A 112768-nucleotide genomic window follows, 5' to 3' on the forward strand; every position below is an offset into this window, starting at 1 on the left:
AGGGCGAACGCCTCCTTCCCGAAGGCTGGCGGCGCTTCGTCACGACACCCAGCGGACCGCAGCCCGACCGGGATTTCGGATATGGCGCGGGCTTCTGGCTGTTCGATAAATCGGACGGCATCCCCGCCGACGCTTTCGGCGCTTTCGGCAATCGCGGCCAATATCTGGTCGTCATTCCGTCGCGCCAGCTCGTTATCGTCCGCCAGGGCTATGACGACGGCAAGACCCGGCTCGACATCGCGAAGCTCGTCGCGGCGGTTGTCGCTGCCGACCCCCGATGACGCGCGCTATTCGAAGGGCGGATAGCGTTCGAACGCCGGCAGGTCGCTGAGCTTCTCCATCCAGCCGATGCGCTCGGCGGTCTGGATCTGCGCCTGTGCCGGGATCCGGTCGGGATCGTCGAGCGTCGCGCTTTGCACGTCGATCTGGCCGGGAAAGATCGACTCGTTGGTATAGAATAGCCCGGTGCCGCAATTGCCGCAGAAATGACGGCGGCCATGCTCCGACGAAGCATAGACTTTCGCCGTGCCGCTGATCTCGATCTCGTCGTTGCCGACGAGCGCCCAGCCGACGAGCGGAGCGCCCGAATGACGGCGGCAATCGCTGCAATGACACAGAGCATGGTGCTGCACCGCGGTGCTCATCGAATAGCGGATCTGGCCGCAATGGCATTGGCCGCTGACACGGGGGGCTTCGTCGTTCATCGCTCTCTCCCTTATAGAGTCGATGGGGAACATATCATAAACATAGCCGCCTCGGCAATGATGTGAGAGGTAAGCATTATCGGGATATTAACCACAGGCGCCTAGGCCGCAGAGACACGGATTTGGGGAATTTCCATGGATCAGGGCGGATGGGGAAAATCGGCTGCGGGACGATCGGCGTCGATGGCGACCCTGCGGAGGGTTGCACGATGAAGCTCGTCATCCAGATTCCCTGTCTGAACGAGGCCGAAGACCTCCCCGCGACGCTCGCGGCCTTGCCCCGCAAGATCGACGGTATCGACGCGATCGAAATCCTCGTCATCGACGACGGCAGCACCGACAATACGGCACAGGTCGCGCGCATGTGGGGCGTGCACCATGTCGTACGCCACCGCACCAACCGCGGTCTCGCCGCCGCATTCCGCTCGGGCATCGATGCCGCGCTCGCGGCGGGCGCCGACATCATCGTCAACACCGACGCCGACGGTCAATATGTCGGAGAGGATATCGCCCGGATCGTCGCGCCGATCCTCGACGGCCGCGCCGACATCGTCGTCGGCGACCGCGGCGCCGCCGACAATGCGCATTTCGGCCCGGTCAAGCGCCGGCTGCAGGAACTGGGCAGCCGGGTGGTCCAGCGCCTCGCCAATGTGCAGATTTCGGACGCCGTCAGCGGCTTTCGCGCGATCAGCCGCGAGGCGGCGCAGCGCATCAACATCACGACCGAGTTCAGCTATACGACCGACATGCTGATCCAGGCCGGCCGCAAGCGGCTGTCGATCCTGAGCGTGCCGATCCGTACCAACGCCACGCTGCGCCCGTCGCGTCTGTTCAAATCGATCCCGCGCTTCATCGTCAACACGGGCATCACGATGGCGCGCGCCTACACGACCTACAACCCGCTGCGCGCCTTCGTCGGCCTCGGGTTGGCCATCGCTTTCGTCGGCGTCGTGCCGATCGTCCGTTTCCTGATCTTTTTCCTGCAGGGCGGCGGCGACGGGCACATCCAGTCGCTGGTGATCGGCGGGGCGCTGCTGGTGCTTGGCGCGATGGTCGCGGTGATGGGCCTGCTCGCCGACCTGATCGCCGCGAACCGCAAGCTGATCGAAGCCGGCCTCGTCCGCCTGCACAAGATCGAGGCGCATCTGGATATGGCGACCGGCAGCGCTGCCGATCCGGTTTCCGGCGAGGTGAGAACCAAGCGTCGGGCCGAACGCTGAACATGGCATCGGTGGCCGATCGGCGAGGTTTCGCGGCGAGACTGCCGCGCCCGACCGCCGCGCAGCTATTATGCGCGATGCTGGCCTTCGTGCTGCTGCTCCAAGTCGAGCTCGTGTTTTCCAAAAGCGTGAACTGGGACGAATTTTTCCATTTCAGCCAGATTCACCAGCATCTGCTCGGGCGTCCGGCGCCATGGCTGCAGGCGCCCTTTGTCGCGCTGTTTTTCTGGGTGCCCGCGCTGCCCGGCGACAATATCGACCATATCCAGCTTATCCGCCTTCTGATTCTTCCGTTCGAAATCGTCACGATCGCGATGATCGCGGGAATGGTGCGCCGTTTCGCCGACCGCGAAACGGCGCTGCTTTGCGGTCTGATATATGCGACCGGTGGCTATGTGTTCTTGCACGCCTTCGCGCTGCGCGCCGACATGATCGCGGCGGCGCTGCTGATGACGGCGCTGTGGCTGATCCTTTGCCGTCCGCTGCGTGGTGGCAACATCGCCTTGATCCTTTTGCTTGTCGGATTGGCCTTCGTTTCGACAATCAAGGCGGTGCTTTATGCGCCCGCCTTTCTGGGCGTCCTGCTGTTCCGGCTGGAGCGGCCGGGCCATCGCCGGGCACTGGCGAGCGCAGCCATTCTGGTCTTGCTGGCAGGCTTGGCGCTGCTCTGGCTGGCCCCGCATCTGCCGGCGAGCGGGCCGGTCGGCGCGTTGCGCGACATCGGCGATCTGGGTCGCGCTTCGATCGACCGCATGTTTTCGGGCGGCGTCTTTCCCCAAGGGGTCTGGCTCGCGCTGCAGATCGTTTTCGCCCCGCTGCTGTCGGCCGCAATCTTCGCGGCGATCCTTCATGCCTGCTGGCCGGGGCGCGAGCCGATGGAGCGCATCCTCTTTCTCTCGCTCCTCGCGCCGCTGGCGACGGTGGCGATCTATCGCAACGCCTTTCCCTATCATTTCGCCTTCATCCTGCCCCCCGCCGCGGTCGCCATCGCGCCGGTGGTGGGCTGGCTTCGGCGGCGCTACGGGGTGGTCGCGGTTTCGTTCCTTCCGCTCGCCGGCGCGCTATTGTTGTCCTTGGGTCAGGACCGCGAGGTGCTGTCCAGCCAGCGGGCGATCCAGACCGGCATCCAGACGATATTTCCCGTGCCCGTCGCCTACATCGATAACAGTGGGATGGCGGGAAACTTTCCGCGTGCGGTCAATCACTTCGCCAGCGGATGGGGGCTGGATAATTACTATAGAGCGGGCGAACCGATTTACAGCGAGGCTTTGGCGGCTGAGCCGGTCCCGATGCTTCTGGCCAATAATGTGGTGCTGCGGAGCCTTTTTCACGACACGCTTTCCGGCGGCCGTCTTCTGCCCGCAGACGACGAGATCCTGCGCGAGAATTATATTCCACATTGGGGACGGGTGTTCGTTGCCGGAAAGGCCATCGCGAGGGGTGAACGGCCGCTTGCGATCGCGATCGCTGTTCCCGGACGCTATACGGTCGAGGGCGGGGGCATCGCCATCGATGGGGAATATTATCCCGCCGGAAGCGTGGTCACGCTAGCGAGAGGTATGCACAGCGTCGCGGGGAGCCGCGGCGTCGACGTGACGCTGCGTTGGGGCGATCATCTGGCCCGGCCGGCCTTTGCCTGGCCGAGCGGGCGCAGCTTTACGGAGTATTGAAGGGATCATGGACCAGCAGGGTGAAGCACCGAGCCATGTCGGTGTGGCGAAGTGCCGGAAAGGCGTCGCATGACGTCGCCGGCGATCAAGACGCCCGACCTCCGCGTCGGAAAACTTCCCGACGCCGGCTCGCTTTTCTGGCCGATGGCGGGGATCGTGCTGGCCCGGCACTTACACGGTGCGCGATGCGAGCATCACGATCGGCGACCGCGCGTTCGCGCCCGGGCAGTTGGTCCGTCTCGATCGCGGCGACTATCGGGCGTCGACCGCCGGAGCCTCGGGTGCGCGGCTGATCTGGGGCAAGAATATCGAGGTCCCGGCGCAGCCCGACGAGGGCGGGCCGCTGTTCATGCTGTTCTGCACCACGTCGCGGTCGCGGTATTGCTGCGGTCGTCGACGAACCCAGTCAGGGCTGGGCGCGGCGGCGCAGGGTGGCGAGGCCGTATCCGAGGTCGCCGGCGATCGACGATGCACGAAGCGCCAGCGTTGCCGCCATCAACCCCGCCGCGGGCAATCCCGGTCCGGCAAGCGCCAGCAAGGCAGCTTCGCGAACGCCGATGCCGCCCGGCGCGACCGGTACGACAAAGCCCGCGAGCCAGGCGAGCAGGAACAAGGCAGCAAAGTGGGTCAGGCTGGCGCCGGCGGGCAAAACGGTGGCGCCGATCAGCATCGCGGCCAGCGCAAAGGCGCCGAACGCTACGATCTGCAACGCGAGTGCAGTCAGCAGCGCGCGCCTTGCCGCCAGCGAGGCAGCGACGACGACGCCGGCCGCGGCGAGCGCGCCGAGCGGTTGACGACCGAACAGCAGGCAGACGGCGGCGACCGACATGCTGCTGACGACATGCAGGCCGACCTCGATCAGGGCCGACTTGGCGAGCAGCTTGTGCTCGATTCCGCTCTTCGCGCCTTCGATCTGGCGGCTCACATATTGGAACACCGATCCCGGCAGATATTTCATCAGCACGCCGCGGGCGTAGATGCGCGCCATGTCGCGCGGCGGATGGACCCGTTCGGGGTCGACCAGCGCCGTCCACGCGCGCGCCAGCGCGCGGTCGGCGGCGGCGAAAAGCAAGGGCGCGCCGATCATCGCGCCCGCGAGGCCCCACGAGGCGTGCGATTGAAGCGTCGACCATTCGAGCCGCCACAGCCGCTCGCCGATGAAGGCGATGCTGGTTGCAAGTGCTGCGCCGCCGACCCATCGCCCGATCCGTTCGAACGACGGCCGGCGCCGCGCAGCGGTCGCATCAGCCATAGAGGATGCTTGTGAAATCGGGATAGGGAACGCAATAGGAACGGCCGAAATAGCGACGCTCCCTGAGCCCGCAGTTTTCGATCCCGCTGCGATAGCGGCTGCGGCCGCTATCATCGAGCAAGATGATGCCGCCGGGCGCCAGATGCGGGATGGCCCGCGCCAGACATTCGGTACGGCGGCGTCCATCGACGACGATCAGGTCGAACGGACCGTCTGCCGCTTCGATCGCGCCGATATACGCCTCGCCATCGAGTTCGCGATGGTGCAGCTCGATGTTCGGATAGCGCGCGACCTCTTTGGTCAGGCGCTGGTGCCATTCGGCATGGTGCTCGACCGAGGTGACGCTCGCGGCGTGGCGAGCGAGCCAGATGGTGCTGGCGCCCGCGCCATATTCAAAAACCCGCGCCTTGGGACGAGACTGGAGAAATTCGGCGACCTCGCGCGTCGCGGCGACGTTCCACCACGGCAGGCCCAGTGCGATCATGCGCTCGATATCGTGGATCGCGAGTAGCGAAGCCGACCAGCGCAACCAGCCATATTCATCGCTTTGGCGTGCGTTTGCGGCAAGCCTTTCCATCGGGCCGAGGTCCGCAATCTTGTGCATGACCCCCGAGTAGGACCGTTTGACCAACTGCATCATCTTCTCCAGCCTCCCGAACGGGTGCAAGAGTGTATTAACCAAAACATCCCTGTCGAAAGGTTAATTTTGGTGCTGAAGCGCGATCAATCGCCCAGATCGACCTGATGCCGCTGGGCCCATTCCCGATACTGGCCACGCGGGTCGGCGGCGGGCTGGGCGAGGATCGCCGGCATGTCGGCGCGCAGCGCGCCGAGGTCGAGCGAGCGGATCATCGCCTTCACCGGACCGACGCCGGCCGGCGTGATCGACAGCCGCTCGATGCCGGCGCCGAGCAGCGCCATCGCTTCGAGGGGCCGTCCGCCCATTTCGCCGCACACGCCCAGCGCGACCTTCGATCCGGCCACGGTGCGGACGACGCGGGCGAGGTAGCGCATCACGACAGGGGAGAGCCAGTCGTACCGCTCGGCGAGCCGCGGGTGCGCGCGGTCGGCGGCGAAGAGGAACTGGGTGAGGTCGTTGGTGCCGACCGACAGGAAATCGAGGTGCGGCAGCATCAGGTCGAGCGTTTCGAGAAGGCCCGGCACCTCGAGCATCGCGCCATAGCGGATCGCCACCGGCAGCTTCTTGTTGTGGCTCGCGAGCCACGCGCGCTGGCTGACGAAGAGGTTGCGCGCCGCTTCATATTCCCATGGTTCGGACACCATCGGAAACATGACGTGGAGCGTGCGGCCGGCGGCGGCCTCCATCAGCGCGCGCGCCTGCACCTTGAGCAGCCCCTCGCGTTCGAGCGCCAGCCGCAGCGCGCGCCAGCCCATCGCCGGATTTTCCTCCTGCGCGCTGCCATCGACATTCATATAGGGCAGCGCCTTGTCGCCGCCGATGTCGACGGTGCGGAAGATCACCGGCCGGTCGCCCGCCGCGTCGAGAACGTCGCGGTAGAGCCGCTGCTGACGATCGCGCGACGGCAGCGTCGCCGACACGAGGAACTGGAATTCGGTGCGGAACAGCCCGATGCCGCGCGCGCCGGTCAGGTCGAGCGCGGCGACGTCTTCGCGCAGCCCCGCGTTGATCATCAGCTCGATCGGAACGCCGTCCTTGGTGACCGCGGGCAGGTCGCGCAGCGACGCGAGGTTGGCGCGGCGTTTCTGCGAAATCTCGAGCTTGGCATCGAACGCGTCCTGCACCGCCTGTGTCGGGCGGACGTGCAGCTGGCCCGCGGTGGCGTCGAGCAGCAGCAGATCGCCTTCGCGGATCGACGCCCGCACATCGTTGACGCGGCCGATCACGGGCACCCCCATCGCACGCGCGACGATGATGACGTGGGCGGTGAGCGATCCTTCCTCGAGCACCACGCCTTTCAGGCGGCGGCGATCATATTCGAGCAGTTCGGCGGGGCCGAGGTTGCGCGCGATCAGGATCGAATCCTGTCTGAGGCCCATCTGCGCCGCGGTGCCCATCTGCCCCGACACGATGCGGATCAGCCGGTTCGACAGATCCTCGAGGTCGTGCATGCGGTCGCGCAGCAGCGGATCGTCGATCTGGCGCATCCGCATCCGGGTGCGCTGCTGGACGCGTTCGATCGCCGCTTCGGCGGTCAGCCCGCTGTCGATCGCTTCGTTGATCCGGCGCGACCAGCCCTCGTCATAGGCGAACATCTTGTAGGTCTCGATGACCTCCTCATGTTCGCCGCCGACGCCGAAGTCGGCCGAACTCGCCATGCGGTCGATCTGCTCGCGCATCTTGTCGAACGCGGCATAGACGCGGTGGCGCTCGGCCTCGGTATCGTCGGCGACCGTATGCTCGATGGTGATGCGCGGCTGGTGGAACACCGCGACCCCGGCGCCCATGCCGTCGACCAGCTTCTGCCCGTTCAGCCGCTGCGCCGACTGATCGGCGGCGGCGGCGTCGGTGCGCGCGGCGGTGTCGACCAGGTCGGCGTTGGCGATCAGTTCGGACAGCACCATGGCGACGGTCTGCAACGTCTCGATCTCGATATCGTCGTAACGCCTCGGGTCGGCATGCTGGACGCACAGCACGCCGACGGCGCGCTCGCGGCGGATGATCGGCACGCCGGCAAAGCTGTGGAACAACTCCTCGCCCGTTTCGGGGCGATAGGAAAAGTCGGGGTGCGCCGCCGCTTCGTCGAGGTTCAGCGTCTCGATCTGGTCGGCGATCGTGCCGACCAGCCCTTCGCCGAGGCCGAGCCGGGTGACGTGCACCGCCTCCTGCTTCAGCCCGCGCGTCGCATAAAGTTCGAGCGTGCCGTCGCGCAGCAGATAGATCGAACAGACCTCGCTATCGAGGCATTCGCCGATGATGCCGACGACCTGATTGAGCTTGCCCTGGGCATTGACGCGCGACGCCATGACCTCGTGCAGCCGGGTCAATATGGTGCGCGCGGACTGGGCGGCCGACGAGGGCGGGGGCGGGGCGTTGGTCATCGCAATCCTGCTAACAGAAGGATGCGGCGCGCGCCAATACCCCGCGCGCGATTGTCCGCGCTATTCCTGAATGCTCCGCAATTCCCTCAGGGATTTCCGGTCGGGCTGGCCGGGGCCGTCGTCGGCGCGACCGGCGTGGTGCCGGTCGTGATCGCCGGGCCGATCGGCGTCGCCGGCATCGGCGTCGTCATCACCGCCGGCGGCGGCGCATATTTCGCGTCCCAGGCGATCACGTCGGCCTGATACTGTGCATAGGCCTCGTAAAATTGCTTGAACGGCTCGTCGAGCCGCGCGAGGTGCGCGGGCGACTGCTCGACGAGCTGGTCGGTCGGGGTCGTCGAGACGATCTGCGCGATCTCGTTGGCGCGCGCACAGAAAGCGCGCTGCGCGGGCGGCTGCGCAAAATAGTTGAACAGCTGCGTCGACAGGCGGTCGCGCGGCGCGATGCCGTTATTCTTGTTTTCCTTGCCGAGGTCCTTGATCACCGATTTCTCGGTCGACTTGATCACCTTGCCGTGCGTCTTGATGATATCGTTATAGGCCGAAACCAGCGTCGATTCCTCGACGCCGCGGCACCCGATGGCGGCGACGTTCAGCCCGATCTTGAGCTGCCAGAAGGCGCGGTCGCCGGTGACGCCGCTGTTCGCGGTGACGAAACCTCCGTCGATCCCGCGGCCGGGAAGAATCTGCGTCAGCGACGCATTGCCGGCAGCAGCGGCCGCGGCGGGATGGTGACGACGACCGGCGGCGGCGGGTGGGGGAGGCGGCGGGGGCGGCTTCGGCGCACAGGCGGCGACGCTCGCCAGCAGACCTGCTACGATGATCTTACGCGACAAATTCATGATCCACTCCCCAACCGCATCACCATGCGGCATCAACCCCGCGCGTGCAACGCCGCTTCGGCCTGTTGCACCAGAGATGCGACAATCGCTGCCGCACTCTCCTCTTCGGATACCATACCGACAGATTGCCCTGCCATTAACGAACCATTTTCGACGTCGCCGTCGATGACGGCGCGGCGCAGCGCGCCCGCCCAATAATGTTCGATTTCGAGCTGCGCTTCACCCATGTCGACCTCACCGGCGTCAAGTTTGTTCGCGACCTCGCGCTGCTTCGCGGTAAAGGCTTCGGTCCCGGCATTTTTGAGCGCGCGGACCGGGATGACGGGCAGGCGCGGGTCGATCTGGACGCTCGCGACCGCTTCGCGCGCCGAGGCGCGCATGAAGGCCTTTTTGAAGTTGGGATGCGCGATGCTCTCGGTCGCGCACACAAAGCGCGTGCCGAGCTGAACCCCCGACGCGCCCATCTCCAGATAGGCGGCGATCGCCTCGCCGCGGCCGATCCCGCCGGCGACGAAAACCGGCACTTCGTCGGCGAGCGTCGGCAGGATCTCCTGCGCGAGCACGCTCGTCGACACCGGGCCGATATGGCCACCTGCCTCCATCCCCTCGATCACCAGCGCGTCGACGCCCGAACGGACGAGCTTTTTGGCGAGCGCCAGCGTCGGCGCGAAACAGATGACCTTGGCACCCGACGCCTTGATCGCCTCGAGGCTGCCCTTCGGCGGCAAGCCGCCCGCGAGCACGACATGGCCGATGCGATGCTTGGCGCATACCTCGATCAATTCGAACAATTGCGGGTGCATGGTTATCAGGTTGACGCCGAAATTGCGGGTCGCCAACGCCTTGGTCCCGGCGATTTCGGCATCGAGCAACGCGGGCGTCATCGCGCCGCACGCGATCACGCCAAAGCCGCCGGCATTGCTGATCGCGCTGACCAGATGGCGTTCGGAAACCCAGCTCATCGCGCCGCACAGGATTGCATAGTCGCTACCGAGTAGTTCGGTTCCGCGGGCCATCAGATCGTTAATTTTGCTCATTGAGGCTGCCTTTGCCAGCACTGGGACTCGCGCGCAATCCCTGGCGTCATCGCGCCCGTCGACCCGCCGCACGCTTGAATCGATTGGGCGCGACAACCGAACCTTTCGGCGCAGAAAGCAAATCAATCATTGTCAACTAAATCACTTGGCATATGCTTTGGCGGCGAATCCAGAAGGGAAAGGAATGATCATGAGCGCTATCAGGGACGTCGCCAAAGACGGCTCCGAAGAGGTGCCCCGCGCCATCCAGACCGTGCTCGATGCCCTCGACAAGCTGAAGTTCGGCGCGATCCAGCTGACCGTGCACGAAGGACGACTGGTGCAAGTCGATGTGACCGAGCGGCACCGCTACCCCAACTGATGTAGGTTTCAGGCTCCAACTACTCCCAACGGGGATATTCCCCACCTCATGCCGCAGACCGGACCACCGGATGTGGCAATTTTCTTGCAACAGGAAATTGTCATGACCGCAAAATATCCGTCTGTCCGCCGGCGCCTTCCGGCCGGCCTCTTCACGCTTTCCCTCGCCTTGGCGATCGCCGCGGACCCCGCCGCCGCATCGGAAACTGCCGACGACACCGCCGCCGCCGATGACGCTGCGCAGGTCGAAGGCGGAAGCTACGGCGGCGAGATCATCGTCACCGCGCGGCGGCGCAGCGAAACCGCGCAGGACGTGCCGATCGCCATCTCGGTCGTTGACGGCGAACAGATCGACAATACCGGCAGCTTCAACGTCGGCCGGCTGACCCAGCTCACGCCGACGCTGCAATTCTACTCGTCGAACCCGCGCAACACGGCGGTCAATATCCGCGGTATCGGCGCGCCGTTCGGTCTGACCAACGACGGCATCGAACAGGGCGTCGGCATCTATGTCGACGACGTCTATTATTCGCGCGTCGCTTCCTCGACCTTCGACTTCCTCGACGTCGCGCAGATCGAAGTGCTGCGCGGGCCGCAGGGGACGCTCTACGGCAAGAATACGACCGCCGGCGCGATCAACATCACGACCAACCAGCCGACCTTCGATTTCGAGGGCAAGGCCGAGGTCAGCATCGGCAATCTCGATTTCAAACAGGCGAAGGCCGCGATCTCGGGACCGCTGTCCGAGTGGCTTGCGGCGCGCATCGCGGTCTCCTCGACCAGCCGCCGCGGCACGATCTACAATGTGACGACCGACCGTTATATCCAGAGCCAGGACAATATCGGCATTCGCGGCCAACTGCTCTGGCGGCCGGCCGACAATCTCGACATCACGCTCGCCGGCGACTGGAACAAGCAAGAGGCGGTGTGCTGCGGCTCGGTTTTCGTCCGCACCGGCGAAACGCAGCGGCCGCTGAACCGCCAGTTCGCCGCGCTCGCGGCGGCGCAGGGCTATGCCTTCCCGAGCGAGAATCCCTATGACCGGCTCACCGACCTCGACGCCAATCTGAATGCGGGCAACGAGATCGGCGGCGCGTCGCTGCGCGTCAAATGGGACCTCGGACCGGGCATGCTGACCTCGGTGACCGCGTGGCGCTATTGGGACTGGCAGCCCGAAAACGATCGCGACTTCACCGGCCTGCCGATCGTCACGAGATCGCAGAACCCGTCGCAGCAGGATCAATATACGCAGGAGCTGCGCTATAATTACACCGGCGATCGCTTCGATTTCGTCATCGGGGGCTTCTATTATTACCAGCGCATCGAGACGCAGGGCACCGAAGGCCATGGCCCCGCGTCGAGCCGCTGGACGATCAATCCGTCGAACCCGCTGTCGAACGATCCCTCGGTGCTGGGCGGCCTGACCGCGATCAACACGCAATATCTCAAGAACACCAGCGCGGCGCTGTTCGGGCAGCTGAGCTGGAAAATCACCGATCAGCTGACGATCCAGCCCGGCGTCCGGGTGAATTATGACAAGAAGGACGGCTACTACCGGCGTCTCGTCTTTGCCGGCGACGGCTCGCCGGTGACGGCGGACCTGACAGATGCGGTGTCGGCCGCCCGGCTCGCCGTGTTCACGCCGCAGGAATATGCGCCCTCGTTCAGCGACTGGAATTTCAGCTACGACCTGACCGCGACATGGAAGGCGGCGCGCGACCTGCTCCTCTATGCGACCTATGCGAAGACGTTCAAATCGGGGGGCATCAACCAGAATGGCGTGCCGAACGGCGCCGACGGCGACCCGATCCTCGCCGCCGCGACGGTGAAACCCGAATCGGTCGATCATTATGAGGCGGGGGTGAAGGCCGAATTCTGGGATCGGCGGGCGACCTTCAATCTCAGCGCGTTTCGCACCGACATCAAGAATTTTCAGGCCAATGTGAATAATGGGCAGTTCGGCGTGCTCCGCGGCTATCTGGCCAATGCGGGCAAGGTCCGCACGCAGGGCGTCGAATTCGACTTCTCAGTGCGGCCGAGCGAGCGGTTTCGCGCCTATGCCAATGGCGCTTATACCGATGCCAAATATGAACGCTTCGTCGACGCGCCGTGCCCACCCGAACTGTCGGGCGGGTCCGCCAGCGCGCCGAACTGCGACATTTCGGGGCAGCGCCTGCCCGGCGTGTCGAAATGGGCCTTTTCGTTCGGGGCGGAAGCCAATGCCGAATCCAGCCTGTTCGGACAGGATGGGCAATTCTATCTGGGTTATGACGGCAGCTACCGGTCGGACTGGTCGTCGAACCCGTCGCCGTCGGCCTACACCTGGATCGAGGGTTATTCGCTTTCGAACTTCCGCGCCGGTTTCCGGACCGAAACCGGGCTCGACATCTTCGGCTGGGTGCGCAACGCGTTCGACCAGAATTATCTTGAGCAATTGAGCGTGGGGCCGGGCAATACCGGGCTGATCACTGGCCTGCCGGGCGATCCCCGCACTTGGGGCGGGACGATCAAGGCTAGCTTCTGATCTTCCCTTACCAGCAAAAGAAAAGGGCGGCCCCGCGGGGCCACCCTTTCTCATGCAGGCTGCTGGTCAGCGCTGCTGCGGGTTTTTGCCTTGGTCCTGATCGGACCGCTGGCCGCCTTGCTGGCGATCCTGGCCGCCCTGCTGTTGCTGCTGGCGACGTTGTTCCTCGTCGCGATCAGCCTGCGGGTTCTTCTGGTTCTGCTGGTTCGGGTTGTTAGCCACTTTCCATCTCCTTTTGCCGCGCCATGCCATCATGCCGCGACACCGGATCAACCCGTGGCCGAGTCAGATGTTCCTCCCTGTAGCCGGGGCGTGGCGGGGGCGGGACGGGCGCCCTTCGTCCGGGCAACTCTCGCGCGTTTGATCGGTTCATTCGATGACTGAATTCAGCTTATTCGGTTATGTCGATGGGGAAGCGCGGCATATCCTTCCCCGGTCAGAACGAAAGGATGGCGCCATCGACTCGACGCCCGCCCATGCCGGCCGTCCGCCAGCGACCCCCGTCGCTCGCGTCATACGCGCGCCATTCCGCGGCGCCACGATCCGGCATTCCATAACAGATAAACGAGGAGAGACTGCATGAACGATCCGACCCCCATCGACCCCGCCGGCGGTTGCCCCGTCCACCAGCCCGGGGGCGTTCGCGCGCTGCTCGGCCGCACCAACAAGGATTGGTGGCCCGACATGCTGGCGACCGAAATCCTTAATCCCAATGGCCCGTCGAACCCGATGGGCGAGGATTTCGACTATGCCAAGGCGTTCAAGTCGCTCGACTATCAAGCGCTGAAGGACGATCTCACCGCGCTGATGACCGACAGCCAGCCCTGGTGGCCCGCCGACTATGGTCATTACGGCCCCTTCTTCATCCGCATGGCGTGGCACGCCGCGGGCACCTATCGCACCGCGGACGGCCGCGGCGGCGCCAACAGCGGGCAGCAGCGTTTCGCGCCGCTCGACAGCTGGCCCGACAATGGCAATCTCGACAAGGCGCGCCGCCTCCTTTGGCCGATCAAGCAGAAATATGGCAACAAGATCAGCTGGGCCGACCTGTTCATCCTTGCGGGCAATGTCGCGATCGAAAGCATGGGCGGGCCGGTGTTCGGCTTCGGCGGCGGCCGCGTCGACGTCTATGAACCCGAACGCGACATTTATTGGGGCAGCGAAGACAAATGGGTCAATCAGGGCGTCCAGACGCGCATCGACCCGGCCAAGGGAATGGAAACGATCGAAGGTCCGCTCGCCGCGATCCAGATGGGCCTGATCTACGTCAACCCCGAAGGCCCCGGCGGCAATCCGCACGACGACGAAGGCATGGCGCGCGATATGAAGGAAACCTTCAAGCGCATGGCGATGAACGACGAGGAAACTGTCGCACTCACCGCCGGCGGCCACACCTTCGGCAAGGCGCATGGCAATGGCGACGCCTCGCTGCTGGGCGCGGCGCCCGCGGGCGGCGATCTTGCTGCGCTGGGCTTTGGCTGGGTCAGCAGCCACGAAAGCGGCGGCATCGGCGAACATACCGTCACCAGCGGCATCGAAGGCGCATGGACCAACACCCCGCGTGAGTGGACGGAGAATTATTTCCGCCTGCTGTTCGACTATGACTATGAGCTGGTGAAATCGCCCGCGGGCGCGAACCAGTGGCAGCCGATCAACCAGAAAGAGGAGGATATGGCCCCGGCGGCGTGGGATCCGAACATCAAGGTTCCGACGATGATGACCACCGCCGACATGGCGCTGAAGCGCGATCCGGCGTACCGCAAGATCAGCGAGAAGTTCCGCGACGATCATGAGGCGTTCCGCGACGCTTTCGCGCGCGCCTGGTTCAAGCTGACCCACCGCGACATGGGGCCCAAGATCCGCTACCTCGGCCCTGAAGTCCCCACCGAGGATCTGATCTGGCAGGACCCGATCCCCGCGGGTTCGACGCCGTCGGACGCCGAGGTGAAGGCGGTGAAGGACAAGATCGCCGCGTCGGGCCTCACGGTCAGCCAGCTGATCAAGACCGCTTGGGCTTCGGCGAGCACCTATCGCAAGTCCGACTTCCGCGGCGGCGCGAACGGCGCGCGCGTCCGCCTCGCGCCACAGAAGGACTGGGAGGTCAACGAGCCCGCGATGCTCGCCAAGGTTCTGGATACGCTCGACGGACTGCGCGGTTCGATGTCGATGGCCGACGCGATCGTGCTTGGCGGCGTTGTCGGGCTTGAAAAGGCGATCAAGGACGCGGGCTTCAATGTCGCCGTCCCCTTCACCGGCGGCCGCGGCGATGCAACGGCCGAACAGACCGACGCCGACAGCTTCGCGGTGATGGAGCCCGAAGCCGATGCCTTCCGCAACTATGTCGGCAAAAAGAAGCTCGCCGTGAAGATCGAGGAAATGATGCTCGACCGCGCCTCGCTGCTCGGCCTGTCGGTGCCCGAGATGACGGTGCTGATCGGCGGCCTCCGCGTCCTCGGCGCCAACCATGGCGAGCGCGGCCACGGCCACTTCACCAAACGGTCGGGGCAACTGACGAACGACTTTTTCGTCAACCTGCTCGACATGACCAATGTGTGGAAGGCCGTCGATGGATCGGACGACCAGGAATATGTCGCGACCGACCGCAAGGGCGGCGCCGAGACCTGGCGCGCGACGCGCGCCGACCTGATCTTCGGTTCCAATTCGGAACTGCGCGCGGTGGCCGAAGTCTATGCGCAGTCCGACAATGGCGAAAAGTTCGTGCGCGACTTCGTCAAGGCGTGGACCAAGGTGATGAACGCCGACCGTTTCGACCTCGCCTGATCCGGCGCCGCCGGTCCCGCATCATGCCGCAGGACCGGCGGCGGCCGCAAAAGACGACGGGTCGCGACCCGCCCCCGGGGACATGGGCCTGGGGGCGGGTCTTGTTTTTGCGAAGGGGCGGCTTTGTAGCTGATCGCTGCGACACGACGTTTTACCGCAAACGATGTTAACAATGTCAATTTTTCCTTGACGTCGATCCGGTCTGCACGCAATGTTTACGACGATAACATTGAGTCGGAAAGGACAGGCGGATGAAAACCTTGCTCTATGCCATCGGGCCGATGCTGTTCGACTCGCTCGGCGTGCTCGTCTTCGCAGTGCTGCTGGTCGCCGGGGCGGGTATCGTTCCCGCGACGATCGCGGGTATCGTCGTCGCGCTCGGCGTCGTCGGTTACGAACTCGCACGCGGCAAAAAGGTCGCGGCGCTGCAATGGATCAGCCTGGCGTCGGTGCTCTTCACCGCGGCAGCGACCTTGTTCACCGGCGATCCGCGCTTCGTGATGGCGAAGCCGACGATCGTCTATCTGATCGTCGGCAGCGTGATGCTGCGCAAGGGCTGGCTCAACCGCTATATTCCGCCCGAGCAGCTCGCGATCGTCGGCGACGTCATGGATCGCTTCGGCATGATCTGGGCAGCGCTGATGTTCACCAGCGCGGGGCTGAACCTCGTCATCGCGCTCTTCTTCACTGCCTGGTGGCCGCTGTTCATCGGCGTCTTTCCGCTCGCGTCGAAATTCGGGCTGTTCGCGATCCACATCGCGGTGGTGCATCACATCACGCAAGCACGGCTGCGCCGCCGCGCGAGCGGCGAACTGCAGCCGTTCGCGGCGGAGTAGTTACTCGGCGTCGAGCCCGTAGGCGGTGTGCAGCACACGGACCGCGAGTTCGGTTTCGTCCTCGTCGATCAGCACGCTGACCTTGATCTCGCTGGTCGAGATCGCCTGGATGTTGATGCCGCGGTCGGCCAGCGCGCGGAACATCGTGCTCGCGACGCCCGCATGGCTCTTCATGCCGACGCCGACGACGCTGACCTTCGCGACCTTGTCGTCGCTGATGATGCGGTTGAAACCGATCTTGTCCTTCGCGCCTTCGAGCAGGTCGATCGAGCGGAGCAGGTCGACGCCCGGAACGGTGAAGGTCACGTCGGTCTCGCCCTTTTCGCGGCCGACATTCTGGATGATCATGTCGACGTTGATCCCCGCCGCGGCGAGCGGGCCGAAGATGTTCGCCACCGCGCCCGGCTTGTCGGGCACGCGCGTGACGATGATCTTCGCTTCATTCTTGTCGTGGGCGATGCCGGTGATCAGCTGCCGTTCCATCTGATGTTCCTCTATTTCCTCGTCGCTGACGATCATCGTGCCTTTGGCGGGAGCCTCGTCGCCCTCGACGAAGCTCGACAGAACCTGCACGCGCACGCCCATCTTCATCGCGAGCCCCACCGAGCGCGTCTGGAGCACCTTGGCGCCGACGCTCGCGAGTTCGAGCATTTCCTCATAGGTGACATAGTCGAGCTTGCGCGCGCGCGCGACGATGCGCGGGTCGGTGGTATAGACGCCGTCGACGTCGGTGTAGATGTCGCAGCGGTCGGCCTTCACCGCCGCCGCGACCGCGACCGCGCTGGTATCCGATCCGCCGCGCCCCAATGTCGAGACGCGCCCGTCGTCCATCATCCCCTGGAAACCGGGGATCACCGCGACCTCGCCCTTGCCCATCGCGGCGAGCAGCGCGCCGGTGTCGATGTCGAGGATGCGCGCGCGCGCATGCGCTTCCTCGGTGCGGATCGGCAGCTGCCAGCCGAGCCAGCTGCGCGCGGGGACGCCCATCGCCTGCAAGGTCAGCGCGAGCAGCCCCGATGTGATCTGTTCGCCCGCGGCGACGACGACGTCATATTCGGCGGGGTCGTAGCGCGGGTTCGCCTCGCGGCAGAAATTGACGAGCCGGTCGGTCTCGCCGGCCATCGCCGAGACGACGACCGCGACTTCGTTGCCGTTGGTGACTTCGCGCGCGACGAGTTTCGCCACGGTGCGAATCCGCTCGGTGCCCGCCATCGACGTGCCCCCGAATTTCATCACGATCCGCGCCATGTCGCCCCGCTTTCCTGAATCTGGTTTCCGCCGCGACTTTCCCAAGCATTTCCGCGGCGCTCGCGTCGTTACGGAAGGGGGAGGGCGATGGCAAGGCGGCGATGATAGCGTCGGGATATATTTTCTTGGCGAGGGGAAACCGAAACAGGGTTTTCCGTCGAATATCCATGCTGCGAGGTAATTTTCTTGCGCCGAAATGGCGGCGGTGGCAAATCGGCGGCATGAGTGCCGCCACGATCAACCCGCACGAAGCCGCCCATTTCGGCGCCCTCGCCGCCGACTGGTGGGACCCGCACGGTTCGTCGGCGATGCTGCACAAGCTCAACCCGGTGCGGCTTGCCTATATTCGCGACCGCATCGATGCCCACTGGCAGGTCGATGCGCGTGAGCGCCACGCGCTTGCCGGGCGCAGCGCGCTCGACGTCGGGTGCGGCGCGGGGCTGCTCGCCGAACCGCTCGCACGAATGGGCGCGACGGTCACCGGCGTCGATGCGGCGCCCGAAAATATTGCAGCCGCGCGCGATCATGCGGCGGGGCAGGGGCTTGCGGTCACCTATTTCGCGGGCGAACTGTCCGCGCTGCCGCCTGCGACCTTCGATCTCGTCACCTCGATGGAGGTCGTCGAGCATGTCGCCGACCCCGCGGCCTTCATCGGCGAACTCGCAGGCCGTCTCGCGCCCGGCGGGCTGATGATCCTCTCGACCCCGAACCGGACGATGCTGTCGAAACTGCTGCTCGTCGAGGCGGCCGAGCGTGTCGGCGCGGTGCCGCGCGGGACGCACGATTGGGATCAGTTTCTGAAGCCCGGGGAATTAACGGGCCTGCTCGAAGGCGCGGGGCTCGAGGTCATCGACCGCACTGGCCTCTCTCCCTCGGCCGCCAAGGGCTTCAAGCTCGGCGGCAGCGTGGCGCTCAACTATCTGGTCGCGGCGCGGTGGCCGGGCTGAAATAAGGCCGGGAAACCGTCGCCCCCGCGCAGGCGGGGGCCGCTATCGGTTTACGCGGCGCCGCCGAGCAAGGCCGCTGGCGGCCCCCGCCTGCGCGGGGGCGACGGTTAGAAGTCGACGTCTTCGTAATATTTCGGCGGCGACACGATCTCCATCCGCTCGGCGAGCAGCGGGCGGAAGCTCGGGCGCGACTTCAGCCCCGAATACCAGCCTTTGGTCTGCTCGTGCCCGGTCCAGTCGATCCCACCCAGATAGTCGGCGACCGAGATATGCGCCGCCGCAGTCAGATCGGCGAGGCTCATCGTCGCGCCGGCGAGCCAGGTGCGATGGTCGATGAGGTAATCGACATAGTCGAGATGATTGTTCGCCGCCTTCATCGCCTCGCGCAGCGCGCCGCCGTCGGGCGGCTGGCGGTGGACGATGCGCTTCTGCATCCGTTCGAACAGCAGCGGGCCGGTGACTTCATAGTAGAAGTCGTGATCGAACCATGCGGTCAGCCGGCGGATCTCGGCGCGGTTCGCCGCCGTGCCGTTGATCATCGCCTTACCTTCGACGGTTTCCTCGAAATATTCGGCGATCGCCATGCTGTCGATCAGTACCTGTCCGCGCGCCTGATCGACCATCACCGGGGTGCGGCCTGCCGGGTTCAGATCGATGAATTCGTCGCGGCGCTCCCACGGCGATTCGCGCACCAATTCGTATCCGACGCCCTTTTCGCCCAGCAAAAGGCGGACCTTGCGTGAAAAGGGACAGAGCGGGAATTGATAGAGTTGCCACATAGGCTTGGCATAGCGGCAGCGGGGCGCCACGCGCAACGGCTATGGCGCGGCCTGCCTCTGGCGATTGTGAATTAAGCGTCAGCGCCGCGCGGCGTCGCGCTCATATTCCCACTGGGCGGCAAGATCGCGCGCCATGTCCCTCAGGACCGGGGCATAAGCCGCGAGCGCCGATGCGGCATGGCCCGCCATACGCGTCGTCGCGCGGACGTCGTCGCCCATGCGTTCGGCATAATAGGGATCGCTGCCCGTCACTTCGCCCAGCGTCGCGTCGGGCGGGATATATGCGGCATCGGATTCGGGATCGATCTGTGCCACCGCCTTCGCGAGCGGCCCGACCTGCATCTGCATCAGCGCGCCGACCATCGCCGTGATCGTCTCGGCCATCCGCTCCTGCGCGACCGGATCGCTGAGCGTCGCAACGGTATCGTGCATCTCGTTGGCGGCCGCGGGCAGCGGCGCGGCGAGCGCGAGCAGGGGGAGGGCAGCGAGGGCCAGACGGGTCATGACTCGATCCTTTCGAGGGACGAGAGGAGGGCAGTAAAGCGGCATCTTTAGCCCAAAGACGCTTTCGCTAGGGTGAACGTTCCTCCCTGTCGCGAAGCGATGGGGAGGTGGCAGCGGCGTAGCCGCTGACGGAGGGGCTATGGCGCTGTCGTCGCAGCCCCTCCACCATCCGCTGCGCGGACGGTTCCCCTCCCCACGGCTTCGCCGCAGGGAGGATTGGCTTATTCCGCCGCGACGACCTCGACCTCTTCCTCGTTGAGCGAATGCGTCAGGCGGCTCAGCATTTCCTTCGGGCACACCTGCCAGAAACGCTGGCGCCAGCGGTCCCAGTCGGCGAGGATTTCGGCCGACCATTTGCTGCCGGTGGCCTTGGCATGCTCCTCGACCAGCTCCTTGAGCACCGCCTCCCAATGGCCGCTCGCGAGCCGCTGCCAGACGATCGATTCGCCGTTCACGCGGCGCTCGAACTGCTCGTCGGTGTCGAGGATGAAGGCCATGCCGCCAGTCATCCCCGCGCCGAAGTTCGAGCCCACCGGGCCGAGGATCACCGCGGTGCCACCGGTCATATATTCGCAGCCATTGGCGCCGCAGCCCTCGACGACGACATTCGCGCCCGAGTTGCGAACCGCGAAACGTTCGCCTGCCTGACCCGCCGCGAGCAAGGTGCCGGCAGTCGCGCCATAGAGCACGGTGTTGCCGACGATGCTGTTGTGCTGGCTGACGAGCGGGCTCGAGACGGTCGGGCGCACGATGATGCGCCCGCCCGACAGCCCCTTGCCGACATAGTCGTTCGCGTCGCCGAACACTTCGAGCGTCACGCCCTGGCACAGGAAGGCGCCCAAGGACTGCCCCGCGGTGCCGCGCAGGCGCACCTGCACATGGTCGTCGGCGAGTCCCTTCATGCCGAAGCGCGCGGTAACCTCGGCCGACAGTCGGGTGCCGACGGCGCGGTGCGTGTTGCGGACGTTGTAGGTCAGCTGCATACGCTCGCCGCGCTCGAACAGCGGCTTGGCGTCGCTCAAGATCTGCGCGTCGAGGCTGTCGGGCACCGGGTTGCGGAAGTTCGGCCCCTGCGAGCGGCGCTGATCGTCGGGCGCGTCGACCTTGGCGAGGATCGGATTGAGATCGAGATCGTCGAGATGCTCGGCGCCGCGGCTGACCTGCCGCAGCAATTCGGTGCGCCCGATCACTTCGTCGAGGCTCGTGACACCGAGCTTCGCCAATATCTCGCGCACTTCCTCGGCGATGAAGGTCATCAGGTTGATCACCTTCTCGGGCGACCCCGTGAACTTCTGCCGCAATTTCTCGTCCTGCGTGCAGACGCCGACCGGGCAGGTGTTCGAATGGCACTGGCGCACCATGATGCAGCCCATCGCGACGAGGCTCAGCGTGCCGATGCCGAACTCTTCGGCGCCCAGAATGGCCGCGATCACGATGTCGCGCCCCGTCTTGAGCCCGCCGTCGGTGCGCAGGCGGATGCGGTGGCGGAGGCCGTTCAAGGTCAGCACCTGATTGACCTCGCTCAGCCCCATTTCCCACGGCGTGCCGGCATATTTGACGCTTGTCTGCGGCGACGCCCCGGTGCCGCCGGTGTTGCCCGCGACGAGGATCACGTCGGCATGCGCCTTCGCGACGCCCGCAGCCACGGTGCCGATCCCCGCCGAGCTGACGAGCTTCACGCAAACGCGCGCCTTCGGATTGATCTGCTTCAAATCATAGATTAGCTGCGCCAGATCCTCGATCGAATAGATGTCGTGGTGCGGCGGCGGCGAAATCAGCGTCACGCCGGGCGTCGCGTGGCGCAGCCGCGCGATGAACTCGGTGACCTTGAAGCCCGGAAGCTGGCCGCCCTCGCCCGGCTTGGCGCCCTGTGCGACCTTGATCTCGATCTCGTCGCACGCGCCGAGATATTCGGCGGTGACGCCGAAGCGGCCGCTTGCGATCTGCTTGATGTTGCTGTTGGCGTTGTCGCCATTGGCATAGGGGCGGTAACGTTCGCTCGCCTCGCCGCCTTCGCCCGACACCGCCTTGGCGCCGATGCGGTTCATCGCAATCGCCAGCGTCTCATGCGCCTCGGGCGACAGCGCGCCGAGCGACATCCCCGGCGTGACGAAACGCTTGCGAATTTCGGTGATCGCCTCGACGCTGTCGAGCGCGACGCCCTGCGCCGGATAGTTGAACTCCATCAGGTCGCGGAGGTAAATCGGCGGCAGGTCGGCGACCCCGCGCGCGAATTGCAGATAGGTCGAGTAACTGTCGGTCGCGACCGCGGTTTGCAGCAAGTGCATCAGCTGCGCCGAATAGGCATGCGCCTCGCCCCCCGCGCGCTGGCGATAGAAACCGCCGATGGGAAGGGTGGTGACGCGCCCGTCGAACGCCGCCTCATGCTTCTCGGTCGCGTTGATGAACAGCGATTGATAGCCTTCGCCCGAAATCTTCGCCGGCATGCCGGGGAAGAGATCGTTGACGAGCGCGCGGCTGAGACCCACCGCCTCGAAATTATAACCGCCGCGATAGGAGGAGATCACCGCGATCCCCATCTTGGCTAGGATCTTGAGCAAGCCATCGTCGATCGCCTTGCGGAAACGCTGGCGGCATTCGTCGAGGCTCAATTCGCCGAACAGCCCGCGCGCCTGCCGGTCGGCGATCGCCGCTTCGGCCAGATAGGCGTGGACGGTCGTCGCGCCGACCCCGACGAGCACGGCAAAGGCGTGGGTGTCGAGCACTTCGGCCGAGCGTACATTGATCGAGGCATAGCTGCGCAGCCCCTTGCGCACGAGGTGCGTGTGGACGGCGGCGGCGGCGAGCACCATCGCCATGCCGACGCGGCCTGCGCCGATGCTCTGGTCGGTCAGAAACAGCTCGCTACGCCCCGCGCGCACCGCATCCTCGGCCTCGCGGCGGACGCGCGCGATCGCCTCGCGCAGCGTCGAGGCGTCGCCGCCTGCCGCAAACGTGCAGTCGATGTCGGCGACCGCATCGCCGAAATAGGCACGCAGTCGATCCCAGTCGTCGCCGACGAGCACGGGGCTGTCGATCACGAGGACGTGATCGCTCTGGCCCTTTTCGTCGAGGATGTTCGCCAGGTTTGCGAAACGCGTCTTCAGGCTCATAACATGCCGTTCGCGCAGACTGTCGATCGGTGGATTGGTGACCTGGCTGAAATTCTGGCGAAAGAATTGCGCGACGTGACGCGGCTTGTCGGAGATGACCGCGAGCGGCGTGTCGTCGCCCATCGATCCGATCGCTTCCTTGGCGTCCTCGACCATGGGGCTGAGGATCAGTTCCATATCCTCCATCGTCAGCCCGGCGGCGACCTGACGGCGGAGCAGTTCCTGACGATCCCACGCGGGCAGGCTAGACTTGCCGCCCTTGGGCAGGTCGGCCATCGTGCGGAAACCCTTGACGCGCGAGGCATAGTCGGCGGCGTCGGCGATCTTGTCCTTGATCGCGAGATCTTCATAAAGCGTGCCGTCGTCGAGATCGACCGCAATCATCTGGCCGGGGCCAAGGCGGCCCTTCTTGCGCACGCTCGCTTCGGGCAGCAGCACCATCCCGCTTTCGGACCCGACGACGAGGAGATTGTCGGCGGTCAGCGTGTAGCGCAGCGGGCGGAGCGCATTGCGATCCATGCCCGCAACCGCCCAGCGGCCGTCGGTCATCGCGAGCGCGGCGGGCCCGTCCCACGGCTCCATGACGCTGGCGAGGTACGAGTACATCGCGCGGTGGTTGTCGGGGACGTCGCATTCGGTGGTCCACGCCTCGGGCACGAGGATCAGCTTCGCGGTCGGCGCGTCGCGCCCGGCGCGGCACAGCGCCTCGAACACCGCGTCGAGCGCGGCGGTGTCCGATGCGCCCGCGGGGATAACCGGCTTGATGTCTTCCGAATGCTCGCCGAACGCGAGGCTCGCCATCTTGATCTCGTGGCTCTTCATCCAGTTCTTGTTGCCGCGGATCGTGTTGATCTCGCCATTGTGGGCGAGGCAGCGGAACGGCTGTGCCAGCCACCATTGCGGGAAGGTGTTGGTCGAATAACGCTGGTGGAAAATCGCGACGCGGCTTTCGAACAGCTTGTTCGTGAGGTCGGGGAAGAAGTCGGCAAGGCTCTCGGCAAGGAACAGCCCCTTGTAGATGATCGAGCGCGCCGACAGGCTGCAGATGTAAAAGTCGGCGATCTGTGCCGCGATCACCTTTTTCTCGATCCGGCGGCGGACGAGATAAAGCTGCTTTTCGAACTCAGCGACCGTCTGCTCGTCGGGCAGGGGGCCCGCGATCATGATCTGCTCGATCTCGGGGCGCGTGCGCTGCGCCTTGTCGCCGATCACCGACACGTCGACCGGCACCTGCCGCCAGCCATAGATGGTGAAACCCGCGTCGATGATCTCGGCCTCGACGATCGTGCGGCACTCCTCCTGCGCGCCAAGGTCGGTGCGCGGCAGGAAGACCATGCCGACCGCAAGGCGGTTCGGGCGTACCCGGTGCCCCGACGCCGCGATCGCATCGTCGAAGAAGCGCACGGGCAGGTCGACATGGATGCCCGCCCCATCCCCGGTCTTGCCGTCGGCATCGACCGCGCCGCGGTGCCAGACTGCGCGCAGCGCCTCGATCGCCGCCTCGACGACGCGGCGCGACGGCTTGCCGTCGGTCGCCGCGACCATGCCGACGCCGCAGGCATCGGATTCGAGGTCGGGGCGATACATGCCTTCGGCTTCGAGCCGCGCGTGATCGGGGGTGGGATAGTGGGTCATCATCTTCGTCCTGACGGGATAGGCTGACGCCTATTCGGAGGGGGTCTTGTCCAATCGCTCGCGCGCCTTTTCGACGGCGGCGGCTTCGGCTTCGATATAGGCGGCTTCCAGTTCCTCGACGCGCTTGCGATCGGCTTCGGACCAGTTGCTGCGATCATATGCGGTGGCTTCGACCGCGACGGCGGCGTCAGCTGCGGCCTCGGCCGCATCGGCCGCCGCTTCCGCGGTGGCGACATCGGCGGCGGCGTCGACCGCATAATCGTCGGCGGCTTCGGCCGCGACCGCGTCGGTCGCTTCCATGTCGGTCTTCCACATGTCGCGCTGTTCCTTCAGCACGCTGACATCGACCTTCATCAGCTTGGCGAGCTTGCCGAGTTCCTTGTCGTCGAAGTCCGAAAGCTGCTTTTCCTTGGGCAGCTCCTTCAGATCCTTCTCGATCTCGGGGGCGCGGTCGATGAATTTGGTCACCAGCGGCGGCACCGCCTTGATCACCGCGACCATCACTTCGGGATCGGCCTGCAACGCCATCCATTCGCTGGCGTAGAGATTGCCCGTCGGCGTCGCGAGGAAGCTGTTGAGGTCGGTGAGCTGCGCGCCGGTGAACTTGCGCGCATAGGCCTTGGCCAGCCCTTCGCGCATCGGCGGCTCCATATCGGCCAGCACTTCGCTGATCAGCGGCTTGATCACGCGGTTGATCTGCTCGTCGCGTTCCTTGCGATGCGGGTCGAACATGTCGGCGACCTTGCCCTTGGTCGCTTCGTCGAGCTTCGCGATCTGGTCGGTTTCGACGCCGGTCTTGATCGAAAGCAGCAGGTCCGACTGACCGCCGAACTCGCCCATGATCGTCTTGAACATCTTGCCGTACAGATTGTCGACCATCTTTTCGATGCTGCCGGCCGGGATCAGCGCGGCGGTCGTCTGCTGCGCGAGCGTCAGGCGCGCCGGGTCGATCGGCGGCAGGTCGCTCGTGTCGAACATTTTTTCAATGAGCGCGATCGCCTCGTCCATTTCCTTCTGCATCTTGGCCTTCGCCTCGGCGGCGGCAGCCTCGCTGTCGAACGGCGTCTCGCTACCGTCTTCGGCGGCGACGACTTCGGCTTCGGGCGCTTCCTGCTGCGCTGCATGGGCGGATATGCCCAGCGGCAGCATCGCCACGGCACCGGCAAGCAGGATCGATTTGAACGACGGCATCATAATTTCCTTCCCCTGTTGGTCATGCCGCCTTCTTTTCGCTTTTCGCCTTCGCCTTCAACCACTTTGCCATCTGTTCGCTGACATCGCGGCCGTCGCGGATGCCCCACACGACCAAGCTGGCGCCGCGCACGATGTCGCCCGCCGCGAAAACGCCGGGCAGGCTGGTCATCATCGTCTGGTGATCGACGCGCAAAGTGCCCCAGCGCGTGACCGACAGGTCGGGCGAGCCGAACAGGTGCGGCAGCTCCTCGGGATCGAAGCCCAATGCCTTGATCACCATGTCGGCGGGCACGTCGAACTTGCGCCCGGGATCGACCTCGGGGCTGCGGCGGCCGCTCGCGTCGGGCGCGCCGAGGCGCATCCCCGCGACCGCGACCTCTTTCACATGCTTGTCGGCGGTGAAGCTTTCGGGGGCCGAAAGCCAGACGAACTCGACGCCTTCCTCTTCGGCATTGGCGACCTCGCGCTGCGATCCCGGCATATTCTCGCGGTCGCGGCGATAGAGGCACTTCACCGATTTCGCGCCCTGCCGCACCGCGGTGCGGACGCAGTCCATCGCGGTGTCGCCGCCGCCGATCACGACGACATGCTTGCCCTTGGCGTCGAGGCGCCCGTCGTCGAACGCCGGAACCTCGTCGCCAAAGCTCTTGCGGTTCGACGCGATCAGATAGTCGAGAGCGGCGATCACGCCGTCGGCGGCATTGCCGGGAACATTGATCTCGCGCGCCTTGTAGACGCCCGTCGCGACCAGGATCGCGTCATGCTTCTGGCGGAGCTGGTCGAGCGTCGCATCCTCGCCGACCGCAAAGCCGAGGTGGAACTGGATTCCGCCTTCCACGAGCCGGTCGATGCGGCGCATCACGACATCCTTCTCGAGCTTGAAGCCTGGGATGCCATAGGTGAGGAGGCCGCCCGCGCGGTCGTGCCGGTCATAGACATGCACCTCATGCCCCTGCGCGCGCAGATATTCGGCCGCGGTCAGGCCTGCCGGCCCCGCGCCGATCACGCCGACCGACTGGCCGGTCGCGGCGCCGACGTGTAGCGGCTCGACCCAGCCCTCGGCCCAGGCGGTGTCGGTGATATATTTCTCGACGCTGCCGATCGTCACCGCGCCATGGCCCGAAAACTCGATCACGCAATTGCCCTCGCACAACCGGTCCTGCGGGCAGATGCGGCCGCAGATCTCGGGCATCGTCGAGGTCGCGTTGCTGAGCTCATAGGCTTCGCGCAGCCGGCTTTCGGCGGTCAGGCGCAGCCAGTCGGGAATATGATTGTGGAGCGGGCAGTGGACCGAGCAATAGGGCACGCCGCATTGTGAGCAGCGCGCCGCCTGCGCATCGGCGTCGGGCGCGGCATAACGCTCGGCGATCTCGCGAAAGTCGCGCGCGCGCTCTTCGGCGGAGCGCTTGTCCGGATAGGATTGTTCACGCTCCACAAATTGGAGCATGCGTTCGGAAGCCATGCAGTATCCCCTTCGTTGAGCGGGGAATTGCATGGCCCGAAACGCCCTGTCACGAGCGAATTGCGTGATAGGTCAACAATGCTTACCTAAATCGGAGATCAAATTCGTCCTAAAATAGGCTCGCGCAATTATCTTTCGTGAATTAGTATCGTTTCGGACCTATCTCATGCCGAGCCAGATCAGCGCCGCGACCCCGACGATGATTCGGTACCAGGCAAAGGGCGCGAAGCCATAGCGCGTAACAACCGCGAGAAAGGCCTTGATCACCGCCCAGGCGACGACGAAGGAGACGAACGCGCCGACCGCGATCAGGCCGAGGTCGTTGGTGGTGATCGCGTCGCGGTGCTTGAACAGCTGGAGCACGGTCGCGCCGGTCAGCGTCGGCAGCGCGAGGAAGAAACTGAACTCGGCCGCGGTCTTGCGGTCGACCCCGAACGACATCGCGCCGAGGATCGTCGCGCCCGAGCGGCTGACCCCCGGGATCATCGCGATGCACTGGACCAGCCCGACGAGGATCGACTGGCGCGCCGACACATTGGCGACCCCGCCGACGTCGCGCGTCTTCGCGAACCGCTCGACGAGCAGGATCGCAAAGCCCCCGATGACGAGCGCCCAGGCGACGACGACGGCATTTTCGAGCAGCAGCTCGATATAATCCCCGAACGCGAGGCCGAGGACGACCGCGGGGAAAAAGGCGAGCAGCAGGTTGCGCACAAAGGCGATCGCTTGCGGATCGCGCCGGAAGAAGCCGGCGAACATCTCCCAGAACAGCTTCCGGTACAGCACCACGATCGCGAGGATCGCGCCGGGCTGGATCGCGATGTTGAAGATCGCCCAGCGCGCCGCGTCATAGCCGAGCAGCTCGGTCGCGAGGATAAGGTGCCCGGTCGAGGAGACGGGCAAAAATTCGGTCAGACCCTCGACGATGCCGAGGATGATTGCGGTCAGCCAGATACCCATTATCGCGAGGCGAGCTCGGCGAAACGGCCATGGCGACGATATTGCACGAGCCAGCCTTCGGCGACAGAGGCGAGCGACGCCGGCGTGATGCCGAGCTGTGCGAGCCCCGCGGCGCCGTCGGAGACGACGTTGTCGCGCTGGAGCATCAGCCACTGATCCTTGGTGATCGGCGCGCCGGGCGCCCAGCCGAGGCCGCTGGCGAGCGCCGAGGCAACAAAGTCGGGTACATCGACGAACAGCGGCGAGCGGCCAGTCGCGCTCGCGATCCAGCGCAGCAATTCGCCCATCGCCAGCACCTGCGGTCCGCCGATTTCGAATGTCTTGCCGGCAGCGCCGTTGCCGAGCGCGGCGACGACCGCGTCGGCGACGTCTCCGACGTAGATGGGCTGGAACTTCGCATTAGGCGCGATCACCGGGACGATAGGCGCGATACGCATCATCGTGGCGAAGCGGTTGATGAAATGATCCTCGCGGCCGAAGATGATCGAGGGGCGCAGGATCGCGGCGTCGGCGAACGCTGTGCGCACCGCGGCTTCGCCGTCGCCCTTGCTGCGGCCATAGGCCGAGGCGCTTTCAGAATCGGCGCCGATCGCCGAAACATGGACCAGCGCGCTGGCACCCGCCGCCTTCGCCGCCGCCGCGACATGGCCCGCGCCATCGGCCTGCACCGCCTGCATGTCGGCGAAGGCGCCGGCGAGGTTGATCACCGCATCGCTGCCTTGCACCGCGCGCGCCACGCTCGCGGGGTCGCGGACGTCGCACGCCACGAACTGCGTCTGGCCGAGGCCGCCGAGCGGCTTCAGGAAGGTCGCGGCGCGGGGTTCGCGCTGCGCGATGCGGACGCGGGCGCCGCGTGAGAGCAGCCGCTGCGCGACATAGCGGCCGAGGAAGCCCCCGCCGCCCAGCACTGTGATCAATTGCCCGTCGAGTTTCTGCATTGGGTCCGCCTATATCGATTCTCTGGATGGCGCGGGGCGCGCCGACGGCCTTCCCATGCCGCGAAGCGGGAAGGGGAGCAAGGGGGCGAGGCGGCCATATGACGCAAAACCGGTGGCTTTGCGATAAAATGCGTCCCGGCCACCGCGACGCGGTTGACAAGCCGATAGCCGCGCCGCTAAGCGCCCGCTCCTACCCCGTGCCCAGATGGCGGAATTGGTAGACGCACCAGCTTCAGGTGCTGGCGATCGCAAGGTCGTGGAGGTTCGAGTCCTCTTCTGGGCACCATTCCCGGTCAAAACTGGGCACCACCCCGCCAGGGTGGCGGTCACCCCGAACGAGGGCATGCTCGAGCGCGAGTTTCGAGCCGGAGATCGTGATCTGGTCATTGCCGAGACCGACCTTGCCGATGATGAGACGGACATAGGCTTTCCGAAGAACGGGATCGTCGGCCTCAAGCTTTTCGCGAAGCATATTCCCGAAGCGATCGATGATTTCGGGCGTGATGCGGCGCTTGCCCTTTTCCATCTGCCGCTCGAGGCTTTCGATCGTATCGTTCAGCGAGGCCACTTTGGTGCGATGCTCAGCGAAACGCTTGGCGACGGTGGGATCGCGCGGCGACATGAGCCCTGTCTCGACGAGTTCCATCAGCTTGCCAATAGCGGTTTCGGCCCGAGTACGTTCGGCGCGCGCCTGCTGGAGATCGTGCGCTCGGCGTTCATTGGCCTCGTCCGAAGCCTCAAGCACATGGCCCAGCAGTTCGCGGAGGCGGAGGGGCTCAAGAATGCGCTCTTTCACTGCTTCGAGGACGATTTCGTCGAGCTGTTCTTCACGGATGCTTTTGCAGGAACAACGGCTCGCGGACCCATTCGCCTTGGCGTTGCACGTGTAATAGCTGTACCGGCCACCTTTGCCCGTGCGGATCGTCAATCCATGGTCGCAGCCGGGCATGTCGCAAACGGCCACGCTAGTGAGCAAAGGACGTCCGTTCGTGATCCGCGGCGGAGTCTTTGTCGGCGCGGCCTTTGCGCGGGTCGCAGCGACGATTTCGGCTTCCTCGGGCTCGATGATGCGGGGGCATTCAACCCAGATCCAGTCCTCGGGTCCGGGGACGCGACCGTTATCGTCGGCAGTTTTGTCCGGATAGGCTCCTCGGTAATGCGGCCGCGTCAGAATGCCGTCGACCGCGGAATGAAAGAAGGGATTGCCACGCATCGTATAGCCGTTGGCTGTGAGCCATTCGGCTATGGACCGCGTCCCCATTGGCTGGCCGCTGAGGCCATGGCGGGCCAGAGCGTAGATACGGCGAACGACAGCGGCCTCATGCTCGACGATCGCGAGCTTCTTGCGTTCCTTGTTACCCTCAATCGCGGCGGTTTCGGTCTTGTAGCCGTAGGGCACGGTGCCGCCGTTCCAATAGCCCGAGCGCGCGTTGGTCCGACGATCACGCCGCGTAAACAGCGACGCGTCATTGGCATATTTTTCGTTCATGATCGCAACCATGGAACGCATCATCTGGCCGTTCGGGCCCGGCCCAAAATCCTCGGTGATTGAAATAAGGCGCACACCCGCGGTCTGCAAACGATGTTCGGTAACAACCTGGGTGAGCAAGCGCCGGGCAAAGCGATTGAGGTTATAGACGATAACCACCTGCACCGGGTGCTCGGGGCCGGTCGCGAGATCAATCATCTTGTCGAACTGCTTGCGAGCAAGGCTGCGGCCCGAGACCCCGGGTTCTTCAAAAATTTCGAGAAGCTCGATCCCTTCCTTCTCGGCATAGGCTTCAATCGCCGCCTTCTGGCTCGCAATGCTCGCGTTGTTCTCGCCCTCTTCGTCGACGCTCACGCGCACATAACCAAATGCTTTGAGTGTAACCTTCGACTTCACCATTTCAATTTCCTTCAATTCCATGTTTTTCACCATTTTCTGCCGCTTCATTCGAAGAGCAGGCGCAGGCGGTCGGCGAGATGATATTCGACGAGCCTGGCCTCTTCCGGGAGCAGCGACAGCATGTCCGGCAGGTCGCAAACCACGGGACGCGCGGCCGTCGTCCGGGACCCTCGACGGGGCCCAGCTCGGCTTTGCTTCTGTGTCTCTGGAACATCGTCGGACATGACGATGCTGATGCGCTAGCCGCTGAACCCGATTCGGCGTTGGCGGCGCGGGGCGATCCACCGGGTGCAAAAAGGGGCGGAAATCCTGTCATTCCGCCCCTGATTGGTGCCCGCCAGACAGGTTTAACGACTATCCGTTGGAGGGCATGCCCAGGCGCCAGCCGATCGGACCCCAGGCCTGCTCCGCGATAATGCGGCTTTCGGTGGTCGGGTTGCGGGCGAATGCCTTCGCGAAAGCCTTCCCGATACGGGTATAGGCGTGCGAATAAGCCTCTTTCGGATCGCGGCGTTCACCGGTTCCGATACGCGACTGCTGGTGCGCGTGAATTTCTTCGAAGGTGAACGGTTCGCCGCGGTGGGCTTCAGCGATTTCGCGCGTTCCGGCGATTATGGCGTTGCCGGCGCTGTCGGTGACCGCCAGCAGGCCCTTGGGGAGGTGTCCCGGATCGCGCGTAACCGTACAGCGAAGCAGGAAGAAGAGGCGGTTTGCGCGATGCACATTGTGACGCTTGATCGCTGGGAGTGTTACGCGCTTACCGAAACGCACCGCCTCGATCGCCAAATCCAATACTTCCGGCTGGGGTTTGTAGATGGCCTTCTCGCTATCATTGACCGGGCCCGTCCAGGCCACGGCACGCTCGCAGGCGAGCCACAGCCGGGCCAAAGGATCGAATTCGCGGCGCTTGTAGACGGGCTGGCGAGAGAGCGACTTGTCAGAACGGATATTGTTGACGTCAGAGCGCAGCTGGCGAAGCAGCGCCCGCGCTTCCATCATGCGCTGCAGAATATAGGCTTCAAGATCGTCGCCATGGGCCACGCGCCACGCAACCAGCGCGGTCTTCGCCCGCTGCTCGAGATCGCCGGCATCGCGAAACGGCTTGGCCTCCGCTTCGGTTGCATCTCGCCCGAAAGGGAGGCCTCCCCAAGAAGGCCAGTTAACGGCGTAGCTCCCGCGATCCGTGTCGATGATCAAGCCGTGGTGCGCGAACGAGGCCTGGAAGTCTTGAGGCACCGGCTTGTCCTCCTCCCCGAAATAGAGTCGCGCCGCTTCCTCGAAGAGCTCCAGTTCGTCGGAGATGCGGACGGCGAGGCTCGCGTTCAGCGGAGCCTTTCCGTTTGCCGCGCCATCGAGCGGCGGCAGTTCGGTTGGACGATAAATGCGGACATGTGCGGCCGCTGCCTCCATTTGCAGATCGTGGGCGATCCAGAGTCGCGAAACGGTAGCGATGATCGCCAGCACGTCTTTAGCGTCATATTTATCGCCATAACCTTCGCGCGGAACCGCACACGCGGCGGCGACGCCGCGCCCCTCGAGGAGGTAGGTGACCAGAACGGGATCCATCACATTGAGCGCATCGAAGTCGCTCGCGAGCAGATCCAGATCATCGATGCAGAGCAGATCGGCCATTTCGAGTCGCGCTGCCTTGTCGGGGACACGGAGAAGGCAGCGCTGGATCCAGTTATCGAAGCCCGCTTGCGTGCGCTCCACAATCGAGGCGTCATAATAGCGACGCTGCTGCTCGAGGATGACCAGATCCAGCACGGTCAGTTCCACCTTTTTCGCGAGGAGCTTTTTGATTTCTTCGTTCGAGAGCTTCGGGAGGGCATAATCCTCCGCCTGATAAGCAAGCGTGGACGTCAGAGCTACGCCGAGATTGGCGGGAGATGATCCGAATGGATATAAGTATTTCTTCATAAGCTATTTACCACCTCATTCTGCACGACGATGTTGCCGTTGGAACGTATATGGAACATCCGTGATCGCTTTCAACCTTATCTATCTATTTTTAATACATTATCTTATGACAACGCTCTCTTAACTATGTTTTGGCTCGGAAAAGGTAATATTTTCTGATGTGTTAACCATTTCTTCTGCAAGGTCGAGTTCTAGTTGATGAATTCGGCGGTTCAATTGATCGAGTTCGTCGATCTGCGTCAGCGGTGATCGTCCGCCTTCAAGCGCGGTCCTGACGCGATTAGCCAGCGCATCGAAGGCTGCGGCCAGGTGATGGCGTTCCTGCAGTCGGAGTTGGATCCGCTGTTCCAGTGCGGCGAGGTCATGAACTGCCATCGGTTCGGGCGCGCAATCATCATGGATGCTGTCGGTCATGCGAGATGCTCCGGAAGTGCCGGCAGCGCCGGCATGGACGGCGGCGTCCAGAATCTCGGATTTCCGCCTTGCTCCTTGAGCCACTCGAAGGCGCTGCCGCGTTTTTGGAACTTCGGCTCGGCGATGCCGAGTGTCCGGGCGATCTCCCGGACCAGATGCTTCTGGTTGACCGTGACCTTGTCGTGCCGCCAGCTTTGCTTTGGGTCGCGTCCCATTTTCGAACGGAGGAAGGTGACGGTTTCGTTGATGTAGAGTTGCCGGAGCCAGGTCAGCCGGGACCAGCTTCCCCACGCGCGGATGCAAGCGCCAGCCTCGGAATCGAACAATATCCGGAGCAGGCCGCTCAAGCTCTCGCCCGGATGATGCCGTGCTACGTCGACAAGGAGCAAGAGGCCGAATGCACCGAGGTGATCGAAACCCGCGAGCGCGATGTCGTCGAGAAGGTGACCGCGATTCGGCTCGAGTGCGCTGCCCGTGCGATAGCATGCCCGGTCGCGCGCATTATATGCTGCGCGGCGATGCAAATAGGTCTCGGCCTCGCGGATCGCGTCGGTCAGATCTTCGATGCGCGCGGTGTTCGAGGCGGAAAGGCTGTCCAGCGCGCGCGCTAGCAGATTGGCTGCGTTAGCGAGGCGGTTCGGGGCGACAGGTGGGGCAGGTGCGTGGGTCATGCCCGCGGGTCTGCATCAGGTCCGTAACCCGATTCGGCGTTGGCGGCGGTCGGTTCCCCGCTGTCGATCGTCTGCGGGAGGCAATCTCTCCACTCCGGGCCGGGCGTGGCATCTATATAGGTCGCGATGCGCCCGCATGCGAGGGCCGCCGATTAAATTGGCATTCCGCCATTAGTCCGATGAGCGACCCTCTCCCGGAGACGATGAGGAAGGATTGGAGCTGCGCGTTCGTCGGTCAGTCGGACCAGTGCCAGATTGGAGAATGGCGCAACCTTGATTGATTCAAACGACTAAGTCGAAGGTTTTTCGGTTTTGCGCAGCGTGTCTGCAATCATTGCCGCCAGCGATTCTTCAGCCTGGATGCGGACGACGCGGTCTCTGGATTCGAGGTCGCGGCGAATCCACTGCGGAGCGCGCTCAATTGCGCCGAGGACGATGGTGGTCAGGTCATCGGTCATGCCCGCGGCTATAGCGAGCCGCGAGCCACTTGCAATCATGGGTGCGGGCATCGGCAGCAACGCGCCCGAATACAGCCTTTCAGCCTGAGTCATTCGCCACTTGAAAGCGGTCGTTTGGCTCTCGCGACCGATGGCGACACGCTCCAATGCCGAACCTTGTGCGCAGTCAACCGTGTGCCACCGCCGATGGAGCGGAATCTTCGCGCACCGCGCCTGCATTCATGATATACCCTCCATGTTCAGGGCGCCCTTGTCGTATTCGCGAGCGCGCCGTTTCTCCCCGGACCCGGCTTTCAAGCCCGTCAGCTCTCCGGTATCCCCGAAAGGGGCCATGATGACCCACACCACCCACCCCGACGTCGCGCTCAATCTGGCGCTTGCCGTCATTACCGCCTCCGACGCACCCGCCCTGCTGCTCGACCAGAATTTCACGATCATTGCCGCCAGCACATCCTTCTGCCGCGCCTTCGCGCTCGACCCGCGGCAAGCGGTCGGGCGGACGCCGCTGGAACTGGGAGACGGCGAGTGGGACGTGCCGCAACTTCGGACGTTGCTCGGCGTCACCTTTCACGGCGATGCACAGATAGAATCCTATGAAATGGATCTCGATGGCCCGCACGCGCCCCGCCGGCTCGTGCTCCATGCGAAGATGCTCGACTATGGCGATCTCGCCCGACCGCGTTTGCTGCTGACCATTTCGGACGTGACCGAAGCGCGGATCAGCGAAAAGCTGAAGGACGATCTGTTGCGCGAGAAGGCGATCCTCCTTCAGGAACTTCAGCATCGCGTCGCCAACAGTCTTCAGATCATTGCGAGCGTGCTCATGCAGAGCGCGAGGCGGGTGCAATCTGAAGAGACGAGAAGCCATCTTCGCGATGCGCATAATCGCGTGATGTCGATTGCCACCGTCCAGCAACAACTGGCGGCGTCGCGGCTGGGCGAGGTCGAATTGGGCGCCTATTTCACGCAGCTTTGCGAGAGCCTCGGCGCATCGATGATCTGTGATTCGGATCTTGTATCGCTCAGGGTGAGCGCCGACGACAGCAAGGTGAATGCCGACATTTCGGTCAGCCTCGGGTTGATCGTGACCGAACTCGTCATCAATGCGCTCAAACATGCGTTCCCGGGCGAACGCGGTGGAACGATCCTGGTGGATTATCATGCGCTGGGCGAGGCATGGAAGTTGACGGTCCATGACGACGGCGTAGGCACACCGCACAAGCTGGCCGCGGCCAAGCCCGGCCTCGGTACCAGTATTGTCGAGGCCTTGGCGAAGCAGCTTCGCGCGACCGTCGAAACGGCGGGAGCCAGTCCCGGCACAAGGGTCTCGATCGTGCACGAAGAGCCGGTCGGTGTAAGCTGAAGCGGCTAGACCAGCTAATAAGATCGGCCTGCCGCTCGCCATGATCCAGACGAAAAGCTGCCGCCTCCGCATAGAGCGGAAGCGGCAGATCCCCTTTAATGGACGTTCGTTTTACTGCGGGCTGAGCCGCAGGCGAAGATTCAGGCGATCGATCCGCGACTGAAGCGCGGCTTCGTTGCGCTCTGACAGCCGGTCCATCCGGTCATGATGCATGGCCCGCTCGCTGGCGCGAATGGATCGCAGCTCGCGGCTGGCACTCATGGCCGTCCGGTTGTCGATCGTGCGCTCCGATCGGGCGGTGCGGACATATCGGTCGAGGTTGGCGAGCTGCGAGAGGATAGCGGGGCGGTTCGCCCCATAGTCGCTGCCCATGCCCTCGCGCCCGGTAGGAACCCAGCGACCACGGGCGTCGTAATAGCCCGTCGTCGCCCCGGCGTTCCATCGGCCATTCCGATCATAATAGCCGGGATGCGGATCGGCGACCCAATGTCCGTTCGCGTCGCGGCGTCCGCCCGCCGCGCCGGCAATCCAGCGACCGTTCGCGTCGTAATGACCGACGGTAACGCCGGCGACCCAGCGGCCGCGCTGATCATAGTGGCCGCTTGCCGCGCCGGATATCCAGCGATCATTGTCATCGTAATAGCCTGCCGAAGAGGCCGGTATCCAGCGGTTCTGGCCGTAATAGCTGCCGCTTGCCGTTCCGTCCTCGCGCTGGGGAATCCAGTTGCGCCGTTCGTCATAATAGCCGTTCGGCGTTCCGGTGACCCACTTGTTGTCGCGGTCATAATAGCCGGTAGCCCGGCCGCGCGCGGTTGATGTCGCGTGCCAGGCGCCCGCGGTGTCGTAATAGCCATAGGCATCGTCGCGGCGAGTTGCCGTGGCTGATGCGGCGTTTCCGATCCAGCGCCCGCGATCGTCATACCGGCCGCTTGCCGAACCCGGAACCCAGATGTCGTCGCGGTCGTAATAACCGTTCGCCGATGCGGGCACCCATTCGCCGCCCGGCCGATAGTCGCCTTCTCCGCGACTGGACGCCGCGTAAGTGACCCAGCGGCCATCGCTGCCATATCGACCGTTGGGCGGACCATCGACCCATATCCCGTCACGATCATAGTAGCCGCGGGCATCGGAGGAGTTCACGCCGGTCGCGTGCCAGCGATTTTCATTATCGTAATAGCCAAAGGCATCGCGGCAATCGCGCGTCGGTTTGGCGATCTGGTTGGCGAGAACGGCTCCTGCGGCGGCGCCGATCACGGTTCCGACCGTCTTGTCGCCACGACCGGCGACGACATTGCCGAGCACTCCGCCGGCCGCGGCGCCGCCGATCGTGGCGACGACGCGCGTCGAGCGCTGTTCTTCGCAGGTCGCCTGCGACTGCGTTCGTGCGCCGGCGATGGACGGAACAAGGGCGATGGCGGCGATATTCGCCGCGAGAATAAACCTGTACATTTGGGGGCTCCTGGAGCTGGCAAGATGCCGCTCGCTATTAAAAACGCTCAGTATTCATTATTGTTCCCCTATATCCTTGATTCCTGAAATTATCGTTTCAAGATTCGATATATTCCCTCCTATCATGATACTAAATTGGGTAATTTATATTGTTTCTAGTCGGGATTTTATCAACGGACTTGGGAGACGGCTGGGAGATTTGATGAGATGCGCGCGAATGCCCCCGTCGCTGCCTGAGCCGACACGCAAAGCTCGGACAGAAATGACGGGCTGGAGCGCACGCGCCGCTGGCCTTGGAACAAACAGCCTGCCGGGGGCGATCAGTGGCGCCCCGCGGCCCATATCGCCGTCAGTTGGCGAATGACCCGTGTGCGATGTTGATAGGTGCTGTACCGTTTGCCGACGCGCCCATTGGCGAAATCGTCGGCGAGTTTACGGGTCAACCAGTCTATTTCCGCTCTCTGCGTATCGCAGTCGGTCGCCGCCGGTTCGGGAGCCGCAGGGCGGGGATTTCGGAAGGGCGCGAACTCGGGGAAATGGCCGCCTTCATTTTCCCAACTCTCGACTGCGGATCGCCTGTCCGCTTCATGCCGCGAAGGCAACGCCATCACGCGAGGCGCGGCTGCGGCCCGCCCGGACTTCAAAACTTCTGATATATTCGGCATGACCCGGCTCCGTCGTCGAGCGGGAGTATGGAGGCATCTCTCAGTCGCACCGGCGCTCAAGGCATGGGGTGCGATATCTTCCATGTGGGGATGATGCATGTCCAATGCTAGGGCAGAGCGATGATATTCGTCGACGGCCCGGATGGAGCTTTGGGGAAACTTCGTCTCTGGCTTGCTGACGTACGATTCAAGCTGCTGCATGGCCTTGGCACCGTCGCCGTTGTAGGATCGACCTTCTGCCATCGCTGATGGCGCGGCCGCCTTCTGCATGGCGACCCTTTCCGGAAGGATCGTTATTGCCTCATGATACCAGTCTTCTCGCCATGCTTGTCATGGGACTGGTCCTCGCCTTCATCGGCGGGTTTGTCGCGAGCAGGCTGAAGCTGCCACCGCTCGTCGGCTATCTGCTCGCGGGCGTGGCGGTGGGCCCTTTCACGCCGGGTTTCGTGGGTGACGCCGATGTAGCGAACCAACTCGCCGAAATCGGCATCATCCTGCTGATGTTCGGTGTCGGACTGCATTTCTCGATCAAGGATCTGATCGCCGTCCGCAGGATCGCCATTCCCGGCGCGATCGTACAGATCATGGTCGCGACGCTGCTTGGTGCGAGTCTCGCACATCTCTGGGGATGGACGATCGGCGCCGGCCTGGTTTTCGGTCTTGCCCTGTCGGTCGCATCGACCGTCGTACTGCTACGCGCACTCGAGCAGCGCAATACGCTGGATTCGATCAACGGCCGGATCGCCGTCGGCTGGTTGATCGTCGAGGATCTCGTCATGGTGCTGGCCTTAGTATTGCTGCCGGCATTGGCGGGCGCGCCCGGGGGTGAAGGGGCTTCGGGCGGCGCGGGCGAAATCGCGCTCGCCTTGCTCGTCACGCTCGGAAAGGTCGCGTTGTTCCTCATCCTCGTCCTCGTCGTCGGCACGCGCGCCGCGCCCTGGATATTGGAGCGCGTCGCCCGGACGGGCTCGCGCGAGTTGTTTACCCTCTCGGTTCTCGCGACCGCGCTCGGGATTGCTTTCGGCTCGGCCGCCCTGTTCGGCGTGTCCTTTGCGCTCGGCGCCTTCTTTGCTGGCGTGATCCTCAGCGAAAGCGATTTCAGTCATCAGGCGGCCGCGGACTCGCTGCCGTTGCAGGATGCTTTTGCCGTCCTGTTCTTCGTCTCGGTCGGGATGCTGTTCGATCCGGGCATCCTGGTCCGTGAACCGTCCGCCGTTCTGGCAGTGCTGGCGATCATTCTGGCCGGCAAGTCGGTTGCGGCGTTCGGGATTGTGCTGGCCTTCGGCTATCCGGCGCGGACGGCGCTGACCGTCTCGGCGAGCCTGGCGCAGATCGGCGAGTTCTCCTTCATCCTGATCGGCCTGGGCGTCACCTTGGGGCTGGTCGAGGCGGAAGCGAGGGACTTGATCCTCGCCGGCGCGCTGCTGTCGATTACGTTCAATCCGCTCGTCTTCATCGCTTTCGACGGCTTCGAGAGATGGCTGCGACGACGACCGCGGCTGTTGGCATTGCTGGAGCGGGGAGGCGATGAGAGCCTTTCCCGTCTGCCCGACGCGAAGCACGGCCGCTTTCGCCATCACGCGGTCGTCGTCGGCTACGGCCGGGTCGGGCGCGTGGTCGGCAGGATGCTCGCGGAAGCCGGCCTACCCCTCATCGTCGTCGACAAGGATCGACGCCGCGTCGAGGCGCTGCGCGAGCGCGGCATTACGGCCGTCTATGGCGAAGCATCGACCCCCGGTATTTTGGAGGCAGCAGATATCGCCCAAGCGCGGCTGCTCGTGATCGCGACCCCGGAGGGCTTTCAGACACGGCGCATCATCGAGATCGCGCGCGAGCTCAATCCCGAAATCGACACCGCGATCCGGACCCACAGCGAAGCCGAGGTCGCCCATCTCGAAGGTCAGGGCGTCGGCCTCGCGATCATGGGCGCGCGCGAGCTGTCGTTCGGCCTTGCGGACTATGCGCTGCGCAGCCTCGGCATCTCGAAGACGCGTGCGGCGGCCATAGTTCAGAAGGAGCGCATGTCCGGGGAGGGCGGCGCCTTCGAGCGCCGTCCCGACATCCCGCCTGGCGAAGCGCCAGAACTGCGCCAGCGCCGGGGGGATGACGAGGATGCCGCCTGATGCCGGTGCGTAGACCCTTTCGGCGTGGCGAATTGATGCCCGCATCATGTCCGTCTGTGGTAGGATGCACCATCACCCGATTTCGATCGCAAGCTTCCCGTGACTGAGAGACATCGAGCTCCCGCTTGCTCAGCGGGAGTCTATTCCATGATTGCTATCCCCGAACCCTCGCGACCTTTCGGCCGGATCATTCGGTTGTGGAACCGGCTTCTCCATCACGGGCTGGAACATGTCCCGCAAACAATGGAAAATGCGTTTCACCAGTCGCGGCGGCGCCGGCGCGACCTCGAGCGCGCAATCGATAGCTGGGTGCGCGAAAAAGGCGCCTGCTCGGGGGCCTCGCAACCAGCCCGTCCTCAAGTCGTGTCGTCGTCTTCTGTCCAGCCTGCCCTTGAACAATGGGACGATGAGAGCGGAGCACAACCAGCGAAAGGAACGCGATCATGATACTGCACAATCTCTTCGGCCGTCACCTCGTCGATTTCAAGGCCAGCCACTGGGATCGGGGGCGCTTCGTCAGCCATTGCACCGTTTGCGGTTGCGAGATGGTCAAACTACCCGGCTTGGTATGGCAGGCGAGCGAACGGCGGGGCTGAGACGATCGGCTCTGCCGCTCGACCGGACGGAATCGCTCTATTCGCGGCCCGGCATGATAAACAGGAACAATGCCCTCTCTCGCGCGTCGTCTCCATGCCCACTACCGGGCATTTGAAGAGAGGAGAATGGTCATGGTCAACCCCGACCAGAACCAGACCGGCAACCAGCCGGGCCGCAAGCCGGAAGGCGAGCGCCAGCCCCAGCAGGAAGATGGCAATCGCCGTCAGCCCGGCCAGCCGGACCGCGACAAGCGGCCTCAGCAGGGCGGAGAAGCGGCAAAGCCGGGCAAGCAGAGCAGCTAGCCCCGGCTAACCGATCGTCCCCAAGCCGGGCCGCGTGTCGATACGTGGTCCGGTTTCGTTTTGGGACGTGTCCTGCCACTCTTCCGGTCACGCTCGGCCGCTGGCAGCGTCCGATTTTCGCATCAAACGCGGAAACGGCGTGCCTGCGCGACCACATCGGCAAGGCTGGTGTAGCGATAACCGTCCAGAAGTTCGGTCGCGGCGGAATAGCGCATCAGCGCGATCTGTTCGTCTTCGAGTAGCTGTTTGAGGCACATGGTGCGTGCTCCTGCATCAAGCCGAGAGCACGATATTTGTCCCTCTGTCACATGGAGCTTGTTCGGAATTCAGGGTATGAAAGGCCTTCTACGACGAACAGGAAAACCGAGGCACGAATTCGGGGCAATTCACCAAAGGTGATGCCCCTTATATCGATCCGGTCGAATGCCTATATGTATATCATTGCGGCGAACGCTTCGTAGGCATCCGCAACCGAGAGACCCCGTGCTCCCGCTTACATATGGGAGATGGTCATGACCGATATCAGCGAAAACCGAGACCCTATCATGCGGAGTTGGTACGAGTGGGAGATTGACGGGCGTGAACGAAAAATGATCCTGATTGTCGAAACCGACGTCCCGCTCCAGCCCGACGAAAATGGTTATGATGTGTTGATTTTAGAGGATTTGCGCGCGGCAGCGGTTGCGCGGTCGCACGCTTCGCCGGGTGCAATCGATCGCATCCGCATCGTTCCGGTTCGCTATTAGCTTGTCGCTTTGGCAGCGACGCATAATCAGTTTTTTAGTCCTTGCCCCGAGCGGCCTGCCTATATCGTGGAGTGTATGAAGCCGTTCGGCAACGGTTTGCCAGATATGGGCGGCCGCGCGATCGCCAAGGCTGACCGCCTCAACTTCCTTGCCGACGGCAAACTGTTCCGAAGCATTGCCGTGGCGATTTTCTGCGTCGAGCATCGCCCTTGAAATGATTTGTTCGCGATCAGGCGTCATCGGCTTGTCCGCTCACGCTGCGTTCCCGAATCCGCTGGCGAAGGAGTTCGGCGCGCTCGTCATGAACGTTGGTGTTTCGCGAAGTCGCCCGGGGCAATTGCCCCACGTGGCGGGCGATACCTTCGTCCGTCGATCGCCACGCAGAGCCGGGCTTGACCGTGCTGGTAGTGCTCACATCGTCGTCCATCATCATATCGTCGGCGAGAGTCGCGAGCGCCATTTCATCGTATCCGAGCGACCTATAGATATCGCGGCCGATGACCCAGAGCGCTTCCTCGATCTCGGCCAGCCGGCCGACTATATCTTCGAGTGCTGACGCGCTGCGTTCCTGGGGTGTCATACTGAGCGCCTTGTGAATGAGAAGCTCGGCAATGAGCGTGTCGCCGAGGAAATCCGCATATCCGGCAACCGGTTCGGAGGTTGCCTGGTCGGCTTTGGGGCGTGCGGAACCAGGCCGCGTTTCTGTTGGCGGGCCGTCGGTGAGGCCGCGCCGGTCGCGATATTCGGCGATCCGCTTGGAATAATAGCGAGGCAGATCGAAGTTGGACAGAAGATGCCCATCGCGCCGCGCCCGGCTTACCGCAATCAAGGCCATCTGATGGTGATAGAGAAGTTGATTGAGATCCATGTTCCGTCTCCCATGTGCGGGAGCGCGAAAGTCTCTCGGTCGCCAACATGCAAAAGACGAGTCTGGCGATATCTCACATGTGGTGCGAACAACCGCTGATTACAAGGCCAGGGTCACTCGCACAAACTATCCAGCCCGGTAGCGGCCAACGCGCGCCATTATCGTGATCGCGTCCGGAAACCCCGAGGGGCGATGGCAGTAGGGATGGATCGACAGAGCAGAAAAAAGCCCCATCCTTCGACGGGGCTTTTTCCATCCTCTGCGGTCGTGACCAAAGGAAGCCCCATCAACTCTCACGAGGGTCGCATCGGAGAGTCTTTGTATAGAGAGCCTAGGCTTATCCACGAGAGAGTCGAGCGGTAAAATCCGCCAGGCGCGAAAGATAAAAGCCTCGCTCGGCGGTTATTGCGCTCGTGATACGCTTCGGTTTCGCACCGGGCTCGGGTGAACCGGAGGAATTGCGACGATGCAGGCTGGGGCGGGTGGAATGGTCTCGTTCTGCGCGACGAATTGATGCCGGCATTATGTCCGTCTGTGGTAGGATGCGCCATCACCCGATTTCGATCGCAAGCTTCCCGTGACTGAGAGACATCGAGCTCCCGCTTGCCGACGGGAGTCTATGTCGATGATTGCCATCCACGAACCCTCGCGACCTTTCGGCCGGATCATTCGGCTGTGGAACCGGCTTCTCCATCATGGGCTGGAACATGTCCCGAAAACGATCGAAAACGCGTTTCGCCAGTCGCGGCGCCGGCGGCGCGACCTCGAGCGCGCAATCGATAGCTGGACGCGTGAGAGCAACGCCCGCTCGGGAGCCTCGCAACCAGCCCATCTTCAAATCGCACCATCGTCTCCCGCCCAACAAGCGATTGAACAATGGGACAATGAAGGGGGCGCGCAACCCCGACGAGGATCGCGACCGTGATTTTGCACAATCTTTTCGGCCGCCATGTCGTTAACATCAGGACCAGCCGGCAGGACCGGGGCCGGTCCGTCGGCCACTGCAGGGTGTGCGGCTGCGAAATGGTTAAGCTGGGCGACCTGGCATGGCAGGTGAGCGGGCGGCGGACCTGAGAATCCGATTTCCTGACCTCGATCGCGTGAGCCGCCATCCCAGGTTGGTAACCCCGTCGGTGCCTTGGACCGACCGGATCGTGATAAGCGGCCTCAACAGGGTGGAGAAGCAGCAACGCCGAGCAAGCGGAGCAGCCAGCGCCGGCCGGGCTTCGTTTTGGGAAGCGCCCCGCGGCGTTTCAAGTCATTTCCGGTCGCTTGCTAGCGTCCGATTTCGCTTCACATGCGAGAACGGCGTGCCTGTGCAACCGCGTCGGTAAGGCTGGTGTAGCGATAACCGTCCAGGAGATAGGTCGCGGCGGGCACGCGGGTAATACCGTATCGATCGAGTGTTTCACGCTCGGCGGCGTCGATACCGCCGCATTTGCAGGGCCGGTCGTTGCCGGACGGGTTCTTGTCCATGTCGAAGCCTTTCAATCCTTGAGCTGGTCGAGAAGTGTCGTGATCCTGATCGTGGCGACGGTCGAAAAGGCGTCCGATATGGCATAGGGAAGCAGGATGCGTTCTCCGACCTTGATGGCGCCGCACGAATAGACGACGTTCGGGACATAGCCATGGCGCTCTGCGGTCGCAGGCTGGACGAGCGGTACGCGCGAGCGCCCGAGCACGCGCGAGGGATCGTCCTTGTCGAGCAGAACCGCGCCGATCGAATAATGGCGTACGGGGCCGACGCCATGGGTGAAGAGCAGCCAGCCTTCGTCGAGTTCGATTGGCGAGCCGCAATTGCCGATCTGGACGAACTCCCAGGGATATTCGGGCTTCACGATCACCTCGCCGAGGCCCCATTCGTGGAGGTCGTCCGACAGGATGAGGTGCAGGCTCTCATTGTCGTGGCGCGCGATCATCGCATATCGCCCGCCGATCTTTCGCGGAAAAAGCGCCATTCCCTTGTTGCGCGCCGCGGCGCCCTTGAGCGGTGCCAGATGGAATGTCACGAAGTCCCGGGTTTCGAGCAGCTCCGACCTTATGCCGCTTCCGCTGTAGGCGGTGAAGGTCGCATAATAGATGGTTTGGCCTTCGTCGTGGAAGGCGACGAAGCGGGCATCCTCGATCCCGTTCGCCTGCATCTCGGTGACGGGGAAGATCACCCGCTCGGCGATGTCGCTGGCGGGATCGAAGCCGAGTTCCAGACGATCGCCGACACGGGCGGTCACGACGGGCGTCGCGGCGAGCCGCGCGGGCGGGTCGATGGTAACGGTTCCGTCGGCGGCCAATATTCCCGACCGAAACGTCAAGGAGGAGATGTGGCCTTCGCCGACGGCGCGCAGGCTGAGAATGAAGCGGCGGCATCCTGCGGCGACTCCCGACTGGTCGGGGTGCGGCACGATGCTGGGATTGAACAGCGCCGCCGCTTCGAAGCTGTATTCGTGGAGGAAATAGGCGCCGACGAGCTGACGCTGCGCCTGCGAGAAACTCGCGTGAGCGGCAAACGCATCCTCCATTTCCGCGGCGCGCCGTTCGAAGATTGCGGGGAGGTTGCGGTGCCGGTCGTCGAAGTTGCGCAGCGTTTCGGCAAGCAGCGCGTCGGTCTCGTCCGCGGTCATCGCGAGGACGCGGTCGACGATGTGATTGGCGCGGGTCTTGTCGACGGGATTCAGGTCTCGGGGTTCGACCGCCGGCCGGAACGGGCGGACGACGACGCGCGACGGGTCGGGCCGCAAGTGAAGCGCCTGCCGGTTGAAGAAGGGCGCGGATGGCGGAGTTCCGTCAGGCATCGATGGCTTCGTGTGGGGATGGGCTCGGCGGTGACGGCGCCCGCCAGCCCGTCGCTCTCAGGCGCTGCATGTCGGCCAGCGCGAGCAGGAAGGACAACACCGATTCCGCGCCCCGGTTCTCGTTCGCGCGGTCGGGGTGGAGCCCGTCGCGGCAACTGCCGGTCGCGACGTCGACCAGTCCGATGCCGAGATCGTTCGCGCCAAGAAACCATGCAAAGGCGCGCTCGGCTTCCGCACGCCACGAAGAGGCCGGATCGACGCCTTTCGCCGCGATACAGGCCGCGATCGTCGCGCAAGCCTCCAGCGGTTGTTGGTCGAACGGTTCGGGATTATTGCGCGAGGCCATCAGGAATCCATGCGAGCCGACGGGGCGGAAATGTCCTCCGGGCGCCGTCTGCATCGTCACCAGCCAGCGCAGACTTCGCAGCCCTGCCTCGATCATGGTCGCCGAGCGCGCTGCGGCGCCCGTGACGATCAGCGCCTGCGGCAGCCGGGCGTTGTCATAGCTGAGGCCATTTTCGAACCATGTCCATTCGGGACCTTCCCGTTGGTCCAGCAACCTTTCGAGGCGGCCGGCGAGTTCGGCGCGCAGGCGCGCGGCGGCATAATCTTCGGCATAAACCGCGCAATAGGATGCGAGGCCGAGCAAGGTGAACGCCCAGGGCCGCGGCGACGTGAAGGCCTCGACCTCGCCCAGCGCCTCGCTGAACAGCTCTTTTGCCCAGCGCGCATGGCCAAGGGAGCAGGCCCGCGCACTATAGGCGCCCAGCGCCCAGAGCGTCCGCCCGTGGCTGTCTTCCGAGCCCGCATCTTCGAGCCATCGCCGGTCGAAGCCCATGAAATTGCGAAAGCGTCGATTGTCCGGATTCCATCCGTGCTGGATGAAGGCCGCGAACGTGGGTGACAGTCGCCGCGCCAGCGCCGCATCGGGGCCGCCGGCGAGACCGCAGCACAGCAGCAGCGCCCGCGCATTGTCGTCGATGCAATATCCGTGACTGCGGTCGGCAATCGCGTGAACAGCATGCTGGAATATTCCCGTGTCGTCGGACATCGCGGCGAGATGGTCGAGCGCCATCGGTGGAAGGCCGCCTTGGACGTTCGCCCGCAGGCGGACCGGCCCGGGTTCGGGCACCCCCGCTTGGCCGCCGGACGCACGCCTGCGCTCCCGGCAGGCTTTACGAAAACTCGCGGCATAGCGCCGCGCCGAATTGGCCCAGATCATGGGACGGCTCGCCGCATAGGCCTTGCGGCCCATCGCCAGACGTCCGGTTTCGTCGCCCAGCAGATTGGCGATTGCAGGGCCGAAGCCAGCCGGATTGTCGAACGGGATCAGGACGCCCGACCCGTCGGCGAGCAACTCGGCGGCGTGCCAATAGGGCGTGGAAACGACCGGACGCCCCAGACCGTGCGAATAGGCGAGCGTTCCCGACGTCATTTGTGCCGCCGACAGATAGGGTGTCGCGTAGACATCGCACATCGCGATATGATCGAGCAGTTCGGGGCGGTCGACGAAACGGTTGATGAACGCGATATGGTCATCGAGGCCAAGCTCGCGTACCCGCGCCATCAGCGTGTCGCGATAACGCTCGCCCTCACGGGCCAGCAAGGCGGGGTGGGTGGCGCCCATCACCACATAGAGAGCATCGGGCGTGCGCCGGACAATCTCGGGCATGGCCTCGATCATCGTCTCGATGCCCTTGTTCGGGCTCATCAGCCCGAATGTCAGGATCATCTTGCGATGGGTAAACCCCAACCGCTCCTTGGCGGCTCGCGCCGAGGCGAGCGGAACATCGGGAATGCCGTGGGCGATAACGTCAATCTTCCCCGGATCGGCGCCATAGACATCGATCAGCATGTCGCGGGCCTTGTCGGCCATGACGACCACGCGCGCCGATGCGGTAATGATATCCTTCATGACGCGGTGCTGCGCCGTGGTTGGCCGATCGAGAACCGTGTGCAAGGTGGTGACGAGCGGCGCATCGAGCCTCGCTACCAGGCCGAGAATCAGCGCGCCCCCCTCGCCGCCGAAGATGCCGAACTCATGCTGGAGGCAGACGAGATCGAACGCCTCGCGATTGATGAAATCGGCGGCGGCGCGATAGTCGGCCGCCTGATCCTGGCGGATCGTCTTGCGGACGGGTGGCGGAAATTCATGGTCTCCGCCCGGCTCGATCATCGCGACAATGGCCGTATCCGCAACCTCGCCGAGCGCTCCGACCGCGAGTTCGAGATCGGTCGTGAAGGTGGCTATACCGCAGCGGCGCGGGAGGGCATTGCCGACGAACGCGATCCGCAGCGCCGGCGTGTGCAGGCCATCTCAGTGCTTGCCTTTCGGTTTGGCGGTCATCTTCACCGCGGATGCTTCGTGGGCGGCGAGGGTGGTGAGCGCTTTCGGTTTCGCCGCCTTGGGCTTGCGAATCTCGCGGTTGCTGCGCTTTTGCGATTTTGCCATGTCAGACGTCCTTCCGTTCGATCGCCCGATACGAGAATTCGTCCGAGCGCTGCGGGCGGGCCGAAGCGATCGCTCCGCTCCGGACATTCGGAGAAAGATAGGGACGGTGACGGTAGGGGAAGGATTTGAAGCGCTGACCGAGGCTTTCGATCTTGCGCCGATATCGCATGACCTCCGAGGGTTTGGTCGCGGCGGAATAGCGCATCAGCGCGATCTGTTCGTCTTCGAGTAGCTGGTTGAGGCACATGGTGCGTGCTCCTGCATCAAGCGAGAGCACAATATTTGTCCCTCTGTCACATGGAGCTTGTTCAAAATTCAGGTGATGTGGCCTTATAACACATTCTGCGAGGATCGCCGCACGAATACGGGATTGAGAGATATTAATTCTCGTTCGCCGATGGGCGGTAAAAACGGTAGCGTACGACATCGCCCTCGATAAGATGGCCACGAAGTCGCAGCCGCATTTCCTCGGCCCCCGCGCTCGAGGTACAGACGAGACGGGTGCCGCCCGACTGAAGCGGCTCGATCGCGCTGATGCTGACGCCCTGCGCGAGGCAAAGGCGGCGGACTTCCTCTTCGGGCAAGGCCAGGTTCATTGCGCGGCTCATTTTGGTAACGGACCGCTTTCCCACGCCCGAATGGCGGCTGCCACCTGCTCATATCCCTCGGCACTGGCAGTTGCTACCGCCAGCGGCCGACCTCCGAGTTCGACATTCTCGGTATTGAGAAAGGCAACCGCAGGATCGCGGCCGCCCATCACCAGATAGGCAAGCTGACTGATATCGCCCTGCCTGCGCGCGTCATCGCGCGCGAACGGAGTGCTGCTCCTGCGAAAGAAGCGGTTAGGTCGCCGCTTGATCGCGCCTTGTCCCTGCACCTCGGAAGTCATGCTACGCCTCCTTCGTAAGCGGGAGCGCGATGTCTCTCAGCCGCGACGGCCTACAATTTCCGATGCCGCGATGACGTGGATATGGGGGCCGGGGGTCAAAGATGTAAGAGGCGAGCGGTGGCCGGAGGTCGGTGTCCGCTTTTCTCTGCCCCTCTCTGAAAGCCGACCGATCGCTACCGGCCAGTTGCGACTACGCGATCTTTGGAGCTTTTGCTGGTACCGCTAAGTCGTTCTCACCTGCAACCGGCGAAGCCGGTGAACGCGTCCTTCGCAATCTTGTTATCCCCGGCGTTCAGGCTCTGACAATCTGCGCGATGCCAATGCGAGGCGATGGCCTGCCGGGGAGGCGGGCAAAGGAGGATTTCATGAAAATCTGTTCGCATCACGCGGTTCTGGTCCTGGCGATTCTCGGCTTGCCGGCCTGTGCATCGACAGCGCGTGTCTCTCCGGTCAGCGCGCAGGCGAGCGGTGCGGCGCCGCTACCCGTGCTGATCCGGCAGACCATACGCACCGAAATGACGATGCAAGCGCTTTTCATGGGGCGGCTGCACCTCAATCGTCACGGATGCCTTCGGGGCGACAGCGACGAAGGCCCGATCATCGTCTGGCACCACGATACCGGCATCGAGAGGACGCCCGACGGTCGTATCGGCATTACAGACAGCACGACGGGGAATGCCGTCCATGTCGGCGACGAAATCGCGCTGAGCGGCGGCTATAGGGCAGGGCCTCTGAGCAATGTCACCGAATCGGTGCCAGAGCCCTGTCGCACGCCAAAGCGCTTTTTTATCGCGGGGCGCGTGATGAGCGAGGCGCAGCGGCAGGATATACTTGCACGTCAGCGCCGCCAGCCGGCGGCGCCGTTGCCCGTCGGCGCACCGCCTGCGCCAACGGTTCGGCGCTGAGATCGCACCACTGGAAGGCGTGGCGATTACTCACCGCACCTCTCGCGCTATATGTTGCATGGATGCAGGAGACAGGTGTGACTACCAAGCGAAGGGCGGTCCTCGCCGCACTGATCTTCACGGCGCCCGTCGCCGCTCAGGATCTCCCCACGGATCAGCTGGAGCGGCACGTCGATGTGGTGCGTCAGGACATGCTCTTGAAATCGACAATGGGGAACGGCCCGGCGCACCGGAATGATCGCGCACGCCGCGCGACACCGCAACAGGTTGCCGCTTGTTCAAATAAAGCGCGGTTCCGCAGCGAACATGGCGTGAACCATCCCAAGGTGCGAAAGCTCTACGAACTGTGTCGCAGCATCAGTCGCTGAACGCTTTCGTGCGCTAAACGACGACTGAAAGGGAGCGGCGCGCAGGCGCCGCTCCCCGACGGTCATGTCGTTTGCGGGGGTTTGCCGACATTCTCGGCCGCACTCGCTTCGCCGGCCGGCGCCTTGGCCGCGTGGCCGCAGTCGCCCGAACTCTTGGACACGACTTTGGGCTGCTGCCCCGCCCCGAGGGAGGTGACCTGAACGCTGCGGCTGCATGTGCCATTGCCGGTGCTGGCGGACGAGAAACTATAACTCACCGTCCCCGCGGGTAGCGAACCGAAGCCGGCAAGATTCATCATGCCAAGCGCGTTCGGTTCGCGCTGCAGGGTATGCACCTGCTGCATCATCATCTCGGTTTGCCGGTGCATTGCCGCTGCGATCCGGTCGAACATGGCGAAGGGGGCGGCTTCGAAAGGATCGGTCCACTGGACCGGAATGAGCTTCACCGCCGGTACCACGGTCACCTTCGGTGCGACTTCGCCTTGATATTCGATCCGGGCGACCGAACCGTCGGGCAGGCCGACTTTCATCACCCGGGTATCTGCGGTTGCCGCTACCGCCGTGCCTGCGGCTGCCAACGCCGCGATGCTGGCGAAGACGGCCGTACGGATTTTACGCATCAATCGTCCTCCTGTGTTGATGGTGGAAACGGAAATCTATCCGGCGAAACTGAACGCAGAATGACTCGGCGGGTCCGAGTTGAGTCGCTCCTTACCCTGCGCGCCGATCGGATAATTGCCGCAGCAGAGCGCGTGCGGACCGGTTGGCGAGCAGCAAAGCCGGGGCGGGGCTTCGCCGATCAGGCAGGGCAAATCTGACCTGCGTATCCCGGCGGGGTCCCGGATCTCGAACGGGATGCCCTGGATCCGGCAATAGCGCTCGGCGGCATGGGGGGTCGCAAACCGAAGCTCCACTTGCGCCAGCGGGTCGCCACCCCCGGTCCAGCTGGAGAGCGGATCGGCTTTGGGACGCCATCGCGGAGCAAAACGCAATCGCCACCGGCTCGCCTGCGCGCGGCCTGCACGGTTGGTGCCGATGGGCAGAGGCTCGATAATCGCCCGGGCGTCGGGCGGCAGCGCGCAAATGCGATGTGCGGCTGGCCATTGATTATCGTTGGCTGCCACCGCCGGCACGACTTGTACTGTGGCGCCCGGCAGGCTCGGCCCGGGACCGAAGTCCCGGGCCTGCCCGTCATGCTGCCCGCGCATTGACCGAAATGCGGCGGACGTTCTCGTTCGCCGCCTCCGACTTGGGCAGGGTGATGGTGAGCACGCCATTCTGGAACGTCGCGCTCGCCTTGTCGCGTTCGACGCCGCGCGGCAGGCCGATGCGCCGTTCGAAGCGGCCGTAGCTGCGTTCGGTATAGCCGCGGTCCTTGTCTTCGACCTCGGATTTCTTCTCGCCGCGGAGCGTCAGAACGCCTTCCTCGACGGTGATTTCGACATCCTTCTCGTCAAGACCGGGAAGCTCGGCAATCACCCGAACTTCGGTGTCGGTCTCGCCGAACTCGAGGCTTGGCCACGACGGTTCGCGACCGAGGCCGCCGAACGACGACATACCGAACCCGCGGAAGAGATCGTCGAACAGGCGATTGACGTCGCGGTGAAGCGACACAAGCGGATGATCGCCCCGATCGCGCTCGGCGCTGACCGGAACGGGGAGCCGGTTCTCCTGCCGGCTCCAGGGGATCAGATCACGAATAGCCATGATAGCATCTCCTTTCTGGCTAGAGAGTTTCAGCGTGGCTCGCCGCCGCTGCGGGCGGCGAGCCGGTGCCCCGATCAGGCCGCCTTGAGGTCTTTCTTCTTCGGGGCTTCCAGGCGATCATTGGCAGGGGAACTGCCGCCGATCTCGATCTTGCGCGGCTTCATTGCCTCGGGGACGACGCGCCGCAGATCGATTTTCAGCAAACCATTATCGAAGTCGGCGGAGGCGACTTCGACATAGTCGGCAAGCTGGAAGCGCCGTTCGAAGGCGCGGGCCGCAATGCCGCGGTGCAGATACTGCCCCTCGTCATTGTCCTCGCCGCGCTTGCCGCTGATGATGAGTTGGTTCTGCTGGGCCACCACCTCGATATCCCCGGGGCGGAAGCCGGCGACCGCAAGCGTGATGCGGTAACTGTCCTCGCCCTGTCGCGAAAGTGTGGACCGGCGTGCAAAAAGGACCCCGTTAGCGGGGTGATCGGCGTCTAAAAGGGACCCCTCATTTCGATGGTTTAAGCAGCCGGCTGGATAATCAGGCGGCGAGATCGGGATGTTGGTTTTGGAGACAGTGGTTCGGATTCGGCGCGAGTATGCCGGTGGTAAGGCGATCAAGGCGATCGCGCGGGATTTGCATGTGTCGCGGAAGGTGATCCGCAAGGCGATCCGAGCGCCGGAAGGCACATTCGACTATCAGCGCAAGGTTCAGCCACTGCCGCGGATCGGTCCGTTTCAGGATCGGCTCGATACGCTGCTGGAAGAGAATGAGGTGCGCGGCAGGCGCGAGCGGCTGCGGATGACGCGGATCCATGACCTGCTGGTGCGCGAAGGTTTTGAGGGCTCCTACGATGCCGTGCGCCGCTACACGGCGCGCTGGAAGGCCCTTCGGCGCAAGGATGCCGGCGATGGTGTCACCGCCTTCATCCCGCTGACGTTCAAGCCGGGCGAGGCCTACCAGTTCGACTGGAGCCATGAGGATGTAGAGATCGCCGGCACACCGATGCGAGTGAAGGTCGCGCATATGCGACTGTGCGCATCGCGAGCGGTCTATGTCCGAGCCTATCCACGCGAGAGCCAGGAGATGCTGTTCGACGCGCATGCGCGCGGCTTTGCCTTCTTCGGCGGCGTGCCGGGGCGCGGCATCTACGATAATATGAAGACGGCGGTGACCAGCGTGTTCACCGGCAAGGAACGGGTCTTCAACCGGCGGTTCCTGATCATGACCGCCCATTATATGATCGAGCCGACCGCCTGCTCGCCTGCGGCGGGATGGGAGAAGGGGCAGGTCGAGAACCAGGTGCAGACGATCCGGGGCCGCTTCTTCCAGCCCCGGTTGCGGTTCGCCAGCCTCGAGGAGCTCAATGGCTGGCTGGAGGCCGAGTGTCGGCGCTGGGCGGAACGGCAGGCGCATCCTGAGCAGGGCGAGCTAACCGTGGCGCAGGCGCTGGAGATCGAACGATCGGCACTGCAACCGATGCTGGGGCCGTTCGACGGCTTCAACGAGAGCGAGCATGCCGTGACGGGCACCTGCCTGATCAGCTTCGACCGCAACCGCTACTCGGTTCTCTCGACGATGGCGCGGCGCACGGTGCAGGTCCGTGCCTATGCCGACCGCATCATCGTGCGCTGCGGCGAGGAGGTTGTCGCCGAGCATCCTCGCTACTTCGGGCGTAACCGCACGATTTACGACCCCTGGCATTATCTGCCGGTGCTGGCCCGCAAGCCCGGCGCGCTACGGAACGGTGCGCCCTTCCAGGACTGGGATCTGCCGCCGGCACTGGCTCGCCTGCGCCGCAAGCTGGGGAACGGCGACGATGCCGACCGCCGGTTCGTCCGTGTGCTGTCGGCCGTGCTGACCGATGGCCTGGATCCGGTCGAAGCGGCCGTGCGCGAAGCGCTGGCGACCGGCACGGCGAGCGACGATCTGATCCTCAATATCCTGGCGCGCCGCCGCGAGCCGCCGCGCCCACTTACGATCATCACCTCCGAGGATAGCGCGCTACGCCATCCGCCGATCGCCGACTGCGCCCGTTACGACCAGCTGAGGACCTTCGATGCTGCGGCATGACATGATCGAGGCGATGCGCGGGCTTGGGCTCAAGGGCATGGCGGGCGCGTTCGACGATGCGGTCACCACCGGCCTTCAGCGCCAGCGCACCACGATGGAGATACTGACCGACCTTCTGCGGGCGGAAGCGACGCATCGCCATGCCGCGTCGATCCGATACCGGATGGCGGCCGCAAAGCTGCCGGTCGTGAAGGATATCGATGCGTTCCGGTTCGAGGGCACACCGATCAACGAGGGGCTGGTGCGTTCATTGCACAGCGGCGCGTTCCTGCCCGCACGGCGCAATATCGTCCTGGTGGGCGGCACGGGCACCGGCAAGACCCACCTGGCCATCGCTATCGCCGCCAATGTCGTTCGCTCGGGTGCGCGAGGCCGCTACTTCAACACCGTCGATCTGGTGACCCGCCTCGAGGAAGAGGCCAGGATCGGCAAGAGCGGTGCACTCGCCGCCCAGCTCGCCCGCCTCGATCTCGTGGTGCTGGATGAGCTGGGCTATCTACCGTTCGCCCGCTCAGGCGGCCAGTTGCTGTTCCATCTGATCAGTAAGCTCTACGAGCAGACCAGCGTCATCATCACCACCAACCTCGCGTTCGGCGAATGGCCCACGGTGTTCGGGGATCCCAAAATGACCACCGCGCTCCTCGATCGCGTGACCCATCATTGCGACATCGTCGAGACCGGCAATGACAGCTGGCGCTTCAAAAACCGCAGCTGACCACCCCCGCCGACCTCCGATTAAAAGATGCCTTTGCGCTGCGCGCGCCTCCGGTCGGGCTCCGCCCTCCCTACGCCGCGCGCAGCGCAAGAGCGCGTGTCCGATCAACCTTGCGCCATCTTGAAAAGGGGGTCCCTTTTGCGCGCCGATAGGGGGTCCCGTTTGCACGCCGATTGACAAGCTCGTCGAGACGCGCGTAGAGATCGCTATCCTGCGAGCCCGTTTCAGTGCCTATGCCCCCCATGCGTTGCCCTTTCCCCCGAAATGACGCAGCATTTATGTCCGAATTCTAGCATGGTTTCTGCGCCCTTTGCATCCATTCTGGTGAGGGTTGCGGCAAAGCTGGCTTTCGCCATCCCAAGCGGGCATGATCTTCCCAATTCGAACGATTGGCGATTTGGCGTCGGTTGCCATCCACAATATCGATCGAGCGGGAGCGAAAAACCACCATATGACGATCGATTATCGTTAGAATCATACCGAATTGGCGACCGGATCGGCGGCGGAGCCGCCGCGAAATGGAGGAACTCTCGATATCGGTGCTAAAGCGGATCAAGCCGCGCGTTGTGTTGAAGCACGTTTGGAGTCCGTACGTCGGTTTTTCGAGTCTATAGATGATCGCACACGAGATTGTTGGAAGGCGCCCAATCGGTCCGCATTAAATTTATTTAATACCCCCAAGGGCGCCGAGACGGCTGCAATATGAGCTAGCGATACGTCAAGCCGACGATCCGCTTCCGGCCATTCTGGTCGGTTATCCATGGCAAATTATGAGCGGATGCCAGCCTTGGAGCTGGAGCTTGAAACGTGAATGAGCAAGAAGGAGTGGAATCGGTTCTGGCCGAGTGGTGAGAGCGGGCTCAATCTACTTGGGACCCGAACCACCACATGCAGCCGAAAATGGTTCCATCAACGGGGCCATGGGTAAAATCAAACCGATATTGTCTCATATATTCAATATCTTGCTTTGAATATGTGAGTCCTCTTCTGGCACCATTTACCCCTTCGGGTGAAATTCACGAAAATATGGCGAATATTTGCGTCGGCTGAGCGATGGCGTGAGCCGCGGTTCGCCGCGGGCTTCGCGCAGCGTTCATCTTCATATTTTCAGGAAACTGGTGCCGCTTACAGGACTCGAACCTGTGGCCCCATCATTACGAATGATGTGCTCTACCAACTGAGCTAAAGCGGCAACGAGGGGCGCCACTAGCAGCGCCGTCGGATGAAAACAAGCGTCCTTGCGCAAGTTTCGGGCGATCGCTTTTCGCACCTGAGGGATGGAGCCGCGAGCGGGCTTCAATCCTGGCCGAGCGGCAGTTCGGTCGTCGCCTTGATTTCGGACAGCGCGACCGTCGAGTTGATTTCCTGCACCCCCGGCAATTTGCTGAGTTGGTCGAAAAAGAAGCTTTCATAAGCGTCGATGTCGCGCGCGACGATGCGCAGCATGAAATCGGTCGTGCCCATCAGCACATAGGCGTCGAGCACTTCGGGGAAGCCCCGGATCGCCGCGCTGAACTCGTCGAGATTGGCGCGGCCGTGGGCGTTGAGTTTTACCTGCGCAAAGACATGGGCGTTGAGCCCGACCTTGCGCCGGTCGATGATCGCGACGCGCTTTCTGATGAAGCCGTCGCGTTCGAGCCGGTCGATGCGGCGCCAGCAGGGCGACGCCGACAGCCCGACGCGTTCGGCGACCTGTGCCGTCGTTTGATTCGCGTCGCGTTGGAGTTCACGGAGGATTTTTATCTCGAACGGGTCCAAGTCGGTCATTTCAACCCGATACATGAACTATATCGATCATAAAATCCATAAATCACTCTCTGCAGCCGCTAATCGATCAAGTTTGCCCCGCGTGAAAATGCGACAAGCTCCCGTCCATCCAAGGAGTTTGTTTCATGGTCGTTCGTCTTGCCCGTCTCGCCCCGCCGCTCGAATGCGTGCGGCTTTACGATCTCGAAGCGGGGCTCGACGGGTTTATCGCGATTCACTCGACCGCGCTGGGGCCGGGCGCCGGCGGGTGCCGGCTGTGGTCCTATCCCGACGCGAGCCACGCGCTCGCCGATGCCGTGCGCCTTGCCGAAGGCATGAGCTACAAGAATGCGCTCGCCGGCCTGCCGCTCGGCGGAGCCAAAGCGGTGCTGCGGAGGCCCGAGGGCGAATGGGACCGCGTCGCGTTGTTCCGCGCTTTCGGCCGCGCGGTCGAGGCGCTGGGCGGCCTCTACGTCACCGCAGAGGATGTTGGCACGTCGGTCGAGGACATGCAGGAGGTCGCCGCGGTCTCGCGCCATGTCGCGGGCCTGCCCTCGGTCGAAGGGCGCGCGGGCGGCGATCCGTCGCCCTGGACCGCGAAGGGCGTGTTCGAATCGATGCAGGTCGCCGCCGGGTTCGCGCTGGGCCGGGAACTCGATGGGCTGACGGTCGCAGTGCAGGGCACCGGCAATGTCGGTGCCGACCTCTGTCGCCGCCTCGCCGACGCGGGCGCGCGGCTCGTGATCGCCGACGTCAGCCCGGTGCGCCGCGACCGGCTCGCTGCGGTACATGGCGCCGAAGTCGTCGACGTGACGGAGATCGCTTCGGTCGATGCCGACATATTCGCCCCCTGCGCGCTCGGCGGCGCGCTCGACCGCGACACAGTCGCGAAGCTGAAGGCGAAGCTAGTCTGTGGCGCCGCCAACAACCAGCTCGCGACGCCCGACGTGGCGGGGCTGCTGCTCGATCGCGGGATCGCCTATGCGCCCGACTATGTCGTCAACGCCGGCGGCATTATCAACGTGTCGGCCGAATATCTGGGCGAGGACGAGCGCGATGTCGAGCTGCGCGTTGCCCAGATCGCCCCCCGGGTAGGCGACCTGCTTGCGCGGGCGGCGCGCGAAGGGCGTTCGCCGGCGATCGTCGCCGACGAAATGGCCGAAGAGGTCATCGCCGGCGCGCAGCGCGAGGCGGCGTGATGCACCGTTTCCGGGTCGACGCGATCCTCGATCCGCAATCGCTGCCGCGCGTCGCCAATTGCTTTGCGCAGCGCGCCTTCGTGCCGAGCGCGCTGACGATGCACGTTCTGCCTTCACACATGCGCATCGAGGTCGTCGTGGCCGGGCTTGAGGCGGCGCAGGCTGCGATCATCGCGGCCAAGCTGGGCGAGGTCGTTGCGGTTCTGCGATCCGAAGTCGAGGAAATCGAAACGGCGGGTTTTGCGGCTGACCGGGCGAAGCCGGCGTTGGCCGTGGTGGGCTGAGCTTCAACTTTTTCTTTCCTGCGGGTGAGGCGGGCGCGGCTTGCCTCGCTCCGCCGCGCGTGCAAGGGCCGCGCTGACGAGCAGCGGGAGATGCGAGCGATGCAATTCGACGTGGTGATTGTGGGTGCGGGCCATGGGGGTGCGCAGGTTGCGGTGATGCTGCGCACGCAGAAGTTCGAAGGCAGCATCGCGATCATCGGCGACGAGCCCGAGCTGCCTTACGAGCGCCCGCCCTTGTCGAAGGAATATTTCGCGGGCGAGAAGGAATTCGAACGCATTCAGCTGCGCCCCGCCAAATATTGGGACGAGCGCGAAGTGACGATGCGGCTCGGCCAGCGTGTCGTGTCGGTCGATCCGGCCGGTCACACGGTCACCACCGCGGACGGCGAGACGATCGGTTACGGCAAGCTCGTCTGGGCGACCGGCGGGACGCCGCGCATGCTGCCGATCCCCGGCGGCGATCTACCCGGCGTGCAGGGCGTGCGCACGCGCGCCGATGCCGACGCGATGAAGGCGGCATCCGAAACAGCAAAGCAGATCGTCGTGATCGGCGGCGGCTATATCGGGCTCGAAGCGGCGGCGGTGCTCACCAAGGCGGGCAAGAAGGTCGTGCTGCTGGAAGCGCTCGACCGCGTGCTCGCGCGTGTCGCGGGGCCCGACCTGTCGCGCTTCTATGAAAAGGAACATCGCGATCACGGCGTCGACCTGCGCCTCGGCGTGTGCGTCGATGCGATCGAGGGCGAGACGCATGTCACCGGCGTGCGGCTGTCGGACGGCGAGGTGATCCCCGCCGATCTCGTCATCGTCGGCATCGGGATCGTGCCCGCAGTCGAACCGCTGGTCACCGCCGGTGCCGATTGCGCCAACGGGGTGCGCGTCGACCCGTTCTGCAAGACGAGCCTGCCCGACATCTATGCGATCGGCGACTGCGCATCGCATGCGAACGACTTTGCCGAGGGCGCCGAGATCCGGCTCGAATCGGTCCAGAACGCCAATGACCAGGCGAATGTCGTCGCCAAGGGCATCGTCGGCGACGAAGCGCCCTATCACGCGATCCCCTGGTTCTGGTCGAATCAATATGACCTCAAGCTCCAGACCGCGGGGCTGTCGGCCGGGCACGATCAGGCGGTGCTGCGCGGCGATCCCGCCACGCGCAGCTTCTCGGTGGTTTACCTCAAGGCGGGCAAGGTGATCGCGATCGACTGCGTCAACGCGACCAAGGATTATGTCCAGGGCCGCATGATCGTCACCGCGGGGCTCCGCGCGACTGCCGAACAGCTCGCCGACACCGAAACCCCGCTCAAGGCGCTCCTGCCCGCCTGACGACTACCAGCTTATCGTTACGCCCACCGCGCCGCCGTAGCGCCGACTGCGCGGCCCGTTGGCGTCGAAGCCATAATCTCCCTTCACATGCACCGCGACGCTTGTCCCCAAGCGCGCGATCAGGCCGGCGCCGACCTCGGCCTCGGTGCGGTCGAGATCGGTGCGGATCGGATCGCCGCCGAACCGCGTCGTCTGGTCGCCCGAAAAGCCGTGCCACAGGCTGGCGTGGAGATAAGGCTGGAAGCCGCCATATTCACCCTGCAGCCGAAGCCCGGCGCGGCCGGTGAGCGAATCGCCCGTTGCGAAGTCGATCGTCGAAAAGCTGTCGGCGCGGTCGTCAAGCTTCACTTGCTGCCACAATATCTGCGCTTGCGGCTCGAGCGTCCAATTGTCGGAGAGGGCGAGCGGATAGCCCGCTTCGAGCGAAGCGGTCCACCCCTTGCCGTCGACGTCGATCGCCTCGCCCGAACCGGCCGAGGTCTGGCCGTCGAACCAGCTGTGCATGACGACGGCATCGACATACCAGCCGTTTTCGCCGACGATCGTGGCATAACCGGCAAGACTCGTCGCCTTGACGTCGATCTGGCCGACGGTCAGATCGTTCCAGCCGATCGCCTGGCCGCGCACGGTCCCGTCGGTCGACGAGCGTCCGACAAAGGCGCCGAGGCGGATATTCGTGCCGCCCTCGTCACCGAAACCGGCAAAATCCTGGCCGATCTGAAAGCCCGAAAGGTCGCCGTCGAGCGACGGGGCGACGTCGCCGTCCCATTTGATCTCGCTATTCTCGGCGAAGACGCGACCCCAGGTCGCGGGCAGCGCGCCGCCGCCGCGCAGCAGCGCCTGTTCGCCGCGCCGTTCGTGGAAGGTCCCGAGCGTCGCGCTGGCGAGATGATGCGCAACGGGAACCGTTGCGACGAAAGCCGCGACCTCGGGGCGATAGAGCGGCACGACTTCGCCGGCATCTGCGACCACGGGCGTGGCGTCAGGGGTCGGCGGCTCGGGCGCGACCTCAGGGTCGGGTGAGGGGAGCGGCGCGGGCTCCGCCGGGGGCTCGGGCGGCCGCGGGGGAGCTTCGGGTTCGGGCGCCGGCTGGGGCGCGGGTGTCGGCTCGGGCGGCGGATCGGTCTCCGTCACCGGCGGCGCGGGTCGACCGGATCGGGATTGTCCGGTGTCGGTTCGGGCGGCGGCGGGGCGGCTCCGGTGCTGGCAGAGCGGCGGTGCCGGCAGCTCGGGAGGCAGCGGCGCGGGCGCAGGCTCAGGCGGCGGCGGCGTCAGCACCGGCGGAGCAGGCGCGGGGCGGGCGGCGGCGGGGTTTCGAAACCGGCGTCGGCTCGGGCGGCGGCGGCAACGTTGATCGGAGATACAGTTCTCGCCGCTGCCAGCCGGATGCCGCCGCGAAACGGAAATATTCAAAGGCGCCGACGGCGATCCGGCTGTTGAGTGCGAAGGCACCTTGCGGTCGTCGCGCCATTGATCGCCTCGACGACAAATGCCGTTCTGTTGGGTGACCGCGCCGGTTCCGCCGGCATTGAACACACTGATCCCCGTCGTGCCCGAGGCACTGCCGCCATCGATCACCAGCTTGTCGGAAGCGATGCGTCGTCGCCCAGTACGGTATCGATCGGCAACAATCCATCGTTCCGACATAGTCGCCGCCGACGGTAAGCTGTCGCCCGGCGCATTGCCGCGTTGGTCAATCGATGCGTCCGGCGTTGATCAGCGTCGCGCGCTCGCCTGCCGTGAAGGCGACGATCCGCCTTGCCGGCACCGCCGAAGATCGTGCTCGACGCGTCGAGTTCAAGCGCCGTGCCCGTGCCCGCGTCGCCGAGCGTCAGCAAGCCGTCGAACGTCAGTTCGCTGTCGTTCGTCGCCTGGATATTTTCCAGCCGTCGAAGCGCGCGACCCGTCCATCGTGACATTGTCAACCAGCGCATCGCTGCCCACCCGCCCGTGATCCGCGGCGAGCCGCCGAGGTTGGCATTGGTTAGATTGGCAAGCCGGGCGCTGTCGTCGTCGCCGCCCAGGTCGACCGTGCCGTGGACGACGCCGCCGCCGTCCCAGACGAGGCTGTCGGTGCCGACGCTCATCAGCACGTCGCCGCCCACCGACCCGCCGGTGATCGTCATGCTGTCGGTGCCGCCCGACACGCTGATATTACCGCCGATCGTCCCGCCCGAAAGGATGATCGTGTCGTTGCCGAAGCCGGCGACGAGGTTGCGGTCGATGATCCCGCCCGACATGTCGAAGAGATTGTCGGCAAGCTTCATATTGACGCGGCCGATCCGCCCGCCGGTCATCCGTGCCGTGTCGCCGTCGTCGAAGGCATCCACGATGCGGCCGCCGGTCATCTGGAACGTATCCATCGAACCGCCCTGATTGAGCCGGTCGATCTCGCCGCCCGTCATGACAAAGTCGTCAATGCCTTCGCCTTGCTGCACCTGGCCGGTGACGGTCCCGGCGCTAATCGAGAAGCTGTCGTCGCCATTGCCTTGGTCAACCGCGCCCTCGATCCGGCCCGAATCGATGACGACGATGTCGGCGCCGCCGCCGAAGTTGACGTCGCCCGCGAGGGTGCCGGTGCCGCCGGCCGGGAGGGTGAGTTGGTTGTTTCCGCCCGGATCGTCGAGCCCGCCCACGGACGTGCCGCTGTCGCAGATATGGAGATCGTCACCCGCGGTGGGCGTAAAGACGCATTGCGCAAGGGCGGGAGAGGCCTGTCCAAGCGCGAGGGCGGCGACGGAAGACAGGAGTATCGGCCTGAGGGACTGCTTCGGGGACATGGGACATCGCTCCCTTATCGGGTCGGTGCCCCCCTGTTCGTCGAGCTTATTAACTGAATATTGCCAAACTGTTAAGCATCGATTGGCGCCGCCGGCTCGTCGCCCAGCGCGCGCTTCAGCGTCGCCTTGACGTTGCGGAGCAGCCGCCGCAGTGCGATGATCACCACGATCGCGGCCACCGCGAGCAGGATCGCGATAATGATCGCGAGCGGCGGATAGGCGATGGCGAGTGCGAGCAGGCCGCCCGTCGCGACATCTTCGCCGGTGGAAACCGCGGCGTTGCTGAAGGGCTCGGGGCTGACGTTGACGACCGCGCGTGTCGTCGCCTTCGCCCCGTGGCTAAGCAGCGCGCCGCCACCGCCGAGCAGGAAGGCAATGACCTGCCATGCGGGGTCCGAGGAATCGACGAGCGCAAGCGCGAGGAGCGCACCGCCCAGAGGGCGGACGATGCCGTGAACCGTGTCCCAGACCGAATCCACCCACGCGATCTTGTCGGCGAGGAACTCGGCGAGCGTCCCAATTGCCGCCACGCCCAACACCCAGGGATTGGCGAGAATCTGCAGCGCCGCGAGATGTTCGGGGAGCGGGAGCCAGCCGAACCGCATCGCGACGCCGGTCGCCAATATAGTGAGGTAGAGCCGCCAGCCGGCAAGAAGGCTGAGGCTGCCGGCGACGCCCAAAATCTCGACGATTCCCAATATCCTGCTCCCCGTTCCGGATCGCCCGATTGCGCGTCATCTTGCACCCGTCCGCGCGCACCCGCAATGCCGGGATGAAATGCCGAGATGACAGGGCGGCGCGGCACAGTTATCGATTTCGTCATGACCGACACCACTTCGCCGACCACACCGCCCGCCGTCTTGCCCGATGGCGCCGTGCCCGCTGCGACGCTTGTGATCATGCGGCCGTCGGACAGCGGCGGCCCCGACGAGATATTGATGGTCAAGCGGTCGGCAAAGATGGCCTTCGCGGCGGGCGCCGTCGTATTTCCGGGGGGGCGGGTCGATCCCGACGATTATCGCGTGGCGGGCCGCTATGGCTTCGGGGTCGACGAGGCCGATGGCGCGGCGCGTGTCGCCGCGCTGCGCGAGACGCTGGAGGAAACCGGGCTGGCGGTCGGCTGGCCGGGGTTGGCGGAAAAAGAGGTGGCGGAGGTGCGTCGAGCGCTGCTCGACGGCACGCTGCTTTCCGATATTCTGGCTGCGCGCGGCGATCGAATCGCGTTGGAATCATTCGTTCCCTTCGCCCGCTGGTGCCCGAATTTCAAAGAGGCCCGGACATTCGATACGCGATTTTATGCCGTCGCCGCCCCGCCGCACAGCCATGAACTGACGGTCGAAGAAGCCGAGCACAGCCATATCTTCTGGGCGAGCGCCGAGGAGACGCTGGCGATGGCTGATCGCGGCGAGGTGTCGGTGATCTTCCCGACCCGCCGCAATCTCGAGCGTATTGCACAAGCCACTGATTTTGCAGGATTTTCCGTTCATTCTCGGCAGTTTCCGGTCGAACTCGTCACGCCGTGGGTCGAAGATCGCGAAGGGCAGAGCTATCTGTGCATTCCGGCGCATCTCGGCTACCCCGTGACAAGCGAATCCTTCGATCGCGTGCGGCGCGGATAAGCGCTATTCTTTGCGACAAGTTTTTCCCTATTTATTATTTACTAAGATTTGGCGAGCTAGGGCAAATCGTCGTTGCAATTGCTGAAGGCCGTGCCTAAGAAGGCGCTGCAGAAGCAGACCGGGGAGGTTCCTCCGGTGTGATTCGACAAGAGTAATCCAGTGGACGGAGAATAAGATGAACCTGCTTAAGAAGGCTGCGATCTCTCTCGCAGCGACCTCGATGCTCGCGGCTCCGGTCGCCGCATCGGCAGCCCCCGCGGCTCGCGCGGCTTCGGCCGTTGACGGCCAGAGCGAACTCGAAGGCAGCACGAGCTGGATCATCGCTGTCCTCGCTCTCGTTGCCGTCGTTGGTGGCATCATCATCGCGTCGGACAACGACGACGACGAACCGACCAGCCCGTAATTTCGGCTGATCGTACCGATACCAAAAGGCTCCGAGCTCCGCTCGGGGCCTTTTGTGCATTTGGGGTTCCGAATATCGATGGCTGGCGCGCGCAGCCATTGCGTCGATTGGTCAGGGCGTGATGTTTCGCATTGCGCGGGATCGTTCCAGCGGGATCGCCAGACGAGCGCGTTCGCTGGCCGCCGCATCGACGGGGGCCAGCGCCAGCACATAGTCCTTCCCGGCCATCGCTTCCTCTCCGTTGGCGTCGGCAAGGATCGCTCCCCATGGATCGATCGCGACGCTGTGGCCATAGGTTTGCCGGCCGTCGACGTGCGTGCCGCATTGCGCTGCTGCCAGGACATGGCATTGCGTCTCGATCGCGCGCGCGCGCATCAGCACATGCCAATGCGCCTCGCCGGTCGATACGGTGAAGGCGGCAGGAATCGCGATGACCGTCGCGCCGCGGTCGGCCAGCGCCCGATAGAGTTCGGGAAATCTCAAATCGTAGCATATGCTGAGACCCATCCGTCCGAGCGGCGTGTCGACGATCGTCAACCTGTCCCCGCCCACATAAGTCGCCGATTCCCGCCAGTTTTCGCCTGAAGGCAGCGCGACGTCGAACATGTGGATCTTGTCATAGCGCGCCCGGATGCCGCCGTCGGCGGCGATGACATGACTGCGGTTGACGCGCCGCTCGCCGTCGTCGGCAAGCAAGGGCATCGATCCCGAATGTAACCAGACTCCGTGCTTTTGAGCCATTTCCTGTAACGCCGAGGGCCAAGGGCTGTCGGCTTCGCGGGCGATATGCCCGCCCGATCGCGTGCGGTCGCGGTCGAGCAGCAGCGACATCTCGGGAAGAAAGGCCATGGCAGCGCCCCGCGCCGCGGCCTCCGCTAGCGCGCGATCGATGGTCGCCAGATTCGCGTCGGGGTCGATGCCGCTCGTCATCTGGATCAGCGCGGCGAGCGGGACGGGAGATGAAGCGTTCATTCTAGCTGGCTAAGCCCATGCTGCGCCCCGGGCAAGCATGACAGTTCAGTGGCCAGCAAGGTTCGGAGGCGATAAGAAGGGGCAATGTCCTATTCTCCCCCGCGCCGCCCGCTTCGTTTCGCCCGTTCGCTTTTTCTGTCCGGCGCCGCCGCACTGCTTCTGGCACCGCTCGCCGCAAGCGCGCAGGCAGACAGCGCGACGGCGACCGCGCAGAGCCAGGCGAAGAACGCCGACTGGCTCTATGCCGGCAGCGACATTCCGCGCGACACCGCGTGGCAGTTCGGCGTGCTCCCCAACGGCGTGCGTTATGCCGTGCGTAACAACGGCGTGCCGCCGGGGCAGGTGTCGATCCGCGTGCGCATGGACGTGGGGTCGATGTTCGAAACCGACGAAGAGCGCGGCTATGCGCATTTGCTCGAACATCTGACTTTCCGCGGGTCTGAACATATCCCTGACGGCGAAGCGAAACGCATCTGGCAGCGCTTCGGCGTGACCTTCGGAAGCGATTCGAACGCGCAGACGACGCCGACGCAGACGGTCTACCAGCTCGACCTGCCCAGCGTCACGCCGGCCAATCTCGACGAAGGCATGAAATTGCTGTCGGGGATGATCCGCGCTCCGCGCATCTCCGAGCTTGCGGTCGCCGCCGAACGCGGCGTCGTGATGGCCGAACTGCGCGAATCCGATGGTCCGCAAAAGCGGATCGCCGATGCGACCAACGCGCATCTTTTCGCCGGCCAGCTGCTCGGCGATCGCTCGCCGATCGGCACCACGGAGTCGCTCGGCAAGGCGAGCGCGACAACGGTCGGCGCCTTTCACGATCGCTGGTATCGCCCCGACCGGGCGGTGGTCGTCATCTCGGGCGACGGCGACCCGGCCGAATTCGCCCGGCTGATCGCCAAATATTACGGCGACTGGCAGGCGGACGGCCCGAACCCGCGGGCGCCCGATTTTGGCAAGCCCGATCCGAAACAGCCCGCCGCGCTCGAAATTGTCGAGGCCAGCCAGCCGCTCGCAATCACCCTCGCGATGGTGCGGCCGTGGAAGAAACGCATCGACACGGTCGAAAACACACGGCGGCTCTACCTCGAATATATCGCCCAGGCGCTCGTCAACCGCCGTCTCGAAAACACCGCGCGCGCCGGGGGCAGCTATCTCGTCGCGACGGTCGAGCAGCAATATGTCAGCCGCAGCGCCGACGTGACGATGGCGTCGATCGTTCCCCTGAGCGACTGGAAGGCCGCGCTCGCCGATGTGCGCGGGGTGATCGCCGACGCCGTGAAAACCCCGCCGTCGCAGGCCGACATCGACCGCGAGATGAACGAGATCGAGGCCTTTCTGCTGAAGGAGCTGGAGAACGCCCGCAACGAACCCGGTGCGCGGCTCGCCGACGATATGGTGCGCGCGGTCGATATCGGCGAGACGGTGACGAGCCCGCAGGGTCAGGTCGACATGTTCAAGGCGATCCGCGCCTCGGCGACCCCGCAGGTGATGCTCGACATCAGCAAGGCGATCTTCGCCGCGCCGGTCACGCGCGTCGTGCTGACGACGCCGACGTCGGCGGGCGGCAACGCCGCAGTGCTCGCCGCGCTGAAGGCGCCGGTGACGGCGCGCGACGATCGGCTGGCGGCGGTCGACGCCGACTTCAAGCAGCTGCCCGCGCTTGGTCCAGCGGGGACCATCACGTCGACCAGCCCCATCCTCGGGCTGCGCGCCGAGCGCATCGAATTCGCCAACGGCGTGACCGCGCTGGTTTCGAACAACAAGGTCGAACCGGGCAAGGTCCGCGTCAATGTGCGCTTCGGCACCGGCAATCGCAGCGTCGCTGCCGACGCGCCGAATCTCCTGTGGACCGGCGATTATGCGCTGGTCGCGAGCGGGATCGGCCCATGGGGTCAGAACGAGATCGACAAGCTGACCAATGGTCGCCAGATTCAGATGAATTTCGCGATCGACGACGATGCGTTCGAGCTGTCGGCCGAAAGCCGCCCCGCCGATCTTGCCGACCAGATGCGGCTCATCGCGGGCAAGCTGGCCGTTCCCCGCTGGGATCCCGCACCGGTCGAGCGGCTGCGTATCGGTTATCTCACCGGATATGATCTCAACGACGCGACGCCCAATGCGGTGCTCGACCGCAATCTGCGCGGCTGGCTGACCGACAATGACGCGCGCTGGGCGGCGCCCGACAAGGCGCAGATCGAGGCGCTGACGCCCGCCGCCTTCCGCGCCTTCTGGGAGCCGCGCCTCGCGAGCGGGCCGATCGAGGTGCAGATTTTCGGCGACCTCGAAACGGTCGATTACAAGAAGATCCTTGCCGAAACATTGGGCGCGCTGCCGTCGCGCAAGACCCTCGCGCCGCCGAGCGGCCAGCGGGTCGCCTTCGCCAAGCATGTGACCGAGCCCGACATCGCCTATCACCGCGGCGAGCAGGGGCAGGCGGCGGCGATGACGGCCTGGCCCACCGGCGGCGGCCTTGCCAGCCCGCGCGACGCGCGCGGGCTCGAGATCCTCGCGGCGATCTTCAATGATCGCTTGTTCGATCGTCTGCGCGCCGAACAGGGCGCAAGCTATGGCCCCGTCGTCGACAGCCACTGGCCGACCGGCTTCGACAGCGGCGGCTATCTGCTCGTCGGCAGCTTGCTCGCGCCGAAGGATCTCGACCGCTTCTATGCCATCGCGCGGGAAATCGCCGCCGATCTGGTGTCAAAGCCAGTCAGCGCCGACGAGTTGGCGCGCAACGCCGGGCCGATCCGCGAACAGGTCGCGCGCGCCTCGACGGGCAATGTCTATTGGATGTTCCTGCTCGAAGGCGCGACGCGCGACCCGCGCGTCGCTGCGGCGGCGCTATCGATCCAGGACGATATCTCGGCGGTTACCGCCGCCGACGTCCAGCGGCTCGCGCGTCAATATCTGGCGCCCGAGCGGCAATGGTCGCTGGCGATCCTGCCCAAGGGGATGACGCTGGCCGATGCGCGCGGGATGGATGCTGCATCGGCGGGGGGGCAGGCGGCCAATTGATTCTGGGTCGCATGTGCTTGACAGCGTCGGGAGTAGAACAGATCGTCTGCGCGAATGTGACTGTGCGATTTGGGAAGCGTATAGAGATGCGACGGTTGATGTTGCTGATTGCGTTGGTCTGGGCCGCGCCGGTTTCCGCCCAGGAAAATGTTGATCGGGAGACGCCGATCATCGTGACCGGCGAGCGTGCGGAGCAGGCCGAGCGCGCCGCCGATCAAGCTCGAGCGATCACGTTGCGCCCTTCGGCCGACAATCCGCTTCCGCGTCGCTATGCGCCGCTGTGCCTTAAACTTTTTGGCATCGACGCCGCCTATGGCGCTGCCATTGCCGAGCGCATCCAAGACAATGTGCGCACGCTGCGCCTGACGGTCGGCGGCGGCGATTGCCAGCCCAACATCTGGATCGGGTTCGTTCGCGATAGCCGGGCCGCTGTGAGGCGCCTGAGCCAGGAAGCGCCGGAACTTTTCTCGTCGCTCAAATCCTTTGAAATCGATCGCATTTTTCGCGGCAGTGGCAAGGCGCAGCTGTGGAACGCCACCGAAATCCGCAACCGTGACGGCCGGTCGATCCCTGTATTTGTTGATGGCCAAACGGGTGCCGAGTACAAGAGCAACAGCCTGTATCAAACCGGGCGGCTGACTTCCCCTATTCGCAGCGATATTAACGGCACGATCCTGCTGTTCGATTCCGGTCATGCCAACGGCCACAGTGTGCGGCAGCTTGCCGATTATGCCACCTTTCGGATTCTTGCGCCGGTGCAAGATTTTGCTGAGGTACCGCAAGGGGGGATGGCATCCATCCTGACGCTCTTTACCGAAGGCGCCGCGCCCCCCGATGGGCTGACCGATTTCGACTGGGCCTATCTTTCCGCATATTACCGGCTGGACCGCGGAGCCAAGGCCAGCGCGGTGCATGATGCCGTCAAGCGGACGGTTCTGGATGGTTCCGGCCAAAGGTTGCGCGAACAAGCGTCCGCCGAATAGCGAGGCTTGCGAAGCCGGCGTCGGAGTAATCTTTCGTCGCGTCGGACTTTGTCCAGACATGGAGTCTTGTCCTCCTAGAGCGACTCCTCACCCGCCGCGTGACGGCGCGTCCGCCTGATCCGTGGCTCCTGCTCGAGCTTGCCCTTGGTCATGATGTCGTGGCGCATCTTGGCACGCACGTCGTGGATCGATGCGATCACCGGCCCCATCGCGACGCCAAGGTCGATCAGCACCGCTTCGGCGAGTTGCAGCGAGCTTTCGAGCGTTTCGGGCACCGCATCGTTCGCGCCCGCCTGATAGAGTGCGCCGGCGTGGTCGGCGTCGCGCGCGCGGCTGATGATCGGCAGCGCCGGGTACTTCCGCCGCAGCTGCCGCGTCATACGCAACTGCTGAACGGGATCGTCCATCGTCAGCACGATGGCCTGGGCATGCTCGATGCCCATCTTGTCGAGGCTGCCGGCGCGCGCGACGTCGGCGAAGCGGACGCTGAAACCGTCGCGCCGCGCCGCGGCGACCGTGTCGATATCGGCATCGACCGCGATATAGGGTCGGCCATGTTGGCGCAGCAGCTCGGCAACGGTGTGTCCGACGCGCCCGAAACCCACGATGACGGTGCGACCTTCGGGCGTTTCCTCGGTCCGTACGTCGCCTGTACGCATCTCGATCCGCCGCGCGACGTCATGCCCGATGCGCGCGAGCAGGGGGGTGATCGTCAGGCCGATTGCGGTGACGAGCTGCCAGAATTCGGCCGTGCTGCGGCTGATCAGCTGCGCCTGCAAGGCGGTCGCGAGCACGATCAGGGTCGTTTCGGACGGGCTGGCCATCAGGAGGCCGACTTCGGCGGCGGTCCCGCGCCGGACAAGGCCCGAAAAGCGGAGCAGGGCGGCGGTCACGATCGCCTTGGCCAGAACGACACCGACGACCGCGGCGATCAGCTGCGGCCACTGGGCGGCGATGGTTTTCAGGTTCAGCCCCATGCCGACGCTGATGAGGAACACGCCGAGCGCCAATCCCTTGAACGGCGCGGTGATCGCCTCGACTTCCTCGTGATACTCGGTTTCGGCGATCATCAATCCCGCGAGCAGCGCGCCGACGATCGGTGACAGCCCGACGGCGGCGGTCGCGAGCGCCGCGACGATGACGACGAGCAGGCTGGCCGCGAGGAATAGTTCGGGATCCTTCGCGCGCGCGGCCTGCGCGAAGATGCGCGGGAGCAGGAACCAGCCGCCGATCGCCAGTGCTGCGACAACCACGGCGCCCTGCCACAGGGTCGTCAGCAAAAGCTCGGCGCTGTCGCCCGTCGCCGTTGGAGCAAAGGCGCCGAGTACAAAAATGATCGGAACGATCGCAAGATCTTCGAACAGCAGCATCGAAAAGGAGGCGCGACCGACCGCCGACTTCGTGCCGGCGATCGGCAGCACCAGCGCCGTCGAGGACAGCGCGAGCGCGATGCCAAGGCCATAGGCCGATGCTGCCGACTGATCGCGAAACAACAGGATGGCGGTGCCGAGGATAGCGCCGCCAAGGAAGAGTTCGGCCGCCCCGATCCCGAAAACGAGCTTTCTGAGCTGCCACAGGCGGCGGAACGACAGCTCGAGGCCGATCGAGAAGAGCAGCAGGATGATGCCGAATTCGGCGAACAGCGCGATATCCTCGGTCGAGGCGATCGTGACATGTTCGAGCCACGGATAATCGGCCGCGAGCGCGCCGAGCCCCGACGGGCCGACGAGCAGCCCGACGAGGATGAAGCCGATCACCGGCGAAATCCGGAATCTCGCGAAGGCGGGGATTACGACGCCCGCCGCGCCAAGGACAACCAGCGCGTTGCCGATGGCGGAGGTTTCGGTTTCGGATACCATAAGGGCCGACCTTATGCAGGCCGGCCCCGATTGGCTAGATGGCTATCTCAACTAATTCGCTTGTTTAAGCGCCCATCTTCTTGTCGAGATTTTCGACGATCGCCTCGAAGAAGCCTTCGGTCGTCAGCCAATTCTGGTCGGGACCGATCAGCAGCGCGAGATCCTTGGTCATCTTGCCGCTCTCGACCGTCGCGACGCAGACCTTTTCGAGGTCGTCGGCGAACTGCACCAGCGCGGCATTGTCGTCGAGCTTGCCGCGGTGCTTGAGGCCGCCCGTCCACGCGAAGATCGATGCGATCGGATTGGTCGAGGTCGCCTTGCCCTGCTGGTGCATGCGATAGTGGCGGGTGACGGTGCCGTGCGCGGCTTCGGACTCGACGGTCTTGCCATCGGGGGTCATCAGCACGCTCGTCATCAGCCCGAGCGAACCGAAGCCCTGCGCAACGGTGTCCGACTGGACGTCGCCGTCGTAATTCTTGCAGGCCCAGACGAACTTCCCGCTCCACTTGAGCGCCGAGGCGACCATGTCGTCGATCAGGCGGTGTTCGTAGACGATGCCGAGCGCGTCGAACTGCGCCTTGAATTCCGCCTGGAACACTTCCTCGAACAGGTCCTTGAAGCGGCCGTCATAGGCCTTGAGGATCGTGTTCTTGGTCGAGAGGTAAACCGGCCATTCGCGAGCGAGGCCGTAGTTCAGGCTGGCGCGCGCGAAGTCGCGGATCGAATCGTCGAGGTTGTACATGCCCATCGCGACGCCCGACGACGGGAACTGGAACACTTCCTCGTCGATCAGCGTGCCGTCCTCGCCTTCGAAAACCAGGCGCAGCTTGCCGGGGCCGGGGACGCGGAAGTCGGTCGCCTTATACTGGTCGCCGAACGCGTGACGGCCGACGACGATCGGGTCGGTCCAGCCGGGGACGAGGCGCGGGACGTTCTTCATGACGATCGGTTCGCGGAAGACGACCCCGCCGAGGATGTTGCGGATCGTGCCGTTCGGCGATTTCCACATCTTCTTGAGGCCGAACTCCTCGACGCGGGCTTCGTCGGGGGTGATCGTCGCGCATTTCACGCCGACGCCATATTTCTTGATCGCGTTCGCGGCATCGACGGTGATCTTGTCGTCGGTGCGGTCGCGTTCCTCGATGCCGAGGTCGTAATAATGAAGGTCGACGTCGAGATAGGGAAGGATCAGCCGCTCGCGGATCCACTGCCAGATGATCCGGGTCATTTCGTCGCCGTCGAGTTCGACGACCGGATTGGCTACCTTGATCTTGCCCATGCTTTCAGCCTTTTTCCTTGGGGAGTCGGAGTTGCAGCGGGCCTTAGGCAAAGCGGGACGATTGATCAACCGCCCGTCGTGCGTCCTCGGTGGTCCGGGCGGCAACGATCGGGCTGCCTTATCCATTGTCAGTATAGAAGCCGCACCTTAGAAGAACGCCATGTCCATAATCATCTCATCGAACCGGCCCGGCGGCGGCATCAAATGGCAATGGCCCTCGGTTCATCCCGAAGGCCGGAAATTCCTGCTGATCTCGGGCATTATCACCCTCTGTCTGTGGCTGCTGCCTATCTGGAACCTGTTCGGCTGGCTGATGCTCGGCGTGACAATCTGGGTCGGCGCCTTCTTCCGCGATCCGGTGCGCATCACCCCGGCGAGCAGCGACCTGATCGTCGCGCCCGCCGACGGACTCGTCACCCAGATCGCCGAAGTGCCACCGCCGCCCGAAATCGCGGGCCCCGACGGGCTCGGCGCCGCGCCGATGCTGCGCGTCTCGATTTTCATGAGCGTCTTCGACGTCCACATCAACCGCACCCCCGTCGCGGGCGCCCTGCGCAAACTCGTCTATATCCCCGGCAAATTCGTAAACGCCGACCTCGACAAGGCGAGCGAGGAGAATGAACGCCAGCATTTCGTCGTTGAGCGCGCTGACGGCGTGCGCATCGGCTTCACCCAGATCGCGGGGCTGGTCGCGCGGCGGATCATGCCCTTCGTGTCGATGGGTAACGAACTCAAAACCGGCCAGCGCGTCGGCCTCATCCGGTTCGGCAGCCGCGTCGACGTCTATCTGCCTGCGGGGACGACGCCGCAGGTGCTGCTCGGTCAGCGCACGCTGGCGGGCGAGACCATCGTCGCGCGGATTGGCATCGGGGAGACGATCGAAGGCGTCGGGCAATAGGGATGGCGGAAGACGCCCAAGTTTCTCTCGATGCCGAGCATCGCCGCATCGGCGGGATTCCGCTGCGCGCCTTTGCGCCCAATGCGATCACGCTGCTCGCGCTTTGCTCGGGGCTGACCGGGGTCCGTTTTGCGATCGATGGCGATTGGGCGGCGGCGATAACGATGATCATCGTCGCCGGGGTGCTCGACGGAATGGACGGACGGATTGCGCGGCTGCTGCGCGCGCAAAGCAAGTTCGGCGCCGAGCTCGATTCGCTCTCCGACGTGATCGCCTTTGGCGTCGCGCCGGCGATGATCCTGTTCTTCTGGTCGCTCAACGCGGCGCCGAAATTTGGCTGGACCGCCGCGCTCGCGCTCGCCGTGTGCTGCGCGCTTCGGCTCGCGCGTTTCAATTCGCGCATGGATGCCGAATTTCAGCCGCACAAGTCGGCAGGCTTCAACACCGGCATTCCTGCACCGGCGGGGGCGGGACTGTCGTTCGTGCCCATCTATCTGTGGCTGACGACGGGCAACGACCTGTTTCGCGAATGGTATGTCGTGATGCCGTGGGCGCTCGGCATTGCGATGCTGATGATCTCGGCGATCCCGACCTACAGCTGGTCGTCGATCCGGCTGCGCCGGTCGTGGCGCCTGTTCGCTCTCGCGGGGGTAGGCCTCCTCGGCGCTGCGCTTGTCACCGCGCCCTGGCTGACCTTGCTTGCGGTCTGTGCGCTCTATGCCGCGACGCTGCCTTTCGGCCTCGCTAGCTATGCGAAGGTCAGGCGGCGCGGCTGATCGCCGGCCGCATCCGCGCCGCGGCGCGGATCGGGCGCGGGGCATCGCGGCGCGCCGGTGAACGGCGCAGCGTCACCTTGTGCGGAGCGGGGCCGGGTTGCGGCGCGGCGTCGGCCGGGAAGGCGCCTTCGCCGAGCAGCGCCGACAGAATCGCATCTTCATTATTCTTGAGCATGGCGAGGATCACCGTGACGCCGAGCCCCGCGGCGAGGGCGAAGAGAAGAGCGGCTGCGACCTGAACCATGATCTTGTCCTTCCGGCTTTCTTGTGCGAAACCTTCGTAATCAGCGACGGTTTTCGTGGGATTTTTGTTCCATGTTCCCGTTTTGTTCTCAAGTCTTTTGCGACGAACGGAGTCGCTTTATCGCCGAACCGAGTCCGTCACGCGCGCTCGATTGAGCGCGAAAAGGCGCCGACACCCCTTGCTTTTGGCGGCCAAGGCGGCTAACGGGCCGCCCATTCCACATGGAAGGCGCACATACCGGTGCCGGGATCATCTCTTCGCGGATGCCTCGGTTCTTGCTTTCCAGAGGACTAACCGGAAGGAGAAAGACTATGGCGGCACCTGTCGTCACGATGCAGAATCTTATCGAAGCTGGCGCCCACTTCGGCCACCAGACCCACCGTTGGAACCCGCGCATGAAGCCGTATATCTTCGGCGCGCGCAACGGCATCCACATTCTCGACCTGTCGCAGACCGTGCCGCTCTTCGCGCGCGCGCTCGACTTCATCGCCTCGACCTCGGCCGCCGGCGGCAAGGTGCTGTTCGTCGGCACCAAGCGCCAGGCGCAGGGCGCGATCGCCGATGCGGCGCGTGCGTCGGGCCAGCACTTCGTCAACCACCGCTGGCTGGGCGGCATGCTCACCAACTGGAAGACGATCTCGGGTTCGATCAAGCGCCTCAAGACACTCGAAGAGCAGCTCTCGGGCGACACCTCGGGCCTCACCAAGAAGGAAGTGCTCAACAAGACCCGCGAACGCGACAAGCTCGAGCTCAGCCTCGGCGGCATCCGTGACATGGGCGGCATTCCCGACGTGATGTTCGTGATCGACGCGAACAAGGAAGAGCTGGCGATCAAGGAAGCCAACGTCCTCGGTATCCCGGTCGTCGCAATCCTCGATTCGAACGTCTCGCCCGACGGCATCGCTTTCCCGGTTCCGGCGAACGATGATGCCGCGCGCGCCATCCGCCTCTATTGCGAAGCGGTTGCCCAGGCGGCAACGCGCGGCGGCCAGCAGGCCCGCGCGAACCGCGGCGAAGATCTCGGCGCCGCGGTCGAGCCCGCCGCCGAAGCCGCGCTGACCGAAGAAGCGGCCCCGGTTGCCGACGCCGCTGCTCCGGTGACCGAGGACGAGCAGGTCCCGGCCGAAGCCGCCGCCGAAACCGAACGCCAGAGCGACGCCTGATCGCTTGCAGGCATGACGGGACGGCGCGGCAAGGGTTCGCGCCGTCCCTGTCATCGCATTGACTTATCGCCCCGCCATGCGCGCGAGGCGTCCCGCGGGCCAGACGGGCTCGCCCCTTTTGAAAGGAATATTCCATGGCTGAAATCACGGCCGCTCTCGTCAAGGAACTGCGCGACCGCACGGGCGCAGGCATGATGGATTGCAAGAAGGCGCTCGCCGAAAACAACGGCGACATCGAAGCGTCGATCGACTGGCTGCGTACCAAGGGCCTCGCCGCCGCCGCCAAGAAGGCCGGCCGCGTCGCCGCCGAAGGCCTCGTCGGCGTCGCCACCGACGGCAACCGCGGTGCGATGGTCGAAGTGAACAGCGAAACCGACTTCGTTGCCAAGAACGAACAGTTCCAGGGCTTCGTCCGCGACGTGACGCAGGTTGCGCTCGCGGGCAGCATCACCGACATCGACGCGCTGAACGTCGCCGCCTATCCGGGCGGCGCCACCGTCGCCGAACAGCTGACGCAGAATATCGCGACGATCGGTGAGAACCAGTCGCTGCGTCGCTCGGCGATCGTTTCGGTGAACTCGGGCGTCGTCACCGGCTATGTCCACAACGCCGCCGCGCCCGGCATGGGCAAGATCGGCGTGCTCGTCGCGCTCGAATCGACCGCCGGCGCCGACGTTCTCGAACCGCTCGGCAAGCAGCTCGCGATGCACGTCGCCGCCGCGAACCCGCTGGCCCTGAACGGCGACGATCTCGACTCCGACCTCGTCGCCCGCGAACGCGCGATCGCCGAGGAAAAGGCCGCCCAGTCGGGCAAGCCCGCCGATATCGTTTCGAAGATGGTCGACGGCGCGATCGCCAAGTATCGCAAGGAAAACGCGCTGCTGTCGCAGCTCTTCGTGATGGACGGCAAGACGCCGGTCGCCGAAGTCGTCGCCGCCGCCGGCAAGGATGTCGGCGCGACGATCACGCTCAAGGGCTTCGTCCGCTTCCAGCTCGGCGAAGGCATCGAGAAGGAAGCAAGCGACTTCGCGGCGGAAGTCGCGGCTGCCGCTGGCGTCTGAAAGACACGATACGGATTGCCGCATTCGCCGCGGCAGTCCGCTTGGCAATGGCGCGTGCCCGCTCTAGGGTGCGCGCCATTCGCTTATTCATCGATACCAAGAGGTTCCCCACGACATGGAATTGCCCGGCATGAAACGCATTTTGCTCAAGCTGTCGGGCGAGGCGCTGATGGGCCCCAGCCCCTTCGGCATCGACCCTGAAACGGTCGCGAGCATGGCGGCCGAGGTCAAGGAAGCCAAGGACCGCGGCCTTGAAATCTGCCTCGTCATCGGCGGCGGCAATATCTTTCGCGGCATGGCGGGCGCGGCCAAGGGTATGGACCGCGCGCAGGCCGACTATATGGGCATGCTCGCGACGGTGATGAACGCACTCGCGATGCAGAACGCGCTCGAGCAGCTTGGCGTCGAAACGCGCGTCCAGTCGGCGATCGAAATGGACAAGGTGTGCGAGCCGGTGATCCGCCGCCGCGCCGAACGCCATATGGAAAAGGGTCGCGTCGTGATCTTCGCCGCCGGCGTCGGCGCCCCCTATTTCACCACCGACAGCGGTGCAGCACTGCGCGCCGCCGAAATGAAGTGCGACGCGCTCTTGAAGGGCACCAGCGTCGACGGCGTCTATAACGCCGACCCCAAGAAGGATCCGAGCGCGGTGCGTTATGACACGCTCAGCTATGACCGCGTGCTCGCCGACAATCTGAAGGTGATGGACGCGAGCGCGGTGGCGCTCTGCCGCGACAACCATATCCCGATCGTCGTGTTCAACATCCGCGAGCCCGGCAATCTGGCGCGCGTGCTGGCGGGCGAGGGCGTTTCGACCGTCGTCGGCGACGCTGGCTGACAAGATATTCAGAGAGGAAAGACAGATGGCGAAATATGACAAGGCCGACCTCGAACGCCGCATGCACGGCGCGGTCGAATCGCTGAAGCACGACCTTGCAGGCCTGCGCACCGGCCGCGCGCACACCGCGCTGCTCGATCCGGTGACGGTCGAGGTCTATGGCAGCCACATGCCGCTGAACCAGGTCGCCTCGGTCAGCGCGCCCGAACCGCGCATGCTGTCGGTGCAGGTGTGGGACAAGTCGAACGTCGGCCCGGTCGACAAGGCGATCCGCTCGGCGGGCCTTGGCCTCAACCCGATCGTCGACGGCCAGATGCTGCGCCTGCCGATCCCCGAAATGACGCAGGAGCGCCGCAAGGAGCTGTCGAAGCTCGCCGGCCAATATGCCGAAAAGGCGCGCGTGGCCGTCCGCAACGTCCGCCGCGACGGCATGGACAATCTCAAGGCCGACGAAAACAAGAAGGAAATCAGCGAGGACGAGCGCAAGCGCCACGAGACCGAGGTGCAGAAGCTGACCGATGCGACGATCGCCGACATCGACGCCGCCGCGACCGCCAAGGAAAAGGAAATCCTGGGCTAAGCCAATGCACGACGCAGCGGCCATCGCGATCCTCCCCGGAACGGGGAGGGGGACCATGCGCAGCATGGTGGAGGGGCACCCTCCATCATACGCTCCGTGTATCCTCATGTGCCCCTCCACCACCTTCAGTGGTCCCCTTCCCCGTGCCGGGGAGGATTTATGAGTCATCATGGCGCGCGCCATGTCGCGATCATCATGGACGGCAACGGCCGCTGGGCGAAAAAGCGCCTGCTGCCCCGCGTCGCCGGACACAAGGCGGGGGTCGAGGCGGTGCGGACGATCGTGCGCGCCGCGGGCGACCTCGGCATCGAGGCAATGACGCTCTACGCCTTCAGCTCCGAAAACTGGAAGCGGCCCGAGGAAGAGGTCAGCGACCTGATGGGGCTGATGAAGCGCTTCATCCTCTCCGACCTCGACGAATTCGCCGCGAACGATGTGAAGCTGAAAGTGATCGGCAACTGGCGCGCGCTCGCGCCCGACGTCGTCGCGCTGATCGAAAATGCGCTCGAGCGCACTTCGGGCAACAAGCGCACGACGCTCGCGGTCGCGCTCAACTATGGCGCACAGGACGAACTGGTGCGCGCTGCGAGCGCCGCCGCCGCGCAGGGCGAGATCACGGCGGAAGCGATCGAGGCGAACCTCGACACCGCCGACATGCCGCCGCTCGATTTGCTCATCCGCACCTCGGGCGAGGTCCGGCTGTCGAACTTCCTGCTGTGGCAGTCGGCCTATGCCGAACTCTATTTCACCGACATCTTGTGGCCGGACTTCAAACCGGCCGATCTCAAAGCGGCGCTCGACCATTTCGCGCGCCGCGATCGCCGTTACGGGGGACTTTAAGGGCATGGCGACAGCGGCGAAATCGGATCTCTGGGTGCGGCTCGTCTCGGCGATCATCCTGTTCGCGATCGCGGGCGCCGCGCTATGGTTCGGCGGCATCGCCTTCGGTCTGTTGCTGCTGGTCGGCGGGGCGCTCGTCCTCGTCGAATGGTTCCAGCTTGTAAAGGCGATGACGCTCGGCGGCGGCGGCAAAACCGCGTTCCACATCCTCGGCCCGATCCTCGTGCTCGGCGCAATGGCGGGGCTGTGGTTCGTTCGCGACCATCTCGGCATGACCGCGGCGCTGTGGGTGTTCGGCATGGTCTGGGCGACCGACATCGGCGCCTATTTCGCCGGCCGCGCCTTCGGCGGCGCGCGTCTCGCGCCGAAAATCAGCCCGTCGAAAACCTGGTCGGGGCTGTTCGGCGGCATGGTCGCGGCGCTGATCGCCAGCGCGACGATCGGCGACCGCGCCGGCATCGTCGGCGTGCCGCTGTGGATCGGCCTGTTCATGGGCCTCCTCGCGCAGCTCGGCGACCTCGCGCAAAGCTGGATGAAGCGCCGCGCCGGGGTCAAGGATTCGGGCAAGCTCATCCCCGGTCACGGCGGCCTTTTCGACCGCGTCGATGGCGTGCTGCCCGTGGCGTTGCTGCTCGGCGCGCTGGCCTTCGCGGGCCAGATCGCGGTGCGCGGCTGACATGACGCGCCGCCTCTCCCTGTTCGGTGCAACCGGATCGGTTGGGCAATCGACCCTCGACCTCGTGCGCCGCGATGGCGAGGCGTGGCGGGTCGCGGTGCTCACCGCCAATTGCGACGTTGCCGAACTCGCAAAGCTCGCCAAGGAATTCCGCCCAGAATTGGCGGTCGTAGCCGACGAAAGCTGTCACGTCGCGCTTAAGGACGCGCTTTCAGGGACTGGCATCGAAACCGCCGCGGGCGCCGCCGCGCTCGTCGAGGCGGCGCAGCGGCCCACCGACCTCGTCATGGCGGCGATCGTCGGCACCGCGGGCCTCGCGCCGACGATGGCGGCGCTCGAAGCCGGTCATGACGTCGCGCTCGCCAACAAGGAGGCGCTGGTGTCGGCGGGCGAGTTGATGACGGCGGCCGCACGCGCCTCGGGCGCGACGATCCTGCCCGTCGACAGCGAGCATAATGCGATCTTCCAGTGCCTTTCGGGCGGGCGCATCGATCAGGTCCGGCGCATCATCCTGACCGCCTCCGGTGGTCCCTTCCGCACGATGCGCGCCGCCGACATGGCCGCCGTCACCCCGGCGCAGGCGGTCGCGCATCCCAACTGGTCGATGGGCGCAAAGATCAGCGTCGATTCGGCGACGATGATGAACAAGGGGCTCGAACTGATCGAGGCGCATCACCTGTTCCCCGTCGGCCTCGACCGCATCGAAATCCTCGTCCACCCGCAGTCGGTGATCCACAGCCTTGTCGAATATATCGACTGCTCGACGCTCGCGCAGCTCGGCTCGCCCGACATGCGCATCCCGATCGCGTCGGCGCTCGCCTGGCCGCAGCGGATGGCGACGCCGTGCGCCCCGCTCGACCTCGCGACCATTGCGCGGCTCGATTTCGAGGCGCCCGACGAGGTGCGTTTCCCCGCGACCGCGCTCTGCCGCGCGGCGATCGCCGAGGGCGGCGCGCGCCCGGCGCAGCTCAACGCCGCGAACGAGGTCGCGGTCGCCGCCTTCCTTGCCGGGCGCATTTCCTTCCCCGCGATCGTCGACACGGTGCGCCGGGTGATCGATGCCGACGCCCCGGCCGTCCCGACCTCGCTTCAGGACATATTCAGCGTCGATACCGCATCCCGCGCGGCCGCTCAGCATTTTGTGGACCAGCTCGAACATGCCTAACGTGCCCATCTGGCTCTATTTCGTCGCTTTTCTGGCGGTGCTCGGCCCGCTCGTCTTCGTGCACGAATATGGTCATTATATCGTCGGCCGCTGGTGCGGGGTGAAGGCTGACGCCTTCTCGATCGGTTTCGGGCGCAAGATCCTCGGCTGGACCGACAAGCGCGGCACCGAATGGAAGATCGGCTGGCTCCCGCTCGGCGGCTATGTCCAGTTCGCGGGCGACCGCGACGCGGTCAGCCAGCCCGACGCCGAATGGCAGCAACTGCCCGCTGAAGAGAAATCGCACACCTTCCCCGCGCAGCCGGTGTGGAAGCGTGCGTTGATCGTGCTCGCGGGGCCGGTGACCAACTTTCTGTTTGCCATCCTGATCTTTGCGGCCTTTGCAATAGTTTACGGCGTTGGCCGCACCCCGGCCGTTATCGGCGCGGTAGAGGCGGACAGCGCCGCGCAGGAAGCGGGGCTGCGGGCCGGCGACAGGATCGTCAGCATCGACGGTCGAACAATGGATACGTTCAACGACATTCAGGGCGCGGTGGCGTTCAACCTCGGCAAACCCGCCAGCCTTGAGATTGCGCGCGGCAACGAGCGGTTGAACGTCATGTTGCGGCCGCGGATCATCTCCGAACGCGACTCCTTCGGCAACAAGAGCGAGCGCGCCGTGATAGGGATCCGTTCGGGGCCGCCGGTTTATACGGCCGTGGGTCCCGTCGCGGCGTTCCAGGAAAGCACTGCGCAAACCTGGGAGATGGTACGGCTGACGGGGAGCATCCTCGGCCAGTTCGTAACCGGCCAGCGTTCGATCAAGGATATGGGCGGACCGGTCAAGATCGCCAAGCAGTCGGGCGAGATGGCGACACTGGGGATCGGCACGCTGATCTTCTTCGCCGCCTTCATCTCCATCAATCTGGGGTTCATCAACCTCTTGCCATTGCCGATGCTCGATGGCGGTCATCTGGCCTTTTACGCCTATGAGGCGATCCGGCGACGTCCCGCGCCCCCAGAAGCGCAGGAATGGGCGTTCCGATTCGGTTTTGTGGCGATCGCGACCCTCATGCTGGTCGTGACTTTCAACGATTTGGGCTCAATTGGCGTGTGGGACAGGATCGCCCGCTTGATTGGCTAGCGAGTCTGGGGCAGGGAGTGGCGCCAAGCCCGCGGTCAGGCGGGTTTGTCGCTTTTGAGTTATTTTTTCGGGATGAACAGCGTGGCTTCACACAAATTTTCGGCGCGGACGCAGCTGTCGGTGGTTCTTCTGGCCGGCACGATGCTCGCGACGCCGTTGATGGCGCAAGAAGTTGCGCCGCCGCCCGTCCCTGCGCCGACGGTGCCGGCGCCGGCCCCCGAAGCGGCGCCGACCGCGACGACGGTCCAGTCGATCACGGTCGTCGGCAACCAGCGGCTCGAGGCGCAGACGATCCTGTCGTACCTGCGCTTGCGGGTCGGCCAGCAATATGACCGCGCGGTGCTCGACCAGGCGCTGAAGGACCTCGCCGCGACCGAGCTGTTCAAGGATTTCCAGATCACCGACAACAATGGTGCGCTGACGATCCAGGTCACCGAAAACCCGGTGATCAACCGCGTGATCCTCGAGGGCAACAAGCGCCTCAAGGAAGACAAGATCCGCCCCGAGATCAAGATGGCGCCGCGCCAGATCTACACACGCTCGAAAGTCCGCGCCGACGTCGCGCGCATCATCGAACTCTACAAGCGGCAGGGCCGCTTCGCCGCGACCGTCGAGCCCAAGATGGTCTCGCTCGACCAGAACCGCGTCGACGTCGTCTTCGAAATCAACGAAGGACCGAAGTCGAAGGTCCGCCAGATCAACATCATCGGCAACGAGAAGTTCAGCGACGGCGACCTCAAGGACGAGATGGCGACCAAGGAGGCGGGGCTGCTGACGATCCTGTCGTCGAACACCAGCTACGACCCCGATCGCCTCGCCTATGACCAGCAGAAGGTGCGCCTTTTCTACCTGACCAACGGTTACGCCGACTTCCGCGTGATTTCGGCGGTGGCCGAGCTCACGAGCAACAAGCAGGACTTCATCATCACCTATGTCGTCGAGGAGGGCGAACGCTACAAGTTCGGCGACGTCGACGTGCAGAGCGAGATCCGCGACTTCCAGCCCGAGATGCTGAAAAAGCTGCTGCCGATGAAGACCGGCGACTGGTACGACGCCAAGCTGGTCGAGGATACGGTCGAAAGCCTCAGCGAGACCGCGGGCTTGTTCGGCTACGCCTTCGCCGACATCAATCCCGAATTCCGCCGCAATCCCGAAGACCGGACGATGGCGATCACTTTCAATGTCGGCGAAAGCCCGCGGACTTATGTCGAGCGCATCGACGTCAACGGCAACACGCTGACCCACGACAAGGTTGTGCGCCGCGAGTTCCGCCTGAACGAGGGCGACGCCTTCAACAGCTTCGGCGTCAAGCGGACCGAGAGCCGCATCAACAGCCTCGGTTATTTCCAGGAAAATCTGGAGATCGAGCGCAAGGAGGGCAGCGCGCCCGACCGCATCATCCTCGAAACCAATGTCGAGGAAAAGCCGACCGGTGAACTGTCGCTCTCGGCCGGTTTCTCGTCGATCGAGAATTTCCTGCTCCAGGCGTCGATCCGCCAGCGCAACTTCCGCGGTCTCGGTCAGCAGCTCCAAGCCTCGGTCAATTATTCGAGCTATTCGAAGTCGATCGAGCTCGGCTTCACCGAACCCTATCTGTTCGATCGCAACATCTCGATCGGCGGCAGCGTCTATCGCCGCGATTTGAACTCGTTCAACTTCATCGACAACGACCGCCGCACGACCTTTGAACAGGTCACGACCGGCGCGCAGATCAACGTGGGCGTGCCGCTGACCGAATTCATGTCCTTCTTTGGCCGCTACAGCATCAACTTCGACGATGTGACGCTCGACAGGTCGATCTATTATTTCGGCGACGAATGCGATCCGCTGGTCGCCGGCCGTTATCTGTGCGACGCGATCGGCAGTCGCACGACGTCGCTGCTCGGTTACACGCTCGCCTATGACGACCGCGACAATCGCATTCGTCCGACGCGCGGCCAATCGCTGTCCTTGAGCCAGGATTTCGCCGGGCTCGGCGGCAGCGTCAAATATGTCCGCACGCGCCTCGCGGGCAGCAAGCACTTCAACCTCGGCAGCCGCTTCATTCTCAATATCTCGGCCGAGGGCGGCTATATCTATCCGTTTGGCGGGCGCCCGACCCCGACCAGCGACAAGGTTCGTCTGACCGACCGCTTTTTCCTCGGCGAACCGCAGATGCGCGGCTTCGACATCCGCGGCGTCGGTCCGCGCGTCATTCGTTATGCCGCGACCTATGATCCGCTCAATCCGGTGATCGACACCAGCAACGACAATCGCGGCCAGATCGACGACGCGCTCGGCGGGCGTGCCTATTATCAGGGGCGGATCGAGCTCGATATTCCGCTCGGCACCGGGGCGAAGGAACTGGGGCTCAGGCCGTCGATCTTCCTCGATGTCGGCTCGGTGTTCAGCGTGAAACGCCCGACGCTGACCACGCTCGCCGATTTCCGCGATCCCGCGGACGGCTTCACAAAATTCCTCTGCCGCAACGCGACGACGGGCGTCAGCCAATTCGCGACCGAAACCACGACGACGACCGATGGGGTTACGACGGGAACCGGCGACTATACGACCTGCCCGGAAGGCTTCTCGTCGCTCGCGCCGTTCGAGGAACGTTTCTTCGGCGACACCTGGATGCCGCGCGTCTCGATCGGCGCCGGGGTCAACTGGAACTCTCCTTTCGGTCCCTTCCGGATCGATTTCGCTTACGCCCTTCGCAAAGAAGAGGGCGATGATATCAAACGCTTCTCATTCAATGTAGGAACCCAATTCTGATGAAGAAAATATTTGCCGCATCCGCGCTGGCGATCGCCGCGCTGTCGGTTTCGCCCATCCTGTCGGCCCCCGCCATCGCGCAGGCGAAGGGCGTCGGCGTCGCCGACGTGCGCGTCGCCGCCGCGCGTTCGAACGCCTTCCGCACCGCGTCGCAGCAGATCGAAACCACCTACAAGGCGCAGATCGACCAGCAGCAGTCGCGCGGCCAGACGCTGCAGGCCGAAATCAATGTCCTGATCGCCAAATATAACGAAGAGGCGAAAAAGACGCCGCAGAACCAGGCCGCGCTCCAGGCCGCGGCCAAGGCGGTGCAGGACAAGCGCCAGGCCGCCCAAGCCGAACTCGGCCAGATCGGCGCGCCGGTCGACCTCGCTATCGCCTATGTCGAAGACCAGATCAGCGTCCGCATGAACGAGGCGATCAAGGCCGCGATGACCGCGAAGAAGATCGACCTGCTGCTCAACCCCGACGCCGTGCTCGCGCGCGAAAACAATGTCGACATCACCGACGCGGTGGTGACCGAACTCAACCGCATCCTGCCGAGCGTGTCGATCGCGGTCCCGGCCGGCTATCAGCCCGGCCAGCTCGTCCAGCAGCGCAACCAGCAGTTGATGGACGCGGCCCGCGCGTCGCAGGGCACTCCGGCTCCGGCGCCGACCGGCACCCAGCCGACCACGCGCTGATCCGATGGCGGACGGGGAAAATGGGGCAGGGGCGCTGGGCCCGGTGGACATCCGCCGGATCCTGACGCTGCTGCCGCACCGTTATCCGATGCTGCTCGTCGACCGGGTGGAATCGATGGTGAAGGACACCTCGATCCACGCGGTCAAGGCGGTGACGATGAACGAGCCCTTTTTTCAGGGGCATTTCCCCGGCCGGCCGATCATGCCCGGCGTCCTCATCGTCGAGGCGCTGGCACAGGCGGGCGGCATTCTCGCGATCGAATCGCTCGGCCTCGGCGGCTCGGGCAAGCTCGTCTATTTCATGGGAATCGACGGGGTGAAGTTCAGGAAGCCCGTCGAACCCGGCGTGCTGCTCGATCTCCACGTCACGATCCTCCAGGCGAAGCGGAATATCTGCAAATTCGAAGGGCGGGCGATGCTGGGCGATCAATTGGCGACCGAATGCCAGTTCACCGCGATGATCGCCGATCCGCCGAGCGACTAAGCGACACGTCTCCGCTTCGTCACCCCGGACTTGATCCGGTATCCACCGCGGCGTCGAAGTCGCGGACCCCGGATCAAGTCCGGGGTGACGAAGCAGGGGAGTTGCATTTTCCCAGCCAGCCCACTAAGGGCGCCACTTCGCGTTCTCGGACGCACAGACTCAGCCGCTGGTCGGTAACCAGCGGCATAGGAGCTTGAGACATGAAAAAAGACGTTCACCCAGACTATCACATGATCACGGTCAAGATGACCGATGGCACCGAATATCAGACGCGCTCGACCTGGGGCAAAGAGGGCGACGTAATGACGCTCGAAATCGACCCCACCGCGCACCCGGCCTGGACCGGCGGCACCGGACGCCTGCTCGACGCCGGCGGCCAGGTCGCGAAGTTCAACAAGCGTTTCGGCGGTCTCACCCTCAAGCGTTAATTCGGCTCCTCAGCCGAGGACTTTTGCAAGCGCGCTTTGCCACCCGGCAAGGCGCGTTTTGCGTTTCCGGGCGTCCAGTGCCGGCGTGAAACGCGTCGCGGTGCCGCGCATTGTCGCGGCGGCGCTCGCGAGATCGGGATAAAGGCCGGCCCCCGTCGCGGCGAGCATCGCGGCGCCGAGCGCGGTGCTTTCGACGAACCCCGGGCGTTCGACCACCAGATCCAGCATGTCGGCCAGATCCTGAGCCATCCAGTCGTTCGCGGCCATGCCGCCGTCGATCCGCAACTCGGCCCAATCGACCCCGTCGGCGGCGAAGGCCGATTTGAGGTCGTGCGCCTGATAGGCCTGCGCCTCGAGCGCCGCGCGCGCGACATGCGCTTTCGTGCTCGCAAAGCTGAGCCCCGACAGCGCCGCGAGCGCATCGGGCCGCCAGTGCGGGGCGCCGAGCCCCGCGAGGGCGGGGACCAGATAGACGCCGCCATTGTCGGCGACCGACCGCGCGAGCCCCTCGCTCTCGCCCGCACTCGCCAGCAGGCCCAGCCCGTCGCGCAGCCATTTGATCAGGCTGCCGGCGACGAACACCGATCCCTCGAGCGCGTAAGAGCGGGCGCTCTCCTCCTGAACCAGGATGGTCGCGAGCAGGCGGTTCGCCGACTGCGGCCGTTCGGGACCGCTCGCCGACAGGATGAAAGCGCCGGTGCCGAAGGTCGCCTTGGTCTGCCCGGGCGACAGGCACGCCTGTCCGATCGTCGCCGCCTGCTGGTCGCCTGCCATGCCGCAGATCGCGATCGGACTCCCGAACAGCGCGGGTTCGGTCACGCCGACGCGCGTCGTGCAGCCGGTGATTTCGGGGAGCAGCGTCATGGGCACGCCGAGCAGGTCGCACAATTGCTCGTCCCAGCCGCCATCGCCGTTGATATCCATCAGCAGCGTGCGCGAGGCGTTGGTCGCATCGCTGACATGGGCGCCGCCGGTCAGGCGGTAGACAAGATAGGATTCAACCGTTCCGACCGCGAGCCGGTCGCTCGCTTCGCGAAGCTGCGGCCAGTGTTCCAGCGCCCAGCCGATCTTGCTCCCCGAAAAATAGGGATCGAGCAGCAGGCCGCTTCGCTCCTGCACCATCGCCTCGTGCCCCGCCTCTTTCAGCGCCGCGCAATCGGCGGCGGTGCGGCGGTCCTGCCAGACGATTGCGGGCGCCAGCGGCTCGCCCGTCTTGCGGTCCCAGAACACCACCGTTTCGCGCTGGTTGGTGATGCCGATCGCGGCGACCTGATGCGCGCCGCCCGCCCGTTCGACCATGTCGCGCGTGCAGGCGAGCGTCGCGTCCCAGATTTCGGCCGCATCATGCTCGACGAGCCCCGGTGCAGGATAATGTTGCCGAAACTCGCGTTGGGCGCTGCCGAGCGGGGTGCCGTCGGCGTCGAAGAGCATCGTGCGGGTCGAGGTCGTGCCTTCGTCGATCACGATGATCTTTTCCGGCATGATGTCCTCCCTCTCCCGTTCGCTCTTCGCCAAGCTCAGCACGAACGGGGGAAGCGAGCAATCCCGTGCCGAGCAATAATCTTGCAATATCGCGCAACCCATGCCATATGATGGTGCAGCGCAGCATGGCGGACCCTTCCGCCGCAACCACCGGCAGCGTGATTTTCCCGCCCGAAACAGGCGCGGGACGAGCCGGACCGGCGCTTTGTCCCCAGAGGCACCCTTTCACGCGGGTCGTTTCGAACCCGCGGCCGTGCGCCGTCCGTTCGATGCGAACGGATGCGCCTGCGCGTCGCCCCATGTGAGTATTTTATGACGACTTTTAACGACTTTGGCCTGCACGCCGACATCAACCGCGCGCTTGCCGCCAAGGATTATACCCAGCCGACCCCGATCCAGACGCAGGCGATCCCGCCGCTGATGAAGGGCCGCGACCTGTGCGGCATCGCGCAGACCGGCACCGGCAAAACCGCGGGCTTTTCACTGCCCTCGATCCATCACCTCCTGACCTATCCGCACCGCGCCAACCCGCGCAGCTGCCGGATGCTCGTGCTCGCGCCGACGCGCGAGCTCGCGGCGCAGATCGCGCAAAGCTGCCGCGACTATGGCCGCTTTACCAAGCTTCGCGTGTCGACCGTATTCGGCGGCGTGCCGATCAACAAGCAAATCCGCGATCTCGCGCAGGGCGTCGACATCCTCGTCGCCACGCCGGGCCGCCTGCTCGACCTGATCGACCAGCGCGCGCTGCGTATGGATGACGTCGAAATCTTCGTCCTCGACGAGGCCGATCAGATGATGGACATGGGCTTCATCCATTCGCTGCGCCGCATCGCCAAGCTGCTGCCGTCGCGCCGCCAGAACCTGTTCTTCTCGGCGACAATGCCGAAAGAGATCGCGGGCCTCGCCGACCAGTTCCTCAACGACCCGGTCACCGTGTCGGTCGCGCCGCAGGCGACGACCGCCGAGAAGATCCGCCAATATTCGACCTTCGTCGAACAGAAGGAAAAACAGGCGCTGCTCACCGCGGTGATCGGCCGCGAGGATATCGATCGCGCGCTTATTTTCACCCGTACCAAGCATGGCGCCGACCGCGTCGTGCGTCACCTTGCGGGCGCGAAGATCAAGGCGATGGCGATCCACGGCAACAAGAGCCAGTCGCAGCGCACGCAGGCGCTGCAGGCGTTTCGCTCGGGCGAGATCAAGCTGCTCGTCGCGACCGACATCGCCGCGCGCGGCATCGACGTGTCGGGCGTCAGCCATGTGATCAACTTCGAGATCCCGAACGTCCCCGAACAATATGTCCACCGCATCGGCCGCACCGCGCGCGCCGGCGCAGAAGGCAAGGCGATCAGCTTCATCGCGCCCGACGAGCGCACCTATATGCGCGACATCGAACGCGTGACGCGGACCAAGGCCGAACCGATGCCGCTGCCCGAGAATTTCAGCGAGCTGGTGCGCAACCTGCCCAAGCCGGTCCAGCCGCCGCGCGATACCGGCAGCAAGGGCCGCAACCCGCAGCGTCAGCGCGAGGACGCGCACCGTCAGCGGGACGGGGGCCAACGCGACGCCGGGCACCGTGATGGCGGTCAGCCGCGCGGCGATCGCGGCCCGCGCCGTGAGGTTCCGGCTGCCGATGGCCAGCCCCAGCGCAAGCGCCGCTTCCGCCCGCGGAACAAGAGCGTCGGCGCACACAAGGGCGCGGTGAAGCGCGTCGGCTAAATTACAGACAAACCTCATTTTCCGTTCGTGCTGAGCTTGTCGAAGCACCGCTCTTTCCTCTAGCATTGCGCAAAAGGAAGAACGGCCCCTCGACGGGCTCAGGGCGAGCGGATGTTGGGATGAACCACTTCCGAAAAAAGGGAGTGGCAAATGACGGACGGCGCGGGCGTAGCGACAACAGCACTCGGCACCCGCCAAAGCGAGCGCAAGGTCATCCTCGCGTCATCGCTCGGCACGGTGTTCGAATGGTATGATTTCTATCTCTACGGCCTGCTCGCGACGATTATTTCGGCGCAATTCTTCTCGGGCGTCAACGAAACCACCGGCTTCATCTTCGCGCTCGCGGCTTTCGCCGCGGGCTTCGCGGTAAGGCCGTTCGGCGCGCTCGTCTTCGGGCGCATCGGCGATCTCGTCGGGCGCAAGAACACCTTTCTCGTCACCATGGGGCTGATGGGCGCCTCGACCTTCCTCGTCGGCGTGCTGCCCAGCTATGCGTCGATCGGCGTCGCGGCGCCGATCCTGCTCGTGCTGCTCCGCCTCATCCAGGGACTCGCGCTTGGCGGCGAATATGGCGGCGCCGCGACCTATGTCGCCGAACATGCCCCCGACGGCAAACGCGGCCTGTTCACCAGCTTTATCCAGACCACCGCAACGCTCGGCCTGTTCGCGGCGCTCGGCGTCGTCATCGCGATCCGCACGGCGATGGGCGAGGCGGCGTTCGCCGACTGGGGCTGGCGCATCCCCTTCCTGATCTCGATCGTCCTGCTCGGCGTTTCGCTCTGGATCCGCCTCCAGCTCGAGGAAAGCCCGGTCTTCAAGCAGATGAAGGAGGAGGGGACGACGTCGAAAGCGCCGCTGACCGAGGCGTTCGGGCGCTGGGAAAATCTCAAATGGGTGCTCGTCGCGCTCTTCGGGGCGGTCGCGGGGCAGGCGGTCGTCTGGTATTCGGGGCAATTCTACGCGCTCTTCTTCCTCGAAAAGACGCTGAAGGTCGACGGTGCGACCGCGAACATATTGATCGCCATCGCGCTCGCGCTCGGCACGCCCTTTTTCATCTTCTTCGGCTGGCTCAGCGACAAGGTCGGGCGCAAGCCCATCATCCTCGCAGGCTGCGCGCTCGCCGCGCTCACCTATTTTCCCGCCTTTCAGATGCTGACCGAAGCCGCCAATCCGGGGCTCGCGGCCGCGCAGGCCAAGGCGCCGGTGACGGTGATCGCCAACCCCGCCGCCTGCTCGTTCCAGTTCGATCCCATCGGCAAGAACAAGTTCGATCGAACCGCGTGCGACGTCGCGAAATCGCATCTGGCCAAGGCCGGCGTGCCCTATGTTTCGCAAGACGCGGGGAGCGACTGGGCGACGGTCACCATCGGGCAAGAAGTGATCACGATCGCCAATCCGCAAGGGGGTCTCGGTCCCGGCATGAACGCCGCCGGCATTCCCGCCCGGCTTGCCGAGATGGACGCGGCGCTCGCCGCCGCCGGCTATCCCGCCAAGGCCGACCCCGCCGTGATCGACAGGCCGCTCGTCGTCGCGATCCTCTTTTACCTCGTGCTGCTCGTGACGATGGTCTACGGCCCGATTGCCGCCTTGCTCGTCGAGCTGTTCCCCAGCCGCATTCGCTATACCGCGATGTCGCTGCCCTATCATATCGGCAACGGCTGGTTCGGCGGCTTCCTGCCGACGACGGCGTTCGCGATGGTCGCGGCGACGGGCAACATCTACTACGGGCTCTGGTATCCGGTGGTCGTGGCGATGATCACCTTGGTGATCGGCCTGTTGTTCCTGCCCGAGACCTTCCGGCGTAAAATTCACGAATAGGCCAAATTGCTCCTCCCTGTCGCGCAGCGATGGGGAGGTGGCAGCCCGAAGGGCTGACGGAGGGGTTTTGACGTCACCGTCGCGGCCCCTCCACCACTCGCTTCGCGAGCGGTCCCTCTCCCCATCGCTGCGCGAGGGGAGGAGCTTCACATTGACGGAGCAGCTCGGCGCGCTAGGGTCGCTTCACGCCTTGAGGGGGGCGCGTGATGGTTGCTGACGATATGGATTTCGACGAGCCGCAGCCGCGGCGGCGTCCCTTGTTCCGGCGCAAGCGGGTGCTGATCCCGCTCGGCGTCCTGCTCGCGATCGTCGCCGGTTTCCTGCTGCTGTTGACCCCCGACACCGATCGCGACGCGATGATCGCCAAATATGGCGGCCCGGACGCGGCCTTTGTCGCGGGGCCGGCCGGCCAGCGTATCCATTACCGCGATCAGGGCCGCGCCGACGGCCCGCCGATCATCCTGATCCACGGCGCCAACGCCAGCCTCCATACGTGGGAGCCGCTGGTGAAGCGGCTCGGCGCCACCTGGCGCATCGTCACGCTCGACCTGCCCGGGCACGGACTGACCGGCGCGACCCCCGACACCGATTATTCGGCCGAGGGAATGATGAACGCCGTCGACGTCGTCGCGGCGAAGCTCGGCCTCGATCATTTCATTCTCGGCGGCAATTCGATGGGCGGCTGGGTCGCGTGGCGCTATGCGCTCGCGCAGCCCGCGCGCGTCGATGCGCTGCTGCTGATCGACGCCTCCGGCATGCCGTTGCGGCCGGGGGAGAAACGGCCCGAATCGAACGTCGGCTTCCGCGTCCTCGAATATCCGTTCGGCCGCTGGCTGGCGACGCGGGTGACGCCGCGGATGCTCGTCGAACAGTCGCTGCGCGGCTCGGTCGAGAAAGAGGACATCGTCGATGACGCGATGATCGACCGCTATTGGGAGCTGCTCCTCTTCCCCGGCAATCGCGAAGCCACGGTGCTGCGTGCGCGGATGGATCGCGAGCCCGAGTTTGCGGCGCGGGTCGGCGAAATCGCGGCGCCGACCCTGATCCTGTTCGGCGACAAGGATCGGGTGATCAATCCGAGCGCGGCCAAGACGTTCAACGAACGGATAAAGGGGTCGGAGGTCGTGATCCTGCCGGGCATCGGTCATTTGCCGATGGAGGAAGCGCCCGATGCGACCGCCGCTGCCATTTCCGGCTTTCTCAAGCGGCGGCTTGCGCCCGCTCCGGCTGGTCCAGAAACGCGCTGATCCGTACCGAAATCGTCGCCGCGTGGGTGAAGGGGAAGAGGTGCGATCCCGGCACCACCTCCAGCTCCGCGCCGTCGATCAACTCGGCGATCGCCTGGCCGTGGCACGCGGGAACGACGCCGTCGCGCTCGCCCATCAGGACCAGTACGGGCGTGCCTTTGAGGTGCGGCAGCATCGCGGCGCTCGTCCACCCCGCCATTGCCATCGACTGATAGGCGAGGCCGAGCGGGGTCGCGGTCGGCAGCTTGAGGCCGCTCGCCAGCATATCGTCGTCGAGCAAAGCCCCCCAGCCGATCCCCGGCGCGCCCACCGTCGGGGTCGTCGCCATCAGCACCAGCCGGCGCATGCGCCCGGGAAACTGGATCGCGACCTGCTGCGCCAGCGCGCCGCCCCAGCTGAACCCCGCGACGTCGATCACCTTGTGACCGAGCCGGTCGGCAATCTCCATCACCACCGCCGCGATCGTGGGGGCGGCATAGGGCAGCAGCGCGTCGGGCGAGCCGCCGACGCCGGGCATGTCGAGCGTCCACACTTCACGGCCGTCGATCTGCGCGAGCAAAGGCGCAGCGGCGGCGATGTCGGCGCCGATGCCGTTGAGGAACAACAGCGGTGTACTGGGCGCGCCTTCGCGCCAGCGCGCGACGCGCAGGCTCAGGCCGTAAACATGCTCGGTGCTGATGGTGGGCCGCCCGCTGATCCTGCTCATGGGCCGTGCCTTGGCATATCCTGATGACCGGCGAAAGTCCGGTGCGCTAGCCCGCCCGCCTCGCGGCCTCCGCCGCCTGCTCGTAGCGCAGACAGTCGAAAATCTTCGCGCCGGCAAGGAATACTGACCCCGTGCAGGCCAACAGCAACAATTTGCCGCCGTAACCGGGATATTCGTGCAGATAGGCCGCGCCGCGCGCCATCGCGCCGACGGCGAGCGCATAGATGATCAGGCACGCCTCGAGGCGGGTCTTGATGACGAACAGGCGTCCGATCTTTTTCAGCATCGCCCTATCCCAAGCAAGCGCCGTGCCACCGGCGCAAATCGGGGATTCGACGCGCCGGTCTTATGGTAAATTGTAAGTTAATCCGACAGGTGACGGAAGGGCCGGGAGCTTGCACATAGCGCGAAACCGGCCCGACCTGCCGCGTCCGGCCAGTAACGGATCTATCCCGCCCGCGCGAACCAGATCACGTGCCGCGCGCCCTTGCCGCCCGCTCGCGCCCGAACGCCGACCTCCTCGACCCGAAACCCTGCCGCCATCAGCCGCCGCGTAAAGCGCGCGTCGGGGGCGGCCGACCAGATCGCGAGCACCCCGCCCGGCCGCAGCGCCGCTTTCGCCGATGCGAGCCCCGCCGCCGAGTAAATCCCGTCGTTCGCCGCGCGCACCAGCCCGTCGGGGCCATTGTCGACGTCGAGAAGGATCGCATCATAGCGGCTTCGCCCGCCCGCAATGGCCGCTGCGACGTCGCCGACGACCAGCTCGACGCGCGGATCGTCGAGGCAGCCCGCCGCAAGCTCCACCATCGGCCCGCGCGCCCAGTCGATGATTTGGGGGACGAGTTCGGCGACGGTGACTTTCGCGTCCGGGCCCAGCGCCGCCAGCGCGGCGCGCAGCGTGAACCCCATGCCATAACCGCCGATCAGCAATTGCGCCGCGTCGGGCCCGCGCAGCCGGTCGCAGCTCATCACCGCGAGCGCCTCTTCGGAGCCGCTCATTCGGCTGTTCATCAATTCATTGCCGCCGATCGCGATGATGAAATCGTCTCCGCGCCGGTACAGGCGGAGTTCGTCTCCGCCCGGAATCTGAGCGGTGTCGATCAGTTCGCGTATCTTCAAGGAAGATCAGTCCAGTTCGCTGAGGCCAAGCTCGGCGAGCAGGGCGCTCCGTGCCTTGCGTACGTCGCTCGCCAACGCAGCCGAGCCAAGGTCGCCAGGCGCGATCGCCTCGGGCCAGAGTTTCGCCACCACGGCGGCGATGCTATCGAGTTTCGCCTCGTCGGCGATGAAGCGCGGATCGACGGTGGCGGGATCGGCGACGACGCGCAGACGCAGGCAGGCGGGGCCGCCGCCGTTCGCCATCGACTGGCGGACATCGACGGGCAGCAGGCGGCGGATCGGGCCGTTGCCCGCGATCATAGCTTCCAGCCAGTTCCACACCGCCGGCGTGCCCTGCGCCTCGGTCGGCAGCACCAGTCCCATGCCGCCGCCATCGGGCAGGCTGACGAGCTGCGCGTTGAACAGATAGGATTTGATCGCATCGGGCAGGCTCACCGCGCTGGCCGGCACCTCGACGATCTCGACCGCGGGGAAGGCCGCGCGGATTTCGGCGTGCGCCGCCTCGCGGTCCTCGAACGCGGTTTCGTGCGTGAACAGCACATGCTCGTTGGCGACCGCGACGACGTCATTGTGAAAGGCGCCGCCCTGGATCGCGCTGTCCGACTGGCGGATGAACAATGTGCGCGCCGGGTCGAGGCGGTGCGTCCGCGCGATCGCCTTCGACGCGTCGAGATGCTGGCGCGCGGGGAAGCGGCCGCCACCGACGCCATAAACAAAGATTTCGACGCCTTGCCCGTCGTGCCCGCTGCAGAGCCGCATATGGTTCGCCGCGCCCTCGTCGCCGAACGGCGCGGGGACTGGGGCGTGTACCTGAAACGCCGGATCGGCGAACGCAAGGCGAAGCTGCGCGAGCGTGCCCGGCCATTCGTGGCTGCGGTGCGGCATGGTGACGAGGTTCGCGACGGTCAGATGGCATTTGCCGTCGGCGCTGTCGGGCGCGGGCGAGACCGTCGCGGCATTCGCCGCCCACATCGACGAGGCCGACCAGGCCTGCGCGCGCAAATGGCTTTCGGCCTCCTCCAGCGTCGTGCCGAGCGCCGCAAGCCAGGGCGCATCGGGACGATCGAGCGGGACGAGAAAACCTTGCGGCAGCCCGAGCGCCAGATTGTGGCGCATCTTCTCGATGCCCTGCAGCGCCGCGGCGCGCGGCTGCGACACGTCGCCGGCATGGCTCGCCGACGCGATATTGCCGCGGCTGAGCCCCGCATAATTGTGGCTGGGGCCGATAATCCCGTCGAAATTGATTTCGGTGAGCATGGTTACCGCCCGATCCAGCTGATTTCGTCGCCCTTGCCGACGCCCAAAATGCGCGCCGCCTCCGCGTCGACCGTGCCGTCGGCGCCGACCTTTCCGAAACAGCAGCGGAAATCGCCGAGCCGCCCGGTCGCGATCAGCGCGTCCTCGCCGCTTTCGGCGATGCCCGTCACCTCGACATGTTTCGCATCGCGCACGCTCGCGACCTGATCGGTGCGTGCTGTCATCGTCGGGCCGCCATCGAAGATGTCGACGTAATTTTCGAACGCGAAACCTTCATTTTCCAGCATCCGCATCGCGGCGCGGCCGGTCGGGTGCGGGACGCCGATCACGCTGCGTGCATGTTCGTTCAGCATCGCGATATAGACGGGATGCTTGGGCATCAGGTCGGCGATGAACTGATTGCCGTGGACGGCGTTGAACTGGTCGGCTTCCTGGAAATTCATCCCGAAGAATTTGCCCGCGACCCCGTCCCAGAAGGGCGATCCGCCCGCCTCGTCGATCACCCCGCGCAGCTCGGCGAGGATACGGTCACCAAAGCGCGCACGGTGCCGCGCGATGAACAGATAGCGCGAGCGTGCGAGCAGCAGCCCGAGCCCGCCGGCGCGCGCCGCGGGATGCAGGAAAAGTCCGCCGACTTCGCTCGCACCGTTGAGGTCGTTGCTCAGCATCAGCACCTGTGCATGAAAGGTGCGGCCCAGCTGCTCGCTATGCTTGCTGTCGGTGCCGATGCGATAGGAATAAAAGGGCCAGCGCTGGCCGACCTGCCCGAAAATCTGGCAGGTGCCGCGCACTTCGCCGCTGTCCAGATCCTCGAGCACCATCAGGTAAAGCTCGTCGGCGGGATATTCCTTTTCCGATGCGAAACTCGCTTCGGCGCGCTCGAGCTTGGCGCGGAGCGCCTTCTTGTCGGGGGGCAGGTTGGTGAAGCCGCCACCGGTCAGCTTCGCCATCTCGTAAATGCTTTGCAGGTCGCCCGGTTTGGCCGCCCGGATCACATAATTCACACTACCCCCCGTTCCGCTATTCTCAACATGGTCAGCGCCGACAGCCGCGCCCGTTCGGCGAGGCTGTCGACGATCAGAAATTCGTCCGAGCTATGAATCGCGCCGCCTCGCGGTCCCATCGTGTCGACCACCGGAATCCCGCACGCGGCGATATTGTTGCCGTCGCACACGCCGCCGGTCGCGTTCCAGCCGATCGCCGGCAGGCCGAGCGCCGTCCCGCAGTCGCGCACCAGCTCGAACAGCCGCGTCGCGGCGGGGTCGAGCGGCTTCGGCGGCCGGTTGAAACCGCCATGGACATGGCAATGCACGTCATGTTCGCGCGACACCGCCGCGACGGCATCGCGCATCGCGGCTTCGGCCGCCGCCATCGCTTGCGGAGTTGTTGGGCGCATGTTGACGCGCAGGATCGCCTGATCGGGCACGATATTGTTCGGCCCGCCGCCGTCGATCTTCGCCGGATTGACCTTCAGCGCATCGGATTTGAGCGCGCCGAGCCGCAGCGCGAGGTCGGCGGCGGCGAGCAAGGCGTTGCGCCCCTCCTGCGGGTTGCGCCCCGCGTGCGCGGCGCGGCCGTGGACGATTACCGAGAAATTGCCGCTCCCCGGTCGCGCGCCCGCGAGCGTGCCGTCGGGGAGGGCGGGTTCATAGGTCAGCGCCGCGGTCTTGCCCTTCGCGAGCTCGGCGATCAGCCGCGCCGACGCCTGGCTTCCCGTTTCCTCGTCGCTGTTGATCATCACGTCATAGCCGACGCGCTCGGCGAGCGGCGAGGCTTCGAGTCCCGCGAGCGCGGCAAGGATCACCGAAATGCCCGCTTTCATGTCCGCGGTCCCGGGGCCGTTGAGCACGCCGGGCTCGAGCCATTTCAGCGTCTGGAACGGATGGTCGGCGGCAAAGACCGTGTCCATATGGCCGGTCAGCAGCAGCTGCACGGGCGCGTCGGGCCGCACGCTAAGGTGCAGATGGTCGCCGCGCTGGATGATGTTGACGGTGCCGGCGCTATCGACGCTCTCGACCGGATCGGCGGCGACGAGCCGGACCTCGCCCGGTAACGCGGAAAAGGCATCGGCCAACTGGCCCGCGACGCTCTTCAGCCCCGCAAGATTGCCCGTGCCGCTGTTGATCGCGGCCCATCGCTCGACCTGCGCGAGCATGGGCGCGTCGGCGGCGCTTTCGAGCGCGGGGGCCTCGGCGGTCGTGACGGAGTTCATGCGCCGGCTATAGACGTGCCTGCCGCCCTTTTGCCACCCCCGACGCGCTATGGGGTCTTTGCAGCAGTAGCGACGGGTTCGAGGAGCGGTGTATAACCGCGAAGCTGCAACGCCTTGCGCGGCGAAAGCGTCGCGGCGAGCGTGCCCAGCACTTGCTGCGCCCGCACATCCTTGCCCTCAGCGAACAGGGTGCGGGCGAGTTCGACCCGCGCCCGCTGGCGCACGTCCAGATTGCCGAAGGGGTCGAAAAAGGAATCGATGCGGCTCTTATCCTTGACGCCGGTCCAACCGAAAGGCTTGGCGCTGGCCGCATCCTCGGCAATCGTCGTATAGCTCCGTGCGGCTTCTGCGAGCGATATCTTGCCCGTCAATATGCCGTATCGCGTCTGGAACAGCCGCGCTTCGGGCGAGGGCGCCTCGCCCGCGAAATCGGCGAGAATGCGCTCGACCCATCCCCAGTTCACGACGCCCGTGGTCGCCTGCATTCCGAGTAGGTTGAAGGCGAGGATCGCACCGCGATGGTCCGCTGTCGTCGCCGCGCGCACGGCAGCGTCGCCGGGGCGGCCGAGGCTCGCGGCGGGCACGAGTTCGATCGCGGGATCGTGCTTCAGGATCGCCTCGATGTCGGGCTTGTGGAAATATCCGACGACCACCAGCACGGTTTCGCCTTTCCGCTTATGCGCGATCGCGCGGACGCGCTGCGCCTGCATGAAGGTGCGATAGAGATAGAGGCGGCGCGGCAGGTCGCGGTCGGCACGCGGCGCGGGCTCGGTTGCCCATTTCTGCAACGGCGCGAGCGTCGCGGGGTCATCGGCCGAAAAGAAATCCCAACCGAGTATCTTGCGGTCGGGGAAGGTCAGGAAGCCCTGAAATCCCTGCGCCTTCCGCACTTCGAGCGGCGTATCGAGATCGAGGCCGAAGCCGAGCAGTTGGTCGTGGGCCGGCGGCATCCAGTCGATCGGGCACAGCTCGGTCGCATTCTTCGCGGCCCAAGGCAGGATGATGCCCTGGATTTCATAAGTGAATTCGTAATAGTCCTGCCGCGACGCCTGTTCGGGCGGGCGTTCGATACACACCGCCGCGGGCTTTACGAGATCGAGCCAGGCCGCGAGCATCCCCGGTTGATCCTTTTCGGCGACGAGCTGGGCGGCGTGCTCGACGCCGAGGATCGCGACGCGCGTTCTGACTTCTTGGGCATGGACAAGGGACGGAATGACGGCGACCAGGAGAGCAAACCACGGAAAGGCACGTCGCAGCACGGTAGATATCCTCGGCTAAGGAAATGGATGCTCGCATAGCATGGGTGGCGGCGGGGGCAACGCGGGAACCCGCGATACGGTAAAGTCGCTGCGGCGGGCCCGCCAATCGGCTAACACGCGCGCGAATCAGCCCGAATCGCAATATATTAACCGAAAGTTGGGGACAGTCCGGCTAGGCTGACGGACCGATGATGAGTGGGGGGCGATGACTTCTGCCTTTATATTCGGCATTAGCATGTCCGTGGCGGCCATTTTTGCCGTCGCGTTTGCCGTGGTCGCCGCGACCAACCGCACCGCGCGCGGCGCGCGGTGGCTCGCGCTGGGCTACGGCATGGGGATCATTTATGTCGGCCTCGAATTTCTGCTGACGCAGCAGGCCGATCCGACCGGCGTCGGCATCGGCATTTTCCTCGTCTTCATGCTCGCGCTCAGCTTCGCGCTGGTCGGCGTTGCGCATCATTATCGCGTGCCACTGCCCTTGCCTGCGATGGCGGTAATATGGGGCCTCACGATCCTCGCCGTGCCCGCGATCTTCAGCCTGACCTATGGCTCGACGCTGCGGCTCACCCTCTATCAGCTTCCCTATTTCGCGATGCAGTCGCTGCTCGGGCTGGTGATCTGGCGCTCGGGCCGCCGCCAGGCGCTCGACCTGCTGCTGATTGCGCTGCAGGCGGTCGCGGCGATCATCTATGTCGCCAAGCCCTTCATCGCGGCGACGGTCGGAACGGCGAGTTCGCCGCAGGACTATATGGCGACGACCTATGCCGCCATCTCGCAGACTGGCAGCGTCGTTACCCTCATGGCAATCGCGCTTGTCATGCTGCTCGTGATCATGCGCGACACGACGGCGGAAATGGTCGCGCGTTCGGAAACCGATCCGCTGTCGAGCGTGCTCAACCGGCGCGGTTTCGAACATCATGCCGAAATGGCGTTTTTGCGCGGTGGGGCGGCGGTGCTGATCACCGCCGATCTCGACGATTTCAAGAAGATCAACGACAGTTTCGGCCATGCGGCGGGCGACGGCGTGATCGCGCATTTCGCGGCGATGCTGGCCGGTGCCGCGCCTGCCAATGCGATCGTGGGCCGCATCGGCGGCGAGGAGTTCGCGGTCCTGCTTCCCGACGCCTTGCTGTCCGATGGACGGCTTTATGCCGAAACCGTGCGCGCCGCGTTTGCATCGGCGCGCTTGCCGGTGCTCGGGGTCGATCGCGGCTTCACGGCGTCGTTCGGCGTCGCCCAGCGAACGTCGGACCGTTCGCTGTTCGAACTGGCGCGCCGCGCCGACGCCGCGCTCTATCGGGCCAAGGCCGCGGGACGGAACCAGGTTCGCGTCGCGCTCGGTGAAATGCCGCCTGTGCCGGCAGTAGGCGTCGCCTGACGTCAGACGCCGAGCAGCGGCGTGTCTTCCTCGCGCGGGGGTGCCGCTTCGAAACCGGGCAGGGGCTCGAAACCCTCTTCGCTGAGCTCGATCGACGCGAGGCCGCCGAGCTTGAAATGTCCCAGCCGCGGCTCTTCGTCCGACCGCCAGCTCTTATTGAGATTCAGCGCGCTGATGAACAGGTCGCCGCGGCGTTCGAACAGCAAATGCGGCGCCAGTGTAAGCGTCTGGCCGTTATACTGCGCCGTCACCAGCTTCTTGCGGGCGATGGCTTCCATCAATTTCAGTCGTGTGTCGTCCATGGATCCGGTCATCAGGGGAGGGTGTTTTTTCGTTGTGCGTTGCAACGTAACCTACGCGGCTCCCATTGAAAAGCGCCCATTGCCAATCGAATCCAATCGCGGCATAGGGCGCTGGCCCTTTCCTCCCCGGGTCCACTGGCGCAGCCGCGCCGACCAGAGGGTATTTGCATGACCGAATTTCTCGATCGCTCCGGCCTGTCCGTCGATTCGCGACTGGCCGATTTCATCGAACGGCGCGCGTTGCCGGGGACCGGGCTCGACGCCGCCAAATTCTGGAGCGATTTCGCCGGGCTGCTCAGCAAGTTCGCACCCGAAAATGCCGCGCTGCTGGCGAAGCGCGAGGATCTGCAGGCGCAGATCGATGCGTGGCACGAAGCGCGCGCTGGACAAGCGCACGATGCCGCCGCCTATCAGGCTTTCCTGCGCGAGATCGGCTATCTCGTCCCCGAACCCGCGCCGTTCAGCGTCGGCACAAAAAATGTCGATCCCGAAATCGCGACGATGGCGGGGCCGCAGCTCGTCGTGCCCGCGCTCAATGCGCGCTTCGCGCTCAACGCCGCCAATGCGCGCTGGGGCAGCCTTTACGACGCGCTTTACGGCACCGACGCACTCGACGCGCCGCCCGCGAAGCCCGGCGGCTATGATGCGGAGCGCGGCGCGGCGGTGATCGCGCGGGCGAAGGCATTCCTCGACGAAGCGGTGCCGCTCGCGTCGGGGAGCTGGGCCGACTGGCAGGGCGGGCAGCTCGCGCTCGCCGACCCGGCGCAATGGGCCGGCAGCAAGCCCGGCGGCATTTTGCTGAAGCATAACGGCCTTCACATCGAACTGGTGATCGACCCCGACAGCGCGATCGGCAAGACCGACCCCGCGGGCATCGCCGACGTCCTGATCGAGGCCGCCCTGACGACGATCATCGACCTTGAGGACAGCGTCGCCGCGGTCGACGGCGAGGATAAGGTTCTCGGCTATGCAAACTGGCTCGGCTTGATGCGCGGCGATCTCGTCGAAAGTTTCGACAAGGGCGGCAAGACGGTCACGCGCGCGATGGAAGCCGACCGCGAATGGACTTCGCCGTCGGGTGAGGCGTTCACGCTCCACGGCCGCAGCGTGATGTTCGTGCGCAACGTCGGTCATCTGATGACGACGCCGATGATCAAGCTGCCGAACGGCGCCGAAGCGCCCGAAGGGCTCTGCGACGCGGTGATCACCAGCCTCTGCTCGCTGCACGACCTCAAGGGCCTCGGCACGCTCAGGAACAGCCGCGCGGGCAGCATCTATATCGTCAAGCCCAAGCAGCACGGGCCCGAGGAATGCGGCTTCACCGACAGGCTGTTCGACGCGGTCGAGGACATGCTCGGCCTTGCGCGCCACACGATCAAGGTCGGCGTGATGGACGAGGAGCGCCGCACCAGCGCGAACCTTGCCGCGTGCATCGAAGCGGTGAAGAACCGCATCGTCTTCATCAACACCGGCTTCCTCGACCGCACCGGCGACGAGATCCACACCTCGATGCGCGCGGGACCGATGATCCCGAAGGGCGAGATGAAGGCATCGGACTGGATCGCGAGCTACGAGGATCGCAACGTCCGTATAGGCCTTGCCTGCGGCCTGTCGGGCAAGGCGCAGATCGGCAAGGGCATGTGGGCGATGCCCGACCTGATGCGCGGCATGCTCGACGCCAAGATCGGCCATCCGAAGTCGGGCGCGAACACCGCTTGGGTGCCGTCGCCGACCGCGGCGACCTTGCACGCGCTGCATTATCATCAGGTCGACGTCTTCGCGCGCCAGAAGGAAATTGCGGGCGAGGCGGTGCCGTCGCTCGACCGGCTGCTCGCGATTCCCGTCGCCACCGGCCGCAACTGGAGCGAAACCGAAATTGCGCGAGAGCTCGACAATAATTGCCAGGGCATCCTCGGTTATGTCGTGCGCTGGATCGACCAGGGCGTCGGCTGCTCGAAGGTCCCCGACATCGACGACGTCGGATTGATGGAAGACCGCGCGACGCTGCGCATTTCGAGCCAGGCGCTCGCCAACTGGCTGCTCCACGGTGTCTGCACCGAGGCGCAGGTCGACGCGGCGCTGGCGCGCATGGCGGCCAAGGTCGATGCGCAGAACGCGGGCGATCCGCTCTATGAAAAACTGTCGCCCGACGGCATCGCTTATCGCGCCGCGCGCGCGCTGATCTTCGAAGGCGTGGCGCAGCCGTCGGGCTATACCGAGCCGCTGCTGCACAAATACCGGCAGATGAAAAAGGCGGGTTGAAAGAGCTGCGGCCGCTTACGGCCGATAGCTGCGATTGATCCTCCCTGCGGCGAAGCCGTGGGGAGGGGGACCGCCGCGGAGCGGTGGTGGAGGGGCCGCATCGGCCGCGTCATAGCCCCTCCGTCAGCGCTTCGCGCTGCCACCTCCCCATCAATGCGCGACAGGGAGGAGCTTACGGCCGGTCTTCACCCCAAAGCCATCTCCACACCCACGCCCCTTGTCGAATAAGCCGCGATGCGAAATAGATAGGCGGCATGTCCGAATCCCCGTCCACCCAGCATCTGCATGACTTCCTCGGCGCCTCGCACGACGAGAATGCGAAGCGCACCCTGTGGGTCGTCGCGCTGACCGCGGTGATGATGGTTGCGGAGATCGCGGCGGGTTACTGGACCGGGTCGATGGCGCTGCTCGCCGACGGCTTCCATATGGCGACCCACGCCGGCGCGCTCGGCCTCGCCGCGCTCGCCTATCGCTATGCCAAGAAGCATCGCCACGATCCGCGCTACAGCTTCGGTACCGGAAAGGTCGGCGACCTCACCGGTTTTGCTTCGGCGCTGATCCTTGGCATTTTCGCGATCGGCATCGCGGTCGAATCCTTCCTGCGGCTGATCGATCCGGTTCGCGTCGATTTCGCGAGCGCGACGCTCGTCGCGGTGCTCGGCCTTCTGGTCAATGTCGTCAGCGCGCTGCTATTGATGGGCGGACATCATCATCATGGGCACGGACATGACCATGATCACGCCCACCACCACGGTCACGACAATAACCTTCGTTCGGCCTATTTCCACGTCCTCGCCGACGCGCTGACCTCGCTGCTCGCGATCGGCGCGCTGCTCGCGGGGCGCTATCTCGGACTCCACTGGATGGACCCCGCGATGGGTATCGTCGGGGCGCTGGTGATCGCGCGCTGGTCGTGGGGACTGATGCGCGACACCTCCGCGATCCTGCTCGACACGAATGACGATGAGGCGGCGGCGGCGATCCGCTCGCGCGTCGAGGCGGCGGGGGCGGTCGTCACCGACCTCCACGTCTGGCGCGTCGGGCCAGAGGCGCGCGCGGCGATCGTCGAAGTGAAGGGCGACGTGTCGTGCGAGGAGCTGCGCGACCGGCTGACGGACATCGTGGCGGTCGCGCATCTGACGATCGCGCTGCGCTGACCCGTCGATAGCGGTTGCGCCGCGGCGCGATTTGATTAGAACATAGAGGGAACATTCTGGAGTCCCGCCTATGTCCGCTGCCGTCGATCGCGCCTATCGCCACCATCCGAAAGCAGCGCGCTATCATTCGTGCGTCGAGGCCGGCGGCGCCGCGCTGAAACTCTATCATCTGACCGCCCCCGACGCGCCGGTGCCGGACGATGTCAAGACGCTGGCGGCGCAGTGGTTCGCGGAGCAGGCGCCCGCGACGCTGACCGAAAATGATTGCGGCTTCGTCATCCTCCACCGCTGCGGCGCCGATTTCTATTTCCTGCTCGTGTCGGTGTGGCGCGGCTCGAACGAGCTGTGGGAAGCGGTCTGGTACCGGCATGGAGACATGCCCGCCTTCGTGCCCTTCGACGCGGCCTATCCGCCGCAGCCGGGCGTGGTGCGCCCGACCTTCTGTGTCTGGGAGCTCGGCATCGTCGCGCACGAAAGCGCGGCGTGGGCCCGCTATCTCGGTTCGCCGCGCGACGATGCCGCGCGGTCGCGCTGGGTTGATGACATCTTCGAAGGCGCGGTGTAGGCGCGAGCCCCTTTGGTCCTTCATCTTTCGCAGGAGTTTTTACGTGCAGATCGCGGTGCTGACCTTCGACGGCTTCAACGAACTTGATTCGTTCGTCGCCGCCGCCATCCTCAACCGCCTGCGCGGACAGGGCTGGGAGGCGCATATCACCGCGCCGACGCCGCAGGTCACCTCGATGAACGGCGTGACGATCGAGCGGCAGCAACCGCTCGACTTCGCGGCAAAGGCCGATGCGGTGATCATCGGCAGCGGCATCCGGACGCGCGAGATCGCGGCCGATCCGCTGATGCTCGGCCGCATCCGGCTCGACCCCGCACGCCAGCTTGTCGGCGCGCAATGTTCGGGAACGCTGCTGCTCGCGCGGCTCGGGCTGATCGGCAATCTCCCCGCCTGCACCGATCTCACCACCAAACCTTGGGTGATCGAGGCGGGGGTGGAGGTGCTCGATACGCCCTTCGTCGCGCACGGCAATGTCGCGACGGCGGGCGGCTGCCTCGCGTCGCAATATCTTGGCGCGTGGATCATCGCGCGCCTCGCCGGGACGGCGGCGGCCGAAGAAGCGCTCCACTATGTCGCGCCGGTCGGCGAAAAGGCCGATTATGTGAGCCGCGCGATGGCGGCGGTGCGGCCGTTCCTGCCGGTCGAGACCCTCGCGCGCAGCGCTTAGGGTCGGCTCTGATTGGCGATCCCATACAATACAGCTTGCTCCACCCCCCTATAAGGCGGCATTTTGCGGCATTGGGCAATGGGGGCAGGGCGATGACGGCACCGTTCAATTTCGGGCAGCTCAAATTTCTGAAGGCGCTGACCGAGGCGCTGTTCCACGAGGCCGAGATGGTGATTTCGGCCGACCAGGTCGTCGCCAATGTCTGCGATCTGTTCGAAAAGGTTGGTGGCACCAAGCTCGATGAAATCCGGCTGTCGCTGACCGCGACCGAGCTAGTGCTCGGCGGGCCCTTTTTCACCGAGAATGATATCGCGGACCGCGTGGAACGGCTGACCGATCGCCTCAAGAACAGCCAGATCGATCTGTTTCAGGATATGGCGCGGCTGCGCGGCATCATCTACGCCTGCTATTACGGCCATTGGCAGCCGGGGCTGGAACCCGGCGATCAGGGTGCCAATGCCGCCAATCCGGTGCATCGGCAGATCGGCTTCACGCTTCCCGCCTTTCGCCAGCGCGGCGCCTTCGAGGTCCCGCTCGACCCCGTCCACGGCCGCGAAATCGACCCAGCGCACATATTGGATGCTGGCAGCGTCGAAGATGAATATGACGTCGTCGTCATCGGCTCGGGCGCGGGGGGCGGGGTCGCCGCGCGCAATATCGCGGCGCAGGGTTACAAGGTGCTGATCGTCGAGGCGGGGCCCTTCTATCCCAGCCACGCGATCACCCATCACGAACTCGACATGATCGCGCGGCTCTACAAACATGGCGCGCTGCAAACCTCGACCAACCGCGATTTCGTCGTGTTCCAGGGCCGCTGCGTTGGCGGGTCGTCGACGATCAACAACGGGATTTGCCTGCGCGTCAACGAAGCGGGGCGGACGCATCCCGACGCGCAGGATGTGCTCGCCAAATGGGCGAGCATCGGCGCCCCGATCGACGCCGCCGCCTTTCACGCCAGCTATGACGCGGTGCAGGCGCGGCTCGGCATCGCGCCGATCGAACCGCGCAGCGGGCGTCACAACGGCCCACATCTGATCGAGGGGTGGCGCGCTTATGCCGCGACGTCGAACAACCCGCGCGATCAACGTGCCGTTACCGACTGGTTCGCCAAGAATTTCGGCCCGCCGAATACGGCCAGTGCCTGCGCTTATTGCGGCTATTGCAATTCGGGCTGCGCCTACGGCCGCCGCATGGGGATCGCGCAGACATATCTGCCCGAGGCGTGCCGCGATTTCGGGGCGCGGATACTCCCCGATACCAAGGTCGACCGGATCGTTTGGCAGACCGCCTACGACGGCCGGCGCGAGGCCGAGGCGGTGAAGCTGGTCCTGCCCGACGGGTCAAAGACGCTCGTCCGCGCGCGCGTCGGCGTCGTGGTCGCGGCGGGGACGATCGCCTCGTCGAAGCTGCTCGACCGTAGCGACATCGACCGCACCGGCTATCAGGTCTCGCTCAACGTCGCTTCGCCGGTCGTCGCGCTGATGCCCGATGGCGTCGGCGGCGCCGCGTGGGACGAGGATCAGATGTCGAGCTATGTCGATTGCGGCGACTATCTGCTCGAAAGCCATTTTCAGCCGCCGATGTCGATGGCGTCGCTGATGCCCGGCTGGTTCGGCGATCACGCGAACCGCATGAAGAATTTCGGCCGCGTCCATTCGGCGGGCATCTTGTTCCCGGCCGACCGGCGCGGGCGGGTGAAGGACGGCAAGCTCGAATTCCGGCTCGACACCAGCGACGACCTGCCGGTGCTGCGCGACGCGATGGCGACGCTGACCAAGGTCCATTTCGCCGCCGGCGCGCTCGAATGCTATCCCGCGCTGGCGAAGGGGCAGAAGGTGACGCCCGACATGGATGTCGATGCCTTCTTCCGCGATGCGATCCGCGAACAGGACGATGTGACGCTGTCGAGCAGCCATCCGCACGGCGGCAATGCGATCAACGAGGATCCGCAACATGGCGTCGTCGACCTCGATTGCCGCGTCCACGAAACGACCAATGTGCTCGTCACCGACGCCAGCGTCTTTCCGAGCTGCATCCGCGTCAACGCGCAATGGACGACGATGGCGATGGCGCAATATGCGACCGGGCGGGGCGATCCGTTCGGGTAAGGCCAATCTTCATATCGTCATCCCGGCGAAGGCCGGGATCTCAACCTCCCGTCATGACGATCCGGCGAGATCCCGGCCTTCGCCGGGATGACGGAATGAAGGGAAACGGCCCTTCGACAAGCTCAGGGCGAACGGCTATGGGGGCGGGCGCCATGACCTACACCGTCGCCGCCCTCTACCGCTTCGCCTCGTTCGACGATCCCGCGGCATTGCGTCAGCCCTTGCTCGACCTGTGCATGGACGAAGGCATCAAGGGAACGCTGCTCCTCGCGCGCGAAGGCATCAACGGCACCATCGCGGGAACCGTCGATGGCATCGCCGCCGTCATCGACCATATCCGTGCGCTTCCCGATTGCGCCGGGCTCGACGTCAAATATTCGGCCGCCGCCAACATGCCGTTTCAGCGGATGAAGGTGCGGCTGAAGAAGGAAATCGTCACGCTCAAGGTTCCCGGGCTCGACCCGGCGCGCGAAGCCGCGCCTTATGTCGACCCCGCCGACTGGAACGCGCTCGTCGACGATCCCGATACGGTGCTCATCGACACGCGCAACGCGTTCGAGGTCGGCTATGGCAGCTTCGCGGGCGCGGTCGATCCCGGCACGCAAAGCTTCGGCGACTTCCCCCGCTGGTGGCGCGCCAACGCCGATAAATTCGCGGGCAAGCGCGTCGCGATGTTCTGCACCGGCGGCATTCGCTGCGAAAAATCGACCGCTTTCCTGCGCCACGAAGGCGTCGAGGACGTCGTCCACTTGAAGGGCGGCATCCTCGCCTATCTCGAACAGGTGCCCGAGGGCGACAGCCGCTGGCACGGCAGCTGCTTCGTTTTCGACGAGCGGGTGAGCGTCGGGCACGGACTGGTCGAGGTAGGCGAGAAGAATTGAGCCCGTCAGCCCGCCGAGCGCGCGACGCCATATTCGACCCAGCCGAACGGCCGCGGCGTTTTCGGCATATAGGCGGCGCCCTGCCGGTCGACGGCAAATCCCGCCTTTTCATAAGCGTCGCCAATCGGACGCGTGAGGTGGCAATTGCCGCCGATGCGCTTCCAGATCGGTTCGATCCGCCGCTGCCATTTCGCGACCCCCGCGTCGGGTGCGGAGCCATGCTCGAGGAACAGTGCCGTCCCGCCGGGCTTCAGCACGCGGCGGATTTCGGCGAGCACCGCCGCCTGATCGGTTACCGAACAGAGGGTGAAGGTCGTGACCACGGTGTCGAACCGCGCGCTTTCGAACGGCATCGCCTCGCCGACGCCGCTCCGGATGTCGGCGTCGATCCCGCGTTCCGCAGCGGCCGCGTGGCTCATCGCGAGCAGCTCGGGCGAGGGGTCGAGGCCCGAAAAGCTCTCGATCTGCCCGGGCCGGTAGAATTCCATATTGATCCCGCCGCCGCAGCCGAGTTCGAGCACATGGCCGCGCGCGAGCGGCACGACCCTGCTCCGCACCTTCATGATCTGCCCCTGCGAACAGGCGCATTTGATCAGCCGCGGCACTCCATGACGTTCCCACCAGCTTGCCATTCGCCAGTCTCCCCTTGGCGCGGAAGGTGACCCTTGCTAGCGCAGTTGGCAACACCCATCTGTGCCTGCCGCACAGCCAATGAAAGATCGCCATGCCCGCCGTTCACCATACCAAGATGCTCATCCTCGGTTCCGGCCCCGCCGGCCTCTCGGCCGCCATCTATGCCGCGCGCGCGGGCATGATGCCGATCGTGGTGCAGGGGCTCCAGCCCGGCGGCCAGCTGACGATCACCACCGACGTCGAAAATTATCCGGGTTTCGCCGAGGTGATCCAGGGCCCGTGGCTGATGGAACAGATGACCGCGCAGGCGACGCACGTCGGCACCAGCATGATCTGGGACACCATCGTCGACGTCGACCTGTCGCGCCGCCCGTTCAAGCTGACCGGCGACGGCGGCGACCTCTACATGGCCGAAACGCTCGTCATCGCGACCGGCGCGCAGGCGAAATGGCTCGGCGTTCCAGGCGAGCAGGAGCTGGGCGGCAAGGGCGTATCGGCGTGCGCGACGTGCGACGGCTTCTTCTATCGCGGCAAAAAGGTCGTGGTGATCGGCGGCGGCAACACCGCGGTCGAGGAGGCGCTCTACCTGACTAACCATAGCGACGATGTGACGCTGATCCACCGCCGCGACAGCCTGCGCGCCGAAAAGATCCTGCAGGACCGGCTGCATGCCAACCCCAAGATCAAGGTGCTGTGGAACAAGAAGGTCGACCGCTTCGTCGCGGGCGAGGGCGTGTCGGGGCTCGTCGGCGTCGACCTGATCGACACCGTCACGGGTGAGGCGAGCCACGAGCCGACCGACGGCGGTTTCGTTGCGATCGGCCACAGCCCCGCGACCGAGCTGTTCAAGGGCAAGCTGCCGCTCGACGCCGACGGCTATCTCGAAGTGACCCCGGGCACCTCGCTCACCGCGATCCCCGGCGTCTTCGCCGCGGGCGACGTCACCGACAAAATCTATCGCCAGGCGGTGACTGCTGCGGGCATGGGCTGCATGGCCGCACTCGATGCGGAGCGGTTCCTCGCCGAAGCCGAATATCACGCGATGGCGGACGCCTAGACGACCAGAGCCGCCAAAACCCGCGCCGTCAGCCAATCGCCATCCTCGCCGGCAAAGCTGTGCGACGCGCTGTCGAGGCGCTCGACGCGGATTGTGCCCGGCTCTTTCCCGCTACAGGCCAGCGCCCGACCGCAGCTCTCCGCAAAGGCCTGCGCGGTGCGGTCGCCGGTCGCGAGCAGGATCGTCACCGGGCAGGAAAGTTCGGCGAACGCGCTTTCGAGGCGGTGGGCGAGGCTGTCCGCCATTGCCGGTCGCGGCGCTTGTTTGAGCGCCGAAAGGCCGCGGAACAATTTGCGGAGATCGATCTCGCCCTTCAGCAGGCGGAGCAGGCTACTGGGGTTCTTGAGACGCGACAGATAACGCGCGCGGATGGCGGACGCGGGCGGCAGCGCGGATTTGTCGCTGCCATCCTCATCCGGCCCTTCGTAAGTCCATGGATTGGCGAGGATCAGCGCGTCCAGCGCGAGCGGCTGGTGCAGCAGCAGCGCGCTCGCCGCGTCGCAATTGCCAAAGGCGACGACGCGCGTGACATGGGGCGCAGCCTGCCGGAAGGCGGCGATCGCGGCAGCGATGTCGGGGCCGCTTCCTTCGAAGCCGCGGTTTTCGCCTTCGCTGTCGCCGATCCCGCGCCGGTCGAAACGGAATACCGGATGCCCCGCCGCCGCCACGCGCTGCGCCAGCATCGCCATGCCTCGATGCGCGCCGCTGCGGATTTCATTGCCTCCGGACACGATCAGCAGCCCGGTGCCGCCGGGCGCATCGTCGAGCGAGGCGGCAAGCGCCGCGCCTTCGCAGTCGAAGCTCAACTGATGCCGCATGACGTGCTCCATGCCGCAATGTCGGCCGCGAGCGCCGCTGCCATCGCGGCATCCTCGCCGGGTTCGGCGCGCAGCCACAGCGGCGTGCCCGCGATGCCATCGGCGCCCAGCGCGATGCTGCGCAGCGGTTCGACGGACTGCGCTTCGGCGGCGCCCAGTTGGGCGACCATCGCGGGCGACAACGCATTGCCGGCGACAAGCAGCGGCGCGGTTTCCGCCGCGGCCTGCAGGCTTTCGAGCGACGAGTTGAGCCCCGCCTCGCGGTCGGCGGCGATGCGCGCGCGCATCAGCGTCCGGAGCAGCGAAGCGCCGCCGACGGGGGCAAGGCGCCACCATGCCGCGACGCCCGCGCGATGATCGATCAGCGCGCCGCCGCGAACCGACGCGGCGATAACCGGGCCGTCGATGGCGGCCGCAACCTCGGCGAGCGCGTCCTGCCAGCGCGTCAGGTCGGCCTCGACCAGCGGGACGAGGCTTTCATTCTGACCCGGCAGGTCGGGCAGGACCGCCGCGAAGCCATGGGCCGCCAGCGCGCTCATCGCGAGCACCAGCGTCCGGCGCGTGCGGTTCGCTTCCTCGAACAGCGGCGGAACGATCAGGACGGTGGCGCGCGGCGCGCCGACGGGGTCGATACGCAGCAGATGTTCGATCATGCGCGCATCGGCGAGTTCAGCCGTTCACCTTGCGCCACGAGAAGGCGAGAAGATTGCCATAGGTTTCAAAGATTTCGCCATCGACCTCATCATCGTCGATGACGATACCGAGCCGGTCCTCCATCTCGGTGAGCACCGTCGCCACCGCCATCGAATCGAATTCGGGAAGCTCGCCGAACAGTCCGCTGTCGTCGGTCAGCGCGGCCGCGCGCGCTTCGCCGAGCCCGAGCACATCGGCGAGCAGCGCGCGAAGGGTGGCGTCGACGCCGGTTGCGTCAGGGGCGGGTTCGGTCACTTCTCTTTCCTCAGCAGCGAGTGGGCAAAAGCCTTCAACGCCGGTCCCCATGCCGCGACACGCGACGGATTGAAAGCCTCGATACGCCACAGCCGCTCGTGCCGGTTCATCCAGTCGCGCTTATAGGCGTCGTTGCCGGTGCCGAAATCGACGCGATTCACCCCATCGACCTCGATGACATGACGGAACAGCGCCGCCGAGAGCAAAGTGCCGGGTGAGGCTTTCAGACTGTCCTCGACATGCGCGAGCTTGTGAATGAAGGCCGTACCGTCCTCGACCGTCCAGAACTGCGCGGCGACCGGGACTCCCTCGATCCGGGCGATTCCCATGCGAAAAGTCTCGCGCGCGCTTTCCATTTCCGCGAAGGCGCGGAGCAGCGCGGGGTCGCCTTCTTCGGGCTTCCAGCTCGCGGCGTAGATTTGTTCATAGGCCGCCCAGCTTCCGGGATCGAAAGTGGTGAGTAGCTCGACCGCGACGATCCCCTTTTTTGCCTTGCGCTGGACGGTGCTGCGCAGCGCCCCGGGGCGGCTTGCCCACCAGCTATCATGGTCCAGATCGGACAGATCGAGCCAGTGGCGGTCGCCGACGGGGTTGGCTTTCACCCACCAGCCGGCGTCGCGAAGCGCCGACGCGATGCCCGCCCGGTCTTCGTCGCGAACCGGATAAAGCGTCAACCGCGCCGCTTGGGAGCGCAGATCGCGAAACAGCGCGAGCAGCGCGGCGCGATGGTCGCTTCCGCCCAAAAAAAGCGGCCGGATCGCAAAGCTGTACCAGTTCGTCAGCCCCGCCAGATGCCCCGGCCTTTCGACACGCAGCGGCAGCGACGCCGCGGTGCCGTTCGCTGCGCCGCGTGCATCGATCCGGCCTTGCCCCGCAAAGCCATGCGCCGTCAGCAGGTCGAACCATTCTGCCCGATCGAAGGGCGAGACGAAGCCTGCGGCGCGCGCCGCAATATCATTAGCCTGATCTTCACCGTTCCCTTGCATCGTGCGGCCCTCTATCACCTCACTCCTAACAGCCGATGACCAAAGCCGAAAACCCGCCTTCGTTTCCGATCGACCATCTCGCCCTTCGCGGCGCGGCGGATGCGGCTGCGCTGCTGATCGGCGACAAGGTCACGACCTTCGCCGAACTCGACGCCGGGATCGGCCGCCTCGCCGCGTGGCTGCTCGAACAGGCGGTTGGACCCGGCGAACGCGTCGCGAGCTGGAGCGCGAAAACCAGAGCCGCCTGCCTGATGCCGCTCGCCGCGGCGCGCGCGGGGCTGATCCATGTGCCGGTCAACCCGCTGCTCAAGGGGCCGCAGGTCGCGCATATCCTCGCCGACAGCGGGGCGAAGCTGCTCGTCACCAATGGCTCGCGCGCCGATATGCTCGGCGATGGACGTCCCGAAGACTGCGCGCTCCAGGATTTGAAGATCGCCGAAGAGGTGATCGATTCGGGCGGGCAGGGGCTGCCGCCGTCGATCGCCGAGCCCGACGATCTTGCCGCCATCCTCTACACCAGCGGTTCGACCGGGCGGCCGAAGGGCGTGATGCTGAGCCACGCGAACCTGTGGCTCGGCGCCGAAAGTGTCGCCTCCTATCTCAAGCTGTTCCCCGACGACCGCGTGCTCGGC

107 protein-coding genes, 2 tRNA genes and 1 pseudogene (2 of these 110 cut by a window edge) are annotated in these 112768 nt (G+C 65.0%); 52 read left to right on the forward strand and 58 right to left on the reverse strand.

The window, feature by feature from the left end:
* Positions 1–281: the end of a serine hydrolase domain-containing protein gene (locus OVY29_RS01000; RefSeq protein WP_037555338.1), read on the forward strand. The gene continues 1078 nt to the left of window position 1, outside the view; the window shows 281 of its 1359 coding nt (coding positions 1079–1359); its start codon lies beyond the left edge, outside the window; the stop codon is at positions 279–281.
* A gap of 6 nt (positions 282–287) precedes the next feature.
* Here the strand turns inward: OVY29_RS01000 and OVY29_RS01005 are convergent, their stop codons facing one another.
* Positions 288–704 carry a GFA family protein gene (locus OVY29_RS01005; RefSeq protein WP_037555340.1) on the reverse strand — a complete coding sequence of 139 codons (417 nt, stop codon included), beginning with the start codon at positions 702–704 and terminating at the stop codon, positions 288–290.
* Between the two features lie 149 nt (positions 705–853).
* On the opposite strand from OVY29_RS01005, the gene OVY29_RS01010 reads away from it, so the two are divergent.
* Complete coding sequence (locus OVY29_RS01010) at positions 854–1924, forward strand: glycosyltransferase family 2 protein (RefSeq protein WP_235211508.1); 1071 nt, start codon at positions 854–856, stop codon at positions 1922–1924.
* An 11-nt stretch (positions 1925–1935) separates the two neighbouring features.
* Entirely contained in the window at positions 1936–3594 is a 1659-nt protein-coding gene (locus OVY29_RS01015; protein ID WP_161786542.1) for a glycosyltransferase family 39 protein, read from the forward strand.
* A 406-nt stretch (positions 3595–4000) separates the two neighbouring features.
* On the opposite strand, the gene OVY29_RS01020 is transcribed toward OVY29_RS01015, so the two are convergent.
* From OVY29_RS01020 to OVY29_RS01040, 5 genes are all read right to left on the reverse strand, one after another.
* Positions 4001–4846 (reverse strand): hypothetical protein, encoded by an 846-nt coding sequence (locus OVY29_RS01020; protein WP_313910654.1) that lies wholly within the window; start codon positions 4844–4846, stop codon positions 4001–4003.
* On the reverse strand, positions 4839–5486 hold the full coding sequence (locus OVY29_RS01025) for an O-methyltransferase (RefSeq protein WP_081933075.1): 648 nt from the start codon (positions 5484–5486) through the stop codon (positions 4839–4841). The genes OVY29_RS01020 and OVY29_RS01025 overlap by 8 nt, the downstream gene beginning before the upstream one ends.
* 83 nt (positions 5487–5569) lie before the next feature.
* Complete coding sequence (gene ptsP, locus OVY29_RS01030) at positions 5570–7867, reverse strand: phosphoenolpyruvate--protein phosphotransferase (protein ID WP_037555344.1); 2298 nt, start codon at positions 7865–7867, stop codon at positions 5570–5572.
* 86 nt (positions 7868–7953) lie between these two features.
* On the reverse strand, positions 7954–8709 hold the full coding sequence (locus OVY29_RS01035) for a hypothetical protein (RefSeq protein ID WP_313910655.1): 756 nt from the start codon (positions 8707–8709) through the stop codon (positions 7954–7956).
* A 32-nt stretch (positions 8710–8741) separates the two neighbouring features.
* The gene (locus tag OVY29_RS01040; RefSeq protein ID WP_037556705.1) at positions 8742–9746 is read right to left on the reverse strand and encodes an NAD(P)H-dependent flavin oxidoreductase; all 1005 of its coding nucleotides are present in this window, start codon (positions 9744–9746) and stop codon (positions 8742–8744) included.
* A gap of 190 nt (positions 9747–9936) precedes the next feature.
* Between OVY29_RS01040 and OVY29_RS01045 the strand changes: the two genes are divergently transcribed.
* Together OVY29_RS01045 and OVY29_RS01050 are read left to right on the forward strand one after the other, a co-directional pair.
* A complete protein-coding gene (locus OVY29_RS01045) occupies positions 9937–10107 on the forward strand; it encodes a YezD family protein (protein ID WP_081933164.1) in 171 nt (56 codons plus the stop codon).
* Between the two features lie 102 nt (positions 10108–10209).
* Positions 10210–12630 (forward strand): TonB-dependent receptor, encoded by a 2421-nt coding sequence (locus tag OVY29_RS01050; protein WP_313910656.1) that lies wholly within the window; start codon positions 10210–10212, stop codon positions 12628–12630.
* 66 nt (positions 12631–12696) lie between these two features.
* Here the strand turns inward: OVY29_RS01050 and OVY29_RS01055 are convergent, their stop codons facing one another.
* On the reverse strand, positions 12697–12852 hold the full coding sequence (locus OVY29_RS01055; RefSeq protein WP_161786561.1) for a hypothetical protein: 156 nt from the start codon (positions 12850–12852) through the stop codon (positions 12697–12699).
* Between the two features lie 357 nt (positions 12853–13209).
* Here OVY29_RS01055 and katG point away from each other — a divergent pair, with 357 nt between their 5' ends.
* Both katG and OVY29_RS01065 read left to right on the forward strand, forming a co-directional pair.
* On the forward strand, positions 13210–15411 hold the full coding sequence (gene katG / locus OVY29_RS01060; protein WP_037556707.1) for a catalase/peroxidase HPI: 2202 nt from the start codon (positions 13210–13212) through the stop codon (positions 15409–15411).
* Positions 15412–15662: 251 nt separating this feature from the next.
* Positions 15663–16247 (forward strand): inner membrane-spanning protein YciB, encoded by a 585-nt coding sequence (locus tag OVY29_RS01065; RefSeq protein ID WP_037556708.1) that lies wholly within the window; start codon positions 15663–15665, stop codon positions 16245–16247.
* Here the strand turns inward: OVY29_RS01065 and OVY29_RS01070 are convergent, their stop codons facing one another.
* Entirely contained in the window at positions 16248–17495 is a 1248-nt protein-coding gene (locus OVY29_RS01070) for an aspartate kinase (RefSeq protein ID WP_037556709.1), read from the reverse strand.
* 221 nt (positions 17496–17716) lie between these two features.
* Here OVY29_RS01070 and ubiG point away from each other — a divergent pair, with 221 nt between their 5' ends.
* Positions 17717–18442 carry a bifunctional 2-polyprenyl-6-hydroxyphenol methylase/3-demethylubiquinol 3-O-methyltransferase UbiG gene (gene ubiG, locus OVY29_RS01075; protein ID WP_037556710.1) on the forward strand — a complete coding sequence of 242 codons (726 nt, stop codon included), beginning with the start codon at positions 17717–17719 and terminating at the stop codon, positions 18440–18442.
* A gap of 107 nt (positions 18443–18549) precedes the next feature.
* Here ubiG and OVY29_RS01080 read toward each other — a convergent pair whose 3' ends face one another.
* The 7 genes from OVY29_RS01080 to OVY29_RS01110 form a co-directional block, all read right to left on the reverse strand.
* Entirely contained in the window at positions 18550–19221 is a 672-nt protein-coding gene (locus tag OVY29_RS01080; RefSeq protein ID WP_037556711.1) for a glutathione S-transferase family protein, read from the reverse strand.
* 78 nt (positions 19222–19299) lie between these two features.
* A complete protein-coding gene (locus tag OVY29_RS01085) occupies positions 19300–19725 on the reverse strand; it encodes a hypothetical protein (RefSeq protein ID WP_037556712.1) in 426 nt (141 codons plus the stop codon).
* Between the two features lie 221 nt (positions 19726–19946).
* Positions 19947–24476, reverse strand: a complete 4530-nt coding sequence (gltB, locus tag OVY29_RS01090; RefSeq protein WP_037556713.1) for a glutamate synthase large subunit — start codon at positions 24474–24476, stop codon at positions 19947–19949.
* Between the two features lie 27 nt (positions 24477–24503).
* Positions 24504–25664, reverse strand: a complete 1161-nt coding sequence (locus OVY29_RS01095) for a DUF2059 domain-containing protein (RefSeq protein ID WP_313910657.1) — start codon at positions 25662–25664, stop codon at positions 24504–24506.
* Between the two features lie 22 nt (positions 25665–25686).
* Entirely contained in the window at positions 25687–27129 is a 1443-nt protein-coding gene (locus OVY29_RS01100) for an NAD(P)-dependent oxidoreductase (RefSeq protein ID WP_037556715.1), read from the reverse strand.
* Positions 27130–27288: 159 nt separating this feature from the next.
* The gene (locus OVY29_RS01105; protein WP_037556716.1) at positions 27289–28089 is read right to left on the reverse strand and encodes an undecaprenyl-diphosphate phosphatase; all 801 of its coding nucleotides are present in this window, start codon (positions 28087–28089) and stop codon (positions 27289–27291) included.
* Positions 28089–29027, reverse strand: a complete 939-nt coding sequence (locus tag OVY29_RS01110; RefSeq protein WP_037556717.1) for a complex I NDUFA9 subunit family protein — start codon at positions 29025–29027, stop codon at positions 28089–28091. Before OVY29_RS01110 ends, OVY29_RS01105 begins: the two co-directional genes overlap by 1 nt.
* 199 nt (positions 29028–29226) lie before the next feature.
* Between OVY29_RS01110 and OVY29_RS01115 the strand changes: the two genes are divergently transcribed.
* Positions 29227–29313, forward strand: a tRNA-Leu gene (locus tag OVY29_RS01115).
* A 564-nt stretch (positions 29314–29877) separates the two neighbouring features.
* Here OVY29_RS01115 and OVY29_RS24655 read toward each other — a convergent pair.
* The 5 genes and pseudogenes from OVY29_RS24655 to OVY29_RS01145 form a co-directional block, all read right to left on the reverse strand.
* Positions 29878–30963, reverse strand: a pseudogene (locus tag OVY29_RS24655) (recombinase family protein); the annotation flags it as partial.
* 306 nt (positions 30964–31269) lie between these two features.
* Positions 31270–32835, reverse strand: a complete 1566-nt coding sequence (locus OVY29_RS01130) for a hypothetical protein (protein ID WP_313910660.1) — start codon at positions 32833–32835, stop codon at positions 31270–31272.
* Positions 32836–32955: 120 nt separating this feature from the next.
* Entirely contained in the window at positions 32956–33249 is a 294-nt protein-coding gene (locus OVY29_RS01135; RefSeq protein ID WP_313910661.1) for a hypothetical protein, read from the reverse strand.
* Positions 33246–33920, reverse strand: a complete 675-nt coding sequence (locus tag OVY29_RS01140; RefSeq protein WP_313910662.1) for a hypothetical protein — start codon at positions 33918–33920, stop codon at positions 33246–33248. Before OVY29_RS01140 ends, OVY29_RS01135 begins: the two co-directional genes overlap by 4 nt.
* Positions 33921–34210: 290 nt before the next feature.
* On the reverse strand, positions 34211–34378 hold the full coding sequence (locus OVY29_RS01145; RefSeq protein ID WP_293645027.1) for a DUF6771 family protein: 168 nt from the start codon (positions 34376–34378) through the stop codon (positions 34211–34213).
* Between the two features lie 130 nt (positions 34379–34508).
* Here OVY29_RS01145 and OVY29_RS01150 point away from each other — a divergent pair, with 130 nt between their 5' ends.
* Positions 34509–35741, forward strand: coding sequence for a sensor histidine kinase (locus tag OVY29_RS01150; RefSeq protein ID WP_234716151.1), 1233 nt, complete (start codon positions 34509–34511; stop codon positions 35739–35741).
* Between the two features lie 111 nt (positions 35742–35852).
* On the opposite strand, the gene OVY29_RS01155 is transcribed toward OVY29_RS01150, so the two are convergent.
* Positions 35853–37190, reverse strand: a complete 1338-nt coding sequence (locus tag OVY29_RS01155) for a glycine zipper 2TM domain-containing protein (RefSeq protein WP_313910663.1) — start codon at positions 37188–37190, stop codon at positions 35853–35855.
* Between the two features lie 320 nt (positions 37191–37510).
* Positions 37511–38125 carry a hypothetical protein gene (locus OVY29_RS01160; RefSeq protein ID WP_313910664.1) on the reverse strand — a complete coding sequence of 205 codons (615 nt, stop codon included), beginning with the start codon at positions 38123–38125 and terminating at the stop codon, positions 37511–37513.
* A 26-nt stretch (positions 38126–38151) separates the two neighbouring features.
* Here OVY29_RS01160 and ybaL point away from each other — a divergent pair, with 26 nt between their 5' ends.
* From ybaL to OVY29_RS01175, 3 genes are all read left to right on the forward strand, one after another.
* Positions 38152–39978 (forward strand): YbaL family putative K(+) efflux transporter, encoded by a 1827-nt coding sequence (ybaL, locus tag OVY29_RS01165; protein WP_054727993.1) that lies wholly within the window; start codon positions 38152–38154, stop codon positions 39976–39978.
* A gap of 443 nt (positions 39979–40421) precedes the next feature.
* Positions 40422–40574, forward strand: a complete 153-nt coding sequence (locus OVY29_RS01170) for a hypothetical protein (protein WP_156344033.1) — start codon at positions 40422–40424, stop codon at positions 40572–40574.
* A gap of 132 nt (positions 40575–40706) precedes the next feature.
* Positions 40707–40877: a hypothetical protein gene (locus tag OVY29_RS01175; protein WP_156344032.1), complete on the forward strand. Its 171-nt coding sequence runs from the start codon at positions 40707–40709 to the stop codon at positions 40875–40877.
* A 122-nt stretch (positions 40878–40999) separates the two neighbouring features.
* On the opposite strand, the gene OVY29_RS01180 is transcribed toward OVY29_RS01175, so the two are convergent.
* On the reverse strand, positions 41000–41134 hold the full coding sequence (locus OVY29_RS01180; RefSeq protein ID WP_257720451.1) for a hypothetical protein: 135 nt from the start codon (positions 41132–41134) through the stop codon (positions 41000–41002).
* Between the two features lie 255 nt (positions 41135–41389).
* On the opposite strand from OVY29_RS01180, the gene OVY29_RS01185 reads away from it, so the two are divergent.
* Together OVY29_RS01185 and OVY29_RS01190 are read left to right on the forward strand one after the other, a co-directional pair.
* Positions 41390–41623: a hypothetical protein gene (locus tag OVY29_RS01185; RefSeq protein ID WP_145923393.1), complete on the forward strand. Its 234-nt coding sequence runs from the start codon at positions 41390–41392 to the stop codon at positions 41621–41623.
* Between the two features lie 75 nt (positions 41624–41698).
* A complete protein-coding gene (locus OVY29_RS01190; protein ID WP_156344031.1) occupies positions 41699–41836 on the forward strand; it encodes a hypothetical protein in 138 nt (45 codons plus the stop codon).
* Positions 41837–41852: 16 nt separating this feature from the next.
* Here the strand turns inward: OVY29_RS01190 and OVY29_RS01195 are convergent, their stop codons facing one another.
* From OVY29_RS01195 to OVY29_RS01230, 8 genes are all read right to left on the reverse strand, one after another.
* Positions 41853–42491 carry a hypothetical protein gene (locus OVY29_RS01195; protein ID WP_054727991.1) on the reverse strand — a complete coding sequence of 213 codons (639 nt, stop codon included), beginning with the start codon at positions 42489–42491 and terminating at the stop codon, positions 41853–41855.
* Positions 42492–43784: 1293 nt separating this feature from the next.
* Positions 43785–43967: a hypothetical protein gene (locus OVY29_RS01200; RefSeq protein WP_145923394.1), complete on the reverse strand. Its 183-nt coding sequence runs from the start codon at positions 43965–43967 to the stop codon at positions 43785–43787.
* Positions 43968–43978: 11 nt separating this feature from the next.
* Positions 43979–45280: a glycoside hydrolase family 130 protein gene (locus OVY29_RS01205; RefSeq protein WP_054727985.1), complete on the reverse strand. Its 1302-nt coding sequence runs from the start codon at positions 45278–45280 to the stop codon at positions 43979–43981.
* Positions 45273–47456, reverse strand: coding sequence for a glycosyltransferase family 4 protein (locus OVY29_RS01210; RefSeq protein WP_313910667.1), 2184 nt, complete (start codon positions 47454–47456; stop codon positions 45273–45275). Before OVY29_RS01210 ends, OVY29_RS01205 begins: the two co-directional genes overlap by 8 nt.
* Positions 47457–47597: 141 nt before the next feature.
* The gene (locus OVY29_RS01215; protein ID WP_257720450.1) at positions 47598–47732 is read right to left on the reverse strand and encodes a hypothetical protein; all 135 of its coding nucleotides are present in this window, start codon (positions 47730–47732) and stop codon (positions 47598–47600) included.
* Between the two features lies 1 nt (position 47733).
* Entirely contained in the window at positions 47734–47937 is a 204-nt protein-coding gene (locus tag OVY29_RS01220) for a hypothetical protein (RefSeq protein WP_156344030.1), read from the reverse strand.
* Between the two features lie 175 nt (positions 47938–48112).
* Positions 48113–48328 carry a hypothetical protein gene (locus tag OVY29_RS01225; RefSeq protein ID WP_313910668.1) on the reverse strand — a complete coding sequence of 72 codons (216 nt, stop codon included), beginning with the start codon at positions 48326–48328 and terminating at the stop codon, positions 48113–48115.
* Between the two features lie 8 nt (positions 48329–48336).
* The gene (locus OVY29_RS01230; RefSeq protein WP_054727980.1) at positions 48337–48621 is read right to left on the reverse strand and encodes an antitoxin Xre/MbcA/ParS toxin-binding domain-containing protein; all 285 of its coding nucleotides are present in this window, start codon (positions 48619–48621) and stop codon (positions 48337–48339) included.
* A gap of 131 nt (positions 48622–48752) precedes the next feature.
* Here OVY29_RS01230 and OVY29_RS01235 point away from each other — a divergent pair, with 131 nt between their 5' ends.
* Positions 48753–49526: a hypothetical protein gene (locus tag OVY29_RS01235; protein WP_313910669.1), complete on the forward strand. Its 774-nt coding sequence runs from the start codon at positions 48753–48755 to the stop codon at positions 49524–49526.
* A gap of 77 nt (positions 49527–49603) precedes the next feature.
* Complete coding sequence (locus OVY29_RS01240) at positions 49604–49894, forward strand: hypothetical protein (protein ID WP_313910670.1); 291 nt, start codon at positions 49604–49606, stop codon at positions 49892–49894.
* A gap of 62 nt (positions 49895–49956) precedes the next feature.
* Here OVY29_RS01240 and OVY29_RS01245 read toward each other — a convergent pair whose 3' ends face one another.
* The 4 genes from OVY29_RS01245 to OVY29_RS01260 form a co-directional block, all read right to left on the reverse strand.
* Positions 49957–50514 carry a hypothetical protein gene (locus OVY29_RS01245; RefSeq protein ID WP_313910671.1) on the reverse strand — a complete coding sequence of 186 codons (558 nt, stop codon included), beginning with the start codon at positions 50512–50514 and terminating at the stop codon, positions 49957–49959.
* Between the two features lie 36 nt (positions 50515–50550).
* Positions 50551–51018 (reverse strand): NADH dehydrogenase ubiquinone Fe-S protein 4, encoded by a 468-nt coding sequence (locus OVY29_RS01250; protein WP_313910672.1) that lies wholly within the window; start codon positions 51016–51018, stop codon positions 50551–50553.
* A 67-nt stretch (positions 51019–51085) separates the two neighbouring features.
* Positions 51086–51601 carry an Hsp20/alpha crystallin family protein gene (locus tag OVY29_RS01255; RefSeq protein WP_313910673.1) on the reverse strand — a complete coding sequence of 172 codons (516 nt, stop codon included), beginning with the start codon at positions 51599–51601 and terminating at the stop codon, positions 51086–51088.
* Positions 51602–51675: 74 nt separating this feature from the next.
* A complete protein-coding gene (locus tag OVY29_RS01260) occupies positions 51676–52254 on the reverse strand; it encodes an Hsp20 family protein (protein WP_313910674.1) in 579 nt (192 codons plus the stop codon).
* Between OVY29_RS01260 and istA the strand changes: the two genes are divergently transcribed.
* Both istA and istB read left to right on the forward strand, forming a co-directional pair.
* Positions 52148–53662 (forward strand): IS21 family transposase, encoded by a 1515-nt coding sequence (gene istA / locus OVY29_RS01265; protein WP_300501672.1) that lies wholly within the window; start codon positions 52148–52150, stop codon positions 53660–53662. The two genes, OVY29_RS01260 and istA, sit on opposite strands and share 107 nt — an antisense overlap.
* Positions 53649–54377, forward strand: coding sequence for an IS21-like element helper ATPase IstB (gene istB / locus OVY29_RS01270; protein ID WP_300501673.1), 729 nt, complete (start codon positions 53649–53651; stop codon positions 54375–54377). The genes istA and istB overlap by 14 nt, the downstream gene beginning before the upstream one ends.
* Before the next feature lie 1116 nt (positions 54378–55493).
* On the opposite strand, the gene OVY29_RS01275 is transcribed toward istB, so the two are convergent.
* Positions 55494–55569, reverse strand: a tRNA-Thr gene (locus OVY29_RS01275).
* A 104-nt stretch (positions 55570–55673) separates the two neighbouring features.
* Positions 55674–56144: an Lrp/AsnC family transcriptional regulator gene (locus tag OVY29_RS01280; protein ID WP_037556720.1), complete on the reverse strand. Its 471-nt coding sequence runs from the start codon at positions 56142–56144 to the stop codon at positions 55674–55676.
* Positions 56145–56269: 125 nt separating this feature from the next.
* Between OVY29_RS01280 and OVY29_RS01285 the strand changes: the two genes are divergently transcribed.
* The 3 genes from OVY29_RS01285 to OVY29_RS01295 all read left to right on the forward strand — a co-directional run bounded on the left by OVY29_RS01285 (position 56270) and on the right by OVY29_RS01295 (position 58929).
* The gene (locus OVY29_RS01285) at positions 56270–57322 is read left to right on the forward strand and encodes a Leu/Phe/Val dehydrogenase (protein ID WP_037556722.1); all 1053 of its coding nucleotides are present in this window, start codon (positions 56270–56272) and stop codon (positions 57320–57322) included.
* On the forward strand, positions 57322–57606 hold the full coding sequence (locus OVY29_RS01290; RefSeq protein ID WP_037556723.1) for a hypothetical protein: 285 nt from the start codon (positions 57322–57324) through the stop codon (positions 57604–57606). Before OVY29_RS01285 ends, OVY29_RS01290 begins: the two co-directional genes overlap by 1 nt.
* Before the next feature lie 99 nt (positions 57607–57705).
* Positions 57706–58929: an NAD(P)/FAD-dependent oxidoreductase gene (locus OVY29_RS01295; RefSeq protein WP_081933163.1), complete on the forward strand. Its 1224-nt coding sequence runs from the start codon at positions 57706–57708 to the stop codon at positions 58927–58929.
* 3 nt (positions 58930–58932) lie between these two features.
* Here the strand turns inward: OVY29_RS01295 and OVY29_RS01300 are convergent, their stop codons facing one another.
* The 3 genes from OVY29_RS01300 to OVY29_RS01310 form a co-directional block, all read right to left on the reverse strand.
* A complete protein-coding gene (locus OVY29_RS01300; protein WP_313910675.1) occupies positions 58933–60063 on the reverse strand; it encodes an autotransporter outer membrane beta-barrel domain-containing protein in 1131 nt (376 codons plus the stop codon).
* Between the two features lie 440 nt (positions 60064–60503).
* Positions 60504–61709, reverse strand: a complete 1206-nt coding sequence (locus OVY29_RS01305; protein ID WP_313910676.1) for a hypothetical protein — start codon at positions 61707–61709, stop codon at positions 60504–60506.
* Between the two features lie 71 nt (positions 61710–61780).
* On the reverse strand, positions 61781–62407 hold the full coding sequence (locus tag OVY29_RS01310; RefSeq protein WP_037555071.1) for a DUF4126 domain-containing protein: 627 nt from the start codon (positions 62405–62407) through the stop codon (positions 61781–61783).
* Positions 62408–62530: 123 nt separating this feature from the next.
* Between OVY29_RS01310 and OVY29_RS01315 the strand changes: the two genes are divergently transcribed.
* A complete protein-coding gene (locus OVY29_RS01315; protein WP_052182196.1) occupies positions 62531–63328 on the forward strand; it encodes an NUDIX hydrolase in 798 nt (265 codons plus the stop codon).
* Between the two features lie 175 nt (positions 63329–63503).
* Positions 63504–63731 (forward strand): hypothetical protein, encoded by a 228-nt coding sequence (locus OVY29_RS01320; protein WP_037555073.1) that lies wholly within the window; start codon positions 63504–63506, stop codon positions 63729–63731.
* Positions 63732–63842: 111 nt separating this feature from the next.
* On the opposite strand, the gene OVY29_RS01325 is transcribed toward OVY29_RS01320, so the two are convergent.
* Positions 63843–64703, reverse strand: coding sequence for a carbon-nitrogen hydrolase family protein (locus OVY29_RS01325; protein ID WP_037555075.1), 861 nt, complete (start codon positions 64701–64703; stop codon positions 63843–63845).
* An 84-nt stretch (positions 64704–64787) separates the two neighbouring features.
* Between OVY29_RS01325 and OVY29_RS01330 the strand changes: the two genes are divergently transcribed.
* Both OVY29_RS01330 and OVY29_RS01335 read left to right on the forward strand, forming a co-directional pair.
* Positions 64788–67721 carry a M16 family metallopeptidase gene (locus OVY29_RS01330; RefSeq protein ID WP_081933061.1) on the forward strand — a complete coding sequence of 978 codons (2934 nt, stop codon included), beginning with the start codon at positions 64788–64790 and terminating at the stop codon, positions 67719–67721.
* Between the two features lie 95 nt (positions 67722–67816).
* Positions 67817–68704 carry a hypothetical protein gene (locus tag OVY29_RS01335; RefSeq protein ID WP_152567604.1) on the forward strand — a complete coding sequence of 296 codons (888 nt, stop codon included), beginning with the start codon at positions 67817–67819 and terminating at the stop codon, positions 68702–68704.
* A 74-nt stretch (positions 68705–68778) separates the two neighbouring features.
* On the opposite strand, the gene OVY29_RS01340 is transcribed toward OVY29_RS01335, so the two are convergent.
* Positions 68779–70563, reverse strand: coding sequence for a cation:proton antiporter (locus OVY29_RS01340; protein ID WP_037555078.1), 1785 nt, complete (start codon positions 70561–70563; stop codon positions 68779–68781).
* Positions 70564–70627: 64 nt separating this feature from the next.
* Positions 70628–71842: an NADP-dependent isocitrate dehydrogenase gene (locus tag OVY29_RS01345; protein ID WP_037555079.1), complete on the reverse strand. Its 1215-nt coding sequence runs from the start codon at positions 71840–71842 to the stop codon at positions 70628–70630.
* A gap of 160 nt (positions 71843–72002) precedes the next feature.
* On the opposite strand from OVY29_RS01345, the gene OVY29_RS01350 reads away from it, so the two are divergent.
* Together OVY29_RS01350 and OVY29_RS01355 are read left to right on the forward strand one after the other, a co-directional pair.
* On the forward strand, positions 72003–72740 hold the full coding sequence (locus OVY29_RS01350) for a phosphatidylserine decarboxylase (protein ID WP_037555080.1): 738 nt from the start codon (positions 72003–72005) through the stop codon (positions 72738–72740).
* Positions 72741–72742: 2 nt separating this feature from the next.
* Positions 72743–73516, forward strand: coding sequence for a CDP-alcohol phosphatidyltransferase family protein (locus OVY29_RS01355; protein ID WP_037555081.1), 774 nt, complete (start codon positions 72743–72745; stop codon positions 73514–73516).
* Here OVY29_RS01355 and OVY29_RS01360 read toward each other — a convergent pair.
* A complete protein-coding gene (locus tag OVY29_RS01360) occupies positions 73500–73760 on the reverse strand; it encodes a hypothetical protein (RefSeq protein ID WP_037555082.1) in 261 nt (86 codons plus the stop codon). The two genes, OVY29_RS01355 and OVY29_RS01360, sit on opposite strands and share 17 nt — an antisense overlap.
* Positions 73761–74071: 311 nt before the next feature.
* On the opposite strand from OVY29_RS01360, the gene rpsB reads away from it, so the two are divergent.
* The 12 genes from rpsB (at position 74072) to rpmE (ending at position 85555) form a co-directional block, all read left to right on the forward strand.
* Positions 74072–74923 (forward strand): 30S ribosomal protein S2, encoded by an 852-nt coding sequence (rpsB, locus tag OVY29_RS01365; protein WP_037555084.1) that lies wholly within the window; start codon positions 74072–74074, stop codon positions 74921–74923.
* A 134-nt stretch (positions 74924–75057) separates the two neighbouring features.
* The gene (gene tsf, locus OVY29_RS01370) at positions 75058–75984 is read left to right on the forward strand and encodes a translation elongation factor Ts (protein WP_313910677.1); all 927 of its coding nucleotides are present in this window, start codon (positions 75058–75060) and stop codon (positions 75982–75984) included.
* Positions 75985–76099: 115 nt separating this feature from the next.
* Positions 76100–76822, forward strand: a complete 723-nt coding sequence (pyrH, locus tag OVY29_RS01375; RefSeq protein WP_313910678.1) for a UMP kinase — start codon at positions 76100–76102, stop codon at positions 76820–76822.
* A gap of 25 nt (positions 76823–76847) precedes the next feature.
* Positions 76848–77402, forward strand: coding sequence for a ribosome recycling factor (frr, locus tag OVY29_RS01380; protein WP_037555087.1), 555 nt, complete (start codon positions 76848–76850; stop codon positions 77400–77402).
* Positions 77403–77561: 159 nt separating this feature from the next.
* On the forward strand, positions 77562–78242 hold the full coding sequence (gene uppS / locus OVY29_RS01385; protein ID WP_313910679.1) for a polyprenyl diphosphate synthase: 681 nt from the start codon (positions 77562–77564) through the stop codon (positions 78240–78242).
* Between the two features lie 4 nt (positions 78243–78246).
* Positions 78247–78918: a phosphatidate cytidylyltransferase gene (locus OVY29_RS01390; RefSeq protein ID WP_037555090.1), complete on the forward strand. Its 672-nt coding sequence runs from the start codon at positions 78247–78249 to the stop codon at positions 78916–78918.
* Position 78919: 1 nt separating this feature from the next.
* Positions 78920–80083: a 1-deoxy-D-xylulose-5-phosphate reductoisomerase gene (locus OVY29_RS01395; RefSeq protein WP_313910680.1), complete on the forward strand. Its 1164-nt coding sequence runs from the start codon at positions 78920–78922 to the stop codon at positions 80081–80083.
* Positions 80076–81206, forward strand: a complete 1131-nt coding sequence (gene rseP / locus OVY29_RS01400) for an RIP metalloprotease RseP (RefSeq protein WP_313910681.1) — start codon at positions 80076–80078, stop codon at positions 81204–81206. Before OVY29_RS01395 ends, rseP begins: the two co-directional genes overlap by 8 nt.
* A 72-nt stretch (positions 81207–81278) precedes the next feature.
* Entirely contained in the window at positions 81279–83960 is a 2682-nt protein-coding gene (bamA, locus tag OVY29_RS01405) for an outer membrane protein assembly factor BamA (protein WP_037555138.1), read from the forward strand.
* The gene (locus OVY29_RS01410) at positions 83960–84643 is read left to right on the forward strand and encodes an OmpH family outer membrane protein (protein ID WP_037555093.1); all 684 of its coding nucleotides are present in this window, start codon (positions 83960–83962) and stop codon (positions 84641–84643) included. Before bamA ends, OVY29_RS01410 begins: the two co-directional genes overlap by 1 nt.
* Before the next feature lie 4 nt (positions 84644–84647).
* Entirely contained in the window at positions 84648–85127 is a 480-nt protein-coding gene (gene fabZ, locus OVY29_RS01415; protein WP_313910682.1) for a 3-hydroxyacyl-ACP dehydratase FabZ, read from the forward strand.
* A 200-nt stretch (positions 85128–85327) separates the two neighbouring features.
* The gene (rpmE, locus tag OVY29_RS01420; RefSeq protein WP_037555096.1) at positions 85328–85555 is read left to right on the forward strand and encodes a 50S ribosomal protein L31; all 228 of its coding nucleotides are present in this window, start codon (positions 85328–85330) and stop codon (positions 85553–85555) included.
* A 9-nt stretch (positions 85556–85564) separates the two neighbouring features.
* On the opposite strand, the gene OVY29_RS01425 is transcribed toward rpmE, so the two are convergent.
* Positions 85565–87037: a glycerol kinase gene (locus OVY29_RS01425; protein WP_313910683.1), complete on the reverse strand. Its 1473-nt coding sequence runs from the start codon at positions 87035–87037 to the stop codon at positions 85565–85567.
* A 312-nt stretch (positions 87038–87349) separates the two neighbouring features.
* Here OVY29_RS01425 and OVY29_RS01430 point away from each other — a divergent pair, with 312 nt between their 5' ends.
* From OVY29_RS01430 to OVY29_RS01440, 3 genes are all read left to right on the forward strand, one after another.
* Positions 87350–88756 (forward strand): DEAD/DEAH box helicase, encoded by a 1407-nt coding sequence (locus OVY29_RS01430; RefSeq protein WP_313910684.1) that lies wholly within the window; start codon positions 87350–87352, stop codon positions 88754–88756.
* A gap of 150 nt (positions 88757–88906) precedes the next feature.
* Positions 88907–90574 carry an MFS transporter gene (locus OVY29_RS01435; protein ID WP_313910685.1) on the forward strand — a complete coding sequence of 556 codons (1668 nt, stop codon included), beginning with the start codon at positions 88907–88909 and terminating at the stop codon, positions 90572–90574.
* Positions 90575–90780: 206 nt separating this feature from the next.
* The gene (locus OVY29_RS01440) at positions 90781–91821 is read left to right on the forward strand and encodes an alpha/beta fold hydrolase (RefSeq protein ID WP_052182194.1); all 1041 of its coding nucleotides are present in this window, start codon (positions 90781–90783) and stop codon (positions 91819–91821) included.
* Here OVY29_RS01440 and OVY29_RS01445 read toward each other — a convergent pair.
* The 7 genes from OVY29_RS01445 to OVY29_RS01475 all read right to left on the reverse strand — a co-directional run bounded on the left by OVY29_RS01445 (position 91775) and on the right by OVY29_RS01475 (position 98374).
* Positions 91775–92527 carry an alpha/beta fold hydrolase gene (locus OVY29_RS01445; RefSeq protein ID WP_037555100.1) on the reverse strand — a complete coding sequence of 251 codons (753 nt, stop codon included), beginning with the start codon at positions 92525–92527 and terminating at the stop codon, positions 91775–91777. The genes OVY29_RS01440 and OVY29_RS01445 overlap by 47 nt on opposite strands.
* A gap of 46 nt (positions 92528–92573) precedes the next feature.
* Positions 92574–92813, reverse strand: a complete 240-nt coding sequence (locus tag OVY29_RS01450) for a hypothetical protein (protein WP_037555101.1) — start codon at positions 92811–92813, stop codon at positions 92574–92576.
* 161 nt (positions 92814–92974) lie between these two features.
* Positions 92975–93646, reverse strand: coding sequence for a spermidine synthase (locus tag OVY29_RS01455; RefSeq protein ID WP_037555103.1), 672 nt, complete (start codon positions 93644–93646; stop codon positions 92975–92977).
* 6 nt (positions 93647–93652) lie between these two features.
* Positions 93653–94903 (reverse strand): N-succinylarginine dihydrolase, encoded by a 1251-nt coding sequence (locus OVY29_RS01460; RefSeq protein WP_037555104.1) that lies wholly within the window; start codon positions 94901–94903, stop codon positions 93653–93655.
* A gap of 2 nt (positions 94904–94905) precedes the next feature.
* Complete coding sequence (locus OVY29_RS01465; RefSeq protein WP_037555106.1) at positions 94906–95907, reverse strand: arginine N-succinyltransferase; 1002 nt, start codon at positions 95905–95907, stop codon at positions 94906–94908.
* A complete protein-coding gene (locus tag OVY29_RS01470) occupies positions 95904–97115 on the reverse strand; it encodes a hydrolase (RefSeq protein WP_037555108.1) in 1212 nt (403 codons plus the stop codon). The genes OVY29_RS01465 and OVY29_RS01470 overlap by 4 nt, the downstream gene beginning before the upstream one ends.
* Positions 97116–97162: 47 nt before the next feature.
* Entirely contained in the window at positions 97163–98374 is a 1212-nt protein-coding gene (locus OVY29_RS01475; RefSeq protein ID WP_152567605.1) for a hypothetical protein, read from the reverse strand.
* A gap of 235 nt (positions 98375–98609) precedes the next feature.
* On the opposite strand from OVY29_RS01475, the gene OVY29_RS01480 reads away from it, so the two are divergent.
* Positions 98610–99752 (forward strand): GGDEF domain-containing protein, encoded by a 1143-nt coding sequence (locus OVY29_RS01480; RefSeq protein WP_235211495.1) that lies wholly within the window; start codon positions 98610–98612, stop codon positions 99750–99752.
* Between the two features lie 2 nt (positions 99753–99754).
* Here the strand turns inward: OVY29_RS01480 and OVY29_RS01485 are convergent, their stop codons facing one another.
* The gene (locus OVY29_RS01485) at positions 99755–100054 is read right to left on the reverse strand and encodes a hypothetical protein (protein WP_037555111.1); all 300 of its coding nucleotides are present in this window, start codon (positions 100052–100054) and stop codon (positions 99755–99757) included.
* Positions 100055–100222: 168 nt separating this feature from the next.
* Here OVY29_RS01485 and OVY29_RS01490 point away from each other — a divergent pair, with 168 nt between their 5' ends.
* From OVY29_RS01490 to OVY29_RS01515, 6 genes are all read left to right on the forward strand, one after another.
* Positions 100223–102316: a malate synthase G gene (locus tag OVY29_RS01490; RefSeq protein WP_037555112.1), complete on the forward strand. Its 2094-nt coding sequence runs from the start codon at positions 100223–100225 to the stop codon at positions 102314–102316.
* Between the two features lie 254 nt (positions 102317–102570).
* A complete protein-coding gene (gene dmeF, locus OVY29_RS01495) occupies positions 102571–103473 on the forward strand; it encodes a CDF family Co(II)/Ni(II) efflux transporter DmeF (protein ID WP_037555113.1) in 903 nt (300 codons plus the stop codon).
* A gap of 70 nt (positions 103474–103543) precedes the next feature.
* Complete coding sequence (locus OVY29_RS01500) at positions 103544–104038, forward strand: hypothetical protein (protein WP_052182195.1); 495 nt, start codon at positions 103544–103546, stop codon at positions 104036–104038.
* 43 nt (positions 104039–104081) lie between these two features.
* On the forward strand, positions 104082–104705 hold the full coding sequence (locus tag OVY29_RS01505; protein ID WP_037555114.1) for a DJ-1/PfpI family protein: 624 nt from the start codon (positions 104082–104084) through the stop codon (positions 104703–104705).
* A 92-nt stretch (positions 104706–104797) separates the two neighbouring features.
* Positions 104798–106813: a GMC family oxidoreductase N-terminal domain-containing protein gene (locus tag OVY29_RS01510; protein ID WP_037555115.1), complete on the forward strand. Its 2016-nt coding sequence runs from the start codon at positions 104798–104800 to the stop codon at positions 106811–106813.
* 152 nt (positions 106814–106965) lie between these two features.
* A complete protein-coding gene (locus tag OVY29_RS01515) occupies positions 106966–107694 on the forward strand; it encodes a rhodanese-related sulfurtransferase (protein WP_081933062.1) in 729 nt (242 codons plus the stop codon).
* Positions 107695–107699: 5 nt separating this feature from the next.
* Here the strand turns inward: OVY29_RS01515 and OVY29_RS01520 are convergent, their stop codons facing one another.
* On the reverse strand, positions 107700–108326 hold the full coding sequence (locus OVY29_RS01520) for a class I SAM-dependent methyltransferase (RefSeq protein ID WP_313910686.1): 627 nt from the start codon (positions 108324–108326) through the stop codon (positions 107700–107702).
* Positions 108327–108418: 92 nt separating this feature from the next.
* On the opposite strand from OVY29_RS01520, the gene trxB reads away from it, so the two are divergent.
* Complete coding sequence (gene trxB / locus OVY29_RS01525; protein WP_037555117.1) at positions 108419–109384, forward strand: thioredoxin-disulfide reductase; 966 nt, start codon at positions 108419–108421, stop codon at positions 109382–109384.
* Here the strand turns inward: trxB and OVY29_RS01530 are convergent.
* The 4 genes from OVY29_RS01530 to OVY29_RS01545 are packed head-to-tail and all read right to left on the reverse strand — an operon-like array spanning position 109381 to position 112136.
* On the reverse strand, positions 109381–110202 hold the full coding sequence (locus OVY29_RS01530; protein WP_037555145.1) for a hydrolase 1, exosortase A system-associated: 822 nt from the start codon (positions 110200–110202) through the stop codon (positions 109381–109383). The genes trxB and OVY29_RS01530 overlap by 4 nt on opposite strands.
* Positions 110187–110855, reverse strand: a complete 669-nt coding sequence (locus OVY29_RS01535) for a hypothetical protein (RefSeq protein WP_037555118.1) — start codon at positions 110853–110855, stop codon at positions 110187–110189. Before OVY29_RS01535 ends, OVY29_RS01530 begins: the two co-directional genes overlap by 16 nt.
* Before the next feature lie 16 nt (positions 110856–110871).
* The gene (locus tag OVY29_RS01540) at positions 110872–111150 is read right to left on the reverse strand and encodes an acyl carrier protein (protein WP_037555119.1); all 279 of its coding nucleotides are present in this window, start codon (positions 111148–111150) and stop codon (positions 110872–110874) included.
* Positions 111147–112136, reverse strand: coding sequence for a GNAT family N-acetyltransferase (locus OVY29_RS01545; protein ID WP_037555120.1), 990 nt, complete (start codon positions 112134–112136; stop codon positions 111147–111149). The genes OVY29_RS01540 and OVY29_RS01545 overlap by 4 nt, the downstream gene beginning before the upstream one ends.
* 35 nt (positions 112137–112171) lie before the next feature.
* Here OVY29_RS01545 and OVY29_RS01550 point away from each other — a divergent pair, with 35 nt between their 5' ends.
* Positions 112172–112768, forward strand: partial view of an acyl-CoA ligase (AMP-forming), exosortase A system-associated gene (locus OVY29_RS01550; protein ID WP_037555121.1) — the start only. 936 nt of this gene lie beyond the right edge of the window; only the first 597 of its 1533 coding nucleotides appear in the window; its start codon is at positions 112172–112174; the stop codon falls past the right edge of the window.

The organism is Sphingopyxis sp. SE2 (assembly GCF_032227185.1).
GTDB lineage: Bacteria > Pseudomonadota > Alphaproteobacteria > Sphingomonadales > Sphingomonadaceae > Sphingopyxis.

What these genes read in the sequence shown, in the direction of transcription:
- rpmE (WP_037555096.1), top strand. Translation starts at nt 85,328, where the DNA reads ATGAAAAAAGACGTTCACCCAGACTATCACATGATCACGGTCAAGATG.
- OVY29_RS01245 (WP_313910671.1), bottom strand. Translation starts at nt 50,514, where the DNA reads ATGCGTAAAATCCGTACGGCCGTCTTCGCCAGCATCGCGGCGTTGGCA.
- OVY29_RS01450 (WP_037555101.1), bottom strand. Translation starts at nt 92,813, where the DNA reads ATGCTGAAAAAGATCGGACGCCTGTTCGTCATCAAGACCCGCCTCGAG.
- OVY29_RS01445 (WP_037555100.1), bottom strand. Translation starts at nt 92,527, where the DNA reads ATGAGCAGGATCAGCGGGCGGCCCACCATCAGCACCGAGCATGTTTAC.
- OVY29_RS01305 (WP_313910676.1), bottom strand. Translation starts at nt 61,709, where the DNA reads ATGTCCCCGAAGCAGTCCCTCAGGCCGATACTCCTGTCTTCCGTCGCC.
- katG (WP_037556707.1), top strand. Translation starts at nt 13,210, where the DNA reads ATGAACGATCCGACCCCCATCGACCCCGCCGGCGGTTGCCCCGTCCAC.
- OVY29_RS01410 (WP_037555093.1), top strand. Translation starts at nt 83,960, where the DNA reads ATGAAGAAAATATTTGCCGCATCCGCGCTGGCGATCGCCGCGCTGTCG.
- OVY29_RS01210 (WP_313910667.1), bottom strand. Translation starts at nt 47,456, where the DNA reads ATGATCGAGCCGGGCGGAGACCATGAATTTCCGCCACCCGTCCGCAAG.
- OVY29_RS01520 (WP_313910686.1), bottom strand. Translation starts at nt 108,326, where the DNA reads ATGGCAAGCTGGTGGGAACGTCATGGAGTGCCGCGGCTGATCAAATGC.
- OVY29_RS01070 (WP_037556709.1), bottom strand. Translation starts at nt 17,495, where the DNA reads ATGGCGCGGATCGTGATGAAATTCGGGGGCACGTCGATGGCGGGCACC.
- tsf (WP_313910677.1), top strand. Translation starts at nt 75,058, where the DNA reads ATGGCTGAAATCACGGCCGCTCTCGTCAAGGAACTGCGCGACCGCACG.
- OVY29_RS01215 (WP_257720450.1), bottom strand. Translation starts at nt 47,732, where the DNA reads ATGGCAAAATCGCAAAAGCGCAGCAACCGCGAGATTCGCAAGCCCAAG.
- uppS (WP_313910679.1), top strand. Translation starts at nt 77,562, where the DNA reads ATGAGTCATCATGGCGCGCGCCATGTCGCGATCATCATGGACGGCAAC.
- frr (WP_037555087.1), top strand. Translation starts at nt 76,848, where the DNA reads ATGGCGAAATATGACAAGGCCGACCTCGAACGCCGCATGCACGGCGCG.
- OVY29_RS01180 (WP_257720451.1), bottom strand. Translation starts at nt 41,134, where the DNA reads ATGTGCCTCAAACAGCTACTCGAAGACGAACAGATCGCGCTGATGCGC.
- OVY29_RS01325 (WP_037555075.1), bottom strand. Translation starts at nt 64,703, where the DNA reads ATGAACGCTTCATCTCCCGTCCCGCTCGCCGCGCTGATCCAGATGACG.
- OVY29_RS01220 (WP_156344030.1), bottom strand. Translation starts at nt 47,937, where the DNA reads ATGCGCTATTCCGCCGCGACCAAACCCTCGGAGGTCATGCGATATCGG.
- OVY29_RS01190 (WP_156344031.1), top strand. Translation starts at nt 41,699, where the DNA reads ATGAAGCCGTTCGGCAACGGTTTGCCAGATATGGGCGGCCGCGCGATC.
- rseP (WP_313910681.1), top strand. Translation starts at nt 80,076, where the DNA reads ATGCCTAACGTGCCCATCTGGCTCTATTTCGTCGCTTTTCTGGCGGTG.
- OVY29_RS01435 (WP_313910685.1), top strand. Translation starts at nt 88,907, where the DNA reads ATGACGGACGGCGCGGGCGTAGCGACAACAGCACTCGGCACCCGCCAA.
- OVY29_RS01320 (WP_037555073.1), top strand. Translation starts at nt 63,504, where the DNA reads ATGAACCTGCTTAAGAAGGCTGCGATCTCTCTCGCAGCGACCTCGATG.
- OVY29_RS01530 (WP_037555145.1), bottom strand. Translation starts at nt 110,202, where the DNA reads ATGCGGCATCAGTTGAGCTTCGACTGCGAAGGCGCGGCGCTTGCCGCC.
- OVY29_RS01140 (WP_313910662.1), bottom strand. Translation starts at nt 33,920, where the DNA reads ATGACCCACGCACCTGCCCCACCTGTCGCCCCGAACCGCCTCGCTAAC.
- OVY29_RS01175 (WP_156344032.1), top strand. Translation starts at nt 40,707, where the DNA reads ATGGTCAACCCCGACCAGAACCAGACCGGCAACCAGCCGGGCCGCAAG.
- OVY29_RS01460 (WP_037555104.1), bottom strand. Translation starts at nt 94,903, where the DNA reads ATGCTCACCGAAATCAATTTCGACGGGATTATCGGCCCCAGCCACAAT.
- OVY29_RS01490 (WP_037555112.1), top strand. Translation starts at nt 100,223, where the DNA reads ATGACCGAATTTCTCGATCGCTCCGGCCTGTCCGTCGATTCGCGACTG.
- trxB (WP_037555117.1), top strand. Translation starts at nt 108,419, where the DNA reads ATGCCCGCCGTTCACCATACCAAGATGCTCATCCTCGGTTCCGGCCCC.
- OVY29_RS01330 (WP_081933061.1), top strand. Translation starts at nt 64,788, where the DNA reads ATGTCCTATTCTCCCCCGCGCCGCCCGCTTCGTTTCGCCCGTTCGCTT.
- OVY29_RS01045 (WP_081933164.1), top strand. Translation starts at nt 9,937, where the DNA reads ATGAGCGCTATCAGGGACGTCGCCAAAGACGGCTCCGAAGAGGTGCCC.
- fabZ (WP_313910682.1), top strand. Translation starts at nt 84,648, where the DNA reads ATGGCGGACGGGGAAAATGGGGCAGGGGCGCTGGGCCCGGTGGACATC.
- OVY29_RS01315 (WP_052182196.1), top strand. Translation starts at nt 62,531, where the DNA reads ATGACCGACACCACTTCGCCGACCACACCGCCCGCCGTCTTGCCCGAT.
- rpsB (WP_037555084.1), top strand. Translation starts at nt 74,072, where the DNA reads ATGGCGGCACCTGTCGTCACGATGCAGAATCTTATCGAAGCTGGCGCC.
- OVY29_RS01100 (WP_037556715.1), bottom strand. Translation starts at nt 27,129, where the DNA reads ATGGCTTCCGAACGCATGCTCCAATTTGTGGAGCGTGAACAATCCTAT.
- istA (WP_300501672.1), top strand. Translation starts at nt 52,148, where the DNA reads ATGTTGGTTTTGGAGACAGTGGTTCGGATTCGGCGCGAGTATGCCGGT.
- OVY29_RS01360 (WP_037555082.1), bottom strand. Translation starts at nt 73,760, where the DNA reads ATGGTTCAGGTCGCAGCCGCTCTTCTCTTCGCCCTCGCCGCGGGGCTC.
- OVY29_RS01040 (WP_037556705.1), bottom strand. Translation starts at nt 9,746, where the DNA reads ATGAGCAAAATTAACGATCTGATGGCCCGCGGAACCGAACTACTCGGT.
- gltB (WP_037556713.1), bottom strand. Translation starts at nt 24,476, where the DNA reads ATGATGACCCACTATCCCACCCCCGATCACGCGCGGCTCGAAGCCGAA.
- pyrH (WP_313910678.1), top strand. Translation starts at nt 76,100, where the DNA reads ATGGAATTGCCCGGCATGAAACGCATTTTGCTCAAGCTGTCGGGCGAG.
- OVY29_RS01285 (WP_037556722.1), top strand. Translation starts at nt 56,270, where the DNA reads ATGGTCGTTCGTCTTGCCCGTCTCGCCCCGCCGCTCGAATGCGTGCGG.
- OVY29_RS01350 (WP_037555080.1), top strand. Translation starts at nt 72,003, where the DNA reads ATGTCCATAATCATCTCATCGAACCGGCCCGGCGGCGGCATCAAATGG.
- OVY29_RS01230 (WP_054727980.1), bottom strand. Translation starts at nt 48,621, where the DNA reads ATGACTTCCGAGGTGCAGGGACAAGGCGCGATCAAGCGGCGACCTAAC.
- OVY29_RS01470 (WP_037555108.1), bottom strand. Translation starts at nt 97,115, where the DNA reads ATGAACTCCGTCACGACCGCCGAGGCCCCCGCGCTCGAAAGCGCCGCC.
- OVY29_RS01135 (WP_313910661.1), bottom strand. Translation starts at nt 33,249, where the DNA reads ATGACCGACAGCATCCATGATGATTGCGCGCCCGAACCGATGGCAGTT.
- OVY29_RS01080 (WP_037556711.1), bottom strand. Translation starts at nt 19,221, where the DNA reads ATGTGGCAACTCTATCAATTCCCGCTCTGTCCCTTTTCACGCAAGGTC.
- OVY29_RS01110 (WP_037556717.1), bottom strand. Translation starts at nt 29,027, where the DNA reads ATGCAGAAACTCGACGGGCAATTGATCACAGTGCTGGGCGGCGGGGGC.
- OVY29_RS01145 (WP_293645027.1), bottom strand. Translation starts at nt 34,378, where the DNA reads ATGACCGATGACCTGACCACCATCGTCCTCGGCGCAATTGAGCGCGCT.
- OVY29_RS01195 (WP_054727991.1), bottom strand. Translation starts at nt 42,491, where the DNA reads ATGGATCTCAATCAACTTCTCTATCACCATCAGATGGCCTTGATTGCG.
- OVY29_RS01485 (WP_037555111.1), bottom strand. Translation starts at nt 100,054, where the DNA reads ATGGACGACACACGACTGAAATTGATGGAAGCCATCGCCCGCAAGAAG.
- dmeF (WP_037555113.1), top strand. Translation starts at nt 102,571, where the DNA reads ATGTCCGAATCCCCGTCCACCCAGCATCTGCATGACTTCCTCGGCGCC.
- OVY29_RS01005 (WP_037555340.1), bottom strand. Translation starts at nt 704, where the DNA reads ATGAACGACGAAGCCCCCCGTGTCAGCGGCCAATGCCATTGCGGCCAG.
- OVY29_RS01105 (WP_037556716.1), bottom strand. Translation starts at nt 28,089, where the DNA reads ATGGGTATCTGGCTGACCGCAATCATCCTCGGCATCGTCGAGGGTCTG.
- OVY29_RS01155 (WP_313910663.1), bottom strand. Translation starts at nt 37,190, where the DNA reads ATGTACAGGTTTATTCTCGCGGCGAATATCGCCGCCATCGCCCTTGTT.
- OVY29_RS01515 (WP_081933062.1), top strand. Translation starts at nt 106,966, where the DNA reads ATGACCTACACCGTCGCCGCCCTCTACCGCTTCGCCTCGTTCGACGAT.
- OVY29_RS01440 (WP_052182194.1), top strand. Translation starts at nt 90,781, where the DNA reads ATGGTTGCTGACGATATGGATTTCGACGAGCCGCAGCCGCGGCGGCGT.
- OVY29_RS01425 (WP_313910683.1), bottom strand. Translation starts at nt 87,037, where the DNA reads ATGCCGGAAAAGATCATCGTGATCGACGAAGGCACGACCTCGACCCGC.
- OVY29_RS01295 (WP_081933163.1), top strand. Translation starts at nt 57,706, where the DNA reads ATGCAATTCGACGTGGTGATTGTGGGTGCGGGCCATGGGGGTGCGCAG.
- OVY29_RS01150 (WP_234716151.1), top strand. Translation starts at nt 34,509, where the DNA reads ATGGCGACACGCTCCAATGCCGAACCTTGTGCGCAGTCAACCGTGTGC.
- OVY29_RS01085 (WP_037556712.1), bottom strand. Translation starts at nt 19,725, where the DNA reads ATGACCCGTCTGGCCCTCGCTGCCCTCCCCCTGCTCGCGCTCGCCGCG.
- OVY29_RS01020 (WP_313910654.1), bottom strand. Translation starts at nt 4,846, where the DNA reads ATGGCTGATGCGACCGCTGCGCGGCGCCGGCCGTCGTTCGAACGGATC.
- OVY29_RS01545 (WP_037555120.1), bottom strand. Translation starts at nt 112,136, where the DNA reads ATGCAAGGGAACGGTGAAGATCAGGCTAATGATATTGCGGCGCGCGCC.
- bamA (WP_037555138.1), top strand. Translation starts at nt 81,279, where the DNA reads ATGAACAGCGTGGCTTCACACAAATTTTCGGCGCGGACGCAGCTGTCG.
- OVY29_RS01290 (WP_037556723.1), top strand. Translation starts at nt 57,322, where the DNA reads ATGCACCGTTTCCGGGTCGACGCGATCCTCGATCCGCAATCGCTGCCG.
- OVY29_RS01205 (WP_054727985.1), bottom strand. Translation starts at nt 45,280, where the DNA reads ATGCCTGACGGAACTCCGCCATCCGCGCCCTTCTTCAACCGGCAGGCG.
- OVY29_RS01510 (WP_037555115.1), top strand. Translation starts at nt 104,798, where the DNA reads ATGACGGCACCGTTCAATTTCGGGCAGCTCAAATTTCTGAAGGCGCTG.
- OVY29_RS01095 (WP_313910657.1), bottom strand. Translation starts at nt 25,664, where the DNA reads ATGCCGTCGTTCAAATCGATCCTGCTTGCCGGTGCCGTGGCGATGCTG.
- OVY29_RS01255 (WP_313910673.1), bottom strand. Translation starts at nt 51,601, where the DNA reads ATGGCTATTCGTGATCTGATCCCCTGGAGCCGGCAGGAGAACCGGCTC.
- OVY29_RS01130 (WP_313910660.1), bottom strand. Translation starts at nt 32,835, where the DNA reads ATGAAGAAATACTTATATCCATTCGGATCATCTCCCGCCAATCTCGGC.
- OVY29_RS01010 (WP_235211508.1), top strand. Translation starts at nt 854, where the DNA reads ATGGGGAAAATCGGCTGCGGGACGATCGGCGTCGATGGCGACCCTGCG.
- OVY29_RS01065 (WP_037556708.1), top strand. Translation starts at nt 15,663, where the DNA reads ATGAAAACCTTGCTCTATGCCATCGGGCCGATGCTGTTCGACTCGCTC.
- ptsP (WP_037555344.1), bottom strand. Translation starts at nt 7,867, where the DNA reads ATGACCAACGCCCCGCCCCCGCCCTCGTCGGCCGCCCAGTCCGCGCGC.
- OVY29_RS01280 (WP_037556720.1), bottom strand. Translation starts at nt 56,144, where the DNA reads ATGACCGACTTGGACCCGTTCGAGATAAAAATCCTCCGTGAACTCCAA.
- OVY29_RS01340 (WP_037555078.1), bottom strand. Translation starts at nt 70,563, where the DNA reads ATGGTATCCGAAACCGAAACCTCCGCCATCGGCAACGCGCTGGTTGTC.
- OVY29_RS01170 (WP_156344033.1), top strand. Translation starts at nt 40,422, where the DNA reads ATGATACTGCACAATCTCTTCGGCCGTCACCTCGTCGATTTCAAGGCC.
- OVY29_RS01225 (WP_313910668.1), bottom strand. Translation starts at nt 48,328, where the DNA reads ATGAACCTGGCCTTGCCCGAAGAGGAAGTCCGCCGCCTTTGCCTCGCG.
- OVY29_RS01535 (WP_037555118.1), bottom strand. Translation starts at nt 110,855, where the DNA reads ATGATCGAACATCTGCTGCGTATCGACCCCGTCGGCGCGCCGCGCGCC.
- OVY29_RS01050 (WP_313910656.1), top strand. Translation starts at nt 10,210, where the DNA reads ATGACCGCAAAATATCCGTCTGTCCGCCGGCGCCTTCCGGCCGGCCTC.
- OVY29_RS01035 (WP_313910655.1), bottom strand. Translation starts at nt 8,709, where the DNA reads ATGAATTTGTCGCGTAAGATCATCGTAGCAGGTCTGCTGGCGAGCGTC.
- OVY29_RS01345 (WP_037555079.1), bottom strand. Translation starts at nt 71,842, where the DNA reads ATGGGCAAGATCAAGGTAGCCAATCCGGTCGTCGAACTCGACGGCGAC.
- OVY29_RS01430 (WP_313910684.1), top strand. Translation starts at nt 87,350, where the DNA reads ATGACGACTTTTAACGACTTTGGCCTGCACGCCGACATCAACCGCGCG.
- OVY29_RS01395 (WP_313910680.1), top strand. Translation starts at nt 78,920, where the DNA reads ATGACGCGCCGCCTCTCCCTGTTCGGTGCAACCGGATCGGTTGGGCAA.
- istB (WP_300501673.1), top strand. Translation starts at nt 53,649, where the DNA reads ATGCTGCGGCATGACATGATCGAGGCGATGCGCGGGCTTGGGCTCAAG.
- OVY29_RS01480 (WP_235211495.1), top strand. Translation starts at nt 98,610, where the DNA reads ATGTCCGTGGCGGCCATTTTTGCCGTCGCGTTTGCCGTGGTCGCCGCG.
- OVY29_RS01185 (WP_145923393.1), top strand. Translation starts at nt 41,390, where the DNA reads ATGACCGATATCAGCGAAAACCGAGACCCTATCATGCGGAGTTGGTAC.
- OVY29_RS01025 (WP_081933075.1), bottom strand. Translation starts at nt 5,486, where the DNA reads ATGATGCAGTTGGTCAAACGGTCCTACTCGGGGGTCATGCACAAGATT.
- OVY29_RS01500 (WP_052182195.1), top strand. Translation starts at nt 103,544, where the DNA reads ATGTCCGCTGCCGTCGATCGCGCCTATCGCCACCATCCGAAAGCAGCG.
- OVY29_RS01355 (WP_037555081.1), top strand. Translation starts at nt 72,743, where the DNA reads ATGGCGGAAGACGCCCAAGTTTCTCTCGATGCCGAGCATCGCCGCATC.
- ubiG (WP_037556710.1), top strand. Translation starts at nt 17,717, where the DNA reads ATGAGTGCCGCCACGATCAACCCGCACGAAGCCGCCCATTTCGGCGCC.
- OVY29_RS01160 (WP_313910664.1), bottom strand. Translation starts at nt 38,125, where the DNA reads ATGCAGAAGGCGGCCGCGCCATCAGCGATGGCAGAAGGTCGATCCTAC.
- OVY29_RS01200 (WP_145923394.1), bottom strand. Translation starts at nt 43,967, where the DNA reads ATGGACAAGAACCCGTCCGGCAACGACCGGCCCTGCAAATGCGGCGGT.
- OVY29_RS01390 (WP_037555090.1), top strand. Translation starts at nt 78,247, where the DNA reads ATGGCGACAGCGGCGAAATCGGATCTCTGGGTGCGGCTCGTCTCGGCG.